General features: G+C 61.6%; 111 protein-coding genes (1 of these 111 running past the window's edge). 45 read left to right on the top strand and 66 right to left on the bottom strand.

Annotation, left to right across the window (positions count from 1 at the left end):
* A protein-coding gene (locus AC4CWF_RS17450; RefSeq protein WP_491282894.1) for an NAD(P)-dependent oxidoreductase crosses the window boundary here: on the bottom strand, positions 1-316 show its beginning. The gene continues 560 nt to the left of window position 1, outside the view; 316 of the gene's 876 nt are visible here — the first part of the coding sequence; its start codon is at positions 314-316; its stop codon lies off the left edge, out of view.
* A gap of 277 nt (positions 317-593) precedes the next feature.
* Between AC4CWF_RS17450 and AC4CWF_RS17445 the strand changes: the two genes are divergently transcribed.
* A complete protein-coding gene (locus AC4CWF_RS17445; protein WP_491282893.1) occupies positions 594-1,328 on the top strand; it encodes a PRC-barrel domain-containing protein in 735 nt (244 codons plus the stop codon).
* Between the two features lie 90 nt (positions 1,329-1,418).
* On the opposite strand, the gene AC4CWF_RS17440 is transcribed toward AC4CWF_RS17445, so the two are convergent.
* The 4 genes from AC4CWF_RS17440 to AC4CWF_RS17425 form a co-directional block, all read right to left on the bottom strand.
* Complete coding sequence (locus tag AC4CWF_RS17440; RefSeq protein WP_491282892.1) at positions 1,419-1,742, bottom strand: CcdB family protein; 324 nt, start codon at positions 1,740-1,742, stop codon at positions 1,419-1,421.
* On the bottom strand, positions 1,720-1,962 hold the full coding sequence (locus tag AC4CWF_RS17435; RefSeq protein ID WP_491282891.1) for a type II toxin-antitoxin system CcdA family antitoxin: 243 nt from the start codon (positions 1,960-1,962) through the stop codon (positions 1,720-1,722). The genes AC4CWF_RS17440 and AC4CWF_RS17435 overlap by 23 nt, the downstream gene beginning before the upstream one ends.
* A gap of 61 nt (positions 1,963-2,023) precedes the next feature.
* Entirely contained in the window at positions 2,024-3,874 is a 1,851-nt protein-coding gene (gene lepA / locus AC4CWF_RS17430; RefSeq protein ID WP_491282890.1) for a translation elongation factor 4, read from the bottom strand.
* A 106-nt stretch (positions 3,875-3,980) separates the two neighbouring features.
* Positions 3,981-5,240, bottom strand: a complete 1,260-nt coding sequence (locus AC4CWF_RS17425; RefSeq protein ID WP_491282889.1) for an MFS transporter — start codon at positions 5,238-5,240, stop codon at positions 3,981-3,983.
* A 203-nt stretch (positions 5,241-5,443) separates the two neighbouring features.
* Between AC4CWF_RS17425 and AC4CWF_RS17420 the strand changes: the two genes are divergently transcribed.
* The 3 genes from AC4CWF_RS17420 (at position 5,444) to AC4CWF_RS17410 (ending at position 6,834) form a co-directional block, all read left to right on the top strand.
* Complete coding sequence (locus tag AC4CWF_RS17420; RefSeq protein WP_491285475.1) at positions 5,444-6,022, top strand: helix-turn-helix domain-containing protein; 579 nt, start codon at positions 5,444-5,446, stop codon at positions 6,020-6,022.
* Positions 6,023-6,049: 27 nt separating this feature from the next.
* Positions 6,050-6,574: a GNAT family N-acetyltransferase gene (locus AC4CWF_RS17415; RefSeq protein WP_491282888.1), complete on the top strand. Its 525-nt coding sequence runs from the start codon at positions 6,050-6,052 to the stop codon at positions 6,572-6,574.
* Positions 6,575-6,660: 86 nt separating this feature from the next.
* On the top strand, positions 6,661-6,834 hold the full coding sequence (locus AC4CWF_RS17410) for a hypothetical protein (RefSeq protein WP_491282887.1): 174 nt from the start codon (positions 6,661-6,663) through the stop codon (positions 6,832-6,834).
* Positions 6,835-6,871: 37 nt separating this feature from the next.
* On the opposite strand, the gene AC4CWF_RS17405 is transcribed toward AC4CWF_RS17410, so the two are convergent.
* Together AC4CWF_RS17405 and AC4CWF_RS17400 are read right to left on the bottom strand one after the other, a co-directional pair.
* The gene (locus AC4CWF_RS17405; protein ID WP_491282886.1) at positions 6,872-7,180 is read right to left on the bottom strand and encodes a hypothetical protein; all 309 of its coding nucleotides are present in this window, start codon (positions 7,178-7,180) and stop codon (positions 6,872-6,874) included.
* A gap of 158 nt (positions 7,181-7,338) precedes the next feature.
* The gene (locus AC4CWF_RS17400; protein WP_491282885.1) at positions 7,339-8,436 is read right to left on the bottom strand and encodes a TRAP transporter substrate-binding protein; all 1,098 of its coding nucleotides are present in this window, start codon (positions 8,434-8,436) and stop codon (positions 7,339-7,341) included.
* A 233-nt stretch (positions 8,437-8,669) separates the two neighbouring features.
* On the opposite strand from AC4CWF_RS17400, the gene mbfA reads away from it, so the two are divergent.
* Positions 8,670-9,653, top strand: a complete 984-nt coding sequence (gene mbfA / locus AC4CWF_RS17395; RefSeq protein WP_491282884.1) for an iron exporter MbfA — start codon at positions 8,670-8,672, stop codon at positions 9,651-9,653.
* A gap of 226 nt (positions 9,654-9,879) precedes the next feature.
* On the opposite strand, the gene AC4CWF_RS17390 is transcribed toward mbfA, so the two are convergent.
* Positions 9,880-10,446 (bottom strand): transglutaminase-like cysteine peptidase, encoded by a 567-nt coding sequence (locus tag AC4CWF_RS17390; protein ID WP_491285472.1) that lies wholly within the window; start codon positions 10,444-10,446, stop codon positions 9,880-9,882.
* 234 nt (positions 10,447-10,680) lie between these two features.
* Entirely contained in the window at positions 10,681-11,478 is a 798-nt protein-coding gene (locus tag AC4CWF_RS17385) for an alpha/beta hydrolase (protein ID WP_491282883.1), read from the bottom strand.
* A 182-nt stretch (positions 11,479-11,660) separates the two neighbouring features.
* On the opposite strand from AC4CWF_RS17385, the gene infC reads away from it, so the two are divergent.
* From infC to pheT, 5 genes are all read left to right on the top strand, one after another.
* Entirely contained in the window at positions 11,661-12,197 is a 537-nt protein-coding gene (gene infC, locus AC4CWF_RS17380; RefSeq protein ID WP_491285469.1) for a translation initiation factor IF-3, read from the top strand.
* Positions 12,198-12,410: 213 nt separating this feature from the next.
* Positions 12,411-12,614 (top strand): 50S ribosomal protein L35, encoded by a 204-nt coding sequence (gene rpmI, locus AC4CWF_RS17375; protein WP_491282882.1) that lies wholly within the window; start codon positions 12,411-12,413, stop codon positions 12,612-12,614.
* A gap of 39 nt (positions 12,615-12,653) precedes the next feature.
* Complete coding sequence (gene rplT, locus AC4CWF_RS17370) at positions 12,654-13,058, top strand: 50S ribosomal protein L20 (protein WP_491282881.1); 405 nt, start codon at positions 12,654-12,656, stop codon at positions 13,056-13,058.
* 141 nt (positions 13,059-13,199) lie between these two features.
* Positions 13,200-14,285, top strand: coding sequence for a phenylalanine--tRNA ligase subunit alpha (pheS, locus tag AC4CWF_RS17365; protein ID WP_491282880.1), 1,086 nt, complete (start codon positions 13,200-13,202; stop codon positions 14,283-14,285).
* 16 nt (positions 14,286-14,301) lie between these two features.
* Positions 14,302-16,728: a phenylalanine--tRNA ligase subunit beta gene (gene pheT / locus AC4CWF_RS17360; RefSeq protein WP_491282879.1), complete on the top strand. Its 2,427-nt coding sequence runs from the start codon at positions 14,302-14,304 to the stop codon at positions 16,726-16,728.
* Between the two features lie 735 nt (positions 16,729-17,463).
* On the opposite strand, the gene AC4CWF_RS17355 is transcribed toward pheT, so the two are convergent.
* Positions 17,464-17,550: a small membrane protein YohP gene (locus AC4CWF_RS17355; RefSeq protein WP_489667229.1), complete on the bottom strand. Its 87-nt coding sequence runs from the start codon at positions 17,548-17,550 to the stop codon at positions 17,464-17,466.
* A 587-nt stretch (positions 17,551-18,137) separates the two neighbouring features.
* Here AC4CWF_RS17355 and AC4CWF_RS17350 point away from each other — a divergent pair.
* On the top strand, positions 18,138-19,037 hold the full coding sequence (locus tag AC4CWF_RS17350) for a DUF262 domain-containing protein (RefSeq protein WP_491282878.1): 900 nt from the start codon (positions 18,138-18,140) through the stop codon (positions 19,035-19,037).
* A 48-nt stretch (positions 19,038-19,085) separates the two neighbouring features.
* Positions 19,086-19,913 carry an RNA-binding domain-containing protein gene (locus AC4CWF_RS17345; RefSeq protein ID WP_491282877.1) on the top strand — a complete coding sequence of 276 codons (828 nt, stop codon included), beginning with the start codon at positions 19,086-19,088 and terminating at the stop codon, positions 19,911-19,913.
* Positions 19,914-20,247: 334 nt separating this feature from the next.
* On the opposite strand, the gene AC4CWF_RS17340 is transcribed toward AC4CWF_RS17345, so the two are convergent.
* From AC4CWF_RS17340 to AC4CWF_RS17325, 4 genes are all read right to left on the bottom strand, one after another.
* A complete protein-coding gene (locus tag AC4CWF_RS17340; protein WP_491282876.1) occupies positions 20,248-20,544 on the bottom strand; it encodes a helix-turn-helix domain-containing protein in 297 nt (98 codons plus the stop codon).
* Positions 20,545-20,727: 183 nt separating this feature from the next.
* Complete coding sequence (locus tag AC4CWF_RS17335; protein ID WP_491282875.1) at positions 20,728-20,886, bottom strand: hypothetical protein; 159 nt, start codon at positions 20,884-20,886, stop codon at positions 20,728-20,730.
* A 174-nt stretch (positions 20,887-21,060) separates the two neighbouring features.
* Complete coding sequence (gene rsgA / locus AC4CWF_RS17330) at positions 21,061-22,083, bottom strand: ribosome small subunit-dependent GTPase A (RefSeq protein ID WP_491282874.1); 1,023 nt, start codon at positions 22,081-22,083, stop codon at positions 21,061-21,063.
* Between the two features lie 366 nt (positions 22,084-22,449).
* Positions 22,450-23,445, bottom strand: coding sequence for an aldo/keto reductase (locus tag AC4CWF_RS17325; protein ID WP_491282873.1), 996 nt, complete (start codon positions 23,443-23,445; stop codon positions 22,450-22,452).
* Positions 23,446-23,577: 132 nt separating this feature from the next.
* On the opposite strand from AC4CWF_RS17325, the gene AC4CWF_RS17320 reads away from it, so the two are divergent.
* Positions 23,578-24,468 carry a LysR family transcriptional regulator gene (locus tag AC4CWF_RS17320; protein ID WP_491282872.1) on the top strand — a complete coding sequence of 297 codons (891 nt, stop codon included), beginning with the start codon at positions 23,578-23,580 and terminating at the stop codon, positions 24,466-24,468.
* 9 nt (positions 24,469-24,477) lie between these two features.
* Here AC4CWF_RS17320 and AC4CWF_RS17315 read toward each other — a convergent pair whose 3' ends face one another.
* From AC4CWF_RS17315 to AC4CWF_RS17300, 4 genes are all read right to left on the bottom strand, one after another.
* Positions 24,478-24,927: a GNAT family N-acetyltransferase gene (locus AC4CWF_RS17315; protein WP_491282871.1), complete on the bottom strand. Its 450-nt coding sequence runs from the start codon at positions 24,925-24,927 to the stop codon at positions 24,478-24,480.
* Positions 24,924-25,889 (bottom strand): aldo/keto reductase, encoded by a 966-nt coding sequence (locus AC4CWF_RS17310; protein ID WP_491282870.1) that lies wholly within the window; start codon positions 25,887-25,889, stop codon positions 24,924-24,926. Before AC4CWF_RS17310 ends, AC4CWF_RS17315 begins: the two co-directional genes overlap by 4 nt.
* A gap of 97 nt (positions 25,890-25,986) precedes the next feature.
* A complete protein-coding gene (locus tag AC4CWF_RS17305) occupies positions 25,987-26,973 on the bottom strand; it encodes a GlxA family transcriptional regulator (protein ID WP_491282869.1) in 987 nt (328 codons plus the stop codon).
* Entirely contained in the window at positions 26,970-27,524 is a 555-nt protein-coding gene (locus AC4CWF_RS17300) for an isochorismatase family protein (protein ID WP_491282868.1), read from the bottom strand. Before AC4CWF_RS17300 ends, AC4CWF_RS17305 begins: the two co-directional genes overlap by 4 nt.
* A 258-nt stretch (positions 27,525-27,782) precedes the next feature.
* Between AC4CWF_RS17300 and AC4CWF_RS17295 the strand changes: the two genes are divergently transcribed.
* Positions 27,783-28,769, top strand: a complete 987-nt coding sequence (locus AC4CWF_RS17295) for a Gfo/Idh/MocA family protein (protein WP_491282867.1) — start codon at positions 27,783-27,785, stop codon at positions 28,767-28,769.
* A 154-nt stretch (positions 28,770-28,923) separates the two neighbouring features.
* Here the strand turns inward: AC4CWF_RS17295 and AC4CWF_RS17290 are convergent, their stop codons facing one another.
* Together AC4CWF_RS17290 and AC4CWF_RS17285 are read right to left on the bottom strand one after the other, a co-directional pair.
* Positions 28,924-29,322 (bottom strand): GtrA family protein, encoded by a 399-nt coding sequence (locus tag AC4CWF_RS17290; RefSeq protein WP_491282866.1) that lies wholly within the window; start codon positions 29,320-29,322, stop codon positions 28,924-28,926.
* A complete protein-coding gene (locus AC4CWF_RS17285; protein WP_491282865.1) occupies positions 29,319-30,362 on the bottom strand; it encodes a glycosyltransferase in 1,044 nt (347 codons plus the stop codon). The genes AC4CWF_RS17290 and AC4CWF_RS17285 overlap by 4 nt, the downstream gene beginning before the upstream one ends.
* Positions 30,363-30,538: 176 nt before the next feature.
* Between AC4CWF_RS17285 and AC4CWF_RS17280 the strand changes: the two genes are divergently transcribed.
* The gene (locus tag AC4CWF_RS17280) at positions 30,539-32,401 is read left to right on the top strand and encodes a hypothetical protein (protein ID WP_491282864.1); all 1,863 of its coding nucleotides are present in this window, start codon (positions 30,539-30,541) and stop codon (positions 32,399-32,401) included.
* A gap of 11 nt (positions 32,402-32,412) precedes the next feature.
* Here the strand turns inward: AC4CWF_RS17280 and AC4CWF_RS17275 are convergent, their stop codons facing one another.
* Positions 32,413-32,646 (bottom strand): hypothetical protein, encoded by a 234-nt coding sequence (locus AC4CWF_RS17275; RefSeq protein ID WP_491282863.1) that lies wholly within the window; start codon positions 32,644-32,646, stop codon positions 32,413-32,415.
* A gap of 231 nt (positions 32,647-32,877) precedes the next feature.
* Between AC4CWF_RS17275 and xseA the strand changes: the two genes are divergently transcribed.
* The gene (gene xseA / locus AC4CWF_RS17270) at positions 32,878-34,497 is read left to right on the top strand and encodes an exodeoxyribonuclease VII large subunit (protein WP_491282862.1); all 1,620 of its coding nucleotides are present in this window, start codon (positions 32,878-32,880) and stop codon (positions 34,495-34,497) included.
* Positions 34,498-34,589: 92 nt separating this feature from the next.
* Entirely contained in the window at positions 34,590-35,699 is a 1,110-nt protein-coding gene (locus AC4CWF_RS17265; protein ID WP_491282861.1) for an endonuclease/exonuclease/phosphatase family protein, read from the top strand.
* 51 nt (positions 35,700-35,750) lie between these two features.
* Here the strand turns inward: AC4CWF_RS17265 and AC4CWF_RS17260 are convergent, their stop codons facing one another.
* Positions 35,751-36,236: a MarR family winged helix-turn-helix transcriptional regulator gene (locus AC4CWF_RS17260; RefSeq protein WP_491282860.1), complete on the bottom strand. Its 486-nt coding sequence runs from the start codon at positions 36,234-36,236 to the stop codon at positions 35,751-35,753.
* A 78-nt stretch (positions 36,237-36,314) separates the two neighbouring features.
* On the opposite strand from AC4CWF_RS17260, the gene AC4CWF_RS17255 reads away from it, so the two are divergent.
* Positions 36,315-37,187, top strand: coding sequence for an EamA family transporter (locus AC4CWF_RS17255; RefSeq protein ID WP_491282859.1), 873 nt, complete (start codon positions 36,315-36,317; stop codon positions 37,185-37,187).
* Positions 37,188-37,207: 20 nt separating this feature from the next.
* On the opposite strand, the gene AC4CWF_RS17250 is transcribed toward AC4CWF_RS17255, so the two are convergent.
* Genes AC4CWF_RS17250 through AC4CWF_RS17240 form a run of 3 tightly spaced genes read right to left on the bottom strand, consistent with a single transcriptional unit; the run spans position 37,208 to position 39,380 of the window.
* Positions 37,208-38,461, bottom strand: a complete 1,254-nt coding sequence (locus AC4CWF_RS17250; RefSeq protein ID WP_491282858.1) for an aminopeptidase — start codon at positions 38,459-38,461, stop codon at positions 37,208-37,210.
* A 58-nt stretch (positions 38,462-38,519) separates the two neighbouring features.
* Positions 38,520-38,999 carry a Cys-tRNA(Pro) deacylase gene (gene ybaK, locus AC4CWF_RS17245; protein ID WP_491282857.1) on the bottom strand — a complete coding sequence of 160 codons (480 nt, stop codon included), beginning with the start codon at positions 38,997-38,999 and terminating at the stop codon, positions 38,520-38,522.
* 30 nt (positions 39,000-39,029) lie between these two features.
* Positions 39,030-39,380 carry an ArsC family reductase gene (locus AC4CWF_RS17240; protein WP_491282856.1) on the bottom strand — a complete coding sequence of 117 codons (351 nt, stop codon included), beginning with the start codon at positions 39,378-39,380 and terminating at the stop codon, positions 39,030-39,032.
* A gap of 171 nt (positions 39,381-39,551) precedes the next feature.
* Between AC4CWF_RS17240 and AC4CWF_RS17235 the strand changes: the two genes are divergently transcribed.
* Together AC4CWF_RS17235 and AC4CWF_RS17230 are read left to right on the top strand one after the other, a co-directional pair.
* Positions 39,552-39,719: a hypothetical protein gene (locus AC4CWF_RS17235; protein WP_491282855.1), complete on the top strand. Its 168-nt coding sequence runs from the start codon at positions 39,552-39,554 to the stop codon at positions 39,717-39,719.
* Between the two features lie 149 nt (positions 39,720-39,868).
* A complete protein-coding gene (locus AC4CWF_RS17230) occupies positions 39,869-41,299 on the top strand; it encodes a methyl-accepting chemotaxis protein (RefSeq protein ID WP_491282854.1) in 1,431 nt (476 codons plus the stop codon).
* Positions 41,300-41,328: 29 nt separating this feature from the next.
* Here the strand turns inward: AC4CWF_RS17230 and AC4CWF_RS17225 are convergent, their stop codons facing one another.
* The gene (locus AC4CWF_RS17225; RefSeq protein ID WP_491282853.1) at positions 41,329-42,381 is read right to left on the bottom strand and encodes a LacI family transcriptional regulator; all 1,053 of its coding nucleotides are present in this window, start codon (positions 42,379-42,381) and stop codon (positions 41,329-41,331) included.
* A 413-nt stretch (positions 42,382-42,794) separates the two neighbouring features.
* Between AC4CWF_RS17225 and AC4CWF_RS17220 the strand changes: the two genes are divergently transcribed.
* From AC4CWF_RS17220 to AC4CWF_RS17175, 10 genes are all read left to right on the top strand, one after another.
* On the top strand, positions 42,795-44,030 hold the full coding sequence (locus tag AC4CWF_RS17220; RefSeq protein ID WP_491282852.1) for an ABC transporter substrate-binding protein: 1,236 nt from the start codon (positions 42,795-42,797) through the stop codon (positions 44,028-44,030).
* A gap of 235 nt (positions 44,031-44,265) precedes the next feature.
* A complete protein-coding gene (locus tag AC4CWF_RS17215; protein WP_491282851.1) occupies positions 44,266-45,228 on the top strand; it encodes a carbohydrate ABC transporter permease in 963 nt (320 codons plus the stop codon).
* On the top strand, positions 45,221-46,165 hold the full coding sequence (locus AC4CWF_RS17210; protein WP_491282850.1) for a carbohydrate ABC transporter permease: 945 nt from the start codon (positions 45,221-45,223) through the stop codon (positions 46,163-46,165). The genes AC4CWF_RS17215 and AC4CWF_RS17210 overlap by 8 nt, the downstream gene beginning before the upstream one ends.
* 5 nt (positions 46,166-46,170) lie before the next feature.
* Positions 46,171-47,259 carry an ABC transporter ATP-binding protein gene (locus AC4CWF_RS17205; protein WP_491282849.1) on the top strand — a complete coding sequence of 363 codons (1,089 nt, stop codon included), beginning with the start codon at positions 46,171-46,173 and terminating at the stop codon, positions 47,257-47,259.
* Between the two features lie 241 nt (positions 47,260-47,500).
* The gene (locus tag AC4CWF_RS17200) at positions 47,501-49,945 is read left to right on the top strand and encodes a beta-mannosidase (protein ID WP_491282848.1); all 2,445 of its coding nucleotides are present in this window, start codon (positions 47,501-47,503) and stop codon (positions 49,943-49,945) included.
* A 42-nt stretch (positions 49,946-49,987) separates the two neighbouring features.
* Positions 49,988-50,749 carry a sugar phosphate isomerase/epimerase family protein gene (locus tag AC4CWF_RS17195; RefSeq protein WP_491282847.1) on the top strand — a complete coding sequence of 254 codons (762 nt, stop codon included), beginning with the start codon at positions 49,988-49,990 and terminating at the stop codon, positions 50,747-50,749.
* A 123-nt stretch (positions 50,750-50,872) separates the two neighbouring features.
* Positions 50,873-52,006, top strand: a complete 1,134-nt coding sequence (locus AC4CWF_RS17190; RefSeq protein ID WP_491282846.1) for a Gfo/Idh/MocA family protein — start codon at positions 50,873-50,875, stop codon at positions 52,004-52,006.
* Positions 52,007-52,086: 80 nt separating this feature from the next.
* Entirely contained in the window at positions 52,087-53,694 is a 1,608-nt protein-coding gene (locus AC4CWF_RS17185) for a glycoside hydrolase family 43 protein (protein WP_491282844.1), read from the top strand.
* 436 nt (positions 53,695-54,130) lie between these two features.
* A complete protein-coding gene (locus AC4CWF_RS17180) occupies positions 54,131-54,991 on the top strand; it encodes a LysR family transcriptional regulator (RefSeq protein WP_491282843.1) in 861 nt (286 codons plus the stop codon).
* Positions 54,992-55,428: 437 nt separating this feature from the next.
* The gene (locus tag AC4CWF_RS17175; protein ID WP_491282842.1) at positions 55,429-55,812 is read left to right on the top strand and encodes a hypothetical protein; all 384 of its coding nucleotides are present in this window, start codon (positions 55,429-55,431) and stop codon (positions 55,810-55,812) included.
* Positions 55,813-55,890: 78 nt separating this feature from the next.
* Here the strand turns inward: AC4CWF_RS17175 and AC4CWF_RS17170 are convergent, their stop codons facing one another.
* The 4 genes from AC4CWF_RS17170 to AC4CWF_RS17155 all read right to left on the bottom strand — a co-directional run bounded on the left by AC4CWF_RS17170 (position 55,891) and on the right by AC4CWF_RS17155 (position 59,542).
* Entirely contained in the window at positions 55,891-56,829 is a 939-nt protein-coding gene (locus AC4CWF_RS17170; protein ID WP_491282841.1) for an FkbM family methyltransferase, read from the bottom strand.
* A 166-nt stretch (positions 56,830-56,995) separates the two neighbouring features.
* On the bottom strand, positions 56,996-57,631 hold the full coding sequence (locus AC4CWF_RS17165) for a pyridoxamine 5'-phosphate oxidase family protein (RefSeq protein WP_491282840.1): 636 nt from the start codon (positions 57,629-57,631) through the stop codon (positions 56,996-56,998).
* 158 nt (positions 57,632-57,789) lie between these two features.
* Positions 57,790-58,518: an alpha/beta hydrolase gene (locus AC4CWF_RS17160; protein ID WP_491282839.1), complete on the bottom strand. Its 729-nt coding sequence runs from the start codon at positions 58,516-58,518 to the stop codon at positions 57,790-57,792.
* A gap of 49 nt (positions 58,519-58,567) precedes the next feature.
* Positions 58,568-59,542 carry an alpha/beta fold hydrolase gene (locus tag AC4CWF_RS17155; protein ID WP_491282837.1) on the bottom strand — a complete coding sequence of 325 codons (975 nt, stop codon included), beginning with the start codon at positions 59,540-59,542 and terminating at the stop codon, positions 58,568-58,570.
* Between the two features lie 303 nt (positions 59,543-59,845).
* Between AC4CWF_RS17155 and AC4CWF_RS17150 the strand changes: the two genes are divergently transcribed.
* A complete protein-coding gene (locus AC4CWF_RS17150; RefSeq protein ID WP_491282835.1) occupies positions 59,846-62,590 on the top strand; it encodes an ATP-binding protein in 2,745 nt (914 codons plus the stop codon).
* A gap of 190 nt (positions 62,591-62,780) precedes the next feature.
* Here the strand turns inward: AC4CWF_RS17150 and guaA are convergent, their stop codons facing one another.
* The 4 genes from guaA to AC4CWF_RS17130 all read right to left on the bottom strand — a co-directional run bounded on the left by guaA (position 62,781) and on the right by AC4CWF_RS17130 (position 66,555).
* Positions 62,781-64,358, bottom strand: a complete 1,578-nt coding sequence (gene guaA, locus AC4CWF_RS17145; protein WP_491282834.1) for a glutamine-hydrolyzing GMP synthase — start codon at positions 64,356-64,358, stop codon at positions 62,781-62,783.
* 40 nt (positions 64,359-64,398) lie between these two features.
* Positions 64,399-65,037, bottom strand: a complete 639-nt coding sequence (locus AC4CWF_RS17140; RefSeq protein ID WP_491282833.1) for a 5'-methylthioadenosine/S-adenosylhomocysteine nucleosidase — start codon at positions 65,035-65,037, stop codon at positions 64,399-64,401.
* Positions 65,034-65,483 (bottom strand): PaaI family thioesterase, encoded by a 450-nt coding sequence (locus tag AC4CWF_RS17135; protein WP_491282832.1) that lies wholly within the window; start codon positions 65,481-65,483, stop codon positions 65,034-65,036. The genes AC4CWF_RS17140 and AC4CWF_RS17135 overlap by 4 nt, the downstream gene beginning before the upstream one ends.
* Before the next feature lie 316 nt (positions 65,484-65,799).
* Positions 65,800-66,555, bottom strand: coding sequence for a glyoxalase superfamily protein (locus tag AC4CWF_RS17130; RefSeq protein WP_491282831.1), 756 nt, complete (start codon positions 66,553-66,555; stop codon positions 65,800-65,802).
* Positions 66,556-66,795: 240 nt separating this feature from the next.
* Between AC4CWF_RS17130 and AC4CWF_RS17125 the strand changes: the two genes are divergently transcribed.
* The gene (locus AC4CWF_RS17125) at positions 66,796-67,107 is read left to right on the top strand and encodes a hypothetical protein (protein WP_491282830.1); all 312 of its coding nucleotides are present in this window, start codon (positions 66,796-66,798) and stop codon (positions 67,105-67,107) included.
* Positions 67,108-67,146: 39 nt separating this feature from the next.
* Here the strand turns inward: AC4CWF_RS17125 and AC4CWF_RS17120 are convergent, their stop codons facing one another.
* The 10 genes from AC4CWF_RS17120 to AC4CWF_RS17075 form a co-directional block, all read right to left on the bottom strand.
* Positions 67,147-67,599, bottom strand: coding sequence for a TspO/MBR family protein (locus tag AC4CWF_RS17120; protein ID WP_491282829.1), 453 nt, complete (start codon positions 67,597-67,599; stop codon positions 67,147-67,149).
* Between the two features lie 55 nt (positions 67,600-67,654).
* A complete protein-coding gene (locus AC4CWF_RS17115) occupies positions 67,655-68,737 on the bottom strand; it encodes a DUF1513 domain-containing protein (protein WP_491282828.1) in 1,083 nt (360 codons plus the stop codon).
* A 1-nt stretch (position 68,738) separates the two neighbouring features.
* Complete coding sequence (locus AC4CWF_RS17110; RefSeq protein ID WP_491282827.1) at positions 68,739-69,845, bottom strand: imelysin family protein; 1,107 nt, start codon at positions 69,843-69,845, stop codon at positions 68,739-68,741.
* Positions 69,845-71,386, bottom strand: coding sequence for a di-heme oxidoreductase family protein (locus AC4CWF_RS17105; RefSeq protein ID WP_491282826.1), 1,542 nt, complete (start codon positions 71,384-71,386; stop codon positions 69,845-69,847). Before AC4CWF_RS17105 ends, AC4CWF_RS17110 begins: the two co-directional genes overlap by 1 nt.
* A gap of 51 nt (positions 71,387-71,437) precedes the next feature.
* Positions 71,438-72,712: an imelysin family protein gene (locus AC4CWF_RS17100; protein WP_491282825.1), complete on the bottom strand. Its 1,275-nt coding sequence runs from the start codon at positions 72,710-72,712 to the stop codon at positions 71,438-71,440.
* A 145-nt stretch (positions 72,713-72,857) separates the two neighbouring features.
* Complete coding sequence (locus AC4CWF_RS17095) at positions 72,858-74,138, bottom strand: RsmB/NOP family class I SAM-dependent RNA methyltransferase (RefSeq protein WP_491282824.1); 1,281 nt, start codon at positions 74,136-74,138, stop codon at positions 72,858-72,860.
* Between the two features lie 97 nt (positions 74,139-74,235).
* Entirely contained in the window at positions 74,236-74,559 is a 324-nt protein-coding gene (locus AC4CWF_RS17090) for a septal ring lytic transglycosylase RlpA family protein (RefSeq protein WP_491285466.1), read from the bottom strand.
* Between the two features lie 435 nt (positions 74,560-74,994).
* Positions 74,995-75,867, bottom strand: a complete 873-nt coding sequence (locus AC4CWF_RS17085; RefSeq protein WP_491282823.1) for an NAD-dependent epimerase/dehydratase family protein — start codon at positions 75,865-75,867, stop codon at positions 74,995-74,997.
* 2 nt (positions 75,868-75,869) lie between these two features.
* On the bottom strand, positions 75,870-77,045 hold the full coding sequence (queG, locus tag AC4CWF_RS17080; protein ID WP_491282822.1) for a tRNA epoxyqueuosine(34) reductase QueG: 1,176 nt from the start codon (positions 77,043-77,045) through the stop codon (positions 75,870-75,872).
* Positions 77,026-77,718 (bottom strand): glutathione S-transferase family protein, encoded by a 693-nt coding sequence (locus tag AC4CWF_RS17075; RefSeq protein ID WP_491285464.1) that lies wholly within the window; start codon positions 77,716-77,718, stop codon positions 77,026-77,028. Before AC4CWF_RS17075 ends, queG begins: the two co-directional genes overlap by 20 nt.
* A gap of 155 nt (positions 77,719-77,873) precedes the next feature.
* On the opposite strand from AC4CWF_RS17075, the gene AC4CWF_RS17070 reads away from it, so the two are divergent.
* Positions 77,874-78,680, top strand: coding sequence for an undecaprenyl-diphosphate phosphatase (locus AC4CWF_RS17070; protein ID WP_491282821.1), 807 nt, complete (start codon positions 77,874-77,876; stop codon positions 78,678-78,680).
* Between the two features lie 135 nt (positions 78,681-78,815).
* Here the strand turns inward: AC4CWF_RS17070 and AC4CWF_RS17065 are convergent, their stop codons facing one another.
* The 7 genes from AC4CWF_RS17065 to dnaN all read right to left on the bottom strand — a co-directional run bounded on the left by AC4CWF_RS17065 (position 78,816) and on the right by dnaN (position 83,822).
* On the bottom strand, positions 78,816-78,971 hold the full coding sequence (locus AC4CWF_RS17065; protein WP_491282820.1) for a hypothetical protein: 156 nt from the start codon (positions 78,969-78,971) through the stop codon (positions 78,816-78,818).
* A 239-nt stretch (positions 78,972-79,210) separates the two neighbouring features.
* Positions 79,211-80,191: a complex I NDUFA9 subunit family protein gene (locus tag AC4CWF_RS17060; protein ID WP_491282818.1), complete on the bottom strand. Its 981-nt coding sequence runs from the start codon at positions 80,189-80,191 to the stop codon at positions 79,211-79,213.
* A gap of 156 nt (positions 80,192-80,347) precedes the next feature.
* A complete protein-coding gene (locus AC4CWF_RS17055) occupies positions 80,348-80,635 on the bottom strand; it encodes a DUF1330 domain-containing protein (protein WP_491282817.1) in 288 nt (95 codons plus the stop codon).
* Positions 80,636-80,677: 42 nt separating this feature from the next.
* Entirely contained in the window at positions 80,678-81,370 is a 693-nt protein-coding gene (gene pyrF, locus AC4CWF_RS17050; protein WP_491282816.1) for an orotidine-5'-phosphate decarboxylase, read from the bottom strand.
* On the bottom strand, positions 81,370-81,969 hold the full coding sequence (locus AC4CWF_RS17045; protein ID WP_491282815.1) for a histidine phosphatase family protein: 600 nt from the start codon (positions 81,967-81,969) through the stop codon (positions 81,370-81,372). The genes pyrF and AC4CWF_RS17045 overlap by 1 nt, the downstream gene beginning before the upstream one ends.
* A gap of 20 nt (positions 81,970-81,989) precedes the next feature.
* Positions 81,990-82,583 (bottom strand): phospholipid N-methyltransferase PmtA, encoded by a 594-nt coding sequence (gene pmtA, locus AC4CWF_RS17040; protein WP_491282814.1) that lies wholly within the window; start codon positions 82,581-82,583, stop codon positions 81,990-81,992.
* 120 nt (positions 82,584-82,703) lie between these two features.
* On the bottom strand, positions 82,704-83,822 hold the full coding sequence (gene dnaN / locus AC4CWF_RS17035) for a DNA polymerase III subunit beta (protein WP_491282813.1): 1,119 nt from the start codon (positions 83,820-83,822) through the stop codon (positions 82,704-82,706).
* A 233-nt stretch (positions 83,823-84,055) separates the two neighbouring features.
* Between dnaN and rsmI the strand changes: the two genes are divergently transcribed.
* The 4 genes from rsmI (at position 84,056) to AC4CWF_RS17015 (ending at position 88,078) form a co-directional block, all read left to right on the top strand.
* Positions 84,056-84,991 (top strand): 16S rRNA (cytidine(1402)-2'-O)-methyltransferase, encoded by a 936-nt coding sequence (rsmI, locus tag AC4CWF_RS17030; protein WP_491282812.1) that lies wholly within the window; start codon positions 84,056-84,058, stop codon positions 84,989-84,991.
* Positions 84,981-85,349: a YraN family protein gene (locus AC4CWF_RS17025; protein ID WP_491282811.1), complete on the top strand. Its 369-nt coding sequence runs from the start codon at positions 84,981-84,983 to the stop codon at positions 85,347-85,349. Before rsmI ends, AC4CWF_RS17025 begins: the two co-directional genes overlap by 11 nt.
* Positions 85,350-85,420: 71 nt before the next feature.
* Positions 85,421-86,371, top strand: coding sequence for a glutathione synthase (gene gshB, locus AC4CWF_RS17020; protein WP_491282810.1), 951 nt, complete (start codon positions 85,421-85,423; stop codon positions 86,369-86,371).
* A gap of 174 nt (positions 86,372-86,545) precedes the next feature.
* The gene (locus tag AC4CWF_RS17015) at positions 86,546-88,078 is read left to right on the top strand and encodes a YifB family Mg chelatase-like AAA ATPase (RefSeq protein ID WP_491282809.1); all 1,533 of its coding nucleotides are present in this window, start codon (positions 86,546-86,548) and stop codon (positions 88,076-88,078) included.
* Between the two features lie 61 nt (positions 88,079-88,139).
* Here AC4CWF_RS17015 and AC4CWF_RS17010 read toward each other — a convergent pair whose 3' ends face one another.
* Positions 88,140-88,751 (bottom strand): LysE family translocator, encoded by a 612-nt coding sequence (locus tag AC4CWF_RS17010; RefSeq protein WP_491282808.1) that lies wholly within the window; start codon positions 88,749-88,751, stop codon positions 88,140-88,142.
* 265 nt (positions 88,752-89,016) lie between these two features.
* On the opposite strand from AC4CWF_RS17010, the gene AC4CWF_RS17005 reads away from it, so the two are divergent.
* Positions 89,017-89,892: a DUF3313 domain-containing protein gene (locus AC4CWF_RS17005; RefSeq protein ID WP_491282807.1), complete on the top strand. Its 876-nt coding sequence runs from the start codon at positions 89,017-89,019 to the stop codon at positions 89,890-89,892.
* Positions 89,893-90,166: 274 nt separating this feature from the next.
* Here the strand turns inward: AC4CWF_RS17005 and AC4CWF_RS17000 are convergent, their stop codons facing one another.
* Both AC4CWF_RS17000 and dut read right to left on the bottom strand, forming a co-directional pair.
* A complete protein-coding gene (locus AC4CWF_RS17000) occupies positions 90,167-91,003 on the bottom strand; it encodes a GNAT family N-acetyltransferase (RefSeq protein WP_491282806.1) in 837 nt (278 codons plus the stop codon).
* A 2-nt stretch (positions 91,004-91,005) separates the two neighbouring features.
* A complete protein-coding gene (gene dut, locus AC4CWF_RS16995) occupies positions 91,006-91,518 on the bottom strand; it encodes a dUTP diphosphatase (protein ID WP_491282805.1) in 513 nt (170 codons plus the stop codon).
* Between the two features lie 107 nt (positions 91,519-91,625).
* Here dut and AC4CWF_RS16990 point away from each other — a divergent pair, with 107 nt between their 5' ends.
* Positions 91,626-93,209, top strand: coding sequence for a peptide chain release factor 3 (locus AC4CWF_RS16990; RefSeq protein WP_491282804.1), 1,584 nt, complete (start codon positions 91,626-91,628; stop codon positions 93,207-93,209).
* Between the two features lie 25 nt (positions 93,210-93,234).
* On the opposite strand, the gene betC is transcribed toward AC4CWF_RS16990, so the two are convergent.
* Together betC and AC4CWF_RS16980 are read right to left on the bottom strand one after the other, a co-directional pair.
* Positions 93,235-94,749, bottom strand: coding sequence for a choline-sulfatase (gene betC, locus AC4CWF_RS16985; RefSeq protein ID WP_491282803.1), 1,515 nt, complete (start codon positions 94,747-94,749; stop codon positions 93,235-93,237).
* Positions 94,750-94,779: 30 nt separating this feature from the next.
* Entirely contained in the window at positions 94,780-95,730 is a 951-nt protein-coding gene (locus AC4CWF_RS16980; RefSeq protein WP_491282802.1) for a choline ABC transporter substrate-binding protein, read from the bottom strand.
* Positions 95,731-95,824: 94 nt separating this feature from the next.
* Here AC4CWF_RS16980 and AC4CWF_RS16975 point away from each other — a divergent pair, with 94 nt between their 5' ends.
* On the top strand, positions 95,825-96,736 hold the full coding sequence (locus tag AC4CWF_RS16975) for a choline sulfate utilization transcriptional regulator (protein ID WP_491282801.1): 912 nt from the start codon (positions 95,825-95,827) through the stop codon (positions 96,734-96,736).
* Here AC4CWF_RS16975 and otsA read toward each other — a convergent pair.
* Entirely contained in the window at positions 96,685-98,109 is a 1,425-nt protein-coding gene (gene otsA / locus AC4CWF_RS16970) for an alpha,alpha-trehalose-phosphate synthase (UDP-forming) (RefSeq protein WP_491282800.1), read from the bottom strand. The two genes, AC4CWF_RS16975 and otsA, sit on opposite strands and share 52 nt — an antisense overlap.
* A 38-nt stretch (positions 98,110-98,147) precedes the next feature.
* Positions 98,148-98,942 (bottom strand): trehalose-phosphatase, encoded by a 795-nt coding sequence (gene otsB, locus AC4CWF_RS16965; RefSeq protein WP_491282799.1) that lies wholly within the window; start codon positions 98,940-98,942, stop codon positions 98,148-98,150.
* A 219-nt stretch (positions 98,943-99,161) separates the two neighbouring features.
* Between otsB and AC4CWF_RS16960 the strand changes: the two genes are divergently transcribed.
* Positions 99,162-99,956 carry a class II glutamine amidotransferase gene (locus AC4CWF_RS16960; RefSeq protein WP_491282798.1) on the top strand — a complete coding sequence of 265 codons (795 nt, stop codon included), beginning with the start codon at positions 99,162-99,164 and terminating at the stop codon, positions 99,954-99,956.
* 4 nt (positions 99,957-99,960) lie between these two features.
* Here AC4CWF_RS16960 and AC4CWF_RS16955 read toward each other — a convergent pair whose 3' ends face one another.
* Positions 99,961-100,908: a LysR family transcriptional regulator gene (locus AC4CWF_RS16955; protein ID WP_491282797.1), complete on the bottom strand. Its 948-nt coding sequence runs from the start codon at positions 100,906-100,908 to the stop codon at positions 99,961-99,963.
* A 93-nt stretch (positions 100,909-101,001) separates the two neighbouring features.
* Here AC4CWF_RS16955 and AC4CWF_RS16950 point away from each other — a divergent pair, with 93 nt between their 5' ends.
* A complete protein-coding gene (locus AC4CWF_RS16950) occupies positions 101,002-101,565 on the top strand; it encodes a chromate transporter (RefSeq protein WP_491282796.1) in 564 nt (187 codons plus the stop codon).
* Positions 101,562-102,089, top strand: coding sequence for a chromate transporter (locus tag AC4CWF_RS16945; protein WP_491282795.1), 528 nt, complete (start codon positions 101,562-101,564; stop codon positions 102,087-102,089). Before AC4CWF_RS16950 ends, AC4CWF_RS16945 begins: the two co-directional genes overlap by 4 nt.
* 6 nt (positions 102,090-102,095) lie before the next feature.
* Here AC4CWF_RS16945 and coaBC read toward each other — a convergent pair whose 3' ends face one another.
* The 4 genes from coaBC to AC4CWF_RS16925 form a co-directional block, all read right to left on the bottom strand.
* On the bottom strand, positions 102,096-103,307 hold the full coding sequence (gene coaBC / locus AC4CWF_RS16940) for a bifunctional phosphopantothenoylcysteine decarboxylase/phosphopantothenate--cysteine ligase CoaBC (protein ID WP_491282794.1): 1,212 nt from the start codon (positions 103,305-103,307) through the stop codon (positions 102,096-102,098).
* Positions 103,308-103,570: 263 nt separating this feature from the next.
* Entirely contained in the window at positions 103,571-104,854 is a 1,284-nt protein-coding gene (locus tag AC4CWF_RS16935; RefSeq protein WP_491282793.1) for a TRAP transporter large permease, read from the bottom strand.
* A 15-nt stretch (positions 104,855-104,869) separates the two neighbouring features.
* Complete coding sequence (locus tag AC4CWF_RS16930) at positions 104,870-105,361, bottom strand: TRAP transporter small permease (RefSeq protein WP_491282792.1); 492 nt, start codon at positions 105,359-105,361, stop codon at positions 104,870-104,872.
* On the bottom strand, positions 105,358-106,386 hold the full coding sequence (locus tag AC4CWF_RS16925; RefSeq protein ID WP_491285462.1) for a TRAP transporter substrate-binding protein: 1,029 nt from the start codon (positions 106,384-106,386) through the stop codon (positions 105,358-105,360). The genes AC4CWF_RS16930 and AC4CWF_RS16925 overlap by 4 nt, the downstream gene beginning before the upstream one ends.
* A 351-nt stretch (positions 106,387-106,737) precedes the next feature.
* Here AC4CWF_RS16925 and AC4CWF_RS16920 point away from each other — a divergent pair, with 351 nt between their 5' ends.
* Positions 106,738-107,286 carry a glyoxalase superfamily protein gene (locus tag AC4CWF_RS16920; protein ID WP_491282791.1) on the top strand — a complete coding sequence of 183 codons (549 nt, stop codon included), beginning with the start codon at positions 106,738-106,740 and terminating at the stop codon, positions 107,284-107,286.
* A 3-nt stretch (positions 107,287-107,289) separates the two neighbouring features.
* On the opposite strand, the gene AC4CWF_RS16915 is transcribed toward AC4CWF_RS16920, so the two are convergent.
* Together AC4CWF_RS16915 and AC4CWF_RS16910 are read right to left on the bottom strand one after the other, a co-directional pair.
* Positions 107,290-108,099, bottom strand: coding sequence for a COG3904 family protein (locus tag AC4CWF_RS16915; RefSeq protein WP_491282790.1), 810 nt, complete (start codon positions 108,097-108,099; stop codon positions 107,290-107,292).
* Positions 108,096-109,481, bottom strand: a complete 1,386-nt coding sequence (locus AC4CWF_RS16910; protein ID WP_491282789.1) for a hypothetical protein — start codon at positions 109,479-109,481, stop codon at positions 108,096-108,098. The genes AC4CWF_RS16915 and AC4CWF_RS16910 overlap by 4 nt, the downstream gene beginning before the upstream one ends.
* A 128-nt stretch (positions 109,482-109,609) precedes the next feature.
* On the opposite strand from AC4CWF_RS16910, the gene AC4CWF_RS16905 reads away from it, so the two are divergent.
* The gene (locus AC4CWF_RS16905; RefSeq protein WP_491282788.1) at positions 109,610-110,134 is read left to right on the top strand and encodes a P-loop NTPase family protein; all 525 of its coding nucleotides are present in this window, start codon (positions 109,610-109,612) and stop codon (positions 110,132-110,134) included.
* Here AC4CWF_RS16905 and ubiB read toward each other — a convergent pair.
* Positions 110,122-111,696 (bottom strand): 2-polyprenylphenol 6-hydroxylase, encoded by a 1,575-nt coding sequence (gene ubiB / locus AC4CWF_RS16900; RefSeq protein WP_491282787.1) that lies wholly within the window; start codon positions 111,694-111,696, stop codon positions 110,122-110,124. The genes AC4CWF_RS16905 and ubiB overlap by 13 nt on opposite strands.
* Positions 111,697-111,722: the final 26 nt, after the last annotated feature.

The raw sequence follows: 111,722 nt of genomic DNA, 5'->3' as shown, positions 1-111,722 counted from the left end.
CATGGCGGCTCAGTGTCTGGGGGCTGACGGTGCTCGTCTCGACGATCAGCCGCCCGGCAAGTTCTCCGGTGTCGACAAGTGCGCAGAGGATGGAGGACACGGCAGCATCATCCATCAGGGAGAGGATCATGATGGTTGAGGAGGCCGCAAGTTGCCGCAGATCCTCTGCGCGGGCAATGCCGAGCGCCTTTGCCCGGGCCGGATCGATGCCACTCCGGCTCCAGCCGGTCACGGAAAAGCCCTCGGCCGCCAGCCGCCCGGCCAGGGCGCTGCCCATGCGGCCGAGCCCGATAATGCCGATCGTTTCATGCGTCATACCTGCCCCTTTGCTCTCTTACCTCAGCTGCCCCGCGCCAGACGACGGGCTCATCTGCTGTGCGCCGCACGGCTGGATGCATCAAGACATAACGCCAACGCGCAAAGTTCGCGATAGCGGATTTTTTCTGGAATTCGAGGCTCCAGACACGGCGGATATTGATGCCGCCGTTCGCTGCCTGACCAAAGCTGATCCAGCGCTTTAGTCAAAAAATGTCGGAACAACGCTGGGGTGCAGGGGTTAGCCAACCAGTGCAAATGAAACATGGAGGAAACTCATGACACGCAAGCTTATCGCCGCATTGGCTCTTTCGACCGTCCTGCCGTTTGCCGCAATGGCGCAGACCACGACGGCACCTGTGACACCCGCGCAGTCAGCCAACCAGAATAACGCCCGTGGTGGCGTGGCCACCACGGACCGCATGACCGAATCCACCACCGCTGGCCCGTTCGTCACGGTTCCAGGGCAGGGCGCCTGGCGCTTCAGTGATCTGGAAGGCAAGGCCGTCTATGGCGCCGAAGGCGAAAGCATCGGCGATATCAACGATGTGCTCGTCAGCCAGAACGGCAGCGTCAATGCCGTCATCATCGGCGTCGGCGGCTTCCTCGGCATCGGTGAAAAGGATGTCGCCGTGGATATGAGCGCATTGCAGCTCGGCCCCGGCATGTCACAGGACGAGGCAAATGCGGCCGCTGCCGAGTCGAACGCCGTCTCCAATGAAACCACGGCGGCTACCCAGCCCGGCGCCGCGACAACGCCCGGCGCCACGCCGCCAGCTGCGGGCACCGCACGCACCACGACGGATCCGGCCGGAACCGGCATGGGTGCTGCCAGCAACCAGACGGCAGCACCTGGCACTGCAACGTCGAATAACACCGACACCACGCAAACGGCCAACAACGACGCCGCCCAGATCGGCGACGATGGTTTGCCGCAGCGCATCGTGCTCAACGTGACACGCGAACAGCTGCAGGACGCACCCGCCTTCGAAGGCATGACGCCTGCCCGTTAACACGTGCCATCCGGGTCAGAGGGGACGCTGCCGTCCCTCGCACCTTTCAAGCCCCGCAGGTCAGCCTGCGGGGTTTTTGCCGTATGGGCGTCAAAACCCCTGGAACAGGAAATCGGTTGCTGCCGTGATGTCATCGGCCCGCGCAGAGAGATCGGCGACGAACGGGCCGAAAAGGGCAATGTTGATGGCGGCAATGCGTTGCGTTGCCATCGCGTAGCGGATCCCCTCGATCTCAAATCGGGGATTCATCCGACCGATCGACCAAGACATTAATTCCGTGGGGTATAGCGGCGCAACGACACGCGTGCGGAGCGTGTCAAGAACATCGGCCTGGAGGTCGAGAAGCAGTATTGCCTCTTCTGTTGAGCGGTAGACTGAAAACCGCGCCACACTACCAAAGCCGATATTTGGCAAGCGGCAAACCGTGTTTCTCGATGTAGTCGTTTTCCGCCTTGATCGCGTCGGCGTTCTCGATCTTCCACAGGCGCTCTTTTTCCGCCTTCACGGCGCGCGCGATGCCGTCGGCTGCGGCCTGCGACACGTCAAGCTTCAGGTCGCGCGCTTCCAGAAGAAGCCGCTCGTCCACCTCGATACCATTGGGGATGCCATTCGGCTTTCGCGATGTCTGTGCCACGGCTGCTCCAGCCTCCCTGTGAGAGGCTGGATTATGCGGCAGATATTTTGGCTTGAGAAGCCTATTCGTCGCTCATCTTCAGCGCGGCAATAAACGCTTCCTGCGGAATTTCCACCTTGCCGAACTGGCGCATGCGCTTCTTGCCGGCCTTCTGCTTGTCGAGCAGCTTGCGCTTGCGGCTGGCATCGCCGCCGTAGCACTTGGCCGTCACGTCCTTGCGCATGGCCGAGATGGTTTCGCGCGCGATCACATTGCCGCCGATGGCAGCCTGGATCGGGATCTTGAACATGTGGCGCGGGATGAGGTCCTTCAGCTTTTCGCACATGTCGCGGCCGCGCTTTTCGGCAGCCGTGCGGTGGACCAGCATGGAGAGCGCGTCGACGGGCTCGCCATTCACCATGATCGACATCTTGACGAGGTTGCCCTCGCGATAAGCGTCGAGATGGTAGTCGAAGGAGGCATAGCCCTTGGAGATCGACTTCAGGCGGTCGTAGAAATCGAACACCACTTCGTTGAGCGGCAGCTGATAGGTCAGCATGGCGCGCTTGCCCACATACGTGAGTTCGGTCTGGATACCGCGGCGATCCTGGCAAAGCTTCAAAATGCCGCCGAGATAATCGTCCGGCGTCAGGATAGTGGCCTTGATCCAAGGTTCATGGATTTCCGAGATACGCACCACGTCCGGCATATCGGCGGGGTTGTGCAGCTCGCGCTCGCTGCCGTCAGTCATGAACAGCTTGTAGACGACCGAAGGGGCGGTTGCGATAAGATCGAGATCGAATTCGCGCTCGAGACGCTCCTGGATGATTTCCAGATGCAGGAGGCCAAGGAAGCCGCAGCGGAAACCGAAGCCGAGTGCGGCAGACGATTCCATTTCAAACGAGAAAGAGGCGTCGTTCAGGCGCAGCTTGCCCATGGCCGAGCGCAGGTCTTCGAAATCGGCAGCATCAACCGGGAAGAGGCCGCAGAACACCACCGGCTGCGCCGGCTTGAAGCCCGGCAGCATGTTGGCGGTCGGGCGTTTGTCTTCGGTGATGGTGTCGCCGACGCGGGTATCGGCCACTTCCTTGATCGAACCGGTGAAGAAACCGATTTCGCCCGGCCCGAGGCTGTCAACGGCCAGCATTTTCGGCGTCAGAACGCCGACGCGTTCCACGTTATATTTGGCGTCGGTGCCCATCATGCGGATCACCTGGCCCTTGGTCAGCACGCCATCGAGCACGCGCACCAGAACCATGACGCCAAGATAGGTATCGTACCAGCTGTCGACCAGCAGCGCCTTCAGGGGGCCCTTTTCGCCGACTTCGCTCTTCGGCGCCGGCAGCTTGTGGACGATGGCTTCGAGAACATCGGGAATGCCAAGGCCGGTCTTTGCCGAGATGAGAACGGCCTCAGACGCATCGATGCCGATGACTTCCTCGATCTGTTCCTTGATGCGCTCGGGTTCTGCGGCCGGCAGGTCCACCTTGTTCAGGACCGTGACGATCTCGTGATTGTTGTCGATCGCCTGATAGACGTTGGCCAGCGTCTGGGCTTCCACGCCCTGGGAGGCATCGACCACCAGAAGCGAACCTTCGCAGGCCGACAGCGACCGCGAGACTTCATAGGCAAAGTCGACATGGCCGGGCGTGTCGATGAGGTTCAGCACATAGGTCTCGCCATTGTTGGCCTTGTAGTGCAGACGCACCGTCTGGGCCTTGATGGTGATGCCGCGCTCGCGCTCGATATCCATCGAATCGAGAACCTGTTCCGACATGTCGCGCTCGGCAAGACCGCCGGTCGATTGGATCAGGCGGTCGGCCAGCGTGGATTTGCCATGGTCGATATGCGCGACGATGGAGAAATTGCGGATATGGCTTAAGGGCGTGCGATCGGTGCTCATGGTCGCGCATATAGCAGCGGCCCGTTTCATCGCCTAGCGGGAAAATAGGCCATGGCCCGCGAAAACACCGGCTGAGCGGCAGATTTTCGGGGTATCGAGGGGAAAATGCACCGGGCGCGTCAGCTGCCGCCGGTGCTCAGGGCCCGCTGACACCGGCATCCGGATCGGTCATCGTGGCGGCATTCGGCACCTGCGCGCTGCGCAGTTCGAAATTCTCGCGCTCAGTCGAGGGCACCGGATCGCGCTCGTTGAGGCGCCAGAGCACAAACACACCATAGGCTGCCGCCACCAGCATGGCCGCCAGAATGAAGGTCTTTTGGCCAAGCGCCGGCGTCAGCGCCGTGACGGCGAGCGGTACGACGGTTGCCGCTGCCGACCAGGCAACCAGCAGCGTGCTCGACAGCGGCACGTAATCCTCCGGGTCGGCGCGGTCGTTAGAATGGGCGTTGGCAATGGAATAGATCGTCTCGATGGCGCCGCCGAACACCAGAAACACGATCATCAGCACCAGCATCTGGGTAAAGGACGCAAAGAGGGCGGCAATCGCAGCGCAGACGATGAGGACGCAGGTGATCAGAAGCACACGGCGCCGGTCGATGAGGTCTGAGAGAATGCCAAGCGGATATTGCACGAAGAGAAGCCCGGTCTGCATCACGAACATCAAAAGCGCCACCTGCGTCTGCGACACATTGTTGACCGCCGCATAGATTGGAACAAAACCCTGCACCACCATGGAGAGGCCCCCGGAAGCGAGCACGCCGATGAGGCCTACCGGCGAAATGCGCCAGGCCATGCGAAGATCGACATTAACCCGTGCCGGCGCCGGCGGGTTGGGCAGGCGGGTCAGCCCGATCGGCAGGATGGCAAGGGCCGTAAACAGCACCGTCAGCAGCGGCGTCAGGTTGCCGATGGTGGAAATCTGGCCAAACAGCCAGGCCCCGCAGCCAAGCCCCAGCACATACGCCATATAGAAAAAGGACATCGCCCGCCCGCGCCAGGCATTGGAAGCGGCATGGTTCAGCCAGCTCTGGGCGATGATGAAATTGCAGTTGGCAGCGGCGCCGTAAAGCCCGCGCGCAAGAATCCACCAGCCTACCGACAGGCCCGACGCGATGATGACGGCAGCGATGATGACAAAGGCCATCGAGCAGGCAAAGAGCCGCGCGTGACCGACGCGGCGGATCAGCGGGCCGGTGACGACGCAGCCGACAAGTCCGCCGAAGGCAACGGCGGTGACGGCAGCCCCCGGCGCCCAGCTGGCTGCTTCCGAACGGGCCAGCATGAAGGGGCTATAGGCGAACATCAGCCCGCTTCCGACGGCCGCCGTCGTCATCGATAGGACAATGCTGGCAATCGACAGCGGGGATGTTGTGCCGGAGGCGGGCTTGTCGTGCATAAAAACTCCATGAGCAGGCGCGCGACGAGACCGCACGGCAGCGCGCGCAAATCCGGGAGCTTGGCCCTAGTCTAGCGAGAGGAGCGGGGTGCTGGCTATCGCGAAAACGTCGGCCATCCGCCCTTCACCGGCAAGAGTAAATATCCACTATAAGGGCTATTGACTCCACTATAAGAGAAATGCAGGATTGCCCCATGGAAAAAATGGATCAGGAATTCGAGGGTGCCATCGGCGAGCGGCTGAAATCGTTGCGGCTTGGACAAAACTTCACGCTGGACCAGCTTGCCAGTGCTGCCGGCGTCAGCCGCGCGATGATTTCACGGATCGAGCGGGGGGAGGCGAGCCCGACAGCTGCGCTGCTGGCGCGGCTTTGCGAGGCGCTGGGCCTGTCGCTGTCGGCCTTTTTTGCGCCCGATGCGCCGGATCGCTCGCCGCTTTCCCGCCGAACGTCGCAACGGCTCTGGCGCGATCCGACAACCGGTTATCTGCGCCGTTCGGTCTCGCCGCCCGGAACGCCGTCACGGGTCGATATTGTCGAGGTGGAGTTTCCGCCCGGTGCCCGCGTCAGTTTTCCGCCGCGCCCGGAAAGCCGGTTCATGACGCAGCATGTCTGGCTGTTTGCCGGCGTGCTCGACATGGAGCTGGAAAACGAAACGCATCGGCTTCAGTCGGGCGATTGCCTGTTCATGGATATCGGCGACGCCTTTGCCTTCTTCAACCCGTCGGATGAACCCGCCCGCTACGCTGTCATTCTCGATCGCGGCCCAAATTCCAACCGCTAAAACCTTCACAAAAAAGAGATTTCTTCTATGACCACGATCCGTATTGTTGATGCCGAAACCGCAGAGCACGCGCTTGATGACCTTTGCGAGGTTCTGTCCGATTGCATCAATGGCGGCGCCTCTCTCGGCTTCATGCTGCCGTTCCAGCCGCAGGATGGGCGCGAGTACTGGCGCGGCGTCATGGACGCCGTGCGCTTGGGACAGACGATCCTTGCCATCGGCGAGGTGGAGGGCCGTGTGGTGGCCACGGTGCAAGTGGGGCTCGCCTCAAAACCCAACCAGCCCCATCGCGGCGATCTGATGAAGCTGCTCGTGCATCGCGATGCGCGGGGTCTCGGGTTGTCGCGCCTGTTGATGGAGGCGGTGGAAGAGGAAGCCGCCCGGCGTGGGCGTTCCCTGCTTGTGCTGGACACCGCAACCGGCAGCGACGCGGAGGCGATCTATCCGCGCTTCGGCTGGCAGCGCGTCGGTGTCATCCCGGATTATGCGCTCTGGCCGCAAGGCGGTTTCTGCGGCACCACGCTGTTTTACAAGCGGATCGGGCACGCCTAACCAGCAGCCGTCTGCGGAAAATTGCGGAACCTCGTCGGCCTGTCATGGTTAGGCTTGTTCAACTCCCGAAAACAATGGAGGCGAACATGACCAAGACCGATATCAAGGCCCAGCAGGAACGTGCCAAGGCGCAGGTGGAAAATACCAGTTCCGGCGGACATCTCGGCGGCACCTATTATGGCCAGGAGCCGGACGGCAAGACCACCAGCGACAATGACAGGGTGGGCTCCAAGGCGCGGCCAAACAACGGCAATAACTGATTGCCTCCGGCCGCTTTCGACAATTGAAGACGATCTTTTACGGCCGAGGCCCTGCGCAGAGTGGGGCCTCACTGCTGCCTGGTGTCCTGCTGCTTGAAAAGCGGTCGGCGGCACTTCCGGCAACCTTGGCTTTTTCCGCGAGCCGTGCGGCAAGCACCGAAAGTTTGTCCGGATCGGTCAACCCCATGCGGTAAAGGCGCAGCACGATGCGCGCGACCTTTTCTGTCTCCGTCCGGCTCGTTTTGCTGGCGCAGGAAAACAGCACGGAGCGAATGACCGTGTCGATCACCGCAAAATCGCTGGGAACCAGAATGTTCGGGTAAAACCGCACGTCCGGATGAGGCATGGTTCTCTCCGTTTCAAGCCTCCAGCATAGGCAAGGAGGCACATGGCGCAATATCAAATGTTAAAAAGACTGCCCCGGCCGTGCCTGCTGCAGGCATAAACGGAAACGGCGGCCCCCTTTCGAAAGCCGCCGCCTGCTGTTGAAGTGCTTCAATTTTTTCAGAGATTGCCGTTGCGCTGCTGGATCATCATGAACGTGTCGAAGCTGTAATCGGCCACCTGCAGCCAGAGGTAACCGTCCTTCTTGAACGCCTGCTGGCTGTCATAGATCTTCTTGAAGGCCGGGTTTTTGGCAGAGATTTCGGCATAGGTTTCCTGCGCTGCCTTGTAGCAGACGTCGAGAATGTCCTGGCTGAACGGCTTCAGCACGGCACCTTCCGCCACCAGCTGGCGCAGCGCCTTGGCGTTCAGCGCATCATAGCTTTCCAGCATCAGGGCATTTGCGCGCGCGCAGGCATCCGTCAGCACGCGCTGGTAACGCTTCGGCAGGGCGTTGAATTTTTCGAGGTTGAAGAAGGCGTGAACCGTCGGGCCACCTTCCCACCAGGCGGGGTAATAATAATACTTCGCAACCTTGTAGAAGCCGAGCTTGTGGTCGTCATAGGGGCCGACGAATTCGGTCGCGTCGATCGTGCCCTTTTCAAGCGCTGCGTAGACATCGCCGCCGGCGATCTGCTGCGGGGTCACGCCAACCTTGCTCATCACCTGGCCGGCAAGGCCTGCAATGCGCATCTTCAGGCCCTTCAGGTCGTCAACGGTCTTGATTTCCTTGCGGAACCAGCCGCCCATCTGCGCGCCGGTATTGCCGGCGGGAAGCGCATAGAGGTTATGGCCGGCCAAAAACTCGTTGAGCAGTGCCGTGCCGCCGCCGACCGAGAACCAGGAATTGGAAAGGCGCGCATTGAGGCCGAAGGGAATGGCTGTGCCGAGCGCAAAGGTCGGATCCTTGCCGACGTAATAATAGGCGCAGGTATGAGCCATTTCCACAGTGCCGGCGGCCACCGCATCGGCAGCCTGCAGCGGCGGCACGATTTCGCCGGCCGCAAAGGTCTGGATCTGGAATTTTCCGTCCGTCGCTTCCGAGACGCTTTTTGCAATCTCCGTCGAAGAATTGAACAGCACGTCGAGGCTCTTCGGGAAGGAAGAGGTCAGGCGCCAGGTGATCTCGGGGCTTTCCTGCGCGATGGCGGGGGCGGCAAGGGCTGCGGCGCCGACACCGGCAACGCCGGCCTGGCGAAAGAAGGATCTGCGGTTCATGGCATTCGGCCTTTGATTTCATGACAATGCGGGCATGCTTTCGACGCCCCTAAACCATTTTGTTGCAGTTCCTGCAAGGAAAAATGGCAAAAGATTGCGCAGTGACAACCCTGTTCGGACGGTTCGTTTCGCGCGGTGGGGCTGTCTGCGAACCGTGATTTTAAGGCTCCTGCGGGGTTGAATTTTACCCGCCATCGAATTAGATTAGAATAATTCTAAAAAGGATCACCACTATGTTCGAGATGTTTCGCGCCAGCGGACGCCGTGCCTTCGAGACGTTGAGCGAGGCCGAAATCCTGGCGCTTGCCATTTCCTCCGAAGAAGAGGATGCGCGGATCTACCAGTCCTATGCGGCGTCGCTTGCCGAGCGTGCGCCGGATTCGGCCAAGGTGTTTCGCGATATGGCGGAAGTGGAACAGTCGCACCGTAATATGCTGATTGGCCAGTTCCGCCGGCGTTTCGGCGAGGACATTCCGCTGATCCGACGCGAGCATGTGCGTGGCTTCTATCAGCGCCGGCCCGACTGGTTGATGACAAACCTGTCGCTGGACACCATTCGCGCCCAGGCCGAACTGATGGAAGCGCAGGCGTTTCGCTTCTATACGGAAGCGATGAAGCGGGTCAGCGACGCCTCCACCCGCCAGCTTTTGGGGGATCTGGCGCTCGCCGAGCAGGGGCACGGCGAAATCGCCCATATGCTCGGCGACAAGCACACGCCGGAAGCGGTGCGCGAGGCGGAAACGGCGGGCGAACGCCGACAGTTCATCCTCACCTATGTGCAGCCGGGGCTTGCCGGCCTGATGGACGGATCCGTGTCGACACTTGCACCGATCTTTGCGGCAGCCTTTGCCACCGGCGATACCTGGTCGACCTTCCTCATCGGCCTGTCGGCCTCCGTTGGCGCCGGCATTTCCATGGGCTTTACGGAAGCGGCCCATGACGATGGCAAGCTGTCGGGTCGCGGATCGCCGCTGAAGCGCGGACTTGCCTCTGGCATCATGACCGCCGTCGGCGGCCTCGGCCACGCGTTGCCCTACCTCATTCCGCATTTCTGGACCGCCACGATCGTTGCGGCCGTCGTGGTCTTCGTTGAACTGTGGGCGATCGCTTTCATCCAGAACCGCTTCATGGAAACACCCTTTATGCGCGCCGTCTTCCAGGTCGTCTTCGGCGGCTCCCTCGTGCTTGCCGCCGGCATCCTGATTGGACAGGGGTGAAAAGCGGTTGGCCGAAGGCCAAGCAATCGGTCCAGTGGATCGATTGCAGCGACGAACGCCCTGAGCCAAAGCGAAGGGCCGGGGGTGCAACCCAGTGCGACGGGTCTCAGCGAAAGCGAAGGATCGGGCGCAGCCCAGCCCCAAGACTGCTGCCCGTCCAAAACACAAACCCCGCAAACGAAAATGGCCGGCATCATGCCGGCCATGTCGTATCAGGCTCGAACAATCAGCGGACGGCGCCGACCACGATTTCGCGGCCATCCTCGATGGTCACCCAGCGGCCCGTGTTGAACGAGGCCTGACGCTTCAGGTAGGTGTAGGGCGTCTGGGTCCAGAGTTTTACGTCGTCGTTGAGGTTATCCAGAATGAAATCGCCTTCCGAGGTCCGCACCGTCAGCACTGCATGGCCTTCGCCATCGGGCTTGCGCACCACGGTGATCAGCAGGTCGGCCAGCGAAAAGCCGCGCTCGGACAGTTCCTTGCGCTTTTGCAGCACGTAATCTTCGCAGTCGCCGGCATCGACGGGATAGGCCCAGACTTCCTCGCGGCCATAGACTTCCATGTCCGTGCGGGCGGTGATGCGGGAATTGACCGAGCTGTTGATCTCGTGAATGGCCTGCCAGCCGTATTCGGTCACCTTTGGGGCGGGCGAGGAGGCAAAGCGAATGTTGCACTCATCCTTGTGCAACTGGCAGAATTCGTAATGGCCGATGGGTTGGGAGGTGATGTTGCCCGTCACCATATGCGAGGTCGGTTGCGGGGCCGGAACCGCAGCAGTCGCCGGCGCAAACATCGCAATGAGCAGCAACGCAAAGTGCCGCGCCTTCAGGGCATTTATCATGGATCCGTCCCTCTAAATCCTAACAAAAGGTTAAGGCCCGAGAGGCGGGAGTGTCAATTATGAACAGAGTCTTAACAGCGGCGCTCTGCATTTATGGTTAAGATTGCGGCTTTTCAGTCGCAGCTTATGGACGAGTGGCCGCGCGGTAGTTTCAACTGCCGCCGGTCTCATTCCCTGAACGCCTTCTCAGACAAGGGCAGCGATGGCCGCGCGCATCCGCTCGATATCCTGTGGCCGTGACAGGCGATGGTCGCCGTCGCGCACCAGCGTCAGCACTACGTCGTCTGCCGGCAGGTGCTCGATCAGCGTCAGCGCATGTTTGTATGGCACATCGGCATCCTGCATGCCCTGCAGGATGTGAACCGGGCAACCGGTTTCGATAATGCCGGTCAGCACCCGGTTTTGCCGCCCGTCCTCGATCAGCGCACGGGTAAAAATGTTCGGCTCGGGGCTGTATTCGGAGTGTTCCTCGAAATAGCCGCGTTCCTCCAGGGAACGACGTTCCGCATCGCCAAGCGCCGGTTCGATCAGCGCGCTGGTAAAATCCGGTGCCGGGGCGATGAGAACCATGCCGCTGACCTTCGGCCCGTCAATGCGGCGCTTCAGTTCCTGAACGGCCCGCAGGGCAATCCATCCCCCCATGGAGGAGCCGACGAGGATGACCTGGCGGGCCGGAAAGGCAGCAATCGCGGCAAGGCTTTCCTCCAGCCAGCGGCTGATCGTGCCCTCGCGAAATTCGCCGCCGGACTGGCCATGGCCGGAATAATCGAGCCGCAGTGCCGCAAGGCCAAGTTCCGCGGCCTGCCGGTCCATCTCCAGCGCCTTGGTGCCGGTCATGTCGGAGCGATAGCCGCCGAGCCAGACGAGCATGGGGCCATCGGTTCCCTGATCTGCCTTGCGGTGAAGCATGGCAATCGAGCGCACGTCATGCGGCTGACCTACCTTGATGTGCGAAAGTTCGGCCGGCTGCAGGTCGTTTGTCATGGCGTTCTCCTCGATACTATTGATGCGCCTATAAAACAGATTCGCGAAACGCCGACAGCAGGTGATTTCCTGTGCAGACTATGCTATTGACTTCGCCGCAGCGTTGACGACATTGACCCGCAATCGTGCCTGGCGCCGATGCACGCCGCTGCATTTCGAAATAATTCGAGGAGAATACGACCATTCGCAGACCTTTCAAAGCCGACGCTCCAGTCAAGGACGGGCCGCGCTCCAACCGGGAAATCCGCGTACCTCGCGTTCAGCTGATCAACGCAGAGGGCGAAAACCTCGGCCCCGTGCCGACAGATCAGGCGCTCAAGATGGCGGAAGAGGCCGGTCTCGACCTGGTCGAGATTTCGCCTAACAATGATCCGCCGGTGTGCAAGATCCTCGATCTTGGCAAGCTGAAATACGCCAACCAGAAGAAGGCGGCCGAAGCGCGCAAGAAGCAGAAGATCGTCGAAATCAAAGAAATTAAGATGCGCCCGAACATCGACACCCATGATTATGAGGTGAAGATGAAGGCGATCCTGCGTTTCTTCGAAGATGGCGACAAGGTTCGCGTCACGCTGCGCTTCCGCGGTCGTGAAATGGCCCACCAGGAACTGGGCATGAAGCTTCTGCTTCAGGTCAAGGAAGACACGGCAACGATTGCCAAGGTGGAAGCCGAGCCCAAGCTCGAAGGCCGCCAGATGATGATGGTGCTGGCCCCTCGCTGAGGCCGGCACTTTTTTGAGAGCCGCTCGTGGGGGCGCACAAGCCCCCCGTTTGCCGTGCCCCTTAAAACCCCGTGTTCCCCCATTGCGCTTTCAACCGCCTGTCGGTATAAGCGCGCGTCCGAACGGTCCGGCAGGGCATGCCGTGGCCGTTCTCGAATAGCTTGAAGTCCGCCTTTCGTCAGCGGGTTTCGATACAAGATATGGAGTAGCAAAATGCCCAAGATGAAGACGAAATCGGCTGCCAAGAAGCGGTTCAAGATCACGGCGACCGGCAAGGTCGTTGCGGCTGCCGCCGGCAAGCGCCACGGCATGATCAAGCGGTCCAACAAGTTCATTCGTAACGCTCGCGGTACGATGGTTCTGGCCGAACCGGATGGCAAGAAGGTCATCAAGAACTACCTGCCGAACGGTCTCTGAGACCCTTTCGCTTTTTGGATCAGTTAAGGAGATCATGACATGGCACGCGTAAAACGTGGCGTAACTTCCCGCGCCAAGCACACCAAGACCCTCAAGGCAGCCAAGGGCTTCTACGGCCGCCGCAAGAACACCATCCGCGCCGCAAAAGCGGCTGTGGACCGTTCGCGCCAGTTTGCCACCCGCGACCGCAAGGTCAAGAAGCGCAATTTCCGCGCTCTCTGGATCCAGCGTATCAACGCTGCCGTTCGCGAATTCGGCCTGACCTACGGCCGCTTCATCGACGGCCTGAACAAGGCTGGCATCGAAGTGGACCGCAAGGTTCTCTCCGACATGGCCATCCATGAGCCGGCCGCTTTCGGCGCGCTGGTCGAAGCCTCCAAGAAGGCTCTCGAGTACCTCAAGGATGCCGGCACCACCAACGAGTTTGAAAGCGCGGTCAAGTAACCAGCGCTTCCCAAGCTTATTGCTTCACTGATTTGGGAAACCCGCGCTGGTCTGGGCTGGCGCGGGTTTTTCATGTTTTATTCGCCGTCGCGCTTCCGGCAGGCTTGGCCAAACCCACCCGATCTTCACACGGAAACCATCATGTCCGATCTGGAAAACCTGAAGACCTCGCTTCTTGCCGAAATCGCCGCTGCCGCCGACGAGCCGGCCATCGAGGCGGTGCGTGTGGCAGCCCTTGGCAAGAAGGGCTCCGTTTCCGAGTTGCTGAAGACACTCGGTTCGATGACGCCGGAGGAACGCCAGAGCCGCGGTGCCGCGATCAATGCGCTGAAGACCGAGGTGACGGAAGCTCTTGCCGCCCGCAAGACCGTTCTGCGTGAGGCCGCGATCAATGCAAGGCTTGCCGCCGAAACGCTTGACGTGACGCTGCCCGTGCGCTCCTCGCCGGCCGAGCGCGGCCGTATCCATCCGATCAGCCAGATCGTCGATGAGATCACCGCCATCTTCGCCGACATGGGATTTTCCATCGCGGAAGGCCCAGATATCGAGACCGACTATTACAATTTCACGGCGCTGAATTTCCCGGAAGGCCATCCGGCCCGCGAAATGCACGACACCTTCTTTTTCCAACCGGACGAGAACGGCGAGCGCAAGGTTCTGCGCACCCATACTTCGCCGGTGCAGGTGCGCACCATGGAAACCCAGAAGCCGCCGATCCGCATCGTCATTCCCGGCAAGACCTACCGCCAGGACAGCGACGCCACCCATTCGCCAATGTTCCACCAGGTCGAAGGCCTCGTCATCGACAAGAAGAGCCATGTCGGCAACATCCGCTGGGTGCTCGAAGAATTCTGCAAGGCCTTCTTCGAGGTGGACAATGTCACCATGCGCTTCCGCCCGTCCTTCTTCCCCTTCACCGAGCCGAGCTTTGAGGTGGACATCCAGTGCGACCGCTCGTCCGGCCCGATCGTCAAGTTCGGCGAAGGCACCGACTGGATGGAAATTCTGGGCTGCGGCATGGTGCATCCGAACGTGCTGCGCGCCGGAGGCCTCGATCCCGACGAATACCAGGGTTTTGCCTGGGGCATGGGGCTCGACCGCATCGCTATGCTGAAATACGGCATGCCCGACCTGCGCGACTTCTTCAACGCCGACGTGCGCTGGATGAGCCATTACGGTTTCCGCCCGCTCGACATGCCGACGCTGTTCGGCGGTTTGAGCGCTTAAACGAGGAGATAGATCGATGAAATTCACACTCTCCTGGCTGAAGGATCATCTGGAAACGGATGCGACCCTCGATGAGATCTGCGAACGGCTGACGGCCATTGGCCTTGAGGTTGAGGATGTCGATGACAAGGCGGCGTATAAGCCGTTTGTGATCGCCAAGGTTCTCTCGGCTGAAAAACATCCATCCGCCGACCGGCTGAAGGTGTTGATGGTGGATGCCGGCGGTGAAAAGCCGGTGCAGGTTGTCTGTGGTGCGCCGAATGCGCGGGCCGGTCTCGTCGGGGCGCTGGCGCGTCCCGGCACCTATGTACCGGGTCTCGATGTGACGCTTGCCATCGGCAATATTCGCGGTGTCGAAAGCCACGGCATGATGTGCTCCGAAAAGGAGCTGAACATGTCCGAGGCCCATGACGGCATCATCGACCTGCCAGAGGATGCGCCCGTCGGAACGCCGTTTGCCACGTATGCCGGGCTTGACGATCCGATGATCGAGATCAACCTCACGCCCAACCGCCCCGATTGCACGAGCATTTTTGGCATTGCGCGGGATCTGGCGGCGTCTGGCCTTGGCACGCTGAAACAGCCGAAGGCGCCGGATTTTGCCGTCTCCGGCGAAACGCCCGTCGAGGTCAAGATCGATCTCGACGACGAAAAGCTGTGCCCCGGTTTTGCGCTGCGCCTCGTGCGCGGCGTCAAGAACGGCCCGAGCCCGGCCTGGATGCAGACACGGCTGAAGGCCATCGGCCTTCGCCCGATCAATGCGCTGGTTGATATCACCAATTACATGACCTTCGACCAGGGACGGCCGATGCATGTGTTCGATGCGGCAAAGGTTGCCGGCAACCTCACAGTGCGCCGGGCAGCCGAGGGCGAGGAAATTCTGGCGCTCGATACACGCACCTACACGCTTTCTCCCGCCAATGTGGTGATTGCCGATGATAACGGCGTCGAATCCATCGGCGGCATCATGGGCGGCGAGCATTCCGGCTGCGATGAGAACACGACCGACGTGCTGATCGAATCGGCGCTGTGGGACCCGATCAACATCGCCAAATCCGGCCGCGCGCTTGGCATCATCACCGATGCCCGTTACCGGTTCGAGCGCGGTGTTGACCCCAATTACATGATGCCGGGGCTGGAGCGCACGACGCAGCTGGTGCTGGATCTCTGCGGCGGTACTGCGGCCAAGGCCAAGGTTGCCGGCTACAAGGGTTATGACGCCCGCCTGGTCGACTTCCCCTTTTCCGAGGTGAAGCGCCTGACGGGGCTGAATGTTTCCGTCGAGGAGAGCCAAAAAATCCTCACTGCCCTTGGCTTCGAGATCGTGTCGGGCGATGCGGCGCGGGCAACCGTTGCCGTGCCCTCCTGGCGCCCGGATGTGGATGGCAAGGCAGACCTCGTGGAAGAGGTCATGCGCATCCACGGCGTGGACCAGATCCGCCCCGAGCCGCTGGAAAACCAGGGCGCCGTCAATGGCCGCATCCTGACGACGCTGCAGATCCGCACCCGCACGGCAAAGCGCGCACTTGCCTCGCGCGGCATGCTGGAAGCCGTCACCTGGTCGTTCATTCCGGAAGATCAGGCAAAGCTGTTTGGCGGCGGCAAGCCGCAGCTGAAACTGGCAAACCCGATTGCCGCCGACATGTCGGACATGCGCCCCTCGCTTCTGCCGGGCCTTCTGACGGCTGCCCAGCGCAATGCCGACAAGGGTTTTGGCGATGTGGCGATCTTCGAAGTGTCCGGCACCTATGAGGGCGACACGCCCGAGGCCCAGCGGCGCGTGGCGGGCGGCATCCGTCGCGGCACGGCCTCGCTTGCCGGCGCTGGCAAATCCTGGTCGAACGCGGCAAAGGGCGGCGGAAAACCTGTGGATGTCTATGACGCCAAGGCCGATGCGCTCGCCGTGATCGAGGCCTGCGGGCTGCCGATGGGCAATGTGCAGGTGGAGCAGGGCGGCCCCGCCTGGTATCACCCCGGCCGTTCCGGCACGATCAAGATGGGCCCGAAAGTGGTGCTTGGCCATTTTGGCGAGTTCCACCCGAACACGCTGTCGGCGCTTGATGTCTCCGGCGCGCTCTGCGGTTTCGAGGTCTATCTCGATGCCATGCCCGAGCCGAAGAAGAAGCCGACCCGCACAAAACCGGCACTCGAACTGTCGCCGTTCCAGATGGTCAAGCGCGATTTCGCCTTTGTGGTGGACCGCACGGTGGACGCCGGCGCCCTCATCAAGGCAGCCACCACCGCAGACCGCAAGCTGGTAACAGGCGTTTCCGTGTTCGACGTGTTCGAAGGCCCATCGCTTGGCGAAAACAAGAAATCGATTGCCATCGAGGTGCTGATCCAGCCCGTCGACAAGACGCTGACGGACGAGGATTTTGACGCGCTGACGAAAAAGATCGTCGCCAACGTTGAAAAATCGACCGGCGGCGTTTTGCGCGCCTGAGGTTTTGTCTCAGGTGACATTGCCATCCCCGGATGGCGTTTAAGCCTATCGCACCCCTCTGTTCGAAAGAAGAGAGGGGCGTTTTCATGCTCGCTGCGGCGCGGCCTTTCGTTCGAAGCTCTGTCAAAGAACGGGCACGCGGATCGATGATGCGCAAAAAAATGCCATGCTTCTGCTGCCACGCGGCGGAAAACCCGTGTTTTCTAAAAAGTGCAGACCGGGCGCTGAAAGCTGCCTCGTATGATTTTATTATAAGTGACACCTTTCAGCGCCCCGTTCAGCGGTTTTTGCTCGCGCTTGGGGTCTCTCTGCCTGACGGGAGATTCTTGGGGTTTTTGCCATCGCCGCACTCCCATAAGCCGGGAGCAGACAGCGGACGATGAAACCCAAAAACCTCCCGCCCCCTGTGTGCCGCACAGACACGCCCGGCGCGCTTGCTGGGAATGAAACGGCAAAGCCTGTCCGGGGCCCGCCATTTCCCCCGTGTCGCCGGAGGGAGACCAATTTCCGCGAACCCGGTGCATGAGGTTTTGCGTCACCCCCTCACGCCCCGCGCTGGCCCCGCATCGCCAGAACGCCTTCTGGTGTATCCGCTGCGAGACGAGGGCATTGTAGGTGAGGGTGTGGGGGGTGAGGATGACGGGGGAGGGATTTATTTTTGGGCTCGCGGTGCCGACAGGCTTTCGTCAGCCGATCATGGCTTCGTGACGTGTGAAACGAACGATATGCTGCCTGTCAAAAAATCAGCTTCAGCAGCAGGACGACCACGATCAGGCCAATAAGAAAAATCACTCCGACGGTGCCACCGATGAACTTCAGCATGTTGTCTCCTGCGATATGATGCGATCTGGCAGACGGGTAAACCGTGCCGAGCGCGCTTTGAGGTGTCTCTCAGGCAACTGGTCCGAGGGGGATTGGTTCCATTTAGGGGGCAGAGGCTGGGGGGCAGTGATGCAGATGAGTCTTGCGTTCTGAAACAAAGGGGTTGCGAATTGCTTCGTGCTTTCCATGTCGGTTATGGAAGTCTTGTTGTGCTTGCTTGGAAGTACGCACAGGCCCCCCCCGGGGGCTGCGGCGTCTTCGCGCCTGCATCTCGGTCTTTAAGATCAATCCACGCGGCGGCCGAAAGCTGCTGTTCGGCGACATCATCTGCAGCAATGGAGACAAAGCGGGTAGCGGACGTTCACTGCAATCGGCGCCAAAGTCCGGTGTGCGGACAAATCAGCAATCTAGCCCGCCCATACAAGGGCAACTCAGGGGTTGATGGAGTGGCACTACAGCTTAAGATGATAACATCAGTTCCCGGCATATCAGAAGGGCGAAACTACCGACGTCTGCCCTTGCTAGCTTGCTATTGACACCAAACTCTTCAAAATGACGGACGCGTAATTCGGAAATGGAGGCTACCTATGGCTGAACTTCATGCTCAGGCGGTGCCTGTTCAAACGCTCTACACATGGTTCCGTGAGAATAAGCTGATTGTTAATCGGCGGTATCAACGGAAGCTTGTGTGGACGCTGGAAGAAAAGCAAAAACTTCTTGATTCCATACAATCGAAATATCCAATCCCCGCCATATTACTATCTGAGATTGAGGGGCCAATAGAAAATTTTGAAATAATTGACGGCCTTCAAAGAATGCATGCAATTCTTTCATTCATAGAGACCGCATACCCTCTTCAGGATGGACGATACTTCGATTTAAATTACTTCCCCACCGCAAAAGACTTTTCAGACAAGTCTGTATTTTCTGATCAATCTGCAGGAGTAGTGATTGAAAATTCTGCCTGTTCAGTAATACTGAATTACCAAATTTCGCTGTCTATACTAAGAAAAGCAACAAATAAGGAGGTTGATGAAGTATTTGATAGAATTAATACATACGGTCATCGCCTGAGCGACCAAGAGCGCCGCCAAGCTGGTGTTCAGAGCAAGTTTGCTGAGATTGTGCGGAGTTTGGCTTGCAGCGTGCGAGGCGATACTTCGTCTGACCGACTATTTCTCTACGAAATGCCGTCCATAAGTATTGACCTTCCTAAGACAAAGCATGGGTATGAAGTTCGGGCTGACGAGGTGTTTTGGGTCACCCAGGGCGTTCTCAGGTCAACTGATCTTCGAGACAGTGAGGATGAGCAATGTATTGCAGACACTGTTGCCTGTATGATCGGACAGGATTTGATTGATCGTTCTAAGGCAGCGCTCGATGCAATATACGATTTTTCAAGCACGGAATACACTCGGCTTGAAACTGCTGTAGACCTGTACGGAATCGAGAAGGTCTCGGAAGAATTCAAGTTCGTTCTCGGATAAGTCGAGAAGATCTGCGCGGAGGGCGGCGCAACCAAGCTGCGGGATCTATTGTTTGAGCCAAAGACAACCAACGCTTTCCCATCTGTCTTCACAGTCATTTTTTTGGCGATCTTCGAGTGCGGTGTTGGCCAAGGAAAGAGGATTTCCGATTATGCGGGCCTGAAGGCCTCGCTGAAGGGCATCAACAAAAGAATACCAGTAGGCCAAAAGGGCTCAAGCAAGTCTGAGCGGCGGACCAACATTGATGTAGTTAAAGGTATTATTTCGAAATTTTTCGTCAATGATCCCGATTTGGGCAAAGTGATTTTCAGTAACCACAAGATAATTGACATCGATGGGGACATTCGACGATCAGAGATAGAGCTTGCAAATTTCGAATTAAAGCAGGGACTACTCCCGCTGGATGCTGGAGCAAAAGACCCTGCTGCGATGCTGGACAAGATTTTGAGGACTGTCTGCGCAATCGCTAACAATGGCCCGAAGTCCGTTGGGAAGATTTTGATAGGTGTGGCGGACAAAGATGCGGATATCAAGCGAGTTGTAGAGATTGACGGAGTTGTTGGGAAAACGATCGGGAAGAGAACAGTTGTAGGAATATGCAGAGAGGCTAAGAGACTCGGCAAGTCAATGGAAGAATACGTTCAAATTGTGGTCAACCACATTAAGAACTCTAAGATTTCTGAGCATACAAAAGGAGCGGTGCTCGCCCACATAGACTACAATAGCTACTTCGATCTTGGGGTATTGGTGATCTCTGTTCCTCCGCAGAGGGAGCTTACTTACTTAGGGGACGATCTTTATCGTCGGGACGGCTCCAACAACATTCTAGTTTCCAGCCCAAAAGAGGTGGTGGCGCTGAACACACGGTTTCAATAAGAGAACGTCTCCCACCAAGTTATGGAATGTCTGCTTCACTGGATCGGCGGCTGGAACCTGACAGTTCCGTTCCGGCCCCAAGTCAACTTTTGACGACAGGAACTTCGATTTGCGGTTTATACTGGATATCCTGCAGCATAATTTCCTCGTGCGGTGAAGCGCCGGAATCATGGGCACTGTATCGATATCGATATTCAGGGAAAGATGGATTTGGGTCGTCTTGTGTGAGATGGGCCAGCGGCGGTGTCTGCCGCCCCCTCATCCGCCTACCGGCACCTTCTCCCCGGGGGGAGAAGGGAGTTGCGCGGTTTGCGTCTCACAACGTCCGTTACCCCTAAGCTGCGTCCCTGACGCGGATCTCGATGTCCAGATGGGCTGCAGCGGCGATGTTGACGAGGGCGTCGAGGGAGAATTTGACGAGTTTGCCGCGCAGGAGATCATTGGTGCGCGGGCGTGTCAGGCCAAGGCGTTTTGCGGCCTCTTCCTGAGAAATGTCCCAGCGCTTCACCGCTTTGCGTATTTCATAAAGCAGCGCGGAGCGTGCCTTGAGGTTCGCGGCTTCCTGCTCCGTGTCGGCCAGGGCATCCCAGACGTTTTGATCTATTTCCGCGGTCATCGTTCTGCCTTCCATGTTTCAGCCGTTCCGGAGTGCAGGAAATCACGAGCATTGTATCGATATCGATACTCAGGGAAAGATGGATTTGGGTCCTCTTGTCTGAGATGGGGCAAGCCTTGGAGGGTGCGGCCCCCTCATCCGCCTGCCGGCACCTTCTCCCCGTGGGGGAGAAGGGGGCATTGCGGTTGGTGCCTGCGGTCAGAGGCTGACGCGGCGGCCTTCCTTGTCGGCGTTCTTGCGGTCGCTGCCGTGCTTTTCGAGGATCGCCTTGGCATCTTCCACGGAAATGCGGTGCTTCTTGGCAAAGGCAACGGGTTCATAGGCTTTTTGCGCGTCTGCGGCTTTCGGGTCTGACATGATCTGTCTCCAATGGTGAGGGCGCCGGCGGGGTGCCGGTTTGCCTCGGGGTGCGTGCCTCGGGATGTGTGTCGAGGGAGTTTTTTGGGCGCGTCCAGCCAAGCTGCAAGTCGCGCGCGAAAAATGGCCTTTTGAGCCGTTAAGGCCTCTATATGGGGATTGCGGCGCAAAAGCTCAATATTTGTTCTTGCGCAGCGTCTTGTTGCCCTTCGGTCCGCTGTAGACGGGGGTGCGGTCGCGGTTTTCGGTGGTGAGCGTGCGCCAGCGCTCCAGCCGCTCGGATGACAGCGTGCCGGCCTTGACGGCGGCCTGCACGGCGCAGCCGGGTTCATGCGCGTGGGTGCAATCGCGAAACCGGCAATCGGGCGCTAGTTCGATGATTTCGGCAAACAGCGTATCGATGCCGCCGGTGACGTCGCTGACATAAAGCGTGCGAATGCCGGGCGTATCGATGACCCAGCCGCCGCCGGCGATTTCATGCAGGGAACGGGCCGTGGTGGTGTGGCGGCCTTTTGCGTCGTGCTCGCGGATCTCGCCGGTTTTTTGCGGGCTCTCGGCAGAGGGGCCGGCCAGCGTGTTGACGAGCGTCGATTTGCCGACGCCGGACGAGCCGACAAGCGCCACCGTCTGGCCCGGTCCGCACCAGGGTTTTAGAGGATCGATGGCATCGGCCGCGCGGGCATTAACGACAACGACGGGAAGATCGCGCTGGAGGGATGCTGCCTGTGTCGCGTAGGTTTCGGCATCCTCCACCATGTCGGCTTTGGTCAGAACGATGACCGGGCGCGTGCCGGCCTCGTTTGCCATGATGAGATACCGTTCCAGCCGCGAGGGGTTAAAATCGGCATTACAGGAGGTGACGATAAACAGCGTATCGACATTGGCGGCCGCCAGCTGCTGGCCGATGGCACCTTCGGTGCGCCGCTGCAAAGTTGTGTGGCGCTGAAGGCGGCGCGTGAGAAGGCCGGTCAGCGGATCTGCGAGAACCCAGTCTCCCACGGCATAATCGGCAGTATTGGCGTTGGGCGCAAGTTCGAGGGCGACAGGGCCGCTGGCATCGATGGCATCAAGCCGCGCCCGGTGGACCGACGATATGCGCCGCACCAGAAGGGTGGTCTCATCAGGCGTGACCTGATCGGCAAAGAAATCCGTCCAGCCCAGCCGCTGAAGCGCTGCGGTTTCGAAAAAACCCGTCAAAGGCGGGCCATCCGGAGGTTTTGGGGCGAGAAAGAAGCGGGCATGGTTTTTTAAGCTTTCCGTGGCGCGAGCGCAGGTCTTTGCGGGTGTCATAGCGCAGAAACGGGGCGGTGACGCGGGAAATGTTTTTGGGGCGGGGATTTGTAAGAGAGAGGCCCTCTCTGCCCTGCCGGGCATCTCCCCCACAAGGGGGGAGAAACCACGCGGCAGGCGTCCCGTTCCTGCGCAAAAGCGCGCGGCCGGGTTAAGCCCTCCCCCTTGTGGGGAGGGTTTGGGAGGGGATCTCTCCCATATGCGATTGTCCTGCCGCGCGCGGGGAGAAGGGGTGTGTCGCAGCGTTTCTACTGCCTATTGCCTTGCCGAACCCTACCGGTTGGCCATCTTTGCCATGGAATCCGGATAACGGGCACCTTTCACCTTGTCCGGCGAGAGGAGTGCGCCGAGTTGCGTAACTTCTTCGGCCGAGAGCTTGATATCGGCCGCGGCGACGTTTTTTTCGAGATTGGCGATCTTCGTGGTGCCGGGGATGGGCACGATGAAATCGCCCTGCGCCAGCACCCAGGCGAGCGCCAGCTGGCCCGCCGTGGTGTTCTTGTCCGCCGCCATCTGTTCCAGTGCCGAGACGAGCGCCAGATTGGCATCAAAATTTTCCGCCTGAAAACGCGGCAGGCCGCGGCGGAAATCCGTGTCGGAGAGGCCGTCGAGGTTTTTGAGCGCGCCGGTCAGTGCGCCGCGGCCGAGCGGCGAGAAGGGCACGAAACCGATGCCAAGCTCGCGGCAGGTGGCCAGCACGCCGTTTTCCTCGGGATCGCGCGTCCACAGCGAATATTCGCTCTGGATGGCGGCAATCGGGTGCGTGGCATGGGCGCGGCGCAGCGTCTCGGCGCTGGCTTCCGAAAGGCCAAGCGTGCGCACCTTGCCGGCCTTGACGAGATCGGCCATGGCGCCGACGGTTTCCTCGATCGCCACATCCGGATCGACGCGGTGCTGGTAAAACAGATCGATCACCTCGACGCCGAGGCGTTTCAGGGAGGCTTCGGCGACTGCGCGGACATTTTCCGGCCGGCTATCGGTGCCGGAGGGGCGGGCGGCCTTGGCGTCGTCACCGATGGTGAAGCCGAACTTGGTGGCGATCTGCACCTGGTCGCGGTAGGGTTTCAGCCCCTTGCCGACGAGGATTTCATTCGTATAGGGGCCGTAGACTTCGGCCGTATCAAACAGCGTGACGCCCAGTTCGACGGCGCGGGCAAGTGTGGCGAGCGCGCCGGTTTCATCGGTCGCTGGGCTATAGGCATGGGTCATGCCCATGCAGCCAAGGCCAAGGGCGGAAACATTGAGCGTTCCAAGTGTGCGGGTGTGCATGGGGTTCTCCTCAAGGGGTCATCGAGATAGGCGCGGCGCGGCGAAGGCGCCGTCGTCCAAAACAATCTAGGGCGTTCGGGCATCGGTGAAAACCGCTGCAATTGGGCGCGGGCTGTTCTATAGAATAGAACAATGAACCGTATCCAGTTGTCTCAAATGGCCGTTTTCGCAGCCGTTGCCGAAGCCCAGAGTTTTCGCAGGGCGGCGGCCGATCTTGGCATTGCGCCCTCGGCCGTCAGTCATGCGGTCTCGGCGCTGGAAGAAAGCCTTGGCGTGCGGCTGTTGCAGCGCACGACACGGTCTGTTGCGCCAACCCAGGAAGGGCGGTTGTTGATCGCAGCCCTGTCGCCGGCGCTGTCGGATATCGATGCGGCGATGCGGGCGCTGTCCGAGCGCAGCGAACGGCCGGCCGGGCCGCTGAAGATCACCATGCCGATGCTGGCGGCTGACGAGATCGTGGCGCCGCGGATCGGCGCGTTTCTGGCGCTTTATCCCGATATCGACCTGGAGATCCGCACCGACGACCGTTTCGAGGACATCGTCCAGCAGGAATGCGATGCAGGCCTGCGGCTCGGGGAGCATCTGCAGGCAGACATGATTGCCGTGCGCGCCAGCGGCCCCTGGCAGGGCGTCATTGTCGGATCGCCGGGTTATTTCGAACACCATCCGGTGCCGCAGCATCCGCGCGATCTCGTTGACCACCGCTGCATCCGGCGCCGGTTTGCGAGCGGCCGCGTCTATCGCTGGGAGCTGGAAAAGCACGGCAAGCCGGTGGTGGTCAATGTGGACGGTCCGCTGATCCTGCCGGACCAGCGGTTGATGCGCCGCGCCGCCTGCGACGGCGTAGGGCTTGCCTTCCTGTTTGATCCGGCCGTCGAGACCGATATTGCCGAGGGACGGCTGGTGCGGGTGCTTGAAGCGTGGTGCCCGCCCTTCGACGGGTTCTACATCTATTATCCCTCGCGCCGGCAGATGCGCCCTTCGCTGCGCGCCTTCATCGATTTCTTCCGCTTTCGGGCGTGATGGTCAGGCTCAGAGCTTGATCCGGTAACGCACGTGTCCATCGGAGGCGACGAAGCTGTCATAGAGTTTGCGCGCCGTGACATTGCCCTCGTCGGTGTGCCAGTAGAGGCGCGCCCAGCCGTTTTTTGCACAGATCGCCACCAGATCCTCCATCAGCGCGCGGCCGATGCCCTTGCCGCGAAAGGTTTCATCGAGAAACAGGTCTTCCAGATAACAATCCGGCGTCTTCACCCAGGTGGAATCGTGAAAGTGGTGGATGGCGAAACCGGCAAGCTGCCCCTCCACCTCCGCCACGCGCATGGCAACACGCGAGGCGGGATCAAGAATGCGGGCCCAGGTGTAATCGGTCACGTCAGGGCCAAGCGTTACCTTGTAGAAGGCAAGATAATCCGCCCAGAGTTTTTTCCACGCGGCTTCGTCATCCGGGGTGACGTCGCGGACCAGAACCTCGGTGTTCATGCACCGGCCTCGTTGAGACCAGCCTCGTTGAGAAGGGTCATCTGTGCATCGGAAAGTTCGAGTTTGCCGGCAGCGGTCATCGCCTGCAACTGGTCGAGGCTGGTGGCCGAGGCGATCGGGGCAGTGATGCCGGGGCGGGCGGCAACCCAGGCGATGGCAACGGTTGCCATGCTGGTGCCGGTTTCGCGCGCCACCTGGTCGAGCGCCGAAAGAACGCGCTCCCCGCGCGGATTAAGATAATCGCCAACGCGGCCGCCGCGCGCCTTGCCGGCGGCATCTTCCACCTTGCGATATTTGCCGGTGAGGAAGCCGGCGGCCAGCGCATAATAGCTGATGACGCCGATCTCTTCGGCAATGCAGAGATCGGCAATCGGGCCTTCGAATTTCTGGCGGGTGTAGACATTGTATTCCGGCTGCAGCACATCGAACCGCGGCAGGCCGGATTTTTCGGCAGCATCGAGAGAGGCCTTCAGCTCGCCCGCATCATAGTTGGAGCAGCCGATGGCGCGGATCTTTCCGGCGTCCTTCAGCTTGGAAAAGGCTTCCAGCGTTTCCTCGACAGGCGTTTCCGTGTCCGGCTTGTGGGCGAGGTAAAGGTCGATATAGTCGGTGTCGAGACGCTTCAGTGAGGCCTCGACCGCCTCTGCGATCCAGCCTTTGGACAGGCCGGTCTTGTTGCCCTTGTTGTCGAAACCGACCTTGGTGACGATGACCGCCTTGTCACGCGAGACGCTGCCGCGCTTCAGCCATTTGCCGATGATCGTCTCGCTTTCGCCGCCGACATGGCTATCGACCCAGGCGGAATAGACGTCTGCCGTGTCGATCGTGTTGTAGCCGGCCTCGAAGAAGGCATCGAGCAGGTCGAACGAGGTCTTTTCGTCCGCCGTCCAGCCAAAGACATTGCCGCCGAAAACGACAGGAGCGATGGAAAGGCCGGTTCGGCCGAGCGGGCGCAAATGCATGGGAGACCTCGTGGGGTAAAGGAATGGGTGACCTCGATATGGGGTTAACCTAGGGTGCGGGAAAGCCTTGCGCCATTCAATTTCCGTGATGGATCGATCAGCCGGTTGTGCGGTGGAGGCTCGGCGGTTGCGCATAGTGCTGGCGCCAGACACGGCGCAGGTGCCTTGCCGAGGAAAATCCGCAGCGGAGCGCAACATTTTCGAGATCCAGCCGCGTCTGGGAAATGAGATCGCGCGCCAGCGCCACCCGCATCCGGTTGACGTAATCGATCAGCGACAGCCCGGCATGCTCGCGAAACAGGCGCGACAGGTGCCGCTCGCTCACATGCGCGAGAGCCGTCAGGCGGGCCACCGGCCAGTCGGCGGCGGGATCGGCCATGATCGCGTCCTGCACCTGATGGATGGCCGGGTGGATATGGTTGCGGCCCGACAGAAAGGGCGAGATCTGCGGATCGCTTCCGTTTCGCCGGAGATAGATCACCATCTTGCGGGCGGCCGCCAGTGCCACCGGCGCTGATGTCATCTTCGCCACGATATGCAGCATCAGATCGATGCCGGTTGCAATGCCGGCGCTGGAAAAGCAGCGGCCATCCTCGACATAGAGACGGTTTTCCAGCACCTGCGCGGTCGGTGCCTTCAGGCGAAGTTCTGCAATGCAATCGGCATGGGTGGTGCAGTGGCGGCCTTCCAGCAGGCCCGCCTCCGCCACCAGAAGAGCGCCGGAACAGATGCTGGCAATGCGGGTATCGGGGCGCACGGCATCCCGCATCCAGCGCGCAAGTCTTGCGCGTTCCGCCGCCATCGCCTGCTTTTCCTCCCCTTCGGTTGCGCCCGAGATCACCAGAAGCGTGCCTTGTGCCAGCGTCTGCGGCAGCGGTTCCAGACCATCGAGCATGAGGCCGATCGAGGTTGTCTGGCGCGGGTTGGCCGAGACGTAGCGGCAGTCGAACCGCAGCGCATCCTGATGCTGGTTGGCATAACGCAGGACCTCCATGGGCCCTGCGATATCGAGAAGCAGCGCCTGCGGCGGCACCACGATCACCACCGGAACAATCTGCGGCGTGGCGGTGCCGGCAAGGCTCATGAGCGGGCCCCGGCAGCGGAGAGGGCTTCCTCGACGCTTGCGATGCGGGCAAAGCGATCCTTCAGCACCATGGCCGTGTGGCGCCTGATGTCTTCGGGCGAATGGGTTACGCCATCGGCATCGGTCATCGGGAAGGTCAGCGTCGCCTCCGCCACATAGGTGACGGTAAAACCGAGATCGGAGGCATGGCGCGTGGTGGTTTCACAGCATTGTTCGGTGCGGATGCCGGACACGATGAGGTTGCGGATGCCGTTTTCCGTCAGCCAGACATCCAGCCCGGTGCCGACCATGGCGGAATGGCGGTTTTTCCTGAACGTGCGGGTCCGCTGGAGGGTGATGCCGTCGAGTGTGCGTATGTTGCCGCTTTCCATGGAGAAGGCGCCGGTATCTTCGACATGGAAGATCTGGATGACCGGAAGGCCGGCCGCTGTCGCACCGTCGATCAGCGCCTGCTGGCATTTGAGGTAACGGGGCACGTCCGTCGCATCCCAATAGGGGCGATGCGGGAATGACTGCTGTACATCGATGACGAGAAGGGCCGTATCGGACATTTTCTGTTCTCCAGATTGCAAGGATAACATGACAATAGCCGCTTGCTCAAAAGGCAAAAGCAAGCCTTCGGACGAAGTGCGGACATTTTCGGCCATTTTCTGCGAAGTCTGGATAGGGTGCTGCGGCGACGGCGGCCGCCGGAAAGGCGCGTGCACGCAGGCTGAAAACGCTGCGTGTGCAAAAAGTCCGACAAATTGGCTGCCCAGACGCGGGTGACATGCGCTAGGGTGCCGCCGCACAATGATCAGGAGGAACTCATGTTGCGTTTTGGTATTCTTTCCACCGCCAAGATCGGTCGCGATGCCGTGGTGCCGGCCATTCAGGATGCGGAAAACTGCGTGGTGAGCGCCATTGCCAGCCGCGATCTTTCCCGCGCCCAGGCGATGGCCGACCGGTTTTCGGTGCCGCATGCCTTTGGCTCCTATGAGGAGATGCTGGCGTCCGACGTGATCGATGCGGTCTATATTCCGTTGCCGACCAGCCAGCATGTGGAATGGTCGCTGAAGGCGGCCGCTGCCGGCAAACATGTGCTCTGCGAAAAGCCGATTTCGCTGAAGGCAGACGAGATCGACCAGCTGATCGCGGCGCGTGACCGCCATGGCGTGCTGATCGCCGAAGCCTTTATGGTGACCTATGCACCGGTGTGGCTGAAGGTGCGCGAACTCTTGGCCTCCGGCGTCATCGGCACGCTGCGCCACGTGCAGGGATCGTTCACCTATTTCAACCGCGACCCCGGCAACATGCGCAACATTCCAGAACTTGGCGGCGGCGGCCTGCCTGACATCGGCGTCTATCCGACGATTGCGACGCGCTTCTCGACGGGCCGCGAGCCGATCCGGGTGCAGGCGACGACGGAGCGCGACAAGGAATTCGGCACGGATATCTATTCGACCGTGAAGGCCGATTTCGGCGATTTCGACCTGACCTTCTACATCTCCACCCAGCTTGCGGCGCGCCAGTTGATGGTGTTTCACGGCACCGACGGCTTCATCGAGGTGAAATCGCCGTTCAATGCCGACCGCTGGGGGGCCGAGGAGGTGGAACTCAGCGACCAGAAGCATGGCCGCTCGGAAATCTTCCGCTTTCCCGACAGCCGCCAGTACCGCAGACAGGCGGAAGCCTTTGCGAAAAAGGCGATGGGCGGGGATGCCGAGGTCGTTTCGCTGGAAAGTTCTGCCGCCAACCAGCGCTTCATCGATGCCATTTACCGGGCAAGCGACAAGGACGGCTGGGAAACCGTCTGATCACCAAAAGTCTGTCCCATAATTCTCCCTGGCGGGCTGCAAATGGCAATTTCTGCGCTTCCGGTGCTCACGTACCAAACGTACGCTCCGCTCCGGTTCTCGAAATCACCATTTTCGCCGCGCCAAGGAGAATTCTTGAACAGACTTTAAAAGATCATTCGTCTTTCGCCGGGCCGTTGCGGTGGCGAAAGACGAAGCGGGAATAACCGAAGAAAGAATAGAGCGTGGCGGCGGCGGAGGACAGCACAACCGCCGCCACGGGCTGGATCATCGGCAGGCGGTGGATGAGCGCCGAATAGATCCCGTAGTTGAGAACCGCAGACGTGGCGCCAACGGCCCAGTAGCGAAAACCTTCGCGGGCGAGAGAATGCGGCGAGCGGCCAAAGGTGAAGGTACGGTTGAACACCCAGGTGAAGGACAACGCCGCCGCAATGGCCGGCATGCGCGCCGCAAAGGGGCTGAAGCCGGCATCCGTGATCAGCACATGCGTCAACCCTGCATCGATGGCAAAACCAAAACCGCCGGCGACCAGAAACCCGACGATCGTCTTCACGCGACACGGTTCTTTCTGAGGTGGGCAGACGGCGGAGCAGCGGGCTGCGGATCGGTGAGATCCGCCATCTCCCTTTCAAGGTGGCTGTGGTCCGGCTGGTTGAGGTAATGCAGGCGCAGCAGTTCGTTGCGTCCGCGCGCCACGCTATCGAGCACCACGCCGGCCGTCAGCGCCATGGAGGAGAGGCCGATCAGCGCCAGCGCCAGCACCCAGGTGGGCAGGCGCGGCACAAGGCCGGTGGCGAGATATTCGGCCAGAACCGGCGCGGCGACCAGAAGGCCGCCGGCCATCAGGAGCGCTGCAATGCCGCAGAAGAACGCGAAGGGCCGGGTTTCCTTCATCAGCATGGCAAACATTAAAAGGATGCGGGCGCCATCGCCCAGCGTCGAAAGCTTCGAATGCGAGCCTTCCATGCGTTGCCCGTAATCCAGCGCCAGTTCAGTCACCGGCATCTTCAGGCGAAAGGCATGCACCGACATTTCCGTTTCCACCTCGAACCCGTCGGAGACGGCGGGAAAACTTTTGACGAAGCGGCGGGAAAAGGCACGGTATCCGGAAAAGATGTCGGTAAAATCCGGCCCGAACAGATGCCGGTAGAGATGGTTGAACAGGCGGTTGCCGAGCGCGTGGCCGTGGCGACCGGCTGTGTCGGCAAGGCCACGGCGGGTGCCGACGACCATGTCGGCGCGCTCCGTAATGAGGGTGCGGATGAGATCCTCCGCATCGTCGGGCCCATAAGTGCCGTCGCCATCGGCCATGAGGTAGATATCGGCATCGATATCGGCAAACATGCGGCGCACCACATGGCCCTTGCCCTGGCGGCGTTCGCGGCGCACGTCTGCGCCGGCGAGCATCGCGGCAAGGGCAGTGCCATCGGTGGAATTGTTGTCATAGACATAGATGCGCGCCTCAGGCAGGCAGGCGCGAAACCCGCGCACCACGGCTGAGATGGACGGCGCTTCGTTATAACAGGGAAGAAGCACGGCGATTCTTCGATAGCCGGAGGCGGGCCTGCGTTGGCCGGTGGCAAAGCTGTCCATGGATTTCTACTCAGGTACACATCAATCCGGGAGACGGCACTCGCTCCCTGGCTTTACTATTTCTTGAGAAGGTTAAGGCTAGGTTTCGGCGCGATGATTCCCCGGCTCTATGCCGGACATGAGGGGCACAAAGTCCGGGATTGGCCCGCCCGGGCGGCTCAGGCGGGATAAGAAACATGAGTTTGAGCACGAAGAGGGCCGCTCGGAAGCCCGCCTCAGGCATAGCGGCGGTCAGTGCCTGGTCGCGCTTCTTTCCCTCGCTGTGCGCCTATGCGATCGTCACTGTCGCGGCCATTCTTGCGCTGCATATCAAGGGCGGCGGCGATTACGTCGGGCCTGACAATGACGACGTGATGCGCCTCGTCGAGGTGCGCGATTTTCTCGCCGGGCAAGGCTGGTTCGATCTGACGCAATACCGGCTGGGGCTTGCCGGCGGCACGCTGATGCACTGGTCACGGCTGGTGGACCTGCCGATTGCCGGCCTGATCCGGCTGTTTCTGCTTCTGGGCGAAGGGCAGGAGAGGGCCGAGGCGCTGGCGCTTGCGATCTGGCCGCTGTCGCTTGCCGTGCTGTTCATGGCCGCGGCGGGACTTGGCGGACGGCGGCTTGGCGGCGTTGCCACCATGCATATCGCCTTCGGGCTTGCAGCGCTTTCAGTGTTCACATCCATCAAATTCCATCCCGGCGCCATCGACCACCACAATGTGCAGTTGGTCGTCATGATGTTTCTGGCAGCCTTGCTGGTTGGCCGGAAAGGCTCCGGCTGGGGGCACGCGGGGGCGGGGGTGATGGCAGCGCTTGCCATTGCCATCGGTGCCGAGACCGTGCCGCTGGTGGCGGTGGCATCAGCCTCGATCGCCGTACAATGGGCCGTGGAGGGCCATCGCTTCCGGCGACCGGCGCAGCTGTTCGGGCTGTCGCTGGCGCTGTCGGTCAGCGCCTTCTTCCTGGCCACCGTGCCGCCCTCTGCCTATGGCGTCGTGACCTGCGACAACCTTTCGCTCGGCTTTTACGCGCTGTCGGTGATCGGCGGGGCAGGGCTGTTTCTGGTGGTGACGGCTGGAGGCCAGGCGGGGATGCGGAACCGTTTTGTCCTCCTCGGTTTGCTGGCCGCAGTCGTTCTTTTGGCCGCCGTGGTCATTGCGCCCGATTGCCTCGGAAGCCCCCTTGCAAGCCTTGATCCGATGTTATCGCAACTCTGGCTGAAGAAGGTGAGCGAGGCGCAGCCGGTGTTGTCACAGATCCGCATCGCGCCGGAAACGGCGGGTGGATTTTATGCGGTCGGCCTGTTTGCCGTGGCGGTCTGCCTGTTCCGGTTTTTTGATTTCAGGCATGAAGATGGCGCGCGGGCAGGCCATCACCTGCTGCTTGGCGTACTGGTGGCAGCAGCCCTTGCCATTGCGCTCATTCAGGTGCGCGGCGCCCTGTTTTCCAATGCGCTGGCGATCCTGCCGCTATCGCTGCTGATCAACGATCTGCGTCGTCTCTCGCATGGTGAGCCGGAAAACATGAATGCCGGCTTTGCCTATATCATCACCGTTCTGGTCTCGGTGCCGGTCGTGTGGTTCTTCGTCGGCATTGTCGGCGCGCGCGGACTGGAGGCAGCGTTCAGCATGGGCACGCTGACGCGCAGCGTTACCCTAATGCAGGAGGTGAACGGGTGCCAGGGCAAGGACGACATGGCGCTTCTGGCCCGCCTGCCAACGCGCACGGTCGCAGCACCCTCGGACAGCGGCGCGGAAATCCTGCGCTACACGCATCACCGGGTGCTCTCGGCACCTTACCATCGCAACCAGGCGGGCATGCTGACGGAACTGCATATCGGGCTTGCGGCACCTGAGGAGGCGAAGGCTTTTCTTTATGGCGCCGATGTTGCCATCATCGCATTTTGCCCGTCGGACCCGCAGACGCAAGAGCTGATCCGGATGAAGCCGGATGGTCTCTATGCCCATCTTCTGCGGGGTGATCTGCCGGATTATCTGCGACCGGTGGCGCCGAACATGCGGGGGTTGCAGCTGTTCGTCGTTCGCCCCCGCTGACCGTTTCGATATTAGGCGGTCTGGCTGCGGGTTTCGGTGACGAAGACGGCGCCCATCAGGCCGACGATGCCGAGATTGTAACCGCCGATGGCAATCAGCAGGTTGAGGAAGGACACGGGCGCGGGCGAAACCAGCCAGGCAATGGCAAACGCCACCACGATCAGTGTCGCAACGATGGCGAGCGAAAAGGCAGAGCGCAAAGCGCCGGTGGCAAAGCCGATGCAGGTAGCCGTCAGTAAGAGCACGCTCGGTCTCCTTTTCTGTCCCTGTGCGTTGCGTCCACGATTAGACGGGAAAACGCTAAAAGAGTCCGGTTCGATGTCCGGTAGGCCCTAAAAGATCGTTCGCAGCTTTAACGGGCCTTAAAGCGGATAGTTCGAATTGTCGTCATTGGTTTCTTGTAGCATCGGGGGAGAATGGCTGATTTTGCCCGCCAGACAGGTGAATTTGCGCCAGAACTGCGCTAAAACCCCGATATGAACAGGCTGTCCTCCTCCGACCCCCAGACCAATCTCGCAGAGCAAACTGTCTCGGAGCTTTCGGGCTCGATCAAGCGGACGGTGGAAACCGCGTTTGATCATGTGCGGGTGCGGGGCGAAATTTCCGGTTATCGCGGGCCGCATTCCTCCGGCCATGCCTATTTCTCGCTGAAGGATGACAAGGCGCGCATCGATGCCGTCATCTGGAAGGGATCGTTTTCAAAGCTGCGCTTCCGGCCGGAAGAGGGCATGGAGGTGATTGCCACCGGCAAGATCACGACCTTTCCGGGGTCTTCCAAATACCAGATCGTCATCGAAAACCTGGAACCGGCCGGTGCCGGTGCGCTGATGGCGCTGATCGAGGAGCGCAAGCGCAAGCTTTCAGCCGAAGGCCTGTTCGATCCGGCGGCCAAGCAGCTTTTGCCTTTCCTGCCGCAGGTGATCGGCGTGGTGACCTCGCCGACAGGCGCGGTCATTCGCGATATCCTCCACCGCATCGCCGACCGGTTTCCGGTGCATGTCATCGTCTGGCCGGTGAAGGTGCAAGGGGAGGGCTCGGGCGACGAGGTGGCAAACGCCATTCGCGGCTTTAATACGCTCTCTCCGCAAGGCCCGATCCGGCGGCCGGATGTGCTGATCGTCGCGCGCGGCGGCGGCAGTCTTGAGGATTTGTGGAGCTTTAACGACGAGGCGGTGGTGCGGGCTGCCGCTGCCAGCGAGATTCCGCTGATTTCCGCCGTCGGCCACGAGACCGACTGGACGCTCATCGATTATGCCGCCGACGTGCGGGCGCCAACACCGACGGGGGCGGCCGAAATGGCGGTGCCCGTCAAGGCCGAGCTGCAGGCGCAGCTTGCCAATCTCGGTGCGCGGCTGCAGGGCTCGACGTCGCGCCAGATGGACAACCGCCGCCAGGGGCTTCGCGCGCTGGTGCGGGCGCTGCCCTCGCTCGACCAACTGCTGGCATTGCCGCGCCGGCGGTTCGACGAGGCGGCAACCGGGCTCGGGCGTGGTCTTGAAAAGACCGCCATTGCCAAGCGCCGCAGCCTGGAAAGGGCCAGCGCCGGCCTGAGGCTCGATCTCCTGACGACGCGGCTTGCCGAGCGTCGGCGTCATCTGGTGGAGCAGGTGTTGCGCACCGACCGCTGCGTGGAGCGGCAGGTGTTGCGCGAGCGCGGCCGCATCGAGCGGGCGCAGGTGTCGCTGTCAGGGCTTCCGGGTCGCTTCCTCACCCATATCGGCCGCGAGCGCTTGCAGCTTGCCTCGCTGATGCGCCATGCCGACAGCGCACTTCAAAATGCCATGGGACGGCGCAAGGCCGCCGTCATGGCGCAGGACCGCGTGCTGCAATCGCTCTCCTACAAGAATGTACTGAAGCGCGGTTATGCCGTCATCCAGGATGCTGACGGCAGGCTTTTGACGCGCGCTGCCGAGGTGGCAAGCGGTCAGGCGCTCGCCATCCAGTTTGCTGATGGCGCGGTGTCGGCAACCGCAGGCGATAGGGGGGAGCTGGCCGCTGCCGTTCCGCCTGCCCCGCCACAAGCCGCTTCGCCTGCGCCAAAAAAGAAGGCACAGAAGCCCGCACCTGATGGAACGGAGCAGGGCAGCCTGTTCTGATGGCGTGTTTTTGAGGGCGATGCAGCCTTTGGTTTCGAATGCCTGTCACAAACCGGGCGCATGCTCTGCCATCATCGATGGAGGATCCTGCCATGCGCCTTGCTTCCTACAACGTGGAAAACCTGTTCGACCGCGCCAAGGTCATGACACTCGACAACTGGTCCGAAGGCCGCGATGTGCTGGAGGACTTTGCCGAGGCGAACGAAATTCTGGGCCGCCAGGATTATGATGCCGCGGCCAAGGACAAGCTGGCTGAACTGCTGATCGAATTGGGTCTCGAAAAATCCGACGAAGGCCCTTACACGATCCTGCGGCGCAACCGGGGAGAGCTTTTGAAGCGTCCGCGCACCGGCGGCCTCGAAATCATCGCTTCCGGCAGGGCGGACTGGGTCGGATCGCTCGAACTGAAGGAAGCCCCCGTCGACCACGAAGCGATGCTCAATACTGCCCGGGTAATCGATGCGCTGAAAGCGGATGTGCTGGGTGTGGTGGAGGCGGAAAGCCGCCCGGTGCTCCTGCAGTTCAACCGGCAGATCATCACCCATGTCGGCGGCGTGCCCTTCGACCATGTCATGCTGATCGACGGCAACGACACGCGCGGCATCGATGTCGGCATCATGACGCGCGCCGCCTTTCCCATCACCTCGATGCGCAGCCACGTGGACGACGAGGCGAACGGCCAACTGATCTTTTCCCGCGACTGCCCGGACTTCCGCATCGAAACGGCATCCGGCGCCGTGCTGCATGTCCTCGTCAACCATTTCAAGAGCAAGGGTTATGGCGATCCGCGCCAGTCAGAGGCGCGCCGGGTGCTGCAGGCGCAGACCGTATGGAAGATCGTCAAGGACCTCATCGATGCGGGCGACACGCATATCGCAGTGATTGGCGATCTCAACGACACGCCCGACAGCCGCACCCTCGAGGCCCTCACGAAAGACGGGTTGCTCACCGATGCCTTCGAGCATCCGGCCTTCGACAATGGCGGGTTTCCCGGCACCTTCGGCAGCAGCAGTGCATCGAACAAGATCGATTATCTGCTGCTTTCGCCCGCCCTGTTCGACAAGGTGTTGAAGGGTGGCGTCGAGCGGATTGGCATGTGGCCGGGCACGCGCCCGAAGAAGTGGGATGTGCTGCCGATGCTGACCAACAAGGCATTTGCCGCGTCCGACCATGCGGCGGTCTGGGTCGATCTGGATCTTTGAAGGCAAGGTGGACGCTTCGGCTTCGCATGTGTTTGCGGGGGCCTTGTCCCCTTACCCTTCGAACGCCGCCAGATATTTCGCCAGAAGCGCATCCAACGCGCGAAATTCCGCCTCATCCAGCGCCGCCGTCAGCCGGTGCTGGTTTTCAACATGGGCCGTGACGACATTCTCGATCAGCGAAAGGCCCTTGTCGGTGAGGCCGATCAGCACGCTGCGGCCATCCTGCGGGTTGGCGATGCGTTCTACCAGATGCTGCTTTTCCAGCTGGTCGATGCGGTTGGTCATGGTGCCTGACGTGACCATGGTGGCGGCGAGGAGATCGCCGGGGGAGAGGCGGTAGGGTTTTCCGGAGCGGCGCAGCGTTGCCATGACGTCAAAACTTGCGCGTGACAGGCCGTGGGCGGCGAGCATCGCTTCGGTTTCGCGGATGAGATGGCCGTGAAGCCGCCCGAGACGGCCGAGCAGGCCCATCGGGGCGGTGTCGAGGTCCGGCCGCTCGCGCTGCCATTGGGCTAAAATTCTGTCGACGTGATCCATTCGGCAACTATGGCGGAATTTATCTTGACGTCAAGATTTACGGATCTATCTTGACGTCAAGATAAATGGAGATTTGCCATGTCCCGCTTGCGCGATGTCGGCCTCACCGCCCTTGCCCCAGCGATCTGGGGATCGACCTATATCGTGACGACGCAGCTTCTGCCGCCGGGGGTGCCGCTGACGGTTGCCATGCTGCGGGCACTGCCGGCCGGGCTTTTGCTGTTGCTGCTGGTTCGCCAACTTCCAACAGGCGCGTGGTGGTGGAAAAGTCTTGTGCTCGGCGCGCTGAATTTCTCGCTGTTCTGGGCTTTTCTGTTCGTATCGGCTTACCGATTGCCGGGTGGCGTTGCGGCAACCGTGGGCGCGGTGCAGCCGCTGATCGTCATCGGTCTGTCGCGGCAGGTGATGGGAACGCCGGTGCGGCCACTGGCGATCGTTGCCGGCATCGCGGGTCTTTGCGGCGTGGCGCTTCTGGTGCTGCGGCCGGGGGCAGCGCTTGATCCGCTGGGCGTTGCCGCAGGGCTTGGCGGGGCGCTCTCCATGGCTTTTGGAACGGTGCTCAGCCGCCACTGGAAGCCGGATGTTTCGCCGCTCACCTTTACCGCCTGGCAGTTGACGGCGGGCGGCCTGATGCTGGCGCCGGCAGCGTTTCTGCTGGAACCGGGGCTTCCGGTGCTGACCGCGCAAAATTACGCCGGCTTTCTCTATCTCGGCCTGATCGGGGCGGCCTTCACCTATATTCTCTGGTTCCGCGGCCTTGGCCGTATTGGCCCGCAGGCGGCCTCGGCGCTGGGTTTTCTGAGCCCGCTGGTTGCCGTGCTTCTCGGCTGGAGCCTTTTGGGGCAGGCGCTCGATGTGGTGCAGATGGTGGGTGTTATCGTGGTGCTCTTGAGCGTCTGGGCAAGCCAGAGAATCGCTGCGGCCGCCGGGCGCAAGAGCCCGGCGACCTGACGTTATACGTTAGAAACGGCTTACGCCCATTCGCCCTTGCGCATGACCGGCACCTTTGTGCCGTCGGCGCGAAGGCCGTCGATATCCACCTGGTCGGAGCCGATCATCCAGTCGATGTGGATGAGCGAGGAATTGCCGCCCTGCGCCTTGATCTGGTCGGGTGTCAGCGAGGCGCCGTCGAGGAAACATTTCGAATAACACTGGCCAAGGGCGATGTGGCAGGAGGCATTTTCGTCAAACAGCGTGTTGTAGAAGAGCACGCCGGAGGCCGAGATCGGCGAGGAATGCGGCACCAGCGCCACTTCACCCAGGCGACGCGCACCTTCGTCGGTATCGAGAACCTTGTTCAGCACGTCCTCACCCTTCGACGCCTTAGCCTCGACGATGCGGCCGGCTTCGAACCGCACCTGGATATTGTCGATCAGCGTGCCCTGGTGGGAGAGCGGTTTTGTCGAGGAGACATGACCTTCCACCTTCAGCGCATGGGGCGTGGTGAACACTTCTTCCGTGGGTATATTGGGGTTGCAGGTCACGCCGTTTTTCGCCTTGGAGGCGCCGCCGTGCCATTCATGGCCGTCGGCAAGGCCAACCGTCAGGTCTGTGCCGGGGCCGGTGAAGTGGAGGGCGGAAAAGCGCTCGCCATTGAGGAAGCTCGAGCGCTTCTTCAGGTTTGCATTGTGTTCGCCCCAGGCGGCAATCGGGTCCGGCGTGTTGATGCGCGAGGCGGAAAAGATCGCTTCGGCCAGCGCCCGCACGGCCTCCTGTTCGGGAAGATCCGGAAAGACCTGGCGTGCCCAGGCCGGGTTCGGATAGGAGCAGATGTGCCAGTTGATGTCGAAATTCGAGATCTTTTCGAGCGCCGGCTTGTAGGCGATGGAATTGGCCTTGTTGGCGCGCGACACCTTGTCCGGATCCTGCGATGCCAGCATCATCGGGTTGTCGCCGGAAATCGCAAGGCGCGCCGCACCCCCGTCATAGGCTTTCGCCATGCCCTCGTAGAGCCAGCCCGAGGCCTTGTCGAAACTGGCATCCGGCGCATACGCATAACGCGCAAGGGTGGTTTCCTCGTCGGAATAAAAGGTGGTGACGAGGCCGGCGCCGGCCATATACGCCTGTTTGGTGATGAAACGCACCAGCGGCAGGGCGGCAATCGGGGCCGTGATGATGAGATCCTGGTTCTTCTGCAATTGCAGCCCGACCTTGACGGCGACCTCCGCCAGCTTCTCCAGCTTGACCGGGTCTATGGCGCTGTTGATATCGAAATTCTGGGTCATGATCTGCCTGTTCTCAGGGTTTTACGGAATAGAATAGAGGCCGGAGATGGTGCGTCGCTCATCCCTCGGCAACGACGGAGGCGACAAGAGCGTTCAGAACCGCTTTCGCATCCGAAGGCGAAAGGCGCACCTGAAGCCCGCGCTGACCGCCGTTCATGTAGACGAGCGGTTCTTCCATGGCGGCGGCTTCGATGGCGGTTGGCACCGTCTTTTTCTGGCCAAACGGGCTGATGCCGCCGACGACATAGCCGGTCGCCTTTTCGGCATTGGCTGGTTTCATCATCGCCGCCGATTTGCCGCCAAAGGCTGCGGCGAGCTTCTTCATGGACACTTCGCGATCCGAGGGCACCACGACGCACACCGCTCTGCCATCCACTTCCGCCATCAGCGTCTTCAGGACACGATGCGGCGCCTCGCCGATCGCCTCTGCCGCCTGAAGGCCGATGCGCTCGGCGTTCGGATCATACTCATAGGTGTGGACGGTGAAAGAGACGCCGGCTTTGGCAAGGGCCTGCGTGGCGCGGGTGGTTTTGGACATGGCAGGATCGCTGGTTTTCTGAAGGCGGGATCAGGGTTTTGAAAAGAGCGCTGCATAGGTTTCAGGCTTGAAGCCGACCGTCAAGACGCCTTCGCCCTCCAGCACCGGCCGCTTGATCATCGAGGGCTGGGCCAGCATGAGGTCGATGGCCTTTTCACGGGTGAGATCGGCCTTGTCAGCCTCATCGAGCTTGCGAAACGTCGTGCCGGCGCGGTTGAGCACGGTGTCGAAACCGAGCTTTTCCGTCCATTCCTCCAGATGCCCGCGATCGATCCCTTGCGTCTTGTAGTCGTGGAACTGATAGGCGACGCCTTTTGTGTCCAGCCAGGCGCGGGCCTTTTTCATCGTGTCACAGGCCTTGATGCCGTAAAGGGTGATCATCTTTTTCTCCGGGTTGGACAGCTGCGTTCGGTGTGCAAATGTCTACAAAAATGCCAAATGGTAAAGCCTTGTTCATCCGGCATGCGGTTGCTGCATGGCTCCCATCCTCTCTTGTGCGTTGCAGCGAGCGGCAGGTGCTCCCATATTGGGGTCATCACAAAGGAGATGAACATGTCTACGAATTTGAGCAGCATGCGCGGTGGCTTCATTGGTCGTGCCATCGCTGTTTTCGGTGCAGCCGCAGCCGCTTCCGCCGCCGTTGAAGGGGGTCGCAAGCCTCAGTCCCGCGATCTGGTAACGCTCGGCATTGACCCGAAGGCGTTCGACCGCATGTCCTGATGCCCTCATGCTGGCGCCTTGCCGGCATGATCCCGCGAATGGGTGCGCGAGCAGGGTTTTTCCTGTTCGCGCCTTATATCTGAAGTCGCGTATTTAAGTCAGCGTTAACCGCATCCGTTCATTCTGTCGTCTTCGATGGGGGTGATGATTTGAGCGCGGTTCACGATCTGGAATTCAGGCAGCCTGCGCAAAGTGGCGAAGAGACGTTACGCCTTGCCGTGACGCGTCTTTCCGAGCAGGCATCGGCCCTTGGTCTGCATCTCGTCGATATCGCAGGCACCATCCAGGATACGGCAGCGCGCTCGGCGCAGCAGGCCACGCTTCTCACGCGCATTACCGGCGCTGCCCAATCGATTGCCGATGGCAACCGCACGATTGCGGCAGCCGTTGGCGAAACCGACAAGCTTGCCACCGGTGCCCGCGTGGTGCTTGGCGAACAGGCGGTGCAGCTGGAAGGCTCGATTGCCGCCATCGACCATATGGTCACGGTCTCCCAGGACATCGGCAACGAGATCCGCTCCTTTTCCGCAGCATTAAACGCCGTTGGCAAGCTGGCCGATGAAATCGGCACGATTGCCCGCCAGACCAACCTTCTGGCGCTCAATGCCGCCATCGAGGCGGCGCGGGCGGGCGAAGCAGGCAAGGGTTTTGCCGTGGTGGCCGCCGAAGTGCGCACCCTTTCTCTGCAGACCTCGCAAACCACCGCCTCCATCCAGCAGACCCTCACCCATCTCGGCAGCCGCATCGAAAAGCTGATTGCGGCCGGCGAAGGCGCGCGCGTATCGGCAGAAGGCGTCAAATCCACCGCCGAGGGGGTGCAGGGCTCCTTCCATCAGGTGGAAGATGTGATGGCCCGCATTCTCGATGGCGCCTCGGCACTGTCCGGCACCACGGAAGCGGTTGACCGCCAGTGCGGCGAGTTTGCCGCAACGATTGCCACGACCGCAAGCGCAGTCCTTGCCTCCAACGAGGATCTGCAGAAGACATCGGCACGTGTGGGCGATGTCGTCACCATCAGCGAACGGATGATCCAGGCAAGCGCCAGCACCGGGATTGAAACGCCGGATACGCCTTATATCCAGCGCGTGATGGCGGTGGCCACCGATGTCAGCGCGCTCTTCGAGGAGGCCGTGCGCCTGCGCCGTATCGACATGGCCGCGCTGTTTGACCGAGATTACCGACCAATTGCCGGGACAGATCCGGTGCAATACCGCACCCGCTTTAGCGATTTTACCGATCAGGTGCTTTTCACCTTGCAGGAAAGGGTGGCCGGCAGCGATGAGCGCATCGCGTTTTGCGCCGCCGTGGACGAGAACGGCTATCTTCCGACGCACAATGCAAAATTCTCGCAGCCACAGCGCGCCGGCGATGCCACATGGAACACGGCAAACAGCCGCAACCGCCGTATCTTCAACGACCGGGTGGGGCTTGCGGCCGGGCGCAGCACGGCGCCTTTCCTGCTGCAGACCTACCGGCGCGATATGGGCGGCGGGCAGTTCGTGCTGATGAAGGATATTTCCGCACCGATCACCGTCAACGGCCGCCACTGGGGTGGGATGCGGCTTGCGATCCGCGCATAAAATCTGACGGGTATGCCCCGGATGCGGGGTCAGCCCTTCGGCGCCATGGCCGACCAGACCGGCCGGCTGACGCTTTGCAGAAGCTCCGGCGCCACGCCGTCGATGCGGGCGATGACGGCCTTGGCCAGTTCCCGGCCAGCCTGGCGTACATCCTCGTTGATCGTGTAAATTTCCGGGCGGATCCAGTTCAAAAATTCCGCCGACTGTTTTGACACCATGTCGACAGTGTCTCCAAGCCGCGCGCCGGCAGCTTCCAGGCCTGCCACGAGCGCAATTGCCGAACTGCCGCTGATTGTCACAATGCCGTCCGGCGGCTCTGCCGAACTCATCAGCGCCTGCATATGGGTGCGGATGCCGTCCAGAGGTGCCTCGCTGGTGAGGCGACCCATGGCCACTTCCGTCGCGCCGAACTGCGCAAGGCCGCGCTCGAAACCGATGCGGGTGTGCAGGTAATAAGAGAGCTTGGCCGGCGGTGCCAGAAGCGCGATGCGGCGCCGGCCCTTGGAGGCGAGCTTTTCCACTGCCTGAAAGGCAAAGCTTTCATTGTCGAAATCATGAAACGGATGGCAGATGCCCATATCGGTGCGGCCATGGGTGGCGAAGGGAAAATTGCGCTCCGTCATCAGGGCAACGCGCGAGTCATCCGGGGCAGTGCGCGAAATGATCACGCCATCGGCCGAACCGGTGTCGAGAATGTAGCGCACCGGCGCCATCGGATCCTTCTGGTGGGCATGCGGGGTCAGCACTAGATGGTATTGCGTGCCGGCCAGAACCTCGGAGATGCCGAACATCATCTGGCTGGTGAAGCCCATCAGCTCCTCCTCGATACTCAATACCAGCGCGATGACATTGGTCTTGCCGGTCCTCAAGCGCACGCCGGCGCGGTTCGGCTGGTAACCGAGCTGGGCGGCCACAAGGCGCACGCGCTCCTTCGTGTCGGCGCCGATATCGGGTGCATCCTTCAGCGCCCGCGAAACCGTGGTGATGCCGAGCCCGGTCATATAGGCGATCGTCTTCAGCGTCGGGCGCCCGCCACCGGCAGTACTCCGCTCGGCATTCTTGGAAACAATACTATCGTTCATGCACATCCATCCGGTTCAGGCGCGCGACTATAGCGGTCTTCGTAGTCCCTGGAAACGAATGCCTCCTTCTGGCCGGAGATTTTCCGGAGACTGAAACTGTAACGTTACAGGAAAAATGTCGAGGCCTTTTTTACCACCGGACGCTGTCGGATTGCGCGACGGTTGTACAACGCAGGCGCGGCATTTATTTTGCAGATGCGAAAAGAAGGAAACGCATTTTTCCGATAAGATCGGAAAATATTTCCAATAACCGGCCTTTATTAGTCTTTTTCGCACCTGCTCAATACCATCTAAGGTGCACTCATTGGTTGTTTCATCGGAATAGATGAAAAAATCCCGCTCATGCCGGTTGCAAGCGTTCTGATATTGTCATAGGTTTTTTTACGGCAACGTTTCAGTGAGGGAGGAGACTCATGAATATGCGTGCATTAAAGGCCATTCTCGTGGCAAGCGCGATGTTACCCGCGACCTATGCAGGGGCTGCGGATCTGGAAGTCACCCATTGGTGGACCTCGGGAGGGGAGGCCGCGGCGGTGAAGGAACTGGCCAAGGCGTTTGACGCCACCGGCAACAAATGGGTCGACGGCGCGATTGCCGGATCCGGCGGCACCGCCCGCCCGATCATGATCTCGCGCATCACCGGCGGTGACCCGATGGGTGCCACCCAGTTCAACCATGGCCGACAGGCCGAGGAACTGGCGCAATCCGGCCTGATGCGTGACCTGACGGCGGTTGCCGAAAAGGAAAAGTGGAAGGACATCATCAAGCCGTCGAGCCTGCTCGACAGCTGCACGATTGATGGCAAGATCTATTGCGCGCCGGTCAATATCCACTCTTGGCAGTGGCTGTGGCTTTCCAACGCCGCCTTCAAGAAGGCCGGCGTCGCGGTGCCGAAAAACTGGGACGAATTCGTCGCAGCCTCTCCGGCTCTCGAAAAGGCGGGCATCATTCCGCTCGCCATCGGCGGCCAGCCCTGGCAGTCGACCGGCGCCTTCAACGTTCTGATGATCGCCATCAGTGGCAAGGACGTGTTCCAGAAGGTGTTTGCCGACAAGGACGCCAAGGTGGCGGCTGGCCCCGAGATCGCCAAGGTGTTCAAGGCCGCCGACGATGCGCGCCGCATGTCCAAGGGCAGCAATGTTCAGGACTGGAACCAGGCCACCAACATGGTCATCACCGCCAAGGCCGGCGGCCAGATCATGGGTGACTGGGCGCAGGGCGAATTCGCGCTCGCCAACCAGACGGCTGGCGTCGATTACACCTGCCTGCCGGGTCTCGGTGTCAACGAAGTCATCTCCACCGATGGCGATGCCTTCTACTTCCCGCTTCTGAAGGACGAAGCCAAGTCCAAGGCGCAGGAAGTGCTGGCCTCCACCATCGTCAGCCCTGCCGTGCAGGTGGCATTCAACCTGAAAAAGGGTTCGCTGCCGATCCGTGGCGATATCGACCTTGCAGCCGCCAATGACTGCATGAAAAAGGGTCTGGAAATCCTTGCCAAGGGCAATGTGGTGCGCTCCACCAACCAGATGATGTCGGCCGACAGCCAGAAGCAGCTCGAGGATCTGTTCTCGGAATTCTTCGCCAAGTCCTCGATGACCCCGGATGCCGCGCAGAAGCGGTTTGCCGAGATCATTGCCGCCGCCGATTGATCCCGTTCGTGCCGGCCCTCCTTAAGGGGGTGCCGGCACGGCCCGCTTGCGCAAATGGCCTCGCACTGTGTGCGGCTTCACCCGCAGGTGCCAATCACAATCATCGACGTATGTGACATCGACGTGTTTGACCAACGGCTGTGCCCGTCATGGACGGGCCATCGCAACGGCGAAGCCTTGACCGGATGACGACCGCCTTGCCGCTGACGGCAGCCATTGAGAAGGAGGATGCCCCATGAGCACCCGCGCTGAGGCGCCCGGCCCGACCCATGCAAGCCAGAACCATGCAAGCCTGGCCCCTGCAAGGCCTGTGGCCCGCCGGCCCAACCAGCTTTTTCGAAACCTGAATTCCAAGATCGCCTCGATCCCGATGATCCTTGTCGCGGTCTGCGTGTTTCTCGGCGGTACGCTGTGGACGGTGCTGTATTCCTTCACCAATTCCAAGCTTCTGCCGCGCTTCAGTTTTGTCGGGCTCGACCAGTATTACCGCCTGTGGGATGCGCCGCGCTGGGTGATTTCCATCCAGAATCTGGCCATCTACGGCATTCTATCGCTGATTTTCAGCCTCGCCATCGGCTTTCTTCTGGCAGCCCTGATGGACCAGAAGATCCGTTTCGAAAACACCTTTCGCACGATCTTTCTTTATCCCTTTGCGCTGTCCTTCATCGTCACCGGGCTTGTGTGGCAGTGGATCCTCAATCCGGAATATGGCGTGCAATCCATCGTGCGCAGCCTTGGCTGGGCGGATTTCACCTTCGATCCGCTCTATGATGCGAGCATCGTCATCTATGGCGTGCTGATCGCCGGTCTCTGGCAGGGGACCGGGCTCGTCATGTGCTTGATGCTGGCGGGGCTTCGCGGCATCGACGAGGATATCTGGAAGGCCTCGCGCGTCGACGGCATTCCGATGTGGCGCACCTATCTCTTCATCGTCATCCCCATGATGCGGCCTGTGTTCATCACCACGCTCGTCATCATCGCAAGCGGCATCGTCAAGGTCTACGATCTCGTGGTGGCGCAGACGAGCGGCGGTCCCGGCATCGCGTCGGAAGTGCCGGCAAAATACGTCTACGACTACATGTTTCAGGCGCAGAATCTCGGCCAGGGCTTTGCCGCCTCCACCATGATGCTGCTCACCGTCGCCATCATTGTCGTCCCCTGGGCCTATCTGGAATTCGGAGGAAAGAAGCGTGGCTAATATTTCCACCCTCAACACCACCGCCGCCGGCATCGATGCCGTGTCTGACCGGGTCGGTTCCGGCCCGAGCGGCCGCAAGCCGCGCAAGGTCATCTCGCAGCGTAACATCATCCTTTACGGCCTCTTGGGCGTCGCAGCACTCTATTACCTCGTGCCGCTCTATGTGATGGTCGTGACGTCGCTGAAGGGCATGCCTGAAATCCGCATGGGCAACATCTTCTCGCCGCCGCTGGAAATCACCTTCGAGCCCTGGGCAAAAGCCTGGGCGAGCGCCTGCACCGGATTGAACTGCGATGGTCTTTCGCGCGGTTTCTGGAATTCTGTGCGCATCCTCGTGCCCTCCGTCGTGGTCTCCATCGCGGTTGCCTCCGTCAGCGGTTATGCGCTCGCCAACTGGCGCTTTAAGGGATCGGACGTGTTCTTCTCGATCCTCATCGTCGGCGCCTTCATTCCCTATCAGGTGATGATCTACCCGATCGTCATTCTTCTGCGGGAACTCGGCATCTACGGCACGCTGACCGGCCTCGTCATCGTCCACACCATCTTCGGCATGCCGATCCTGACGCTGCTGTTTCGCAACTATTTCACCTCGCTGCCGGAAGAACTGTTCAAGGCAGCGCGCATTGATGGCGCCGGTTTCTGGCAGATCTTCCTGCGCATCATGCTGCCCATGTCGCTGCCGATCTTCGTTGTTGCGATGATCCTGCAGGTGACCGGCATCTGGAACGACTTTCTGTTCGGCGTCGTGTTCACCCGGCCAGACAGCTATCCGATGACCGTGCAGCTCAACAATATCGTCAACTCCGTGCAGGGGGTGAAGGAATACAACGTCAACATGGCCGCCACGCTTCTGACCGGCGCGGTGCCGCTGATCGTCTATTTCGTCTCCGGCAGATTGTTCGTCCGCGGTATCGCCGCCGGCGCAGTAAAGGGCTGAACTCCATGGCCACCAGCGTTTCCATTCGCGATCTCTCGCTCTCCTTCGGTGCTGTGACCGTGCTGAAGGATCTGAACCTCGATATCCACGACGGGGAGTTTCTCGTGCTGCTCGGCTCGTCCGGCTGCGGCAAGTCCACGCTTTTGAACTGCATTGCCGGCCTGCTTGAGCCGACGGAAGGGCAGATCTACATCAAGGACCGCAACGTGACCTGGGAAGAACCCAAGGATCGCGGCATCGGCATGGTGTTCCAGTCCTATGCGCTTTATCCGCAGATGACGGTGGAGAAAAACCTCTCCTTCGGCCTGCAGGTGGCCAAGATGCCAAAAGCCGATATCGACAAACGTGTCGCGCGTGCCTCCGAAATTTTGCAGATCGGGCCGCTTTTGAAGCGCAAGCCCGCTGAACTCTCGGGCGGCCAGCGCCAGCGCGTGGCGATCGGCCGGGCTCTGGTGCGCGATGTCGATGTTTTTCTGTTCGACGAGCCGCTCTCCAACCTCGATGCCAAGCTTCGCTCGGAACTGCGCGTGGAAATCAAGCGGCTGCACCAGCAGCTGAAGAACACCATGATCTACGTGACGCATGACCAGATCGAGGCGCTGACGCTGGCCGACCGCATCGCCATCATGAAAAGCGGCGTCATCCAGCAGCTGGACGATCCGATCGTCATCTATAACCGCCCGAGAAACCTGTTTGTCGCCGGCTTTATCGGCTCGCCCTCGATGAATTTTTTGCACGGGGAGATCAACGAGGTGAACGGCCAGCCGGTGTTTTCCACGCATGGCGTCAATTTTTCGCTCGCCGGCTACCAGACATCGGAGCCGTTGAAGGCGGGGCGCAAGGTGGTGCTCGGCGCGCGCCCGGAACATATCGCCATTGACAGCGATGTCATGGGCGGCGAGGCGCATGAGGCGGTCGTCGATATCGAAGAGCCGATGGGCGCCGACAATCTTCTCTGGCTGAAACATGCCGGGCACCTGATGTCCGTGCGCATCGGCGGCGCCCGCCGTTACGCGCCGGGCTCCAAGGTGCGCATGGCCTTCGACATGAGCATGGCCTCGCTGTTCGACGCCGAGACGGAAGACCGCATCTGATGGTCGTGCCGTGCAGACAGAAGGCCCTCTCTGGCCTGCCGGTCCTCTCCCCCACAAGGGGGGAGAACCGATGGGGCCGCCGCGCAATCCTTTCCATGACCTTTTGCCGGCATGAGCCGGAGGAAACGGGGCGCTTTCGGGGATCTGTCTCCCCCCTTGTGGGGGAGATGGCCGGCAGGCCAGAGGGGGCTTTTCTCCTCGCGTCCGCCGCGCCCCAAAGCGCAGCAGAAGGAAAATCGCCATGACCATGATCGATCTCTCAGGCACCTGGCGCCTGTCCTCGCTGGATCAGGAAACCACCGCTCTGATGCCGGTTCCCGGCGACGTGCATACGGCGCTCAAAAATGCCGGACTGATTGCCGATCCCTATGTCGGGCGCAACGAGCAGGATCTCGGTTGGGTGGCGCAAACCGACTGGCAGATCGAGCAGGATTTCCAGCTTACGGATACAAGCGGCGACTGGTATCTCGATGTGACCGATCTCGATACGGTGGCATCAGTCGAGATCAACGGGCAGGTGGTGCTTCAGGCCGATAACGCCTTTCGCCGTTACCGACCGGATGTAACGCAGGCGCTGAAAACAGGCGACAACCGTATTCGTATCGTGTTTTCCTCCAGCATCCGCGAAGGGGCCGAGCGGCAGGCACACCAGCCCTTTTACATCCCCTATTCCACCGCCAATTCACCGATCCCCAACGGTAACATGCTGCGCAAGCCGCAATGCCATTTCGGCTGGGACTGGAATATCGCGCTGGCGCCCCTCGGGCTCTATGGCACGATTGCGCTGAAGAAGCTGGAAACGGCGCGCATTGAGCATGTGGTGACCCATCAGGTGCATGGTGAAACCGGTGTCGACGTGACCGTGACGGTGACACTTCACGCCGAAGCTCAAGGTTATGTTGCCCTTGTGCTGGAATTGGGCGAGGAGCGTGTCAAACTTGATTGCGGGGTAAAGCCCGGCGAGACGACGGTCTCCTATATCTTCCACATTGATGAACCGCGGCTGTGGTGGCCCTCCGGCAGCGGCGAACAGGCGCTGTATACACTGACGGTCGAGTTGCCAGACGAGACCGCCACCCGCCAGATCGGCCTTCGCACGGTAGAACTTCTGACCGACAAGGACAAGGACGAGGCGGGCAGCCGGTTTGCCTTTGCCATTAACGGCCGTGAAATCTTCTGCCGCGGGGCAAACTGGATCCCCGCCGATGCGCTGTTTTCGCTGACATCTGAGAAGAAGACGCGCGATCTCCTGCAATCGGCTGTCGATGCCAACATGAACATGATCCGCGTCTGGGGCGGCGGGTTTTATGAGGCCGACTGGTTTTACGATCTCTGCGACACGCTCGGGCTGATGGTCTGGCAGGACTTTCAGTTTTCCTGCAATCTCTATCCCTCGACGCCGGATTTTCTGCAGAATGTTGCAGCCGAGGTGGATTATCAGGTCCGCCGTCTCTCCTCGCATCCCTCCATCGTGCTCTGGTGCGGCGATAATGAACTGGTCGGCGCGCTCACCTGGTTCAAACAGTCCATCGAGAACCGCGACCGTTACCTCGTTTCCTACGACCGGCTGAACCGGGTGATCGAACAGGGGCTGGAAAAGGCAGCACCCGAGGCGATCTGGTGGCCGTCGAGCCCCGCGTCCGGTTATCTCGATTATGGCGACGCCTGGCATGCCGATGGTTCCGGCGACATGCATTACTGGTCCGTCTGGCACGAGAACAAGCCGTTTGCGGACTACCGCAAGGTTCGCCCGCGCTTCTGCTCGGAATTCGGTTTCCAGTCCTATACGTCGCTGCCTGTCATCAAGACCTATGCTGCCGACACCGACATGAACATCGCCTCGCCTGTCATGGAGTGGCACCAGAAAAATGTCGGCGGCAATGAGCGGATCGCGGCGACAATGTTCCGCTATTTTCGTTTTCCGGAAGGTTTTGCCAATTTCGTCTATGTCTCCCAGGTGCAGCAGGCACTCGCCATCCAGACGGCTGTCGATTACTGGCGCTCGCTGAAACCCCATTGCATGGGCACGCTTTATTGGCAGCTGAACGACACCTGGCCGGTGGCCTCCTGGGCAAGCCTCGATTACGGCGGCAGCTGGAAGGTGCTTCATTATCTGGCGCGGCGGTTCTTTCAGCCGGTGGCGGTGGCGGCGATCCCGTCCGAGGATGGGTCGGAGATCCGGATGTCGCTGGTCAACGACACCTTGTCGGATGTGACGGTGAGCCTTGCCCTGTCGTTGTTGACGCTGTCTGGCGAACGGCGCGACCTTCTGTCGGTGGATGCGGTGGTGGGGCCGGATGCGGCGGTGACGGCGATTACCGTGTCAGCGGCAGACATCCCACCCGACTGCCTGCTCGCCTGGCATTTTTCCGCATCGAACGGCATGGGCGGCGAGGGGCATTTCGTGCCCGGCACCTACAAGGGGCTCGATCTTCAGCCATCACAGCTGACGATGAGCGTTTCGCCGGCGCCGGAGGGCGGTTTTGATCTTCTGGTGCAGTCGGATGGTCTGGCGCTTTTCGTGATGATCGAGACCGAAACGCCCGGCCGTTTTTCCGACAACGCGTTTGATCTGGCGGCGGGCGAAAGCCGGCGGATCACCTTTTCGCCCACCGCTTCCGAGGCGCTTTCGGAGGCTCCACAATTTCGCATCTATGACCTGCACTCGTCTTCGGTTGCAGGCTGAACCACACGTCAAGAAAAGGGCCGGTCGGCCCGGGAGGATGACATGACCAAGCTCGGTTTCCAACTCTACAGCGCCCGCAACTTTCCCCCGCTCGTGGAAACGCTGTCCAAGCTTTCTGCCGCCGGTTACGCGCATGTGGAAGGTTATGGCGGCATCTATGCCACGATGGACGATGCGGCGCTGAAGGCGCTGCGCGCCGATCTTGATACGGCGGGCCTCACCATGCCCACCGGCCATTTTGGCCTCGACATGCTGGAAAAGGAACCGCAGCGGGCGCTGAAAGTCGCCGATACGCTCGGCATCAAGGCGATCTATTGCCCCTATCTGCTGCCGGATCTGCGACCCACCGACGCCAGCGGCTGGTTCGCCTTCGGCCAGCGCCTGCAGGAGGCAGGAAAGCGGTTTCGCGATGCGGGTTACGTGTTCGGCTGGCACAACCATGATTTCGAGTTCAAGGCGCTCTCCGACGGCTCGACGCCGCAGGAGCAGATCTTTGCCGGCGGGCCGGAGCTTTCCTGGGAGGCCGATATTGCCTGGGTGGTGCGCGGTGGCGCCGATCCCTTCGCCTGGATCGAAAGTTACGGAAAGCGCATCAGCGCCGTCCATGTGAAGGACATCGCACCCGCCGGCGAAAACGCCGATGAGGACGGCTGGGCCGATGTCGGCCACGGCACGGTGGCCTGGAAGGATCTGATGGCGGCGCTGAAGACCACGCCCGTCGAGTATTATGTTGTCGAGCATGACAATCCGAACGATCTCGACCGGCTGATCACGCGCTCGATTGCCGCCTTCGACAGCTACTGACGCTATTTTTCAAAGGTTCGGGCCATCAGGTCCGAACCCATCCCGTCGAAATCTGCCGGCAGGACATTTTTAAGATCCCGTCCGCAGACGTTTCCTAAACACATCCTTCATCCGGAGCGCCCCATGGCCAAGGAACTCGGTGTCGGCATCATTGGATGCGGCAATATTTCCACCACCTATTTTTCGCTGGCCCCGCTGTTCAAGGGCCTGAAAATCCTCGCCTGCGCCGACATCAACCGCAGCGCGGCAGAACTGCGCGCCGAGGAGTATGGCGTCGTGGCGCAGTCGATCGACGAACTTCTGGCAAACGATGAGCTGGATGTGATCGTCAACCTCACCATTCCCGCCACGCATTTTGCCGTGTCGAAGGCGATCCTTGAGGCGGGCAAGCACGTCTATTCGGAAAAGCCGCTGGTCCTGTCGCTCGAAGAGGGCGAGGAGTTGCGGGCGCTCGCAAAGGCGAAAAACCTCTCCATCGGCTGCGCGCCGGATACGTTTCTCGGCGGTTCGCACCAGCAGGCGCGTCAATATATCGACGCGGGTGGCGTTGGCCGCATCACGTCCGGCACCTGCCATGTGATGAGCCCCGGCATGGAAATGTGGCACCCGAACCCCGGCTTCTTTTTTCTCGCCGGCGGCGGGCCGATCCTCGATCTCGGGCCGTATTATATCGCCAACCTCATCAACCTCATCGGGCCGGTGAAACGCGTTGGCGCGCTCACCTCCATGGCAAACCCGACGCGCACGATTTCCAGCCAGCCGCTTGCCGGTCAGCAGATCCCGGTGGAGACGCCGACCAATATTCATGCGCTGCTGGAGTTTGAGAGCGGCGCGACGATCACGCTCTCGGCCAGCTGGGATGTCTGGTCGCACCGCCATGCCAATATGGAGCTTTATGGCACCGAAGGTTCGCTTTACGTGCCCGACCCGAACTTTTTCGGCGGCACGGTGGAAGCCTCCGGCCGCAACAAGGATATCCAGCCGCTGGAGGCCTGGGATCATCCGTTCGGCAAGGCGAACCAGGAAAGCCCCAATGGCCCGCGCGCCAATTACCGCACCGCCGGCCTTGCCGATATGGCGATGGCGCTGATTGACGGGCGCGATCCGCGTTGCTCGCTGGAACGCACGCTGCACGGTATCGACGTGATGACGGGTATTTTGAAATCCGGCGAGGAAGGGCGGTTCATCGACATGACCACGACCTGCACGCAGCCGGCAGCACTGGGCATCGATGAAGCCCTGGCGCTGCTGCGCTGACAGCGGACGCCGGCCGCGCCTTCGGGACGGGGCGCGGCCGGCCGTAACACAAGTGATGATGTGCAGGAGACAAAGCGACCATGATCCGCAATCCCATTCTGCCGGGCTTCAACCCCGATCCGTCGATCTGCCGCGTCGGCGGGGATTATTATATCGCCACCTCCACCTTCGAATGGTTTCCGGGCGTGCAGATCCACCACTCGCGCGATCTCGCCAACTGGACGCTGGTGCGCCGACCGCTGGAGCGCAAGAGCCAGCTCGACATGCGCGGCAACCCCGACAGCTGCGGCATCTGGGCGCCGTGCCTCTCCTACGCCGACGGCTTGTTTTACCTCGTTTATACGGACGTGAAGCGGCTGGACGGCAATTTCAAGGACGCGCACAACTACATCGTGACGGCCGAAAACATCGAAGGCGAATGGTCCGATCCGGTTTACGTCAACTCCTCCGGCTTTGATCCGTCGCTGTTTCATGACGATGACGGGAAAAAATGGTTCCTCAACATGCAGTGGAACCACCGCACGGAAAGTTATGGCGGCGCGCCGAAGACGCCGGCTTTCGACGGTATTTTGCTGCAGGAATGGGAAGCAGCGACGGGCAAGCTCATCGGGCCGGTCAAGAACATCTTTGCCGGCAGTGCGCTGGGGCTGGTGGAGGGACCGCATCTCTTCAAGCGCAATGGCTGGTATTACCTGACGACAGCCGAAGGCGGCACCGGTTACGATCATGCCGTCACCATGGCGCGTTCGAGAACCATCGACGGCCCGTATGAGATGCATCCGGATACGCATCTGATCACCTCCAAGGATCATCCGGAGGCGGCGCTTCAGCGCGCTGGCCACGGGCAATATGTGGAAACGCCTGATGGCGAGGCCTATCACACGCATCTCTGCGGACGCCCGCTTGCGCCAAAACGCCGCTGCACGCTGGGGCGCGAAACGGCGCTGCAAAAATGCGTCTGGCGCGACGACTGGCTGTATCTTGCGCATGGCGGCGTGGCGCCGGCCGTCGAGGTGGAGGCGCCAGCGGGAGCCGAGACGGTTGCAAAGGTGTCGCGTGTCGAAAATGCCTTTGACGGACCTGATCTGCCCGCAGATTTCCAGTGGTTGCGCACGCCCGAGCCGGAGCGGATCTTCAGCCTTGCCGAACGCCCCGGCTTCCTGCGGCTTTTGGGTCGTGAAAGTATCGGTTCGTGGTTCGAGCAGGCGCTTGTGGCACGCCGTCAGGAACACCATGCGTTTCGCGCCGAGACGGTGGTGGAGTTTTCACCCGACACCTACCAACAGGCCGCGGGACTGACGCATTATTACAACCGGCACAAGTTCCATGCGGTTGCCGTTACCCTGCATGAGCAACTCGGCCGGGTGATCACCCTGTTCTCCTGCCCCGGCGATTACCCGCATTCGCGGATGATTTTTCCCGTCGGCAGCGGCGAGGCGGTGGCGGAGGGGCCGGTTCATCTCGCTTTGGAGGTGAAAGACAACGACCTGCAGTTCTTCCAGCGCTCGTCGCCCAGTGGCAACTGGCAGCCCTTCGGCCCGGTGCTCGATGCGGGCGTGATTTCCGACGAGGGCGGACGCGGCGAACATGGTTCGTTTACCGGTGCCTTTACCGGCATGTTCGCTTTCGACATCACCGGACGCGCAATGCCGGCCGATTTTGCGATGTTTGCCTACGAGCCGCTCTGAATCTTCGCAAGGCTTAAAATTCTATATTTGAAATACCACAGCCGGCAGTCATGCCGGCTTTTTTCGTTTCGGCGGGGATATCGACAAAAAATACGGTGAACAATAATTTTATAGTATGATTTTTCCCATATTTGTTGCCAATTATATCATAAAAAACAGAGGTACTGCTTTTTAAATCGCCGTTTTTTGCAAAATACAACTCGACTTTATTTCCTATGTTGACGTATTACTGAGGAGCGGTGTGGTGAAAATTAATTTGTGCCTTGATATTCAAGAGCTTGGTGGTTGCCGGCGATGCTTGGGGGAGCGCAATGGCGGTTATCGGTCATCCAGCGGAGGTTGATCGGGTGCCGGAACTGGAGGGGCTGGGTTGCGCGTATTGGATAATCCGCTAACTGCATTCAATTTGCGGGTCTTCTGTACTTTGATGGAAGAGATGAATGTGACGAATGCGGCGGCCAAGCTGCAGCTGTCACAGCCGGCGACAAGCCTCGTCTTGAAGCAGTTGCGAGAGATTTTCGGTGATCCGCTGCTGATCCGTAGTGATGGACGAATGGTGCCCACGGAGCGGGCGCTGATGCTGCAGCATGGCGCCGCACGGGCGCTGGCCGACCTGAATGCGCTGATCGCCCATCCCGGCGCCGTGGACCTTGAAAGCCTGCGCCAGACCTTCACGCTGGCGCTCTGTGCGACTTTGTCGCCGGCCCTGCTGACGGCTTTTGTCGGTGAGGTGACAAGGCTTGCGCCGGCGGTGCGGCTGGTCATGCGCCCGGCTCGCAGCGGCAATGATGCCGCAGGCCTGCTTGCCTCCGGCGTGGCCGATGTGGCGATCGGTCGCTGGAGCGATCCCCCGGCCTATCTGCACCGGTCCATGCTGTTCGAAGAGGAGTTCGTCTGCCTTGTTGATCGTGGCCATGCCTTTACACGCACGGCACCGACCTTTGCCGACTATGCCGATGCCCGCCATGTGGTGGTGCATGAATGCGCCGAGGATGGTGCAGAGGCGCTGGAGGTGCGCGGTGCATCGCTGCAGATCGCGCGGGAACGCAAGGTGGTGGCATCCGACCATCTGGTTGTGCCGCACCTGCTGATCGGCACCGATCTTGTGGCAACCGTAACGCGCGATTTTGCAAGGCACTTTGTCCGCACACTGCCGCTTGCCATGCTCCCCTGTCCCGTGCCCTACCCGCGGGCGCATTTTTATCAGTTGTGGGATGGACGCTGCGAATATTCCCCGGCGCACAAGTGGCTGCGGGAGATGCTGGCCTCGGCCTCCCGACTGTCCCAGGAAGCCTGAGTGGCTGCACCACACCGCTTCGTTTCGCAGCCCGGCAGAGGCAATGATCGCCAACACCGCAACCGGTGTGGCTTTCGTGCAAGTGCCTGAGAGAGGGATAATGGTGGCCGAAGCGCTTTTCGCGGTGACCATATTTCAACTGATACCGCCGATGTCTCGACGGCGCCATCTTCTGACAGTTGAACGTCGCAGCATATCGCCGGTGGCGTGGCGCGCATCGAGCTTGTCGAGGGCACGATCGGCAACGTTATCATCTCCGGAAACCAGCGCGTCAAATCGTCCATCGTGATTGATCGTTTCGAGGTGCTGCCGGGGTCCATCCCGAACATCCAGCTTCTGGAGCGTCGCCTGTCGTCGGTCAATTCCAACCGTAACTTCCGTGTCACGGCAGGGTTGAAACCCGGTGAAAACCGGGAACGACCGACCTGCAGCTGGATGTGTCCGGCGAGCTTTGGTATCTCGGCGGCTCAACTTCGCTGCCGGCCTATGAACTGTCGTCGCTATCGGGCGATACCGGTTTTTATCTCGCAAACCAGGTGCGTTACGGCTCCGTGCCGATCAACGAGGCGGTGGGCCAGGCGCTTGGCATGCCGTTCAATTCCGGTGTGCGGGCCTTTTTCGATGTCGGCGCGGTGTTTGACGATTACCTGCGCGGCGAACCGAGCAGTTTCTACGCGGATTTCGGCGTGGGTTATGATTTCGATATCGGTGGCCACCTCAACGGCGACCTCTCCGTTGCCTGGCCGGTGGATCCTGATATGAACGACAATATCGACGTGTCCAATCCGCGTTTCCTGTTTACGGTCTCGGCCAATTTCTGACCGTCCGGGAGAGGGCAGGGTTCAGGCCCGAACACGGCAAGGCCGCCGGATGGATCAGCATCCGGCGGTCCTTTTGTGTCAGCCGATCACGTCGATGCTCTGGTAGTTCTGGTCTCTGGGGCGATTGAAGAGAAGCTTGACGTGCCGTCCTTCGATGCGCTGCAGCGGATAGGGGTAATCCTTGCCCAGCGCGGCGGAAAATGCAGCGGCGTTTTCTCGTGGCACGCAGATGTGATCGCAGGGATAATCCGTCATGATGCGGAAAAGGATGTAATCGAGACCGAGCAGATGCTCGATGAGGTCCTTCGAACTGGTCCCGAGCGATTGCAGGTGTTGCTCCTCGATCTCGATGAACATCAGGGGCCGGTCGCGGGCAATCGTCTTGGCAGCGCCCTTCAGCGCTTTCAGTTCCGATCCCTGGATATCCATCTTGATGAAGCCGACCGGCGGCAGGTGGAGATCGTCCAGGCACTTGCTGATCGTAAGGTCGCCCGTGGAACGCCCGGCACTCACCCTCAGCGCGCCATTGTTGATTTTCTCGCCCGTGTAACTGAAGGGTTCCATCGCAAGGACGTCCAGATCGCGGTCTGAGATCGCGAAGCGGAACGAGCGGACATTGTGGCATTCGTTCAGAAGCAGGTTGTTCTGCAGCAGTGAAAACGTCAGCGATTGCGGCTCGAACGAAAACACCCGTCCCTGCGGAACGAGCCTCGACATCAGGACGGAGTGGCTTCCAAGATTGGCACCGAGATCGATGACGTTCCAGTCGCGCTGCAGCAGGCGGCGGGCCAGATCCTCGAAGTGAGTTTCGTTGATCCCCTTCGCCATGATCGACTGGAACAGATAGTCGTTGCGAAGGCCGGTAAACGAGCCAAACGCATTGGTGAAGGCGGAAACCTGCGGCAATGGCGCCGTCGCCTTTGCGATCCACTGAAACAGCGATCGAGGCCGCATGGCCGCCACGCTTTTCAGAAACGGCCTCATTTCATGCAGTTTTGCAAGCATGTGTGCTGCCATGTCCATCCGCTTCACAAGGTCGGTTTCATCCGATGTGCAACTTTTCAGTGTTGGCGAGCGTATCACACCGGATGGTTCCGTCCATGCCCTTGTGCTGGTTCATGCGCGTGGGATGAATTGCCCACAGAATAGTCCGGAGTTTTCCGGCCGTGTGGTCTCTTGCTGCTCAAACTGCGCCGTTCGTCAGAGCGTCGAGCTTGCGGCGCAATGCGGCGTTTTCCTCTTCCAGCGTGGCGATGCGCTCATGCAAGGGGTGTGTGGCCGTGGAAATCTCCCGGGCGCTAAAGCGCGGCGCGATGTGCTGGGGACAGTTCCAGTCGAAGGCTTCAAGCCGCAGCCGGAATATCCGCTCGGGCACTGCGCGATAATGGGCGTCGGTCAGCTCAGCCTTCAGTTCGCCATTGGCTTCGAGAGACAGCGTTTCGACATGCACGAAGATCTTCAGGCGCGCGCGCCGCCCATAGTCGACGAGGATGAGGCAGGCGCGGTCGTCCGCCTTGAAATTGCCTGTGCTGATATATTGCCGGTTGCCGCGATAGTCGAGGAAGGCAAGCGTCTGGTCATCGAGCACCTTCAGGAAACCGGGTGGCCCGCCGCGATGCTGGACATAGGGCCAGCCCTTTTCCGAGACCGAGGCCATATAGAAGCTGTCACGCTCCGCGATGAAGGCTTTTTCATTTGCGGTGAACCGGTCAAAGGCGCGGTCGCCCCTGAAATCGACCCAGAGATCTTCGGCTCCCATCTCCGCCTGGGCGGCGCGCACGCTGGGCGTGAGAGCAATGCTCATGAAACCATATGTCATCGCGTGCTCCTCCTATGTTGCACCGTCGGAAGCCGGCCATGCGGAAAAACGATAGTTGAAATCCCTAGCGCGCGGAAGCCGGGCTCCAACCGCGCGATCACCGGGTGGCCGCCATCGGATCACGTTGCCAGCCAGACACGCAAGGGCAGGGGCTCCCCTCAGGCTGGAATATCTGCTGCCGTCGCGATGAAATTGGCGGTTTCGAGCGGGTGGGACAGCATCACCGCGTGGCTGCTGTCGATCTCGAATATGGTCGCCCCGGCTCTCTGCGCCATGCGCCGCTGGGCGCTGGGGGGCACCATCCGGTCGGCGGTGGCCAAGAGATAGAAGCTCGGTTTCTCCCTCCAGGCCGCCCGGCTGATCGGAGTCGTGGCGGCTTGCAGACCCCAGGGCACTTGCGCGGCCGCCATGAAGCGGGCCTTTTCCGGATCGACATCGGCTGCGAATGCGCGCGGAAAACCCGCCGGCTCGACCAGCAGAAAACCGTCCTGCGGCGGCATGACCGGCGCCTTTGCCTCCAGGGCCTCCGTTGGCGCGTCGTTGAGGGCTGCAACCGATTCCCCGCTATCCGGCACGAAGGCTGCGATATAGGCGAGAGCCTTGATCTTCTGCGAATGTCCAGCCTCGGTGATGACCGCCCCGCCATAGCTGTGGCCAACCAGAACGACAGGATGCCGTGCAGCCGTGATGGCCCGCTGCGTTGCCTCGACGTCACCTTCAAGCGTCAGGGTCTGGTTCTGGACCACCAGCACCTCATGTCCGCGCCGGGTCAGCAACTCAAAGACAGGCTGCCAACCCGAGGCATCGACAAAGGCCCCATGGACCAGCACGATGGATGTGCCCGTTTCGTTGGGAATGACTGCGGACGCAATATCATTGCCGACCATGTTTCCTGTCCTTCCAAAGGTGCCGTTCTCGCTGAACCTCAGCTTTTCATCACTTGCAGAGCTTGCGACCGAGGAAATCCCGGATCAGCGGCGCCATCACATCGAGCTTTTCCTCAAGGGCGAAATGGCCGGTGTCGAGGATGTGCATTTCCGCGTCGGGCAGGTCGCGCATATAGGGATGCGCGCCGGCCTCCGGAAAGATCTTGTCGTTCTTGCCCCAGACGATCAGCGTCGGCGGCTTTTTATCGCGGAAGAAGGCCTGGAATTGCGGATAAAGCGGCACATTGGCGCCATAGTCACGGAAGAGGTCGAGCTGGATGTCGCGATTGCCGGGACGGTCGAGCAGGGTCTGGTCGATCGTCCAGTTGTCCGGGCTGATGCGCGAGAGGTCACCGACGCCATCGGTGTACTGGAAATATGTAATCTCAGGGGTCACCAGACCGTTCAGCGTCTCCCGACGCGCCTGTGACGGGTCCGCCCAATAGACCTTGACCGGCGCCCAGAAGGCGTTGTCGAGGCCTTCCACATAGGCGTTGCCGTTCTGCACGACCAGCGTCTGCACCCGCTCCGGATGTTTGATCGCCAGCCGGTATCCAACCGGGGCACCGTAATCCATGACATACATGCTGTAACGATCGACGCCCAGCGATACCGTCAGCTTCTCCACCACATCAGCCAGGTGTGCGAAAGTGTAGTCGAAGCGGGTATGATCCGGCGCATCGCTGTGCCCGAAACCGGGAAAATCCGGCGCGATCACGTGGTAGCGATCGGCAAGCAAGGGGATGAGGTTGCGGAACATGTGCGACGATGTCGGAAAGCCATGCAGGAGCAGAAGCACAGGGGCATCGGCAGGCCCGGCCTCGCGATAGAAGATCTTCACACCGTCGATCATACGCGTGTTGTAGTGCGTGACGGGGACCATGGCCGCATTCGTTTTTGCGGTCGCTGTCTCGCAGCGGGTCTCGGCTGCTGCAGGTGTCGCGATCAGCAGGGCCGTCGCTGCCATCATCATGATGTGTTTCATATCTGTCCCCTCGCCAGGCATTGCGAGCGGTCCCTGATGGACGCCCTTCCTTACCTGAGGTAGCATCGGGTTCTTCGCACCACGAGTTAATTGAGGTAAAAAGAAGAGGGGGAGGGAGTGGCGCTTACGTTGAGGAAGACCGGGTTTTTCCGGCCTGCGGCAAGACATCGGTCGTTGCTGGCCGGGCATGACGATGAGCGCACTTCCTGCTACCGATAGTTGGTGACACCGATCAGTTTTTGTCTGTCAGCTGCCGGTGCAGGCGATACACTGGACGAACGCTGGCGCATGCGGGGATATGTGATGCAAGAGACGCGCGACGGCGGGGGAAAGGATGCTGGCTCCGGGCCGGCACCACTGCGTTCCAGCTACCGGTTCGGCCCCTTTCACCTGTTGCCGGAACGTCAGCTTCTCCTCCACCATGACGAGCCTGTCCATCTTGGCGGCCGGGCCTTTGATCTGCTGACCTTGCTGGTGAGCCGGGCCGGCGACGTTGTCAGCAAGGCTGAACTGGTGGCGCATGCCTGGCCCGACTGCTTCGTCCATCACGACAATCTGAAGGTGAATGTTGCGGCACTGCGCCGACAACTGGCCGACCGGGGCCGCGATACAGCCTATATCGCAACCATTGCCGGGCGGGGATACAAGTTCATTGCAAGGGTGGAAGGCGACGACGGGCGGGACGCGCCTGGAAACAATCGGCCGCAGCCCGCCGGACCGCCTGATGTGCCTCAGCTTTATGGCCGCGAAGAAGTCGCCGGCATCATTGCGCAAAAGCTGGTCTACCCCGGCTACGTGACCATTGCAGGGCCTGGCGGCGTGGGCAAGACATCGCTTGCCATCGCGATTGCGGAGCGGATGCGCGGCGAGTTTCCCGGCGGCATCGCCTTTGTGGATCTGTCGACAATCGACGATCCCCGCTTCGTCGTGCCGGCGCTTGCCACGGCGGTCGGCGTGTCGCTCGGCCTGGAAGACCCTTTGGGCGGCGTGATCGCGGTGCTGCGACAAACCCGGACGCTGCTCATCGTGGACAATTGCGAGCATGTCAGCGCCATGGCCGCCGCCGCCATTGACCGGATCGCGGCTGCCATCCCGTCGGCCGCCATCATCGCAACCAGCCGTGCGCCGCTGCGGACCCGGCACGAGCATGTCCATTTTCTGGCCGGGCTTGCCTATCCGCAAGATCAACGGCGCCTGCGCGCCACCGAAGCCCACACCTTTCCAGCCGTGCAGCTTTTTGTCGCGAGAGCAAAGAGCGCCGGTGCATTCCAGCTGACCGACGACAATGTCGAGAGCATCGTGTCGATCTGTACGCGGGTGGAGGGCCTGGCGCTTGCCATCGAGCTTGCGGCCGGCAATGCGGCGATCTTCACGCCGTCTGCTCTCGACACGGCGCTTCAGCAGGGGCTCCACACGCTGGGGCGCGGGCCCCGACAGGCGCCGCTTCGCCACCAGACCCTGGAGGCCGCGCTGGACTGGAGTTACCGCCTGCTTCCGGAAAGCGAAGCTGTTCTCCTGCGTCTTTTGTCGGTCTTTGCCGGCCGGTTTGCCGCCGACGATGCCGATGCGCTGTTTTCCGCCGGTTATCTCGATCCGCTGGCCGGGCGCGACGCGCTGGCGCAACTGGTGGCAAAGTCGATGGTCTCCGTCGAGCCCGAGGAGGGCATCCTCCACTATCGCCTGGTGGAAAGCACCCGTTCCTATGCAAGACAGCGGTTGGCCGCAGCCCCCGAAAGGCAAAGGGCGAAGCGGCGTTTTGCTGGCCGGATGCGGGAGTGGCTTTGCCATGCGGAGCAGGCCTGGTCCACCGACAGCTCTCAACCATGGTTGCGCAAATATCGGGGCCGGATCGACGATGTGAGGGCCGCGATCGGTTGGGCATTCGGCCCCGACGGTGATGCGCAGATCGGTGTCGATCTCGTGGTGAGCGCATTGCCCTTGTGGCAGGAACTGTCGGCCTTCAAGGAAATGCTGACGGCCGTGGATCTGGCGCTGAATGCGCGCCGCGATCCCTCCCCGCAAACAGCACTTGCAACGGTGAAGCTGACGATTGCCCGGGCATGGGCGCTGACCCTGGCACTGCGGCTGAGGCCCGAAACCGGTGCGGCATGGTCTGAAAGCATCCGGCATGCCGCCGAGGCGGGGAGCGTGGACTATCAGATGCGGGCCGTCTGGGGTCAGGCGGTTCACCGTGCCTATACGGGCCGGCCGCGAGAGGCGCTGCAGGGGCTCGAACGTTTTGGGACCGTGTCCGGTCTGGACTGGTCAGCAGCGCCCGATGCGGAGCGGCTGCTTGCTCATATCGAGGTCTATGCAGGCCGCCTGTCGTCAGCGTCGCGCCGGCTCGAGGCGCTGGCCGTGGCCTGGGAGGGGCTTGAGGATCGTCCGGGCCTGTCGCGGTTCCAGATGGACCTTGGCGTTGCCATCGGAATGTCACGGTCATTTCTGCTCTGGCTGACCGGCGAGCCGGACCGTGCCTCCGGCATGGCAATGGCGGCGGTTTCCCGGGCAAACAGGCTCGGCCATCTGATTTCGCAGGGCAACGCGATCTCGCTGGCCGCCCTGCCGATCGCCTATCTCACTGGCAACCTCGAGACGGCATCCCGGTTGCAGCGCCAGCTTTCTGAGATCAGCACCCAGGAAAACATCAGCGTGTGGCCGGGAACAAGCCAGTTTTTCGCCGGCGCCATCGCAGCCGCCCGCGGCGATGGCGCAGGCCTTGCCATGATGCAGGACGGCATAAACGAGCTTGCCGGCGGCGGCTGGCTGACGCGCGTTGCCTTCTATCGCTGCATCCTGGCGCAAGCGCTGCTTCAGGCAGGCGAGACGGACAAAGCCGAGCATGGCCTTGAGCAGGCCCTCGCCAGCCGGTGCCTGCGCCAGGAACGCTGGTGCCATCCGGAGATATTACGGCTTGCCGGGCTGCTGCGGGCGTCTCGCGGCCGGCCGGCAGATGCCGAAAGGTTTTTCGCAAAGGCGCTGCGATGCGCCCGTTCGATGCAGGCGCGTTCGCTTGAACTGCGCGTGCTGGGAATGGAGACACAGTAGGCGCGGTGGGGCCGCATCAACTGTCGGCGCGCGGCTGCATACGATAACAATGTCTTGCCGTTGCAGCCGGATCATCGCACGCCGTGCGCCTTCAAGAGCAAGACAGCGGCTAACGTCTGTTAGCCGCTGTTTCCGCCCATCAGCAGGGCGTGAATTTATCGAGACGAATGCGCCTGTGGACGAGGTGGGATCATTCCCACTCGATTGTGCCCGGCGGCTTCGACGTCACGTCATAAACGACCCGGTTGATGCCGCGGACTTCGTTGATGATGCGGGTGGCGGTGCGGCCGAGGAAATTCATGTCGTAGGGATAGAAGTCCGCGGTCATGCCATCGACGGAGGTGACGGCGCGAAGGGCGCAGACGAAGTCGTAAGTGCGGTAATCGCCCATGACGCCGACGGTCTGGACCGGAAGCAACACGGCAAAGGCCTGCCAGATGGTGTCATAGAGGCCGGCCTTGCGGATCTCGTCGAGATAGATGGCATCGGCCTTGCGCAGGATATCGAGCTTTTCGCGGGTGACGGCGCCGGGGCAGCGGATGGCAAGGCCGGGGCCCGGGAATGGGTGACGGCCGATGAAGCTTTCCGGCAGGCCAAGCTCGCGGCCAAGTGCGCGCACTTCATCCTTGAAGAGTTCGCGAAGCGGCTCGACAAGAGCCATGTTCATGCGCTCGGGCAGGCCGCCGACATTGTGGTGGCTCTTGATGGTAACGGACGGGCCACCGGAGAAGGAGACGCTTTCGATAACGTCGGGATAAAGCGTGCCCTGGGCGAGGAACTTTGGCGCGCCCTTGCCGTCATCGGCGATCTTGGCGGCTTCGGATTCAAACACCTCGATGAAGAGGCGGCCGATCGTCTTGCGCTTCACTTCCGGGTCGGTGACGCCGGCAAGCTCGTTTAGGAAGAGGTCGGAAGCGTCCACATGGACGAGCGGGATGTTGTAGTGGTCGCGGAACATGCCGACCACCTGCTCGCTCTCGCCCATGCGCATCATGCCGTGATCGACATAGACGCAGGTGAGCTGGTCGCCGATCGCCTCATGAATGAGGATGGCGGCCACGGAGGAATCAACACCGCCGGAGAGCCCGCAGAGCACGCGGCCGGTGCCGACCTGGTCGCGGATCTTGCGGATCATCTCGGCGCGGTAGGCGGCCATGGTCCAGTCGGATTTCAGGCCGACGATTTTGTGGACGAAATTGGAGAGAAGCTTTGCGCCGTCAGGCGTATGCACCACTTCCGGGTGGAACATGGTGGTGTAATAACGGCGCTTCTCATCGGCAGCGATGGCGAAGGGGGCGTTTTCGGACGTTGCGATAACCTCGAAACCATCAGGCAGTTCGGTCACGCGGTCGCCATGGCTCATCCAGACCGGATAACGGCCGCCGGCGGTCCAGAAACCGTCAAACAGCGGGCTGTCCTTCTTGATCTCCACATCGGCACGGCCGAATTCTGCGGCATGACCGCCCTCGACGGTGCCGCCGAGCTGGGTGCACAGCGTCTGCTGGCCATAACAGATGCCAAGGATCGGCACGCCCGTCTCAAACACTTCCTGCGGTGCGCGCGGGCTGCCTTCGGCCGTCACAGAGGCCGGGCCGCCGGAGAAGATGACGCCCTTCGGCGAAAGCTTCAGGAAGGCGTCGCGCGCGTTCTGGAAGGGGTGGATTTCGCAATAGACGCCGGCCTCGCGGATGCGACGGGCGATCAGCTGCGTCACCTGGCTGCCGAAATCGATGATGAGGATGCTGTCGGGATGCGCTATCTGGGTCATGGCGAGCCTTTAATGAAAACTTCCGCTTTTCGCAACCGGGTCAGAGCGCCAAATCGCCGGAAATCAGGGCCTGTGCGAGACGATCGATGGCGTCTGCCAGTTTTTCGTCGATCACATGCAGATACTCGGTCCAATCTCCCACATGGCGAAGTTCTTCCTTGCCATCGGAAATGCCGCGAAGGCCGATCAGCGGCACACCAAAACCTTGCGCGGCGCGCAGCACGGCAAAGGTTTCCATGTCCACCATCTCGGCCTCGATCGCATCATAGGCAGAGCCTGAGACGATATGGCCGCCGGTGGAAAGGCGGGCTGCGGGAATGCCGGGGATGGCATGGGGGAGGGGCACTGCGGCCGGCAGATCGAGGAAGGGCGTGCGGCCCTTTTCAAATCCGAGCGGCGAGGCATCCATATCCCGGTAGCCGACCGAGGCGGCCTGGTAGACGGCGGTCTGTTCCAGTTCTCGCGATCCGGCCGAGCCGAGGCAGACGATAAGATGCGGCAGGCGGCCTTCCGCTTCCAGCCGGGTGAGCGTGCGGGTGACGGCAATGGCCGCCTCTACCGGTCCGACGCCCGTCATCAGCGGGCGGATGCGCACCTTCAGATGCGGGCCATATTCGGCATCCACAGCCATCACGAAGAGGATGGATCGGTCGGCGACGGTTAAAAGCTCAAAACTCATCCGGAAATATCCTGCCTGCCGCGGATCACCATCATGCTGCCGCTCATGGAGGCGATCAGTTTGGCCGGGCCGTCGCTGAGTGCATAGGCGCGGCCGTCGGCCACGATGATGGTGGAGCCGGGTTTTGTAATTTCGCCGCGAAAGAGGAACCGTTCACCGCGCCCCGGCGACATCAGGTTGACCTTGAATTCGATGGTGAGAATGGAGGCTTCCGGCTCGATCACCGTATAGGCGGCATAACCGCAGGCAGCATCCAGCCCGGCGGCAATGACGCCGGCATGCAGAAAGCCGTGCTGCTGGGTCAGCTTTGCATCAAACGGCATTTCGATCTCGACCATGGCCTGCTCGACGCGCGTTAGTTGCGCGCCGATGGTGACCATCGCCTGCTGCCGTCCAAAGCTGCGCCGAACGCGCTCGCGGAAATCGCCGGGATCTATGTCGTCCATGCCTGCCATCCTTTCGCGGCTGCGAAAGTGGCATGGCAGAGGAGATGCCGCAAGCCGGAGGTGGTGCTTCTCTCTTCGGCGGGGCGAGGTCACGCTGGCTTCGGGCTATTTCCTTGGGCGGGACGATGCAAGATCATTGTGCGCAGTCGGCGTGAAGCGGACATTGGCCGTCGCATAAGTCGGTCGCGAAACTCTGATTTTTGCACCCGAGTTTCGCGACAGAAATTCTCCCTTAATATTCAGGGACGGTCGATCTGTCGCGAATGTCAGCATATTTGCGACAAGGGAAGCGGGAAAGCTTCCCGCTCCCTGCTCTTCAAGAGATCAAATCGACGACTTTCGAAAAGTCGAGGTTTTGAGGCGTAATCCAACCCATTTCGCGTGGTCCCCGGTCTTTCGGCACGCAGGTTAGCGGAACGGTGTTGTCCACAACTGTAAGCGCAAAATTTGCCGCCCAGACAGTGCCGGTTCCCTTCAAGAAGAAACCAAAGAAAAGCGATATGCCTTCCGGCGGCACATCCACGACGATCCTGCGGGTGGTCCAACCATTGTCACCAAAGAGCCATCCGTCAGAGTGATGCTTCAGATTGTCGAATGCGAGGGTGTGTCCAGGCGATTTATCGACCCGCGCCCATAGGGTTGCGCCGTGCGAAACCCGCTCGGTCGCCAAGTCTGCGCGAATTTCAAGCCGTTTTCCATGGTAAGGTGTTGCCGCGATGGTTTGCGCGAGCGTTCCGAACACCCGTGCCGTATCGCGATATCGTGTGAATGGGAACCGTGTGTAGCGGATCAGCGCCGCCCTCCGGCCGGAACCGAGTGCGTTTTCATCAACTCCATAATCGAATTCGGTTGGATGCTCGCCCACGAAATCCCAGGACTGAAGCGCTTGCGTGCGGCGTGCATCGGAGGCTTCGGTCCGCTTGATCCTGGCTGAGAGGGTATTCCAATCATCCAGGCCAAATTGCTTTGCGATGATATTCAGGCTTTCGCCGTGAGAGATATCGACATTCTTCTCGCGTAGAGAAGATTCGAGAACTTTCGCCATACGTTTGGCGTCTCGGTAGGTGTGCATTGAGTTTCCCTGTAATGGGTCAATCCCAAAGGCCAGTGCTCACGTTGCTGACGGATCGACCTCTCGCAAGGAAATTGATCGTCATTCAGATGCTTTCACCATCCCGGATGGGCGTGAGCGGCCGGCAGCATCAACCTTACTTGCAAAAATGTTCGTTTGGCCGATTCTTGTCAAGGCTCGCCGGGCGTAAAGACAGGATCAGCTCGTTCAGCACCCTGTTGAGATATCCGGGCCGTTCCAGTGGAACGTAATGACCACAATCTGGGACGATCCGAAGCCGCCCATATCGTGCCTGCTTCGCCTGCACACACGACTATCTATGCGACGACCTTCCAAATTAATGAATATCGAACGGTCCCGTGGAGCCGACGGCTTATTGCGAATGTCTCCTTTTGGCGCAAAGCGGAAGCCGCCTTTCGGCCGTGGTCTCACGTGCGCCCTTTCGATAGCGAGATTGGGCGGCCCACGAATGATCCGGACCTGATGATCCGCATGCTGATCATGGGTTACGGCTTCGGCATCCGTTCGCTGCTTCTGCAGGCGCGGCCTTGAAATTGAGATGGGGCTTAAAGCCGATTGGGCCATCCATGGCTAATTCAACAGGAAAAGCGACAGGTTGAGCAGCGTCGCAAAACCGACCCAGGCGGCATAGGGCAGGAAGAGGATCGCGCTCAGGCGGTCCGGCCGCCAGCTGATGCGGATGAAGACGAGGATGGAGACGAGAAGCGGAATGATGACGACGAGGCCGAGGCTGGTGCTTTCCATGCCGAAGAAGGCGGGTGTCCAGAGGAAGTTGAGCGCCATCTGGCCAAACCACAGCTGCGTGCGGCTGGAGGCGGGGGCTTCCAGCCAGCCGCGGGCGCCGGCAATGCCGATCAGCACGTAAAGGGCGGTCCAGACCGGGCCGAAAATCCAGTTCGGCGGGTTGAACGGCGGCTTTTCCAGCGACTGGTACCATTGGCCGGGGATGTTGGAGACCCCGATCAGGGCGCCAAGGCCGACAACGACGAGAATGAACAGGAGATGGACGAGAAGTTTCTTCATGGCGTCCTAACTAGGGCGGTTGTTGCCGATAACCACAGGGGGCAGAGGGAGCGCTTCAGGCGAGATGCACCAGATGCTGGTCCCAGGCAAGGGCCGAGCGGGTGCCGGCCAGCGTGCCCCTGTAGGAGGAGACGGCAAGTCCGTCCGGAGCGCTTGCCACGCCTGCCGCATCGGGCACTGCCTGCTCGGCCAGAACCTTGCCGGTGCGCGCATCCAGAATGACGGCGGCGCCGAGTTTGGGCGAGGTGAGGCCGACCAGCCGCTCCTTGCGGTTGACGGCGATGGCGCCGACGTAATTTCCCAGCCGCTGCGTGGTTTCGTCCGGCAGCGAGACGAAACGCAGGTCTTGCCCGAGCGCAAACGAGCCGGCAAGCGGCGGCAGGTCGCTGCGGGCGCCCTCATACTGGCAGGCAAACCAGATGCGGCCACCCTCATCCACGTCGAGATGCCGGGTGGAGAGCTGGCTGAGGGCAGGCGGTAGCGCATGGCGCTCCACCACATGCCCGGTGGCGGCCTCCAGAATGGCGAGCGACGGCTGCATGCGGTCGAGATTGAGCTTTGTGCGGCCGAAATCCGGGTGGGTCTCAATGCCGCCATTGGCGACGATCAGGTGGCGCCCGTCATCGGAGACGGTCATGTCATGGGTGCCGATGCCGGCGGCCTCAAATTCGCCGATGCGGGCAAAGCCGTTGGTGGCATCGTAAAGGCCGATCATGCCGCGATTGCCGTCAAAGTCATTTTCGCTGGCGTAGAGAAGGCGTCCGTCCGGCGAAAAGTATCCGTGGCCGTAATAATGGCGTCCCTCCGGCGCGTGGATCAGCACCGGCTGTTCATGTCCTGCAGGATCAAAGATCATGGCAAACGTGCCGGGGCGGCGGGCGAAGGCGACGCCGCGGCCGGTGACGCGGCAATAGGCAAGGCCGTGGGCGCGCGCCGGAAGCGCGATGCGGTCGATGATCTTTCCATCGGCAGTGGTGGTGGCGATGCCATAGGCCCCGTCAGGGCTGCGGAAACCGGCGGCAAACACGGCCTCCGCCCGCTCCAGCGCACAAAGTCTCTCAGGCGAAAGGGCTGCCAGAAAGCCGATGCCGGCGGCGCGCATGAACTGGCGCCGATCGATGTCGCCGGTGCGCACCATGTCAGTCGCCATCCGAGAAGGAGAAGCCGGCGCCAAGGCCCAGACCGCCGCCGAGCCCGTCATTCAGGCGCAAGATGAGGTCGCGGCTGTTCATCAGCAGGAAATCCAGCTTCTGGCGTTCCTTTTCGTCTGCCACGGCCACTTCCACATCGGGGTTCACGTCGTTTGTCACCCTCGTCAGCGATTTCAGCACAAAATCGATGGAGGTGACGACCGACTGCTGGTCGGGGGCGAGGAGGTCGCGGAATCCGGAGACATCGAGGAGCCGGTGGATGCCTTCAAGATTGCCCGACAGCATGGGGAAGGTGAGTTTGGAGCGCCAGAACAGCGCCTGGCGCGGAAAGGTGTTGTTGGCTTCGCCCTTGTAGAAGGTTTCGATGCGCTGGTCGCGCGCAGCCTCTGCCGAGTGAACGAGGATGCCAAGCGCTTCGGTAACGCCCTCATGGCCGTCGCGGAAGACGGCGCTGTCCTTGCCGGGGTTTTTCCAGTCCTGCTGGATGCCGTCAGGCTCGTCCCAGGCTTGCGTCAGTTCGGTGGCGATGCGCTGGACATTGCCGGCGATGGAGAGGCCGTAACGGCAGCGGAAGCTGTTCTTCTCGCTGAGGAGCACATCCTTGCCGGTGCCGTAAAGCACAAATTCCAGCGCGCCGAGCCCCTGCACGGCAACGCTTTTCTGCGCAAGGCCGGCCGGCGTGGTTGCCCCTTCATCGGCTCCGGCCAGCACCGCCTGCACCTGGCGAAGGCCAGTGCCCTTGCGATCCGGGTAAAACAGGATGCGCTCGAAGCGGTAGGCATCGAGCACCGGGCCGACGCGCACGATCTCGATCTGCGCCCAGCTTGTGGCGGCATCGGCAAAGGCCGTTTGCGCCGCCGCATAGGTTTTGTCGGAGGGGGTCGCGCAAAGATCTGCCATGGCATTGGTCAGCACGGCACTCTGGCCGGAAAACTGGCGATAGCCGGGGCGGATGAAATCATCCACCACCTTCACCATCACGTGTTTCGTCGCTTCCTCGCTCAAGGTCTTGGGCGGGGCCGTGTCGGCCTCCTGCGCAAGGGCCGTGGTGGCCGAAATGAGGGTGAGAGCGAGAGCGGACAACCATCTCGACATCAGAGTGTCTCCAGAAATTTCAAAAGCAGGTCCCGGTCGTGCCGGGCAAGGGCAGAAAATGCGGTACGCGCCCGTTCCGCTTCTCCACCATGCCACAGAATGGCTTCGGTGAGGTTGCGGGCGCGTCCGTCATGCAGGAAAAAACTATGGCCGTTCACGGTTTTTGTGAGGCCGATGCCCCAGAGCGGCGGGGTGCGCCATTCCCGACCGCTCGCAACGCCGACGGCTTGGCCATCGGCGAGGCCATCGCCCATGTCATGCAGCAGGAAATCGGAATAGGGCCAGATCAGCTGGAAGGCGAGCGCCTTGTCCTCGGTATCGCGCCGCGTCACATATTTTGGCGTGTGGCAGGCGGCGCAGCCCGAGGCGTAAAACAGCGCCTTGCCGGCCAGAACATCCGGCGCATCGACATCCCGGCGCATGGGGACGGCGAGGTTTTTCGAATAGAAGGTGACGAGATCCATCACCGGATCGGGCGCCTCGCTGTCGCCTAGGCGCGGCTGGACGCCGTTTGCAAGGGCATGGCAGGCGGTTTCAGCTTTTGTGCAGTCGCCATAGGCATCGAGCCTATCGGGCGTGGAAATCCCCATGTCACCGGAAAAGGCGGCGGCCACCTGATCGCGCACCGTGGCATTCTGCGCCTTCCAGCCGAAGCGGCCAAGCGTGAGGCGGCCGGTCCGGTGATCCTTCACCAGCGCCGCCTTGCCGGAAATGCCGTCATGGTCGCGGTCATCGGGATCGGCGCGGCCAAGAATATCAGCCTCGGCGATGGCCTCGATCAGGCCCATGCCGGGCATCGGCGGGGCGATGCGGGGGGAAAGCGTGGTGTTCGTATCCAGCGGGCCGTAGGCGAGGTCTGCCACGGTGTAATGCGGCTTGCGCAGCATCACAACGGTGCCGTCACCGAGTGTGACGGCCAGGTCTTCGTAGCGGATGTTGATTTCGCCTTCGGCGGCAAGGCCGGGCACGGCCAGATCCTGCAGCTGTTCGCCATAGACCGGATCGGGGAAATTGAGCACATCGTGGCGGTCGATCATCGCCTGTTCGGCGGGCGTGCGGGCGGGGCGTGCCAGCCGCAGCAGCATGGACGTCGTGTCCGTGGCACCTTCCGGCGGATGGCCACGGCCATCACGCACATGACAGCTCAGACAGGCGCGGGCATTGTAGAGCGGCCCCAGCCCATCGGAGGCCTGCGTGGAGGAGGGGGCGGCGACCCAGAGTTTGGAAAACAGCGCATTGCCGAGCGAAAATTCTTCGCGCGCGGCAAAATCCAGATTGGCTGAAAAGTCCGAAAAGGCGTTTGCATCGACAGGCGCCGTCGACGTGGCGGCACCGCCGGCCATGGCCTCGAAGGGGTCGGGTTTTGAAAAGTCGGTAGCGGCGGCCGTGACGGCCTCGACGCGAAGACGGTCTTTTGCCGAGAGATCTGTGCGGTGCCCATCGCCAGCCATGGCCGCGGGGCCAAGCCAGGCTGTGCCGGAAAAGGCTGCTGCGCCAAAAAGGGCTGCTGCAAGGGTGAGGGCTGCGGGGCGCAGGGTCATCTGGGGTTCGGGCCGGACATTGCGCACAATATCCGGCCCGCTCCGATCTGGTTATTTGAAGACGGCGTTGGGATTGTCGAGGCTGTCGGAGCCTTCGAGCTTGACGGTGCCGAGATCAAGCGCGGTGACGATACGCTCGACGGTCTTGGTCTGGTCGATCAGCCCGTCGATGGCGGCCTGCACCACGGCATTGCCTTCTTTATTGCCTTCGCCGATCATCTGGTCATAGGCTTCCACTGTCTCGCCGCGCTTGGCCATGGCGTGCATGGCATCCAGCGTCTTGTCGAGCTTGGCGGTCATTTCCTTGTCGAGCGCCGGATCCTTGGCCTTGACGATGTCAGACAGCGACGGCCCCGTCATCTTCGTTCCATCGATGCGCGTATAGGTGCCGTTATAGGCGGACGCGATGCCGATGGCGTCGTTGAGATGCGAGTTGAACGTGTTGTCGGAGAAGCAATCATGCTCCTCTTCCGGATCGTGCAGGAGAAGGCCGAGCTTCATGCGCTCGCCAGCAAGTTCGCCGTAAGACAGCGAGCCCATGCCGGTGAGGATGGCGGTGATGCCAGCCTTCGGATCGGCCTCAACGGCCTTTGCAGCTTCGCCATCCGGCGCCCAGGCGGTGACCATTTCCTGAAGGTCTTCGACCAGCGCGGTGGAGGCGGATTTCAGGTAATCGGCGCGGCGGTCGCAATTGTCGTGTGTGCAATTGGCCTTGTCGTAATCGGTATAGGGCCGCTCGCCGGCACCCGGGCCGGTGCCGTGCAGATCCTGACCCCAGAGCAGGAATTCGATGGCGTGATAGCCGGTAGTCACATTGGCTTCCACCTCGCCCGCCTCATGCAGGCTGCGGATCAGCTCCGGCGTGATCTTGGAGGCATCGATCTCTTCGCCGTTCACCTTCAGCTTGGGATTGGCGATGATGTTGGCGGTGTAGAAGGCGTTCGCATCGCTTTCGGTGCCGTAGGAGGTATCGACGTAATCGATCAGGCCTTCGTCCAGCGGCCAGGCGTTGACCTTGCCTTCCCAGTCATCGACGATGGGGTTGCCGAAGCGATAGACTTCCGACTGCTGGTAGGGAACGCGGGCAGCAATCCAGGCCTTGCGCGCCGCCGTCAGCGTTGCCTCGGAAGGTTTTGCGATGAGCGCGTCGATGGCGCTGTCGAGGGCCTTCGCCGTCGTCAGCGAATCCTCATATTTGGCATGCGCGAGATCGGCGTAATGGGTGAGAACCGCTGCCGGTTCGGCAGCGCTTGCCGGTGTCACGATGAAAGCGGCGGAGGCGGCCAGCGCTCCAAGGCTCACGTTCAATAGCGTTCTACGGATCATGGTTTCTCCTGCGTCAGCGGATCGCGATCCCCGTGTCATGGCGCAAACAAAAACCAGTGTCAAACAATCTAGATTAGAACGGTTTGAAGTGGTGGCCGGGCTCTGCGCGTGTTTTGATCAAGCGCAAGCCCGGCCTCAACTGAGGCTATACGTTGCGCTGCAACCGGCAGAAGAAGAAGCCGTCGGTGCCCGTGCTGGCCGGCGTCAGCGTCAGGCCCGCGCCATCGGTGGAATAGGGTTTTGCAACATCTGCCCCGAACAGCTTTTCGTAAGCCGGCAGGCTTGCCACCGGCTGGAATTCAGGGTTTTCCGTGCAGAACCGTTCGACCTGACGGGCGTTTTCTTCCGGCAGAACAGAACAGGTGACATAGATCAGCGCGCCGCCCGGTTTGACATAGGCGGAGGCGGAGGTCAGCGCATCACGCTGCTGGTCCAGCCGCTCGTCGATATTTTTCTGCGTCAGCTTCCATTTCGTATCGGGCCTGCGGCGCCAGGTGCCGGTGCCGGTGCAGGGGGCATCGACCAGCACCACGTCGAGACGACCTTCGAAGGCCTTCAACTGGGCGATGTCATCATGCACCTGCACATTGCGGGTGCCGGCGCGGCGCAGGCGCTCGATGATCGGCGCGAGACGTTTGCGGTCGGCGTCATAGGCGTGAACCTGGCCCTTGTTGTGAAGGGTTGCCGAAAGCGCCAGTGTCTTTCCGCCGCCGCCGGCGCAATAATCCAGCACCTGCTGGCCATCGGCGGGCTGGACGAGATCGGCAACGATCTGCGATCCCTCGTCCTGCACCTCGAACCAGCCCTTCTGGAAGGACAGTTCCGCCGTGACATTGGGAAGGCGCGAGGCGCCGGTGCCGCTGTCGATACGGATGCCGTTGCGGGCAATACGGGTGGGTTTTGCGCCGGACCGGTCGAGCGCCTTCACCACCTTGTCACGGTTGGATTTCAGCGTGTTGGCGCGAAGATCCAGCGAGGGGCGTTCGGCCATGGCCTTGGCTTCGACAAGCCAGCCCGCACCGAAGGCGGTTTCGAAGGAGGGAACCAGCCATTCGGGAATGTCGCCCTGTACATGAAGCGGTGCTTCGGAAAGATCGCGGGCCATAAAGGCTGTCAGATCCGGTGCTTCGGGCGCAAACTTATCATCGGTGAGTTCGGCGGCAAGTGTGTCCGGGGTGAAACCCCATTGGCGCAGTAGAACCGCGTAGACGAGGGCGGCTTCGCCATCATCCTGCATGAGATAGGCATGCGACAGGCGCATGCGCAGCGCGTCATAGACAATGTTGCCGATGGCAGCGCGATCGCCGGAGCCGGCGAAACGATGGGCAAGGCCCCAGTCCTTGAGGGCATCGGCGACAGGACGCTTGCGCGTCTCGATATCGGCCAAAACCTCGATGGCTGCCGCCATTCGTCCGCCCAAACGCATCTTTTGCTCTCCTACGGTGTATCAGCGCGTTTAATCGCGATCCATGGCAAGAGCAAGGGCAGGGCGTGACGGGGGCAAGGCCGGCAGAGGCTGCCAATCAGCCGAGCACTTCGTAACAGACCTGGGCGGTGCCGGCGGCAACCATGCCGATGTTCTGGGCGGCGGCCTTGGAGAGATCGATGACGCGGCCCTTGATGAACGGTCCACGGTCGTTGATGCGCACCACAACGGTCTTGCCGTTTCGCTTGTTGGTGACCTTCACCTTGGTGCCGAAACCGAGCGACTTGTGGGCGGCCGTCAGGGTGGACGGGTTCATGCGTTCACCGGAGGCTGTCTTGGAATTCAGTGCATACCAGGAGGCGTGACCACAACCGGGTGCTGCATGGGCGTTGATGGGACCGAGAAGGCTTAAGGTGGCGATGGCAACTGTTGCGAAAGTCGTGCGTTTTACGAGCGTCAAATTTGGTTATCCCCTGAGACCTGCGCCAGCAATTGGCGTGTGGGAGGCTTAGGGACGGCCAAAAAAGGCGAAAACGTGGGGTTTGTCATCACGCAATGTTAATAACTGTAACATTTGTGATGGAAAGCCGGCTAACGAGTTTGACCCGTTAAGTTGGAAAAAATTTAAGCGAATCAGTAACAAACTGGAAAACTGTACCGGGTGGATTCGGGCCATTCCCGGCCTCACGAAAACGGCCGAAATTTTTTTATCGTCCGCCTGCCCGAAACGCCATATTTGGACAGATTTTATGGCGACTTGCCCATTAGATTAAGAAAGAATGACCAGAAAGAGCTATAAGGATGGAATTTTCATCCGAAAGCGCGTGTTCCAAAACGAGACTCGAGGCCCCGGAAATCAGGGCTTCCAGCGGTCGGACACCCAGAGGTCCATAAGAGAAATACGATATTCCGGATATCTGAACTGAAACCCCAGATTGCAGATCTTCGCATTGGAGACGCGTTTGTTCTCGCCGTAGAAGGACCGTGCCATGGGGCTGAGTTCTGCCGTCTCGAAGGCCTGTTCGGGCGGCGGGGCAATGCCCATCAGGCGGGCGGCTTCGCTGACGACATCCTGCGGCGGGGCGGGTTCGTCATCGGTGATGTTGAAGATGCCGCCGAGATTTTTGTCGGCGAGAAACAGCGTGGCTGACGCGATATCCTCGACGCGGATGCGGTTGAACACCTGTCCGGGTTTTACCAGCCGGCGCGCCGTGCCCTGCGAAAGATTGACGAAACCGTTGCGGCCGGGACCGTAAATGCCGGAGAGGCGCAGCACGGCCATCGGCGTGCCGGCTTTGCCTGCCGCTTCCATCCAGGCCTCTTCCGCCGCCACCCGCTCCACCGAGCGCACCGAAACGGGCCGGCAGGGCGTCTCTTCCGTCACCCATTGGCCGCCGTAGTCGCCGTAGACGCCGACGGTGGAGAGATAGGCGGCCCAGACGAGGTTCGGAAAAAACTGTTTGAGATCGCCGCCGGTCAGCATCAGCAGCGGATCGCCGGCTTTTCCCGGCGCGATCGATTGTACCAGATGTGTTGTTTTTTGCATTTCCGCGAGAAGGGCTTCCGACAGGTGTTCCCCGTCAAACAGGAAGGGCGACATGCCTTGGGCGGCCAAAACCTCCAGCCGGTCCGCGCTACGGGTGGTGCCGGAGACGGTGGCGCCTGCCGCGCGGGCTTCTGCGGCAATCGCCTGGCCGGAATAACCGGCGCCAAAGATCATCATCTGCATCGTCATGCTCCTGCCATCTGCCATTCCGCTTCCACTTCAGGGTCTTCGTCCTGTCCGCGCATTGTGGCAAGGTCTCGAAAGGCCTTTGCCGGCATCAGGCGCGACAGCGTCCAGACTGCCATGGCGCGCACCACCGGCGCTGCATCCGACAGAAGGGCCAGACACGGTTCGATCAGGGCCGGATCTCCCGAATTGCCGGCCGCGATCAGCACATTTCGCACAAAACGGTCACGCCCGATGCGCTTGACCGGGGACCCCGAGAAGAAGGCGCGGAAGACGCCATCGTCAAGGCCTAGCAGAAAATCGATCCGCGGCTCCTTCAGGTCCTCGCGTGCGGAAAACTTCATTTCAGACGCGCTGGCGGCAAACTTGTTCCATGGACAGGCGGCCAGACAATCGTCGCAGCCATAGATGCGGTTGCCGATGAGTGGGCGAAATTCTGCATCAATCGGACCCTTGTGCTCAATGGTGAGATAGGAAATGCAGCGGCGCGCATCGATCTGGTAGGGGGCTGGAAAGGCGTTGGTCGGGCAGGCGTCGAGACAGGCGCGGCAGGAACCGCAATGGTCGCGCTCGCCCAAGTCGATCTCTAGCTCGGCCGTCGTAAACAGGCTGCCGAGAAACAGCCAGGAGCCGTGGCTGCGCGAGACGAGATTGGTGTGCTTGCCCTGCCAACCGAGACCGGCGGCCTCTGCCAGTGGTTTTTCCATCACCGGGGCGGTATCGACGAAGACTTTCACATCTTCGCCGGCGCGGGCGGCAAAGCGGGTGGCGATTTCCTTCAGCCGGCCCTTGATGACGTCATGGTAATCGCGGTTGCGGGCATAGACGGAAATGGCGGCGCGGTCCGGCTTGTCCTGAAGGCCACGCGGGTCTTCGTCCGGGCCATAGTTGAGGCCGAACATGACGATGGAGCGCACCTCGCTCCACAACGTGCGCGGATCGGCACGGCGGGCATAGGTGTCCTCCATCCACGCCATCGTGCCGTGTCGGCCGGCCTCGATGAAGGTGGCGAGACGGGCCGGGGCCTGCGGAATGGCATCGGGAAGTGTGATGCGACAGAGATCGAACCCTTGCGCCTCAGCTTCCTTGCGCAGGAAGTCCGTCAGCTTGCGGCGTCGCAGGGCCTGCTTGTCGGTGTCGGCGGGCTTATTCGCCTCAGAAGTCGAGATCCGCATAATGAGATACCGGCGTGATGCCGCGGATGCGTTCCGCCAGCATGGGGCGGAACGAAGGCCGCGATTTCAGCCTCTGATACCATTCCTTGGCAACCGGTGTCTCCTGCCAATCGATTTCGCCGAGATAATCGAGCACGGAGATCGAGGCGGCCGCGGCAAGATCGGCATAACTCAGCCGCCCGCCGGCAAGCCAGGTGCGCGAGCCCGCAAGCCAGGCGAGATATTTCATGTGCTGGCGAATATTGGCGCGCGCGGTGCGCAGCACTTTCGAATCCGGCGCGCCGCCGCCCTGGGCCTGCGTCATCTGCAGCTTGTAGACGCGCTCACGCGTCAAAGGCCGCGTCACGTCCTGCTCCATCTTCAAGAGGAACCATTCGGTGAGGCGGCGGATTTCGGCGCGCTGGAAGGGATCTTCCGCCAGAAGCCTGCGGTCGCGCTTCAAGACACCATGGGTCTCGTCGAGGAATTCCAGGAGAACATTGGGGCCGCAAAGAACCCGCATGCTGTCATCGACATAGACGGGAAGCGTCGCTGCCGGATTGAGCGCCAAAAACTCGCGCCGCTTCTCCCAGGGCTGCTCTTCGACCAGATCCGTCTGAAAGCCGTATTCCGCCAAAATCAGACGGACGAAACGCGACGCTGAAGACATCGGGTGATGATAGAGGGTGGGCATGGACACATGAACTTTATGCTGATTCGACAGGGAGGATGGCTCGCATCTTTCGCTGGCCTGACGTATGCCAGCTATATGGGTTTGATAAGCCCAGCACAAGCAATGCCGACCCAACTCCATCAAACTGTCGTCATCTACTCAATAAAGGATTAAGAATGGCGGACCAGAGCATACTTAGCGCGTTCATTCTTGGGGTGGTCGAGGGGATCACCGAATTTTTACCGATTTCCAGCACCGGCCACCTCATTATTGCCGAGCAGTGGCTGGGCAGCCGGTCCGACACGTTCAACATCGTGATCCAGGCCGGCGCGATCCTTGCCGTCACCATCATCTACTGGCGCCGGCTTATGAGCCTCCTTCTCGGCTGGCGTGAGCCGGAAAATCGCGATTATGCGCTAAAGCTCATCGTCGCCTTCCTGATCACCGCCGTGCTGGGCCTTCTCGTCAAGAAGCTTGGCTTCGAACTGCCGGAGGATGCAAGCCCGATTGCCTGGGCGCTGATCATCGGCGGTTTCTGGATGATCTTTGCCGAATGGGCGGCTGCAAAGCGTCCGCAGAGCACGCGCATCACCTGGCTTGCGGCCATTCTGGTCGGCATTGCGCAGGTGGTGGCGGGGATCTTTCCGGGCACGTCGCGGTCGGGGGCGACGATCTTCGTCGCCATGCTGGCCGGCACCGGCAATCGCGCCGCCGCCACCGAGTTTGCCTTCCTCGTCGGCATTCCCACCATGTATGCGGCCAGCGCCTATCAGCTTTTGAAAACGCTGAAGGACCAGGGCCTGGCGGGTGAAGACTGGACCTCGCTCGGTGTTGCCTTCGTCACCTCGACGGTGGTTGCCTTCGTGGCGGTCAAATGGCTGCTCTCCTATATCCAGACCAACCGCTTCACCGTGTTTGCCGTCTATCGCATCATTCTGGGCGTTTTCCTGCTCGGTCTTGCCTCCTTCGGCATGATCGCCTGAAAGACACACGCCGCGGTGCCAAAACAAAAGCCGGGTCGCAGAAGCGGCCCGGCTTTTTCAATAGGATCGGCTGTGTTCGCAAACTGTGCGCCTCATGCCCCTTGGGAGACGGGCGGGCGCCTTACAGCCGGATGATCAGCGATGGATCGAACCCGTAGTGCTGCACGGATCGACGCCGTAGGCAGGGGCGCAAGAGCCCTTGTTTGCTGCAACCGTGCCCGGCGCCAGGAAGGAGCCGGCAACAATGACGAGTGCCGCACACGCGAAAAACAGTGCGATGGACTTGCCCATGGAAGAATGCCTTTCGGAGGATGAAATCTGTGTCACGGCCATACGGTTCGTCGTTGCGAGAGGCTGCGGTTTACGGGCCGAGCCTCAAGACATCAATAGGCCATTTTGATGAACCGCCGGTTAATGGAAGCCTGTCGGCGGCTGCGACTTTTGTGTCACATTAGACGATGTGAAAACAGGCAGACCGTCGGCCTGCCTGTTTCTGTAGCATCCCGGATCACTTTAGGCCGGTAAGCGCCTCAGGCGGCCTTGCCGCTGCCGGTAAACTGTCCCTGAACGCGATACTGCACGAGATAGCTCGGCAGGATGCTGGACAGAAGTGTCGGCGCAATGCCGAGGCCCTTCAGTGTGCGGCCTTCCTGCTCGGCAGCGCTCGAAACGACATTGTCGTTCTTCAGGAGCGTGACCTGGTCGCTGGTGAGCGGCGGCGTGATGAGGGGGATTTTGGAGGCGATGCTGCCGATGAAGGAGGCGATGCCGAAGGGCAGGGACACGAACGGGCGCTTGCGATAGGTGACGCGCAGCACTTCCTCGAGACACTGCTTGAAGGTCAGCACTTCTGCGCCGCCAATCTCATAGATCGTGCCAGGCTTGGCCTTGCCATCGACGGAGAGCGCCACGGCTTCCGCCACGTCTTCCACAAAAACCGGCTGGAACTTCGTGTGGCCGCCACCGATCAGCGGCAGGAACGGCATGGAGCGCGCCATGTCGGCGAACTTGTTGAAGAAACCGTCCTCGCGGCCAAACACGATCGAGGGGCGCAGGATGACGGCGCTCGGCAGGATCGACAGGATGGCATCCTCGGCGCGGCCCTTCGAGCGGCCATAGGAGGAGGCAGATTTCGCATCAGCGCCGATGGCTGAGACATGGGTGAGCGTTGCGCCGGCGGCCCGGGCCGCTTCCGCCACGGCCTTGGCGCCGAATTCCTGCACGGCATCGAAGGAGTTCTTGCCACTTTCAAACAGGATGCCGACGCAGTTGATCACATGGGTGGAACCGGCAACGGCCTGATCGACGGAGGCGCGGTAACGCAGGTTGGCCTGTACCAGCTGGATCTGGCCGGCATAACCGGCCGGGCGCAGGAAACCGGCAAGATCGGGACGGCGCACGGCAACCCGGATGCGATAACCACGCTTGGCCAAGGCACGCACCACATGCCGGCCAACAAAACCGGAGCCTCCGAACACGGTGACAAGCGGCGGAAGATTGGACATGGTCATGGCAGTGCTCCGGAAGCCTTGGGAGAGAGATTCTTCCTCTGTCTCTAGCCGATCCGTCCGGCAAGGTGAAGTGTCCTGTAAGGCACTCGGACGCGGGGAGACTAAAAAGCCGCAGGCAATGCGGGACGCCGGCCGCAAGGCCGGCGCCGGGAGGCATCAGACGCCTTCAACGACCACCAGTTCGCCATCTGCCACTTCCTGGCGGATCTTTGCGGCGATCTGGTATTCGGGCGAATGAAAGCAATCGATGGCGGCCTGCGCGGAGGGAAACTCGATGACGACGTTGCGGGCGCGCGCCGTGCCTTCCAGCTCGGTGGCTTCGCCGCCGCGGGCGAGAAACACCGCGCCGTATTTTTCAAACGCCGGCTTTGCGGCCGCGACATAATCCTTGTAGCGCTCCGGCTCGTTGATATCGATGCGGGCGATCCAGTATCCCTTGGCCATTTTGCCGTCTCCCTTTTCGTGGTTTCTTCTGCGACTAGAGGCTTAAAGTGCCGTTGCCATCTCGGCAAGGATGGCGCGGGCAGCCGTCAGCGGATCGTCTGCCTTCACGATCGGGCGGCCGACGACGAGATGGCTGGAGCCTGCCTTCAGTGCATCAAACGGGGTAACGACGCGCTTCTGGTCGCCGGCGTCGGCACCTTTTGGGCGGATGCCGGGGGTAACGAGCGCCATATCCGGCCCGATGATTTTTCGCACGGCGGCTGATTCCTCGGCCGAGCAGACGATACCGCCCATGCCGGCCGCGCGCGCCTGTTCGGCCCGCGTCAGCACCAGCGTATGCGGATCGTATTCGTAGCCGGCCTCGCGCAAATCGGCATCGTCCATGGAGGTGAGCGCGGTGACGCCGAGCAAGCAGAGGTTCGAGCCCTTGGCGGCCTCGACTGCCGCGCGCATGGCCTTGGGATAGGCATGCAGCGTCAGCATGGTGACGCCCATCTTCATGATGTTTTCGACGCCCTTGGCCACCGTATTGTCGATGTCGAGCAGCTTCATGTCGAGAAACACCTGTTTGCCATCGGCCACCAGATCTCGCGCCAGGTCCAGCCCTCCGACAAAGGCCAGCTGATAGCCGATCTTGTAAAAGGAGACGTCCGAGCCGAGCGTTGTGACAAGGCTTTCCGCCTCGGTAACGGTTGGAACGTCGAGCCCGACGATCAGGCGGTCGCGTGGGGTCATCACTTGTCTCCTTGCCAGAATTCCATCGGCGTCCAGTCGCATGTGAGGCGGCAATCGACAAGGGAGCGGGCCGGACGGAAGGCAAAAAGATTGCCGCCGCCACCCGGCTGGTCGCCGTCTCGGGCAATCGGCTTGCCCGCCAGATGGCATTTCAGAAGCGTGCCGACGCCGCCATGGCCGATAAAGGCGATGGGCCGCGCCAGATCGTGGTCGGCAAGCACGCGGGAGACGGCGGAGACGATGCGCGCCTGCGCATCCACCGCCCGCTCCCAGCCTTTGAAACTTTCCGTCGGATGGGCAAAAAACCAGTCTGCGGCCGCTTCGAAGGCCGGCGGCGGCAGAAAACCGGTCGCCGAGCGGTCGTTTTCGTGCATGGTCTCATCGATCTCGGGTGTGATCGATGCCGCCTCGCCAAGAATATCAGCCGTCTCGATCGCTTTCGTCTCGCCGCTGCAGATGATGCGGGCGAGTTGTTTGACCCAGGGCTGCTGTGCAGCCTTTCGGGTCCGTTCAACCCCGAGATCGGAAAGGCCCCATTGCGGCACCGGCACGTCGGCGGAGATTTTTACCTGCGGGTGGGTGATGTAGACGGCAAACATATGGGCCCCCCGTGCAACTGTCAGGGCCGTGTATAGGTCCAAAGCTGCGCCGGCGGAATATTGCGCACGACAAAATCATAATGCTTGATCTGGTAACGATCAGGACGTGCGACGATGGGCGAGACCGGGCCGTAGGTGATCTGCATGACCGGGCGGCCGCGCGGCATGCGGTTAAGCAGGTCTTCCAGAAGCGCGATGCGCCGCTCCATCGGAAAGCTCAGCATCGGGATGGCGGAAATGACGGAATCGAACTGCCGGTCGCGGAAGTTCCCAAGCGTCTTTTCCAGATCGAAGGCATCGCCGTTGATGAAATTGACACGCGGGAAAGTCTTGGCCAGGTGCTGGTAGAAATCCGTCGAAAATTCGATCGAGACGAGATTTTCCGGCGTGATGCCCTTTTGCAGGATGGCCTTGGTGATGATGCCGGTGCCGGGACCCAGTTCGAGGACCGGAAGGCCCGATTGCGGCGTGATGACGCTTGCCATGCGCCGGGCGGTGACGCCGGAAGTGGGCAAAATGGCGCCGACGCTTTTCGGCCCATCCATCCATCCCTTGAAGAAGCGGATTTCCTCATCGAATTTGCGGCCAAGCCGCTCTTTCAAACGCAACTCCATGCATGATCTCCCGGCACTCAAAGCCTGACGTAAACGCGTCGTGATGACGCAAAATCTCTAAAAAATGTCGCATCTAAAATGCGGCAAAAAAAGGGACCGGCGAACCGATCCCTTTGAAAATCATACCCGCATGGGCATCAAAACATAAAGTGCGTCATCACCGGCGGTATCCCGGACCAATGTCGGGGACCCCGCATCGGCCAGCATGAAGATGGCATCCTCGCCTGAAAGTTGGGCGGTGATATCGAGCAGGTACTTGGCGTTGAAGCCGATTTCCATGGCGTCGTTGTCGTAACCGACGGCGACTTCTTCCGTCGCACTGCCCGAATCCGGGTTGTTGACGGTGAGCAGCAGCTGGCCTTCGCTGAGCGCCAGTTTCACGGCGCGGCCACGTTCCGACGAAATGGTCGAAACGCGATCAACCGCGCGGGTAAAGCTCTGGCAATCGACGCGCATTTCCTTGTCATTGCCGGTGGGGATGACGCGCTGGTAATCCGGGAAGGTGCCGTCGATCAGCTTGGAGGTCATCACCACCTGGCCGATGGTGAGGCGGATTTTTGCGTCCGACACCTCGACGGTGACGATCGTCTCCGGATTGTCCACGAGCTTCTGCAGTTCGCCGACAGTCTTGCGCGGAATGATGATGCCCGGCATGCCTTCCGAGCCCGAGGGCGCGATGATATCGGCACGGGCAAGGCGGTGGCCATCGGTTGCGACCGCGCGCAGCTTCAGTTCGCCGCCGGCTTCAATCGTGTGGAAGAAGATGCCGTTGAGGTAATAGCGGGTTTCTTCGGTGGAGATGGCAAACTGCGTGCGGTCGATCAGCATCTTCAGATCGGTCGCCTTGATCTTGAAGCCGTGGCTGAATGTGCCGGCGGTCAGATCCGGAAAATCCGATTCCGGCAGGCATTGCAGCGAAAATTTCGACCGGCCGGATTGTACCGTCATGCCGGCGCCATCCGGATTGGTGGCAAGCCGGACTTCGGCACCGTCAGGCAGTTTGCGCACGATTTCATAGAGAAGATGCGCCGGCACCGTGGTGGCGCCCGCCTGTTCGACCATGGCAGGCACTTCCTCGGTGATCTCCAGATCAAGGTCCGTCGCCTTCAGCGCCAGATCGTTGCCGGAAGCCTTCAGCAGCACGTTCGACAGGATCGGGATCGTGTTGCGCCGCTCCACGACCCTGTGGACGTGGTTCAGCGACTTCAGGAGGTTGGACCGCTCAAGAGTTATACGCATGGACGCTACCGCTTTCGACCGTGCCGGTCCGCGAGGGACCTTGCATGTTATTTCTGTCCGCAGTCTGGTCGGACGATGTGGACGGGCAAAATGGCAGAGTTTCTCACGAAAAGGCAAGGGGTGGGCGGGTCTGGCCGGCTTTATTTCCTGCTGGCAGCGGCTCGGCTCACAGCTTTCCGCACCTCGCCACCCGCGCTTGCTGAATGGAGGCTGCTCCCGCATAAAGGCTTCCTATGAATGAAAGGCCTGATGAGACCGTGACTGAAGACGAAAACACCTCGGGCCGCACCTATCGGGTGGCCAATGTGGCGGTGCCGGCGCGCCCGCTGGAGCCGGCGCTCTATCTGGTGGCGACCCCCATCGGCAATCTCGGCGACATCACGCTGCGGGCGCTGGAGACGCTCGCAGGTGCCGATGTTCTCGCCTGCGAGGATACGCGGGTCACCCGCGTGCTGCTCGACCGGTTCGGCATCGTCAACCGCCCTTATGCCTATCACGAGCACAATGCCAATGAGGCCGGCCCGCGCCTTATCGCGGCGCTTGCGGCGGGCAAATCCGTGGCGCTTGTCTCGGATGCCGGCACGCCGCTGGTGTCGGACCCCGGCTACCGGCTCGGCCAGCTTGCCATCGAGGCCGGCCACCGGGTCGTGCCGATCCCCGGGCCTTCAGCGCCGCTGGCCGCCCTCGTTGGCTCCGGCCTTCCCTCTGATGCCTTCCTGTTTGCCGGTTTCCTGCCGGTGAAGGACAAGGGCCGGCGCGACCGGCTGGCGGAATTGTCCAAAATTCCGGCAACGCTGATCTTCTTTGAATCCCCCCACCGCATCGGCGATACGCTGGCCATTGCCGCCGACGTGCTGGGGCCGACGCGGGCGGCCTGCGTGTGCCGGGAACTGACCAAGACATTCGAGGAGTTTCGCCGCGGAACGCTGGGCGACCTCTCCGCCTATTATGACGAAGAGCGCACGGTCAAAGGCGAGATCGTGCTCGTCATCGGCCCGCCCGCCTTTGACGATATTCCAGCGGCTGTCGATGTGGACGTGATGCTGCGCGAACTGGCGCTCTCCATGCCCGCGACCAAGGCGGCAGCCGAAGCCGCCCGCCTCACCGGCCTGTCGCGCAAGGATCTCTACCAGCGCCTCATCGAGCTGAAGGACGGCGATGGCGGCTAAGGCTGGCAACCGACGGCGCCGAAAAGCCGAGCGCCGCGGGCGCCTGTCGGAATACGTTGCCGCCGCCTTCCTGCTGGCCAAGGGCTACCGCATCTTGGGCCTTCGGGTGCGCACGCCTGTTGGCGAAATCGACATCGTGGCGCGCAAGGGCGACCTTGTCGCCTTTGTCGAAGTGAAGGCGAGACGGCTTGAGACGGCGGCCGTTGATGCCGTCGGCGGGTTCTCGCAGCAGCGCATCAGGGCGGCAAGCGACCTGTGGCTCTCTCGCCGCAGCGATGGGCACACTCTGTCGCAACGGTATGACATCATTGCCGTCAGGCCGTGGCGGATCCCCCGTCATTTCCCGGATGCGTTTTGAAAACCGCAAGCCCGTTGCCATTGAAGGTTCGCCGTCCTACATCAGGCAGGCAATTTGACAAGGGGCAGGGTATGGCCAAGATCCGCAAAGTCGCGTTCCAGATGGACCATGTGTCCAGCATCAACATCGCGGGTGATTCCACCTTCGCCATCGCGCTGGAAGCGCAGGCGCGCGGTTATGAGCTTTACCACTATACGCCCGACCGGCTGACCATGCGCGACGGCCGCATTTTCGCGGCGATCGAGCCGATGAGCCTGCGCGATGAAAAGGGCAACCATTTTACGCTCGGCGAACGCGAACGCGTCGATCTCTCGACGATGGACGTCATCCATCTGCGCCAGGATCCGCCTTTCGACATGGGTTATATTACCTCCACCCATCTGCTGGAGCGGCTGCATCCGAAGACGCTGGTGGTGAACGATCCGGCCTGGGTGCGCAATTCGCCGGAAAAGATTTTTGTCACCGAATTTGCCGACCTGATGCCGCCGACGCTGATCTCGCGCGATGTCGGCGAAATCACGCGCTTCCGCGACGAGATCGGCGATATCATCCTGAAACCGCTTTATGGCAATGGCGGCGCCGGCGTGTTTCATTCCACCCGCGACGACCGCAATTTCACCTCGCTGCTCGAAATGTTTTCGCAGATGTATCGCGGCGAACCCTTTATTGCGCAAGGTTATTTGCCGGCCGTGCGCAAGGGCGACAAGCGCATTCTGCTTGTTGACGGCAAGCCCGTCGGCGCCATCAACCGGGTGCCGGCCGAGCATGACGCGCGCTCCAATATGCATGTCGGCGGGCGCGCGGAAGCGACCGAACTCACCGCGCGCGAAGAGGAAATCTGCGCCCGCATCGGGCCGGCCCTTCGCGAACGCGGCTTCCTCTTTGTCGGCATCGACGTCATCGGCGACTTCATGACGGAGATCAACGTGACCTCGCCGACGGGCATCCGCGAGGTGAAGAAATTCGGCGGTGCCGATGTTGCAGCTCTGTTGTGGGACGCTATCGAAGAAAAGCGCGCCTGACCACGCGCCTGTTCTCCTTTGTTCCCATTCCTGAAATACAGAAAAATCTAATACAGTAGCCGGATAAAATTGTTCCGCGAATGTTCTTGTTTTAGTCCCGTGATTGTGTTTGATTGTATTTAGGCGCCACAACAACTTCAGTGAGTGGAACACGGGCGCACAAGGGGCAGGGGCATGGTGGCGCGCGTCAGCACGGTGGCGTTCCAGGGCATAGAGGGCGTGCCTGTGGATGTGCAGGTCATGGTCGGCCCCGGCAAGCTGGGAATGCATATCGTCGGCCTGCCGGACAAGGCGGTGGCCGAAAGCCGGGAGCGGGTGCAGGCAGCGCTTCACGCGTCCGGCCTTGCACTTCCGCCAAAGAAGATCACCATCAATCTGGCGCCGGCGGATCTTCCGAAGGAAGGTTCGCATTTCGATCTGCCGATCGCTCTGGGGTTGATGGCGGTGCTCGGCGCCATTCCGGCCGAGGCTCTCTCCGGTTACGTCGTGCTGGGTGAGCTGAACCTGGATGGAACTCTTGCCGCCGTTGCCGGCGCGCTGCCGGCAGCCATTGGCGCCAATGCGCAGGACAAGGGCCTGATCTGCCCCTTCGACAGCGGCGCGGAAGCGGCCTGGGCTGGCAGCGGCATTGATATTCTGGCGCCGCGCAGCCTGATTGCGCTCGCCAACCATTTTCGTGGCACGCAGGTTTTGTCGCGACCGCAGCCGGCGGTGCGGGCCGCACCCGCCAACCTGCCGGATCTCGCCGACATCAAGGGCCAGGAAAGTGCCAAGCGGGCGCTGGAAGTGGCAGCCGCCGGCGGCCACAACCTCTTGATGGTTGGCCCGCCCGGTTCGGGAAAATCGATGCTGGCAGCGCGGCTTCCCTCCATCCTGCCGCCGCTTTCGGCTGTGGAACTGCTCGAAGTGTCGATGATCCATTCGATCGCCGGCCAGCTTTCCGGCGGCAAGCTCTCCGACCGCCGACCGTTTCGCACACCGCATCATTCGGCCACCATGGCAGCGCTTGTCGGCGGCGGGCTCCGGGCAAAGCCGGGCGAGGCCTCGCTGTCGCATCACGGCGTACTTTTTCTCGACGAATTTCCGGAATTTTCGCCGCAGGTGCTGGACGCGCTGCGCCAGCCGCTGGAAACCGGCGAATGCGTGATCGCACGCGCCAACCACCGCGTCACCTATCCCGCCGCCATCCAGTTGGTGGCGGCCATGAACCCGTGCCGCTGCGGCATGGCGGGCGAGCCGGGTCACACCTGCGCCCGCGGGCCGCGCTGCGTCAGCGATTACCAGAACCGTATCTCCGGGCCGCTGATGGACCGCATCGATATCCGCATCGACGTGCCCTCGGTCTCGGCTGCCGATCTCATCCGTCCGCGCCCTGCCGAAAGCAGCGCGACAGTTGCGGCGCGTGTTGCTGCGGCCCGCAACCGCCAGCGCGACCGCTTCGCAGAAGCCGGCCTTCCGTTGATCGGCACCAATGCCCGCTGCTCGACGGCGCTGATCGAACAGTTTGCCGAACCGGATGCCGGGGGCTTGCAGCTTTTGCGGGATGCGGCCGAAAAACTCAAATTTTCAGCCCGCGGTTATCACCGGGTGCTGAAGGTTGCCCGCACGCTTGCCGATCTCGACGGTCAGGAGCGGGTGGGACGCATTCATCTCGCCGAAGCCATTTCCTACCGGATTGCCGGCGAACGGCTGACGGCAGCGGCCTGAGGCGACAACGGCACGCCACATCGGAGAGGATGCCGGCGAGGGGATGGGCGGATTTTTATGATCAGCGGGCGGCGATATAGGCGGCAGTGCCAGCCAGGATGCTTGCGGCGGAACGGTTGAGAAGCATCAGCGCTGTTGGTTTCTTCAGGAGGATGCGGGCCTTGGAGGCAAGCAGGATATAGGGAATGAGAACCGCCATCAGCACGACGAAGGTGAGGGCGACAAGGGCTGCGTAGTCGGTCGCGCCAATCTGCGTGAGGGGGATGAGTGTGGGCACCAGCGCCACATAGAACAGCATGGTTTTCGGGTTTCCGAGCGTCACCAGCAGACCGGACAGGAAGGAAAGGCCAAGGCCGGGCGCCGCCTTGGCGACAATATCCTGCGCCAGAAGGCCGGCAGTCCAGAGTTTCCAGGCGATATAGATCAGGTAGACCGCGCCGGCATATTTGAGGATCAGAAACGGGGTCGTAAAATTCTGCGCAACGATGGCAAGGCCAAGGATGACCGCCGTCAGATAGACCAGATCGCCGAGAATGAGGCCGAGTCCCATGAAGAAGGTCGGGCGAAAGCCAGATCCCAGCGCGCGGGCAACGATTGCCGTCATGCCCGGGCCGGGAATGGCAGCGGCGACGAAGAGCGCAGCGGCATAAGTCAGCAGGGTCGTCAGTGTCATGAAAGGCCTCCCACCCGTTTATGCCTGATCACCGACCGGCGGGTATCTGTCAAGGATGACGCCGCATCTGCCACGGCACTTCCCACGTATGCCGCCCCGAAAAAAGCCAAATGTTGATGCGTAGAAGCGAGTAAATTGCGGTACTAATTAGTACTTGCATCGGTCACCTCCGGAAGGGCGAGGCCTTGCAGGCGGCTGCCGGGACCTCATGCTGGTTTCCGATGCGCAAACTTGTCTTCAAACGCCGTCAACAAGGTAAATTTTAATGGCCTCCGTTTCCGCTGCAATCGCGTGCCGCTCCAAGCTTCCACTTGCGCTTCCCCCTTACTCGCCGGCTGCTTTATCCCTTGCCGTTCTCAGCTTCGCCATTGCCGGATGTAGTTCTGTGCCGTTGACAGAGGCGGGCTCGTTATCGTCCTACAGCCGCCTTGGCCCGGTGGAGGGGCGCATAGCCAAATCTCGCAGCTTTGCCGATGGGCCGGCGCTTCTTTCGGCAACATCGGTTGCCATCCTGCCCGCCACGGTTTCTCCGGCCGCCGCTGCCAGGGTGAACGATCCCGCTCAGGAAAAACTGGTTTCGAATGCGCTTGATCGGGCATTGTGCATCGGGCTCAGCGACAAGTACCGGGTTGTCGCGCCCGGTCAGGGGGCGGATCTTACCGTGCGCGCAACGATTACCGACATCGTCCCGACCGGCAAGGTTGCCGCGGGCATATCCAAGGTTGCCACACTTGGCACTTCTGCGGTTCTGCCGGTCGGCGTTCCGCGCCTGCCGATCGGCCTTGGCGGGCTGGCTGTCGAAGGCGAGGCTCTCGATGCGTCAGGCGTGCAGCGTGCCGCCATCGTCTGGTCGCGCGGTGCCAATTCCATCACCAATAGTCCGCGGGTCTCGGAAATCGGTGACGCCTACGGCCTGGCCGCTACATTTGCGAACACGTTTTCCAGCATGATGGTCAAGGGAAAAGAGCCGTCCGGCGTGAGTTTTAACCTGCCGTCGGGCCAGCGGTTGACGTCGCAGATGGGCGGCGCCCCCAAATATGCCGCCTGCGATGCCTTCGGGCGCGCCCCGGGCGTGGGTGGGTTCGTAGCAAGCGCTGTCGGCGCACCACCGTCCTGGGCAGACAAGAGCACCGCGAAATAGGCTTGGCTCCATCGAGGGGTTATCAGCCGTTCCGGTGCCGCACTGCCTGGAGCCGAAAAGACGATCAAACCGGCCTCGCCGGGATTGATCCGGCGGCATCTTCCCTTTCCGCACTGGTTGCCGTCGAGGGTGCCGGGCAGGTCAAGCCATGTCGCGCCATGCCGGAAGACATGGCCGGAGCACCGCAAAAGCGTCGGGGCAAAGATGAAGCCGGTCAGAAATCTGCCATGGGCGAGAGCTGCACCGGCGCACCCGGACGCCTCCCGTCACGGCTTCACATCATCAGCGCCATGCCGCTGTCGTCAGGCACTGCCTGTCCCTGCCAATCCAGCCGGTCCGGCGGGAAATGCACCGCGACCTGCCTGGCTGCAGGCGCAATGGCGGCCAGAATCGATGCAAGCGGCGGGATGGTGTTGCCGACCACGTCGATCAGCGCCAGGCCTCCGCTGGCCGATGGCCTGCTTGCCGTGATGCAGTGGCACGGCTCCAGCCAGTGCAGCGAAGCGTTTGAGAGCCAGGCGTTCAGCAGGAACATGTGGGACTGGTCGACAACCGAGAAGTGGCTGGAAACCGGTGCGCGCTGCACAAGCCGGCTGCGGATCAGCTCAAGGTCTGCCGGGTTGCGGATGTCGAGGCGGCGCGCGAGTGGCACCTTTTCCGCGATAGCCGGAGCGGGACCGGAAAAATCCGCCTGCGGCAGGGTTTTGAAGCCATAGGGCTCATAGAGGCCGGGGTGTTGGGTGGTCAGCACCATGGCGTCGTAGCCGGCGGTGCGGCAACGTTCGAAGGTGATGTCCATGAGCTGCCGAAAGAGGCCGCGATCACGCCATGCGGGGCGCACGGCGCCGGATTGCCAGCCGGCGGCGCGGACGATTTCGCCGTCGATCATCAGTGGCATCGAAAAGGCGCTGAGATTGGCGATGCAGCAGCCGTCATCATCGAAATAACCTGTGGGCATGCAGGTCGGATCGGGACCGCCGAGCAGTTCCAGAGGCGTCACGTCGATGCCGAAGATATCCAGGAGGAGGTCGCTTAGGGCGTGCCAGGCGCGGGGGTCGCCAAAATAATCGGAGCGTAGCGAAAGCCCTGATGTGTCGATTGCGCCAGACAACCTTAGACGCCCGTCGAGCCGAAACCGCCTGCGCCGCGGGCGGTCCGGCTTGTCGTGTCAGCCTCGGCGATGCGTGCCTGAACGACCGGGGCAACGACCAACTGGGCCACGCGCATGCCGCGTTCGATGACAAAATCGGCCTCTCCGAGGTTGATCAGCAGCACCTTCACTTCGCCGCGGTAATCGCTGTCAATGGTGCCGGGCGTGTTGAGGCAGGTGATGCCGTGCTTGAAGGCAAGGCCGGAGCGCGGGCGCACCTGCACCTCGAAGCCGTGCGGGATTTCGAAGATGAAGCCGGTTGGCACGAGTGCGCGGGCGCCCGGCGCAAGGGTCATGGGTTCTGTGACGGCGGCGCGGATATCCATGCCGGCAGCGCCTGCCGTTTCATAGGAGGGGAGATCCAGGCCCTCGCCATGGGCAAGGCGCACCAGGTTGAGGGTCGGGCCGGCAATGTCGGACCCGAGATCCGCGTGCGGGGCAAGGCTCGTGTCGGACGTGGCGGACGTGTCGGACATGGGGGGCTCTCCATCTGCGGCGCCTCGCGCCATTCCTGTTGTCGAGGTCAATTGCATACTCGGCCTTAAATCGCTAGATACGCGGCAACTCAAAGGATTTTTGACCAATGGCCGAAAGCATTGCAGAGGCGGTTTCCCGCCGCCGCACCTTCGCGATCATCGCACACCCGGACGCCGGCAAAACGACGCTCACCGAAAAGCTGCTGCTGTTCGGCGGTGCAATTCAGCTCGCCGGTGAAGTCAAGGCGAAGAAGGACCGTATCCAGACGCGCTCCGACTGGATGAAGATCGAGCGCGAGCGCGGCATCTCGGTCGTGACGTCAGTCATGACCTTCGAGTTCGGCGGAAACGTCTTCAACATTCTCGATACGCCCGGCCACGAAGATTTTGCCGACGATACCTATCGCACGCTGACGGCGGTGGATGCCGCCGTGATGGTGATCGACGGCGCCAAAGGCATAGAACCGCGCACGCTAAAACTGTTTGAAGTGTGCCGGATGCGCGACATTCCGATCATCACCTTCGTCAACAAGATGGACCGCGAAGCGCGCGACACGTTCGAGATCCTCGATGAGGTCGAGGAAAAACTGGCGCTTGATACCGCGCCGATAACCTGGCCTGTCGGCCGCTCGAAGAATTTCTGCGGCTCCTACAATCTGGCGCAAAACACCTATCGCGGTTCCGATACGCAGGTCGAGGGCCTGCCGGTCAACGGCGCGCAGAGTGTGGCCGAGCATCTGCCGGAAAACGAGCGCGATGCCTTCATCGACGAGCTGGAGCTTGCCCGCGAGGCCTGCCGCCCGTTCGACCGGCAGGCGTTTCTGGAAGGGCATCTGACGCCGGTCTTCTTCGGTTCGGCGCTCAGGAATTTTGGCGTACGCGATCTTATCAACGCACTGGGCGAGTTTGCGCCGCCGCCGCGTGACCAGGTGGCGGATATCCGCAAGGTGCATGCGTCCGAAGACAAGATGACGGCCTTCGTCTTCAAGATCCAGGCCAACATGGACCCCAACCACCGCGACCGCATCGCCTTTGCGCGCATCTGCTCGGGCAAGCTCGAGCGCGGCATGAAGGCAAAGCTTGCCCGCACGGGCAAATTGATGGGGCTGACGGCGCCGCAGTTCTTCTTTGCCTCGCAGCGCCAGTTGGCCGATACCGCTTACGCCGGCGATGTGGTGGGCATTCCGAACCACGGCACGCTGCGCATCGGCGATACGCTGACGGAAGGCGAATCGCTGGTTTTCCAGGGCGTGCCGAACTTTTCGCCGGAAATCCTGCGCCGCGTGCGGCTGGAGGATGCGATGAAGGCAAAGAAGCTGAAGGAAGCGCTGCAGCAGATGGCCGAAGAGGGCGTCGTGCAGCTGTTTTCGCCGGAAGACGGCTCGCCGGCCATTGTCGGCGTCGTCGGCGCGCTGCAGCTCGACGTGCTGAAGGAACGGCTTCAAGGCGAATATACGCTGCCGGTCTCGTTTGAAATGTCGCGCTTTTCCGTCTGCCGCTGGATTTCGTCGGACCAGCCGGCGGAAATGGAAAAGTTCCTGACCGTCAAGCGCGGCGATATCGCCCGCGATCTCGATGGCGATCCGGTGTTTCTGGCGCAGGACCAGTTTTCTCTGCGCTATGAATCGGAGCGTTATCCGGCAATCAAGATGGTTGCCATCAAGGAATATCACGTCGCCAAGGCGGCGTGATTTCTCTCCACCGTGCCGCGCGGGATCACTCCCCGCGCGGAAAGCGCTTGTTCTCTTCCAGCACGTTCAGATCCATGTGGTTGCGCATGTAGCGCTCGGATGCCTTTTGCAGCGGCTGGCAATCCCAGGGAAAATAGGCGCCGTTGCGCAGAGCCGGATAGACCACCCAGCGGCGCGCCTGGCTTTCGCGCACGGCCTCATCAAAGCGGGTAAGATCCCAGCGGGCAAGCATGGCGCCGGTCATGCGGATCATCGTTGCGGCATGGTCCTGATTGCCGGCAAGGTTTTCGCGCTCGTGCGGATCGGCTTCCAGATCAAACAGCAGCGGCGGATCGGCCTCGCAAAGCATCAGCTTGAATCGGCCGTCGCGTAGCGCCACCAGCGGCGCAATCGAGCCTTCAGCGGCATATTCCATCGGCACGGGATTGCGTGAACCTTGGCCGCCTGCCAGCGCCGACAGGTCCTCGCCATCGGTCCAGCGGGCAAGGGAGGCCATGTCGATGCCGGCAAGGCCCGCGAGCGTCGGCGTGACGTCGAGTGTCGAGACCGGTTGTTTAACCAGTGCCGGTTGCCAGCCGGGTGCTGCGATCATCAGGGGCACGCGTGCCGAACCCTCGAAGAAACACATCTTGAACCACAGACCCTTTTCGCCCAGCATGTCGCCATGGTCGGAGACGAAGAGGATCACGGTGTCTTCGGCCATCCGTGTGCGGTCCAGCACGTCCAGAAGCTCGCCGATCTTGTCATCGACATAAGAAATATTGGCGAAATAACCCTGGCGGGCCCGGCGCACCTGATCTTTGGTGATGTCGAAAGCGCGGAAATCACAGGCTTCCAGCAGGCGTTTTGAGTGTGGATCGAGGCTCTCGAAAGCGGGGATATCGCCCGGCGGATCAAGCGCTTCGCAGTTTTGGTAGAGATCCCAGTATTTTTTCCGCGCCACGTAAGGATCGTGCGGATGGGTGAAGCTGACGGTCAGGCACCACGGGCGCTCGTCGGCGCGGCGGGACAGATCGTAGAGCTTGGCGGTGGCGTTAAACGCCACCTCGTCATCGTATTCCATCTGGTTGGTGATTTCGGCGACGCCTGCGCCGGTGACGGAGCCGAGATTGTGATACCACCAGTCGATGCGCTCGCCGGGCTTGGTATAGTCAGGCGTCCAGCCGAAATCGGCGGGGTAGATGTCGGTCGTCAGACGTTCTTCAAAACCGTGCAACTGGTCGGGGCCGACGAAATGCATTTTTCCGGATAGTGCCGTGTAATAGCCGCTGGCGCGTAGGTGGTGGGCATAGGTCGGGATGTCGGAGGCAAATTCGGCAGCGTTGTCATAAACGCGGGTGCGGCTGGGCAACTGGCCGGACATGAAGCTTGCCCGCGCCGGCGCACAAAGCGGGCTTGCCGTATAGGTGTTGGCGAAGCGGACGGAACGCTTCGCCAAGGCTTTCAGGTGCGGCGCATGCAGGAAATCCGCTGGCCCGTCCGGAAACAGCGTGCCATTCAGCTGGTCCACCATCAAAATGAGAATGTTCGGCCGGGTCATGCGGATATCCTGCTGCTTAAGGTTTTGGGATCAGAGGCCGAGGCTTTTGTTGACGGCTGCAAGGCCGGGCTTGCCATCCAGCGTCGAGACGCCGGCAAGCCAGGGTTCGATGGTTTTCGGGTTCGCCTTCAGCCAGGTTTTTGCTGCAGCCTTCGGCTCCTCGCCGCCAAGGATCGCGCCCATCAGCTCGTTCTCCATGTCGATCTCGAAGCGCATGTTTTTAAACAGCATTGCGGCATTCGGGCACTTTGCCGGCCAGCCGGTGCGTGCCAGCGTGTGAACCTCCGCGCCGCCATAGTTTGCGCCGAAATAAGCGTCGCCGCCGGAGAGATAGGTCAGGTTGAACTTCGTGTTCATCGGGTGCGGCGCCCAGGCAAGGAAAACGATATTGCCCTTGTCGCGGCCGGCGCGTTCCACCTGCGCCAACATGGCCTGCTCACCCGATTCCACCAGTTCCCAGCCCTTGAGGCCAAAATCATTGGCGTCGATCATCTTCTGGATGTTGGCATTGGCCGGTGCGCCGGGTTCGATGCCATAAATCTTCTTGCCAAACCCATCGGCCTGTTTCTGCAGGTCGGCGAAATCCTTGACGCCTTTTTCCGCGACATAACTTGGTACAGCGAGCGTGAATTTCGCGCCCTCAAGATTGGTGCCCATCTGCTCGATGGCCTTGGCCTTCGCCAGATCTTCGATGAAGGCTTTTTGAGCCGGCATCCAGTTACCGAGGAAGACGTCGATCTCACCGTTCTTCATCGACTGGTAGCCGATCGGCACCGAGAGCGTCTTCACGTCGGGCGTGTAACCGAGGCCATCGAGAACGACGGAGGCGACGGCATTGGTGGCGGTGATGTCCGTCCAGCCGGGATCGGACAGGCGGATGGTCTTGCAGGCGGCGTCGTCGGCGGCGATGGCGCCACCGGCTACACATGCGGAAATCGTCAGGCCGGCGATCAGCCGGTGGATGCGCGAAACGGTTTTCATTGCGGTTCCCCTTCTATTCGAGCAGTTTATTGATCACGAAGCCCCGTTCGCTTGTGAAGAGGGCGTTTTTCGATGGTTGCCAAAAGGATTGTTTATGCCAGTGCGCCCGCTCGACCTTGGCTGGATGCGGATTTTCTTCGAGGTTGGCCGCGCTGGTAATTTCACGGCCGCCGCCGCACGGCTGGGGCTCAGCCAGCCGGCGGTGAGTTACCAGATCCGCCGCATCGAGGAGCAGTTGCAGGTCGCCCTGCTGGAGCGGCGCCATCGCGGCGTGGTGCTGACGCCGGAGGGGCGGCGGCTGTTCGAGGTGGTGCGGCGCGCCGTGGAGGATGTGGATGGCGTGGTGCAGGGGTTCCGGCGCCGGCCGCTGCGGCCAGCGCTCAGGCTTTCCACGGATTATGCCTTTTCCGCGCTCTGGCTGATGCCGCGCATGCATGCCTACCGCGCGCTTTATCCTGACGTCGATATCCAGCTTGTCGCAACGCACCGGGAGGAGCGGGCAAGGCCGGCCGAAAGCGAGGTGGCGGTGGTGTTCGGCACGCGCGAGGAACTGGGGCGCACCGGCACGTTGCTGTTGCCGGAGCGCGTGGTGCCTGTCTGCGCGCCGGGCTTCCTGAAAGAGAACGGGCCGCTTCGGAGCCCGGATGAGATCGGGCGCGCCACGCTCCTGCATCTCGATACGCAAGGGCCTTCCCCCTGGTATGATTGGCCGGCCTATCTGCACGATCTCGGCACCAGCCACGCCCTTGCTCCCGGTCGGGGAGAACTGTGCTTCAACACCTATGCGCTGGTGGTGCAGGCGGCCCTTGCGGGGGAAGGGCTGGCGCTCGGCTGGCTTGGCCTCGTCGATGGCCTGCTGGAAGCGGGCCACCTCATTCAGACGGGGCCGGTGCTTAAGGTGCCGGAGCGGGGATACTGGATTTTGCCGCCGGAGGAGGCGACACCGGAAACCGATCAACTCTGCGCCTGGCTCGTTTCTGGATTTTCCGCAGCTTCTGCAGGCTGATCGCTGACGAGGTCCTCGAGAAACGTGTCGCACCAGCGTTTCACGTCGTTTTCGAGCAGATGATCCATCATGCCGCGCCAGCGCTGCTGACGCTCCTCCAGCCCCATGTTAAGGGCACGCGCGATGGCATTGCCGGTGCCTTCGATGTCGTAAGGGTTGACCAGAAGGCCGCCCTTCAGCTCGCGGGCGGCGCCGGCAAAGCGCGAGAGAACGAGAACGCCCGGATCTTCGGGGTCTTGGGCTGCGACAAATTCCTTGGCGACGAGGTTCATGCCGTCGCGCAGCGGCGTGACGAGGCCAACCTTGGCCAGCCGGTAAAGACCGGCCAGAACCGGCCGGCCGATCGAGCGGTTGATATAGCGGATCGGCACCCAGTCGACGGCACCGAGCGCACCGTTCACCCGGCCGGCCTGTTCCGCCACCGTGCGCTGCATCTGCTCGTATTCCGGCACTTCCGAGCGGGATTTCGGCGTGATCTGCAGATAGGTGACCTTGCCCTGATGGGCGGGATTGCGCAGCACGAAGGATTCGAACGCATCGATGCGCTGCGTGATGCCCTTCGAATAATCCAGCCGGTCCACACCGATGATCAGATCTCGGTTTTCCATGCTCTGGCGGGCCTTGCGCACCATCACGCTGTTGGCGGCCTTGCGGGCATATTCGGCAAAGGCTGCCGTTTCGATGCCGATCGAATAAAAATCGCCCTTGAACGTGCGCCCGTTGGAGGTGAACAGCCCATCGCCAATGGCATTGCCGAACCCTTCTCGCACGAGACAGCCGCGGAAGTTTTCCAGATCGTGGTCGGTCTGGAAGCCGACGAGATCGTAATGGGAGAGGCCGCGCATGATTTCCTCATGCACCGGCATGGCAAACAGCACATCGGCCGGCGGCCAGGGGATGTGCAGGAAAAAGCCGATCTTGTTTTTAAAGCCCATCTGGCGCAGTTCGGCAGCCAGCGGGATCAGGTGGTAATCATGCACCCACAGCACATCGTCGGGCTGGATCAGCGGCGCAACACGGTGGGCAAAAAAGCGGTTGACGCGGAAATAACCGGCCATTTCCTTGCGGGCATATTCGGCGAGATCCAGCCGGTAATGGCAGATCGGCCACAGAACGCGGTTGGCAAAGCCGTGGTAATATTCATCCACATCGGTCTGGGTGAGGTCGGTCAGCGCATAGGTGATGTTGCCGCGCTCGGTCAGCTTCAGCGGCGCCGGTTCGCGCCCGCCACTGGATTTGCCGGACCAGCCCATCCATACGCCGCCCCGCTCTTCCAGTGCGGCCTGCAGCGCCACGGCAAGGCCGCCGGCGGGCGCATTGCCGTTTTTTTCCGGCATCGGAACGCGGTTGGAAATGACGACGAGACGGCTCAAGGTAAATACTCCTGTTCAGGCTTTGGACGCTGGTTTTGTCAGGCGGATGCCAGTTGCTTCAGGATCTGTCGCAAGGCTTCGGCTGAGGGAAGGCTGTGAAGGGCTGCGGTTTCACCGGCCTCACCGATGCGGATGGAAAGGCCACCCAGTTCGTTTGCCACTTTGAACATTGCCTCGTCGGTGAGGTCGTCCCCGATGGTGATGGGCTTTCGTCCGGCAAAGGCGGGTTCGGAAAGGAAGGCGCGCACGGCCGCCCCCTTGCTGGCGCGGGCGGGCCGGATCTCGATCACCATCTTGCCGCGCTGCAGGGCATAGTCCGGCCCGGCTTCTTCCAGCGCCGATGTCATGACGGAGAGGAGGGCCTCCTGCCTGTCCGGCGCCTGCCGGTAATGGCCGGCAACCGCTGCCCCCTTGTCCTCGATGATGACGCCCGGCCAATCGGCGGTGACGCGTTCCAGCGAGCGTTTGAGGGTGTTGAAGGCGGGATTGTCCTCGACAGCGTCAATGGTGCCATCGACGCGGCGCCGTTCGGCGCCGTGCAGGCCGGCAATAGGCAGTGTCAGGGGGGTGAAAAGACGGTCGGCATAGGTGAGTGCGCGGCCGGTGACCAGCGCCAGCGCGCCGCCCAGCCGTTTCGACAGAGCCTCAAGATGGGCGCCAAGATCCGGCGGTACGACGATCCCCTCCGGCGTATCCGCCAGATCGATCAGTGTGCCGTCGATATCGAGGAAAACCGCCCAGGCATGAGGCTCGGTTCGAAGCACGCCGAGTGCCTGTCCATCCGGTTGCGAAGCGGCAGCCTCGTCTTCACGTGATGTTTCGGTCGGTAACATGGGAACGTATCTAGGCGGCACGTTCCGAAAGGCAAGGGTCGCAGCACCGCCTCCGGCGCCCGCCCTTTGCAAGGGGGCTGTCATGAATTCGACATCATGCTGGCTGAACGCCCTTGAAAGAGGGCGTATCCATGGTAACCCTCGCTTAAGTTTTTAGGTCGATCTTTTTAACAGTGAGAGCCGCCGTTCCGGTGGCACGTTTGGCAACAGGACGAGATCATGTGCCGTTGGGCTGCCTATCGCGGCAATCCCTTATATCTGGAGGAGCTTGTCTCCTCGCCCGCCCACTCGCTCATCGAGCAGAGCCATTGCGCCAGCCGCGCCAAGACAGCGACGAATGGCGATGGGTTCGGCATTGCCTGGTATGGCGATCACCCGGAACCAGGCCGTTACCGCGATATCCTGCCGGCCTGGTCGGATTGCAATTTGCGCAGCCTGTCGCGTCAGATCCGCTCGCCGCTGTTTCTGGCGCATGTGCGCGCCGCAACCCATGGCGGAACGCGGCGCGACAATTGCCACCCCTTCGTCCACCGCAACTGGTCGTTCATGCACAATGGCCAGATCGCCGGTTTCGACCGCATCCGCCGGCGCATGGAGGCGCTTTTGTCGGACGAGCTGTTCGAGGCGCGCTCCGGCACGACGGATTCGGAACTGCTGTTCCTGCTGGCGCTCGAAATGGGCATGGCAGAGGACCCGCTCGGCGCCATGGCGCGCGCCATTGCAACGGTCGAAGATCTGTCGCGCGCCCATGAGGTCAGTCCGCTGGTGCGCTTCACGGCGGCCTTCTCCGATGGCGCAAGCCTTTATGCGGTGCGTTATGCCACCGATCACCGTCCGCCGACGCTCTATGCCGCACCTATGGGCGGCACTGCCGGCCACTGTCTTGTCTCCGAACCGCTGAACGACGATGTGGACGCCTGGGAGGAAATTCCCGACGGCAGCGCGGTCATCGTGTCGCAGATGGGTTTTTCGCGCGTTGCCTTTGAGCCGCACACCGTGCTGGAAGCGGCCTGACGGCCTATCCTGATGCGGGACCCTGGCGGGTGCTGCCGGGGTTTTTGACGTTCCGGCTGACTTCCTCGACAAAACGGGCAAGGGCGCCCGCCTGTCCATCCCGCCGCAAGGCCAGATACAGCGGCGCGACAAGGCCCGAGCTTTGCGTGAACCGCCGATAGACAACGCCTGATGTTTCCAGCCGTGCCATGGATTCCGGAATGATCGAGGCGCCAAGGCCTGCGGCCACAAGGCTTAAGGTGGACACCATTTTCGGCGCTTCCTGGGCAACGCGCGGGCTGAACCCTGCCCTCTGGCAGGCGGCGATGATGCGATCGTAGAGCCCCTGGCCACTTGGGCGCCGGTAGAGGATGAACACATCTTCGCAGAGATCGGCAAGCTCGATCCGCCGCTTCTTCTGCGAAGGATGCGCCAGCGGATGGACGTCGGGAATGGCGAGCAGCATTTCCTCCGTATCGACATGGTTTATCACCAGCGATGACTGGGTGTCGCTTGCCGAGCGGATGAAGGCCGCATCCAGCCGGCCGGCCAGAAGATCGCCGGTCAGCTCATCTGTCGCACCTTCCTCCAGCCGCAGCGCAAGGTCCGGCAGGGCCTGCCGCAGCCCGCGAAAGACGGAGGAGACGAGCGGATGGAAGGCTGCCGAACTGGTAAAGCCAACTGCGAGCGCTCCGGTTTCGCCGCGTGCGGCGCGCCGGGCCGCATCGACGGTGGCATCGAGATCGGCCAGCACCTGGCGGGCCCGATCCACGAAAGCGCGGCCGGCATCGGTCATCTCCATGCCGCGCGGCAGGCGGCGAAAAAGAGGAGACCCCACCAGAGCCTCCAGCGCCTTGATCTGCTGGCTGAGTGGCGGCTGCTGGAGCCCAAGCCGTTCGGCCGCCCGCGTCATATGGCCTTCCTCGGCCACCGCAATGGCATAACGCAGATGGCGGATCTCCAGCATCATCATATCTCCAGCATATGGCAAACATCATATCCATATATTGGACATCGTGCCAGACGCGCGATACCTCTTGGGCTCTCATCAGGCAGAGGCATGCGCATGACGATGATCGACACAGACGAAGACAGGACGCAGAGGCCGGGCGTCGGCGCGCTGTTCACGGGGTTTCTCGGGCTCGGACTGATGGGGTTTGGCGGGGTGCTGCCGATGGCGCGGCGGATGATGGTGGATGACCGGCGCTGGCTGACGGCTGCGGAATTTACCGATCTGCTCGGCCTTTGCCAGTTCCTGCCGGGTGGCAATATCATCAACATGTCGGTGGCGGTGGGCATGAAATTTCAGGGCTGGCGCGGTGCGCTTGCCTCCATCTTCGGCATCATTGCGGCACCCACGGCCATCGTTATCTGTCTTGGCGCGATCTACGACCGCTATCGGCAGGATCCGCATGTGGAACATCTGTTTGCCGGGCTTGCGGCGGCCGCTGCCGGGCTGCTGGTGGCGCTTGCCTGGAAGGTGATGAAGCCGCTTCTCAAGAAGCCGGCGGCCCTTGCCATCGTGGCGGCGCTCTTTTTTGCCATCGCCGTGCTGCGCCTGCCGCTGCTTGCCACCATGCTGGTGATGGCGCCCATTTCCATTCTCCTGTCGTGGAGGCTTTCGCGATGAGTGCGACCCTGATTGCGCTTGCCGTCATCTTTACCGAACTGTCGCTGATTGCCTTTGGCGGCGGCAATTCCGTGCTGCCGGAAATGCAAAGGCGCGTGGTGGAGGTGCAGCATTGGGTCACGGCCGATGAATTCAGCGCGCTCTTTGCGCTGGCGCAGGCGGCACCCGGCCCGAACATGATGATCGTGCCGCTGATCGGCTGGCATGTGGCGGGCTTTTCCGGCCTGCTCGTCAGTTCGGTGGCAAAATTCCTGCCGTCTTCGCTGATTGCCTGCTTTGCCGTGACGCTGTGGGACCGCTTTCGCGACCGGCCGTGGCGGGCCGTCGTGCAGGCAGGGCTGGTGCCGGTCACGGCAGGGCTGGTGGCGGCCAGTGCCGCCGTCATTACCGTGGCCTCGGTGCATTCGTGGCTGCTGGCGGCCATTACCGGCGTCACCGCCGGCCTTTCGGCCTTCACCCGCGCGCACCCGCTGGCGGTGCTGGGGTTTGGCGCGCTGGCGGGGCTGGCATTCGGCGGGTTCTAAGCGGGCTCAGAGAGCGTTCAGCCGCTCTGCAATCGTTGCCGCCAGCCTTTGCGCCACCTCGGTCTTGTCGAGGTCCGGCCAGGTCTCGATGCCTGCATCGGCAATCAGCATGACGCGGTTGCGCTCGCCACCCATGACGCCGGTCTGCGGCGAGACATCATTGGCAACGATGAGGTCGGCGCCCTTGGCGGCAAGCTTGCGGCGGCCGTTTTCCTCGACATTCTGCGTTTCAGCGGCAAAACCGACAACGAAGCGCGGGCGGTTTTCATGGTGGCCGACGGTTTTGAGGATGTCCGGGTTTTCCGCAAGCTGCAGCGGCGGCGGCGCTTCGCCTGGCTGTTTCTTGATCTTCTGGCCGGAGGAGGACGCCACACGCCAATCGGCAACGGCTGCCACCATCACGGCAATGTCGGCGGGAAGCGCCGAGAGGACCGAGGTCAGCATCTCCCCAGCCGTTTCCACATGCACGGTCCTGACGCCTGCCGGATCGGGGATCGTCACCGGGCCGGAGACGAGCGTGACCTCGGCGCCAAGTTTTGCAAGGGCAGCGGCAATCGCATGGCCCTGCTTGCCGGAGGAGCGGTTGGCGATGTAGCGCACGGGGTCAATGGGTTCATGCGTCGGCCCGGAGGTGACGATGGCCGTCTTGCCGGCGAGCGGCTTTTCGCCGGGCGTCAGAAGTGCCACGACAGCGGCGACAATCTCCAGCGGCTCGGCCATACGCCCGGTGCCGGCCTCGCCGCGTTCGGCCATTTCGCCGCTCTTTGGGCCAACGAGGTGGATGCCGTCGCTCTGCAGGGTCTGAAGGTTGCGGCGGGTGGCGGGTGCGTCCCACATTTTCGGGTTCATGGCGGGCGCCATCAGCACCGGACGGTCTGTGGCCAGAAGCACGGCGCCGGCCAGATCATCGGCAAGGCCATGGGCCATCTTCGCCATGCGGCTGGCGGTTGCCGGCGCCACGAGAACGAGGTCACAGTCGCGTGCCAGCCGGATATGGCCAACGTCCTGCTCATCCTCGCGGGAAAAAAGATCGGTATAGACATGGGAGGCAGAGAGCGCGCCAACGGCAAGCGGCGTGATGAATTCCTGCGCCGCGCGGGTCATGACAGGGCGCACGGCTGCCCCGCGTTCGCGCAGCCGGCGGATCAGGTCGAGGCTCTTATAGGCGGCAATCCCGCCGGAAATGATCAGCAGGATGCGTTTGTCTTGAAGCTCCATGGGCCTCTCCCGGGTGTGTGAGGGCTGGTCATACCGTGGCGCCCCCGTTGGCCCCCTCATCCGCCTGCCGGCACCTTCTCCCCGAGGGGAGAAGGGATGCTGCCGCAAGGCCTGCGGTTCGCCTCTCCCCTCGGGGAGAGGTCCGCCGAGCAAAGCGGAGGCGGGGTGAGGGGGCGGCCGGTTCTGACGCCAGAGGTGGCACCCATCTCTTTGCCCCGGACCCTAAGCGGTTGACGGCAAACATGCAATCGCGTCCGCCGCGTTCACATCTGCGACGGGATGAAGAGGGCCATGGCGGGGATGAAGATCAGGAGCAGGATGCGCACGAAATCCATGGCGACGAAGGGCACGAGGCCCCGGAAGATCGTCGAGAGCTGCACGTCCTTCACCACCGAGCGCAGCACGAAGGCATTCATGCCGACCGGCGGCGTGATGTAGCTGATTTCCGTCACCACCACCACGAAGACACCGAACCAGATGAGATCGAAACCGGCAGCCGCCACCACCGGATAGAAGATCGGCACGGTCAGCGTGATCATCGACAGGCTTTCCAGGAGGCAGCCGAGCACGAGATAGATGGCAAGGATGATGAAGATGATCGCCCAGGGGTTCTGAAAGCCGGAAAGGGCTGCCTGCAGGTCTCCCGTCATGCCCGACAGGTTGACGTAATTGGTGAAGGTCAGCGCACCGAACAGGATGAAGAACATCATGGCGGTGTTCTTGGCCGTGTCATAAAGCGTGCGAAAGGTTTCCTTGAGGCGGAAGCGGCCCTTGAGGACGGTGAGCGCCATGGCGCCGGCTGCGCCCATGCCGGCGGATTCGGTTGCGGTAAAGACGCCGAGATAGATGCCGCCCATGACGAAGGCAAAGAGCAGGAGAGCGCCGGAGACGCCGCGCGTGGCCAGAAGACGGTCGCGCAGCGGCAGCTTTTCCTCGGTCGGCAGATCAAGGCCACGGGCGCGCACCGAAATCATCACGGCTATCGTATAACCGACCATGCCGATGATGCCGGGAATGATGCCGGCGAGAAACAGCTTGCCGATATCCTGCTGGGCAATGATGCCGTAGAAAACGAAGATCACCGAGGGTGGGATGAGAATGCCGAGCGTGCCGCCGGCCGCAATCGAGGCGGTGGACAGGGCGTCGGGGTAATTGTAGCGGCGCATGGAGGGCAGCGCGATCTTGGCCATGGTGGCGGCCGTGGCAAGCGAGGAGCCGCAGACCGAGGAAAAACCACCGCAGGCGAGAATGGTGGCGATGGCAAGGCCGCCCTTGCGGTGCCGCAGCCAGGCATGGGCAGCCTTGTAGAGATCATCCGCCACGCCCGACTGCACGACGAAATTGCCCATCATCAGAAAGAGCGGCAGGACCGAGAGCGAATATTCGCGGCCATTGTCGAAAAAGGTCTGGCCGAGCAGGGACAGTGCCGGTGCCATGCCGATAATCGACAGGGTTCCGACAAAGCCGACGAGCGCCATGGCAAAGGCAATGGGCACGCCGGCAAACATCAGCACCAGGAAGAGAAGGCATCCGATCGGCCAGCTCATGGCGTTTCTTTCAGGTCAGGAACGGGAAACGGCGTGCCGCAGCGTGATGAGCGCCGCAACAGCTGTCGCGGCCGCACAGAGATAGGCAAAGGGCGCCACCGGCAGATGCAGGCTGACGGTGGTTTCGCCATAGGAGGAGAGCGCCTGCCCGTAGGCAAAAATGCGCCAGGCGGCCAGCATCAGCACCACCGCCGACAGCAGCCGCACGACGAACCGGCGCGCCGGGTGGATGAAGGCGGGCAGGTGGTCGGTGACGAGGTCGACGGTGACGTTTTCCTCGTCCAGGCAAACGGCCGGCAGGCCGATGAAGATGGTCGAGACCAGCAGCAGCGCCGTCAGTTCGGTTGCCCCCTGCAAGGGGCTGTTGAACAGGTAACGCCCGACGACATCGATCAGCGTCACGAACATCATCGCCAGCAGCATCAGCCCGCAGATCACCGAAAGCGCTAGATGCGTTCGCGTCAGCCCCTTGCCGGCTATGACCGCAGGCTGTGCCTTGTCGCTCATTGGCCCTTGGCCGCCTTGGCGATCTCTTCCCTCATGGCGGACACGGCGGCTGCCGCATCGATGCCGGTGGAGGCGGTCTCTGCAAGCTTGGCATCAACGATGGGCTTCAGGCTCGTCTCGATCGCCTTCACCTGCTCGGGCGTTGCGGGAACGAACTTGATCTTACCATCCATGGCAGTCTTGCCGGCGGTATCGGCGGCATCCCAGGCCTTGCCGGCCAGACGCGCCAGCGCTTCACCCGACACGCTGTCGATCGCCTTCTTGTCGGCATCCGAGAGCGCGTCCCACTTGGCCTTGTTCATCGCCACGTAGAAGGAGGTGTTGTAAAGGCCGCCGGGCACCACAAGCGCGGTATCCAGCATCGGGATCAGCTTGAAGAAGGCAACCGATTCAAACGGAAAGGTAATGCCGTCGGCCACGCCGCTCGACATGATCTCATAGGTCTTGGAGGAGGGGCCCTCGACCGGCACGCCGCCGAGCGCCTTGACGAGATCGGCCACGATGCCGCCGCCGACGCGCATCTTGGCGCCCTTCAGCGGCTCAGGCCCGGAGACGTCACGGCCTTTCAGAAAAATCTGGCCGGGGCCGTGGGTGAAGACGCCAAGCACATGGACCTTGTCATATTCGCCGGCCTTGCGCAGCGTCTTGTCGAAGACGCGCCAGTAGCCAACGGAAATGGATTCTGCGGTATCGCCGAGGAAGGGGATTTCGGCGATGTTCGTGGTCTTGAAGCGGCCCGGATTATAGCCCTGAACGCCATAGGTGATGTCGGCGACACCATTGACGGCGAAATCGAAATGGGCGGCCGGCGGCCCGAGCGGGGCCTGCATGATGTTGACCGTCACGCGTCCTTCGGTCGCCTTCTTCACGGCATCCGCATAGGGCTTCATGACATCGGTTACGAGCGGATGCGTGGGCGGCAGCCAGTTGGCCATGTTGAGCGTCTCTGCCATGGATGCAGTGGCAGACAGGAGGGCGGCAGAGGCGGCAAGGGCCAAGGGCAGGACGTAGCGGGCAAGGCGCATGATCTTCACGGGCTCCGGTTGGTTTCAGCTGTTCCCGGGCTTCTTTGTTGAAGCCTCAAATTCTTTGGCGATGCCGCGCAGTTGAACCGAAAAGACAGGAAACTGCAAGCGCTGTTTCGCCCCTGCCGCTTCAGAAGGTTGCAGCGCAAGCGCGTTGCAACAGCCCCGATGTCGCGCTAGAAGAACGGAAGGCCCGGACGCGGCCTGCCGCCCGCAGCGCTTTAAAAAAGCGCCCGGTGAACGCGTCTTGAAACTGTGTCGCCCCGCGCATCGAACATGCGTTCATTTTCAGCGACGAACGGATCAGCAATGCGGGCCCTGATAGTGCCGTTCGTCAAAGGAGATGACGACATGCGCGATTTTCGCGATGCAAAGGCCATGGCCAAAGCCCTTCGGGCAGGGCTTGAAGAACAAAAAATTTCCATCAGCCATTCAAGGGCGCTGGAACTGGTGGCCAGCCAGTTCGGCTATGATGACTGGAACATTCTGGCCGCCAGGATCGCCGAGGCGGGCGAGGCAAAACCGGAGCCGGTGCTGCTTCAGCCGGGCATTCCGGTGATCCGGATCTTTGCCGTCGACATGGCGCTGGAATTCTACCGCGACTTTCTCGGCTTCCGGCTGGATTGGGAGTATCGCCACGGTCCCGGTTTCCCGGTCTATATGCAGGTGTCGCGTGGCGCGCTCATCCTGCACCTCAGCGAACATGCCGGCGATGCCTCGCCCGGTGCCAAGGTTTATGTGCCCGTCTCGGGCGTGGGCGCCTTCCACCGCGAGCTGACGGAAAAGGGGTGCCGTTTCACGCGTCCAAGCCTGGAGCAGATGCAATGGGGGCTCGACATGATGGTGACAGACCCGTTCAGCAACCGGATCATCTTCTCCGATCGCGCGGTCAAAAGCTGACGATCATTTCTTGCGCGCCACGGCCGGCGGGGGCTCCGTTACCAGCTTGAACTCCTTCAACTCCGCCGGCGAGAGGTAATAGAGCCGGTCCGGCGGGGTTTCCAGTGCGTGGAACCAGAGGCCCGCGCCGATGCCCATCGCATCCAGATGGCGGGCAACGCGGGCCGTGGTTGCCTGCGCGCCGGCCATGGCCTCTTCGGCGGTTGGTCGCGTGGTGCCGCCATTAAACACCTGATGGACGCCGATCACGGCGTCCTTTTCCGCCTCGCGCACCGTGCCACCGGCCATGACCAGCGGACAGGAGGAGGCGCAGAGCGCGCCTGTTGCGACGCGCGTCGTCAGCTTCTTCTCGCGGATGAGCACGGATATGGCGAGTGCATCGTCCACAGCGCCGCCCGGCGAATCCAGCAACACGACCTTCACATATTCGCCGCGCGCCTCGATCTCTGCCTTGAAACGCCCGGCAGCTCCCGGATCGATGGCGCCTTCCGCCTTCAGGACGCCGCCTCCGGTCAGTTCGAAGCGGATCGGCTGGCGCAGCGTCGCCGCATCGGTCTGCGGCTCCACAGGGGCATCCTGAGGCTTGCCGTCGGTCAGCGCCGGCGGCAGCACCGGTTGATCGGTCGTCGGATCGTAGCCGGGGCCGTATTCCTCCCCCGCTGCGGCTGTTTCCTTGGCAAACTCGCGGATATCGACGAAAAGGAAGATGGCGGCAGTTGCCAGCAGGCCGTAGAAGGCACCACGCATCAGCACACCGTCATCGGCGCGGGCAAGGGCGCGCCATGCGCCGGAAAAGGCCTGTCCCGGCCTCATGCGGGCGGGCCTTTGCGCGGCAGCTTGCTGCGCTCGAGGCTGGTGACGTTGTCATCCGCCGTCAGGGTGCTGTCTGCGGACGCCACGTCAGGCGCAGGACTGTCGCTCGTCTCGGCCGGCGGCACATCGTCCCTTGCCTTGAAGCGTGCCGCGTCGCGCCGGTCGGCGCTCGCAACAGCTTCCTCCACGTCGATACCATGGGCTGCAAGCGCCCTTTGCACCTGAAGTGCCTCCAGAAGCTCGGCCGCCGTGATGCGGTGCGAGAAGGGCAGCTTTTCCTCCTGCCGACGGATCGCGCCATGCACGGTTGCCAGAATGAAGACGAGGACGGCCGGCAGAAGATCGATGGAGATGGCGCCCGCCCAGGCGGGAATGAAATCGGACGCGTAACGCAGCACGGCCTCGGCCGAGGACAGCGGCACGAAACGCCGCTCGGCCACCGGCGGGCGGGCCAGAATTTCGTCGGCGGCCTGAGACAGGACTTTTGACTGCGCCGTGACGGAGGCGCGGATGGTTTCCATCACCTGGTCCTGGCGGCTGGCGAGATCGGCTGCCTGGCCATCGGCAACAGGCGCGATGAAGCCGAGCGACAGGTCGTCGGCGGCGCGGCGGATGGAGGGGGCAATCGAGGTCTGGTTGAGCGAAGTGATGACGCCCGTCAGCGCCACCACTTCGGACGAAAACTGGTCGGCGCGCGGGGCGACAGCACCGGGGGCGGAGACCAGCGTGCGCATGGTTTCCAGCCGCTTCTGGCCTTGTTCGAAGAGGTTTGCCACCTGCTCGCGCGAGGCGACGATGCCGGTTCCAAGCTCCTTCAATTGCGCCGACATCTGCGACAGCAGCTGCACGACGCTGCCGGCCCCTGTCGTGCCGGTGAGCGCGCCGGACTGGCGCTCGGCGTCCGCCAACTGGGCAAAACGCTCCGTGGCGCGCTGGATATCGGGCAGCAGGCTCTGGGCGGCGAGCGCATTCTGGTGCGCGCGGTCGAGATCGCCCGTATAACCTTCGACGGTTTCGGCCAGATGCTGTTCAAGGGCTGCGGAACCGGCAAGCGCTGCCGCGTTGAGCCAGCTCGACATGGCAATGATCATGGCACAGCCGAGCGCCATGACGCCAAGCATGGCGCCGCGCGCGGCCGGACCCGTCACATGCGGGAAAAACCGCGCCATATAGGACCAGAAGGCATAGATGGCGACAGAGACGGAGCCGGAATAGATGATGGCGGCGAAGAACACCGCCGTCGGCGAACCGTCGAGAATGCTGCGCACGCCGAGATAGGTATAGACGCCGGAGGCGAGCGCCAGAACGGCCAGCGCAAATCGCGTCATGGTTTCGACGGCGGCAACCCCGTCATGCAGCCGGTGCGAAGCGCCAAGCGCCATGGATGATTTTCTCCGAGGAATGTTTTCTTAACAAACCATGAAGAAGCGGGCAAAATGAAGGCCCTCGTGGTTTAGAGGTTCAGCATTCTGCACGTTACGGTAAATGACGATATGCCGGAGACAGAGACATGACCACATTGACGGAGGATGCGGAGCGTATCCTGATCATCGGCAATGGCGGTGCAGGCAAGACATGGCTGTCGCGGGCGATGGGCAGGCAGCTTTGCCTTCCGGTCACGCATCTGGATGATATTCGCTGGCAGCCGGGGCATTACGGGATCGCCCGCGATCATGGGGAGGTGATTGCAGACGCAACGACCTTGTCCGCAGGCGATCGCTGGCTGATGGAAGGGGTCTATGGATGGCTTGCCCGCGTAATCCTGCCGCGTACAACGCTGCTCATCTGGGCGGATCTGCCGGAGACCGAATGCCTTGCCAATATTCAAGACAGGGGCCTTCAGGGCGGCGGTTCGCCGGAGACATTCCAGGAGCTTCTGGACTGGGTAGCCACCTATCGCACCAGGGGAGGGTCCAGCTGCTACCAGGTGCATCTGGAACTGTATGAGGCATTCGAAGGCCGCAAACAGCGGCTGGAAAGCCGTTCCCAGATGGCGGATGTTCTGACAGACTTGGTGCCAACTCAGCTCAGCTGAATAGCGATATAAACGAGCGTTGCGGCAATCACCCAGAGCGCCGCGCGGCCGCCGCGGTTGTGTTTGGCTTCCGATTTGCCGATGGCTTCCGCCGTGGCGTCGTCGAAACGCACACCGTGTTCGGTCATGTGCAGCAGCTGCTGGTGGAATTTTTCCGTTTTTGCGGCGATTTCAGGCGCCGCTTCGGCCAGTTTCATCGCGGCCTTCAGCCCGTCGCGCAGATCGGTCGCGATGCGTTTGGGCCCGAGATTATCGCGGATCCAGCTGCCGACGACGGGTTCTGCCGCCTTCCACATGTTGAAACGCGGATCGAGCATGCGCGACACGCCTTCGACCACCACCATGGTTTTCTGCAGCATGATGAGTTCCGGCCGGGTCTGCATCTCGAAGAGATCGGTCACTTCAAACAGCAAGGCGAGCAGGCGGGCCATGGAAATGGTTTCGGCCGGCTGGCCATGGATCGGTTCGCCGATGGCGCGGATGGCCTGGGCAAAACTTGCGACGTCGTGATGGGAGGGCACGTAACCCGCCTCGAAATGCACTTCTGCGACACGCAGGTAATCACGCGTGATGAAGCCATAGAGGATTTCGGCAAGGAACCGGCGTTCCTTTTTGCCAAGCCGTCCGACAATGCCCATGTCGACGGCAACGATCATGCCGTCCGGATCGACGAAGAGATTACCCGGATGCATGTCGGCATGGAAAAAGCCGTCGCGCAGCGTGTGGCGCAGGAACGACTGGATGAGGGTTTCGGCAAGTTTTTCGAGATCGTGGCCGGCAGCGCACAGGCCCTCGATGTCAGACATTTTGACGCCGTCGATCCACTCCATGGTGATGACGTCGCGTCCGGTGCGTTCCCAGTCGACCTTTGGCACGCGAAAGCCGGGGTCGTCCTTGGTGTTTTCGCCAATTTCCGAGAGAGCCGCCGCCTCAAGGCGCAGATCCATTTCAAGCTTGGTGGTCTGCTCCAGCGTGCGCGTTACCTCAACCGGGCGCAGGCGCCGCGACGACGCCATCAGGCGCTCCTGCATGCGCGCGATGAGGTACATGCTTTCGATATCATGGGCAAAACGCTGGCGAACGCCGGGGCGCACCACTTTGACCGCCACATTGCGCTCGCCGTCGGGATAACGCACGCGGGCCTGGTGAACCTGCGCGATGGAGGCGGCGGCCAGAGGCTCATCGAAGCGGACGTAAAGATCGTCCATGGTACGACCAAGCGAGGTCTCGATGGCAGCCTTGGCCTTTTCCGTCGGGAAAAACGCCATGCGGTCCTGCAGCATGGAGAGGTCGAGCGCCCAATCGACGCCGACCACATCGGGCCGTGTCGCCAGAAACTGGCCGATCTTGACGTAGGACGGGCCCAGGCGGTCGACGGCGCGCGTCAGCCGCACGCTGCGGCTTTCCTGGATCGAGGTCGGGCGGGTGAAAAGCTGCGCGACGGATTTGGCAAGCCCGACGATGGGCGGCAGGCCTTCCGTCGGAAGCGCTGCCACCACGCCTTCGCGCACCAGAACCCAGCCGACGCGGGTCAGGCGAAAATAGGCGCCAAGCGTGCTCATTCCGTGCCCTCAGCTCTCTGACCGGT

It is taken from the genome of Neorhizobium sp. PAMB6630, from assembly GCF_058242775.1.
Note: the sequence above shows the minus strand (reverse complement) of the source record. Positions and strands in the feature narration are given on the sequence as shown.

Coding starts and splice junctions, on each gene's coding strand:
- AC4CWF_RS17405 (WP_491282886.1), bottom strand. CDS start 7,180: ATGCCTCATCCGGACGTGCGGTTTTACCCGAACATTCTGGTTCCCAGC.
- AC4CWF_RS17180 (WP_491282843.1), top strand. CDS start 54,131: ATGAATGTGACGAATGCGGCGGCCAAGCTGCAGCTGTCACAGCCGGCG.
- AC4CWF_RS17250 (WP_491282858.1), bottom strand. CDS start 38,461: ATGACCCAGAATTTCGATATCAACAGCGCCATAGACCCGGTCAAGCTG.
- AC4CWF_RS17120 (WP_491282829.1), bottom strand. CDS start 67,599: ATGAAGAAACTTCTCGTCCATCTCCTGTTCATTCTCGTCGTTGTCGGC.
- AC4CWF_RS17215 (WP_491282851.1), top strand. CDS start 44,266: ATGAGCACCCGCGCTGAGGCGCCCGGCCCGACCCATGCAAGCCAGAAC.
- queG (WP_491282822.1), bottom strand. CDS start 77,045: ATGCGGATCTCGACTTCTGAGGCGAATAAGCCCGCCGACACCGACAAG.
- AC4CWF_RS16945 (WP_491282795.1), top strand. CDS start 101,562: ATGAGTGCGACCCTGATTGCGCTTGCCGTCATCTTTACCGAACTGTCG.
- AC4CWF_RS16910 (WP_491282789.1), bottom strand. CDS start 109,481: ATGGCGCTTGGCGCTTCGCACCGGCTGCATGACGGGGTTGCCGCCGTC.
- AC4CWF_RS17410 (WP_491282887.1), top strand. CDS start 6,661: ATGACCAAGACCGATATCAAGGCCCAGCAGGAACGTGCCAAGGCGCAG.
- mbfA (WP_491282884.1), top strand. CDS start 8,670: ATGTTCGAGATGTTTCGCGCCAGCGGACGCCGTGCCTTCGAGACGTTG.
- AC4CWF_RS17220 (WP_491282852.1), top strand. CDS start 42,795: ATGAATATGCGTGCATTAAAGGCCATTCTCGTGGCAAGCGCGATGTTA.
- AC4CWF_RS17155 (WP_491282837.1), bottom strand. CDS start 59,542: ATGAAACACATCATGATGATGGCAGCGACGGCCCTGCTGATCGCGACA.
- AC4CWF_RS17045 (WP_491282815.1), bottom strand. CDS start 81,969: ATGTTTGCCGTCTACATCACCCACCCGCAGGTAAAAATCTCCGCCGAC.
- AC4CWF_RS16935 (WP_491282793.1), bottom strand. CDS start 104,854: ATGAGCTGGCCGATCGGATGCCTTCTCTTCCTGGTGCTGATGTTTGCC.
- AC4CWF_RS17310 (WP_491282870.1), bottom strand. CDS start 25,889: ATGCATTTGCGCCCGCTCGGCCGAACCGGCCTTTCCATCGCTCCTGTC.
- AC4CWF_RS17060 (WP_491282818.1), bottom strand. CDS start 80,191: ATGACCATGTCCAATCTTCCGCCGCTTGTCACCGTGTTCGGAGGCTCC.
- pmtA (WP_491282814.1), bottom strand. CDS start 82,583: ATGGAGTTGCGTTTGAAAGAGCGGCTTGGCCGCAAATTCGATGAGGAA.
- dut (WP_491282805.1), bottom strand. CDS start 91,518: ATGTCCGACACGTCCGCCACGTCCGACACGAGCCTTGCCCCGCACGCG.
- pheS (WP_491282880.1), top strand. CDS start 13,200: ATGTCCGATCTGGAAAACCTGAAGACCTCGCTTCTTGCCGAAATCGCC.
- xseA (WP_491282862.1), top strand. CDS start 32,878: ATGAACAGGCTGTCCTCCTCCGACCCCCAGACCAATCTCGCAGAGCAA.
- AC4CWF_RS17005 (WP_491282807.1), top strand. CDS start 89,017: ATGGCCTCCGTTTCCGCTGCAATCGCGTGCCGCTCCAAGCTTCCACTT.
- AC4CWF_RS16960 (WP_491282798.1), top strand. CDS start 99,162: ATGTGCCGTTGGGCTGCCTATCGCGGCAATCCCTTATATCTGGAGGAG.
- AC4CWF_RS16975 (WP_491282801.1), top strand. CDS start 95,825: ATGCCAGTGCGCCCGCTCGACCTTGGCTGGATGCGGATTTTCTTCGAG.
- AC4CWF_RS17200 (WP_491282848.1), top strand. CDS start 47,501: ATGACCATGATCGATCTCTCAGGCACCTGGCGCCTGTCCTCGCTGGAT.
- guaA (WP_491282834.1), bottom strand. CDS start 64,358: ATGACCCAGATAGCGCATCCCGACAGCATCCTCATCATCGATTTCGGC.
- AC4CWF_RS17110 (WP_491282827.1), bottom strand. CDS start 69,845: ATGTCGAGATGGTTGTCCGCTCTCGCTCTCACCCTCATTTCGGCCACC.
- AC4CWF_RS17100 (WP_491282825.1), bottom strand. CDS start 72,712: ATGATCCGTAGAACGCTATTGAACGTGAGCCTTGGAGCGCTGGCCGCC.
- AC4CWF_RS17150 (WP_491282835.1), top strand. CDS start 59,846: ATGCAAGAGACGCGCGACGGCGGGGGAAAGGATGCTGGCTCCGGGCCG.
- AC4CWF_RS17075 (WP_491285464.1), bottom strand. CDS start 77,718: ATGCCCACCCTCTATCATCACCCGATGTCTTCAGCGTCGCGTTTCGTC.
- AC4CWF_RS17055 (WP_491282817.1), bottom strand. CDS start 80,635: ATGGCCAAGGGATACTGGATCGCCCGCATCGATATCAACGAGCCGGAG.
- AC4CWF_RS17420 (WP_491285475.1), top strand. CDS start 5,444: ATGGATCAGGAATTCGAGGGTGCCATCGGCGAGCGGCTGAAATCGTTG.
- dnaN (WP_491282813.1), bottom strand. CDS start 83,822: ATGCGTATAACTCTTGAGCGGTCCAACCTCCTGAAGTCGCTGAACCAC.
- AC4CWF_RS17285 (WP_491282865.1), bottom strand. CDS start 30,362: ATGGACAGCTTTGCCACCGGCCAACGCAGGCCCGCCTCCGGCTATCGA.
- rsmI (WP_491282812.1), top strand. CDS start 84,056: ATGAATGAAAGGCCTGATGAGACCGTGACTGAAGACGAAAACACCTCG.
- betC (WP_491282803.1), bottom strand. CDS start 94,749: ATGACCCGGCCGAACATTCTCATTTTGATGGTGGACCAGCTGAATGGC.
- AC4CWF_RS17195 (WP_491282847.1), top strand. CDS start 49,988: ATGACCAAGCTCGGTTTCCAACTCTACAGCGCCCGCAACTTTCCCCCG.
- AC4CWF_RS17185 (WP_491282844.1), top strand. CDS start 52,087: ATGATCCGCAATCCCATTCTGCCGGGCTTCAACCCCGATCCGTCGATC.
- AC4CWF_RS17010 (WP_491282808.1), bottom strand. CDS start 88,751: ATGACACTGACGACCCTGCTGACTTATGCCGCTGCGCTCTTCGTCGCC.
- AC4CWF_RS17325 (WP_491282873.1), bottom strand. CDS start 23,445: ATGCACACCCGCACACTTGGAACGCTCAATGTTTCCGCCCTTGGCCTT.
- AC4CWF_RS17235 (WP_491282855.1), top strand. CDS start 39,552: ATGTCTACGAATTTGAGCAGCATGCGCGGTGGCTTCATTGGTCGTGCC.
- AC4CWF_RS16955 (WP_491282797.1), bottom strand. CDS start 100,908: ATGATGATGCTGGAGATCCGCCATCTGCGTTATGCCATTGCGGTGGCC.
- ybaK (WP_491282857.1), bottom strand. CDS start 38,999: ATGTCCAAAACCACCCGCGCCACGCAGGCCCTTGCCAAAGCCGGCGTC.
- AC4CWF_RS16930 (WP_491282792.1), bottom strand. CDS start 105,361: ATGAGCGACAAGGCACAGCCTGCGGTCATAGCCGGCAAGGGGCTGACG.
- AC4CWF_RS17315 (WP_491282871.1), bottom strand. CDS start 24,927: ATGAACACCGAGGTTCTGGTCCGCGACGTCACCCCGGATGACGAAGCC.
- AC4CWF_RS17385 (WP_491282883.1), bottom strand. CDS start 11,478: ATGACAAACGACCTGCAGCCGGCCGAACTTTCGCACATCAAGGTAGGT.
- AC4CWF_RS17085 (WP_491282823.1), bottom strand. CDS start 75,867: ATGCAGATGATGATCTTTGGCGCCGGTTATTCCGGCCAGGCGATTGCC.
- otsB (WP_491282799.1), bottom strand. CDS start 98,942: ATGTTACCGACCGAAACATCACGTGAAGACGAGGCTGCCGCTTCGCAA.
- AC4CWF_RS17135 (WP_491282832.1), bottom strand. CDS start 65,483: ATGGACGACATAGATCCCGGCGATTTCCGCGAGCGCGTTCGGCGCAGC.
- coaBC (WP_491282794.1), bottom strand. CDS start 103,307: ATGGAGCTTCAAGACAAACGCATCCTGCTGATCATTTCCGGCGGGATT.
- AC4CWF_RS17205 (WP_491282849.1), top strand. CDS start 46,171: ATGGCCACCAGCGTTTCCATTCGCGATCTCTCGCTCTCCTTCGGTGCT.
- AC4CWF_RS17320 (WP_491282872.1), top strand. CDS start 23,578: ATGAACCGTATCCAGTTGTCTCAAATGGCCGTTTTCGCAGCCGTTGCC.
- AC4CWF_RS17355 (WP_489667229.1), bottom strand. CDS start 17,550: ATGCTGAAGTTCATCGGTGGCACCGTCGGAGTGATTTTTCTTATTGGC.
- AC4CWF_RS17415 (WP_491282888.1), top strand. CDS start 6,050: ATGACCACGATCCGTATTGTTGATGCCGAAACCGCAGAGCACGCGCTT.
- AC4CWF_RS16920 (WP_491282791.1), top strand. CDS start 106,738: ATGCGCGATTTTCGCGATGCAAAGGCCATGGCCAAAGCCCTTCGGGCA.
- AC4CWF_RS17295 (WP_491282867.1), top strand. CDS start 27,783: ATGTTGCGTTTTGGTATTCTTTCCACCGCCAAGATCGGTCGCGATGCC.
- AC4CWF_RS17130 (WP_491282831.1), bottom strand. CDS start 66,555: ATGCACACCTACCGAGACGCCAAACGTATGGCGAAAGTTCTCGAATCT.
- AC4CWF_RS17025 (WP_491282811.1), top strand. CDS start 84,981: ATGGCGGCTAAGGCTGGCAACCGACGGCGCCGAAAAGCCGAGCGCCGC.
- AC4CWF_RS17255 (WP_491282859.1), top strand. CDS start 36,315: ATGTCCCGCTTGCGCGATGTCGGCCTCACCGCCCTTGCCCCAGCGATC.
- AC4CWF_RS17065 (WP_491282820.1), bottom strand. CDS start 78,971: ATGGGCAAGTCCATCGCACTGTTTTTCGCGTGTGCGGCACTCGTCATT.
- AC4CWF_RS17445 (WP_491282893.1), top strand. CDS start 594: ATGACACGCAAGCTTATCGCCGCATTGGCTCTTTCGACCGTCCTGCCG.
- AC4CWF_RS16915 (WP_491282790.1), bottom strand. CDS start 108,099: ATGAGGCCGGGACAGGCCTTTTCCGGCGCATGGCGCGCCCTTGCCCGC.
- AC4CWF_RS17425 (WP_491282889.1), bottom strand. CDS start 5,240: ATGCACGACAAGCCCGCCTCCGGCACAACATCCCCGCTGTCGATTGCC.
- AC4CWF_RS16925 (WP_491285462.1), bottom strand. CDS start 106,386: ATGCGCCTTGCCCGCTACGTCCTGCCCTTGGCCCTTGCCGCCTCTGCC.
- AC4CWF_RS17095 (WP_491282824.1), bottom strand. CDS start 74,138: ATGCGTTTGGGCGGACGAATGGCGGCAGCCATCGAGGTTTTGGCCGAT.
- AC4CWF_RS17160 (WP_491282839.1), bottom strand. CDS start 58,518: ATGGTCGGCAATGATATTGCGTCCGCAGTCATTCCCAACGAAACGGGC.
- AC4CWF_RS17340 (WP_491282876.1), bottom strand. CDS start 20,544: ATGGAAGGCAGAACGATGACCGCGGAAATAGATCAAAACGTCTGGGAT.
- AC4CWF_RS17240 (WP_491282856.1), bottom strand. CDS start 39,380: ATGATCACCCTTTACGGCATCAAGGCCTGTGACACGATGAAAAAGGCC.
- AC4CWF_RS16980 (WP_491282802.1), bottom strand. CDS start 95,730: ATGAAAACCGTTTCGCGCATCCACCGGCTGATCGCCGGCCTGACGATT.
- AC4CWF_RS17350 (WP_491282878.1), top strand. CDS start 18,138: ATGGCTGAACTTCATGCTCAGGCGGTGCCTGTTCAAACGCTCTACACA.
- ubiB (WP_491282787.1), bottom strand. CDS start 111,696: ATGAGCACGCTTGGCGCCTATTTTCGCCTGACCCGCGTCGGCTGGGTT.
- AC4CWF_RS17305 (WP_491282869.1), bottom strand. CDS start 26,973: ATGAGCCTTGCCGGCACCGCCACGCCGCAGATTGTTCCGGTGGTGATC.
- AC4CWF_RS17170 (WP_491282841.1), bottom strand. CDS start 56,829: ATGGCAGCACACATGCTTGCAAAACTGCATGAAATGAGGCCGTTTCTG.
- AC4CWF_RS17015 (WP_491282809.1), top strand. CDS start 86,546: ATGGTGGCGCGCGTCAGCACGGTGGCGTTCCAGGGCATAGAGGGCGTG.
- AC4CWF_RS17260 (WP_491282860.1), bottom strand. CDS start 36,236: ATGGATCACGTCGACAGAATTTTAGCCCAATGGCAGCGCGAGCGGCCG.
- AC4CWF_RS17105 (WP_491282826.1), bottom strand. CDS start 71,386: ATGACCCTGCGCCCCGCAGCCCTCACCCTTGCAGCAGCCCTTTTTGGC.
- gshB (WP_491282810.1), top strand. CDS start 85,421: ATGGCCAAGATCCGCAAAGTCGCGTTCCAGATGGACCATGTGTCCAGC.
- AC4CWF_RS17400 (WP_491282885.1), bottom strand. CDS start 8,436: ATGAACCGCAGATCCTTCTTTCGCCAGGCCGGCGTTGCCGGTGTCGGC.
- AC4CWF_RS17335 (WP_491282875.1), bottom strand. CDS start 20,886: ATGTCAGACCCGAAAGCCGCAGACGCGCAAAAAGCCTATGAACCCGTT.
- AC4CWF_RS16950 (WP_491282796.1), top strand. CDS start 101,002: ATGACGATGATCGACACAGACGAAGACAGGACGCAGAGGCCGGGCGTC.
- AC4CWF_RS17265 (WP_491282861.1), top strand. CDS start 34,590: ATGCGCCTTGCTTCCTACAACGTGGAAAACCTGTTCGACCGCGCCAAG.
- AC4CWF_RS17165 (WP_491282840.1), bottom strand. CDS start 57,631: ATGACATATGGTTTCATGAGCATTGCTCTCACGCCCAGCGTGCGCGCC.
- AC4CWF_RS16990 (WP_491282804.1), top strand. CDS start 91,626: ATGGCCGAAAGCATTGCAGAGGCGGTTTCCCGCCGCCGCACCTTCGCG.
- AC4CWF_RS17225 (WP_491282853.1), bottom strand. CDS start 42,381: ATGAACGATAGTATTGTTTCCAAGAATGCCGAGCGGAGTACTGCCGGT.
- AC4CWF_RS17300 (WP_491282868.1), bottom strand. CDS start 27,524: ATGTCCGATACGGCCCTTCTCGTCATCGATGTACAGCAGTCATTCCCG.
- pheT (WP_491282879.1), top strand. CDS start 14,302: ATGAAATTCACACTCTCCTGGCTGAAGGATCATCTGGAAACGGATGCG.
- AC4CWF_RS17115 (WP_491282828.1), bottom strand. CDS start 68,737: ATGGTGCGCACCGGCGACATCGATCGGCGCCAGTTCATGCGCGCCGCC.
- AC4CWF_RS17140 (WP_491282833.1), bottom strand. CDS start 65,037: ATGAGTTTTGAGCTTTTAACCGTCGCCGACCGATCCATCCTCTTCGTG.
- AC4CWF_RS16905 (WP_491282788.1), top strand. CDS start 109,610: ATGACCACATTGACGGAGGATGCGGAGCGTATCCTGATCATCGGCAAT.
- rplT (WP_491282881.1), top strand. CDS start 12,654: ATGGCACGCGTAAAACGTGGCGTAACTTCCCGCGCCAAGCACACCAAG.
- rpmI (WP_491282882.1), top strand. CDS start 12,411: ATGCCCAAGATGAAGACGAAATCGGCTGCCAAGAAGCGGTTCAAGATC.
- pyrF (WP_491282816.1), bottom strand. CDS start 81,370: ATGACCCCACGCGACCGCCTGATCGTCGGGCTCGACGTTCCAACCGTT.
- AC4CWF_RS17280 (WP_491282864.1), top strand. CDS start 30,539: ATGAGTTTGAGCACGAAGAGGGCCGCTCGGAAGCCCGCCTCAGGCATA.
- AC4CWF_RS17190 (WP_491282846.1), top strand. CDS start 50,873: ATGGCCAAGGAACTCGGTGTCGGCATCATTGGATGCGGCAATATTTCC.
- AC4CWF_RS17390 (WP_491285472.1), bottom strand. CDS start 10,446: ATGTTTGCGCCGGCGACTGCTGCGGTTCCGGCCCCGCAACCGACCTCG.
- lepA (WP_491282890.1), bottom strand. CDS start 3,874: ATGAAACGGGCCGCTGCTATATGCGCGACCATGAGCACCGATCGCACG.
- AC4CWF_RS17070 (WP_491282821.1), top strand. CDS start 77,874: ATGGCGGACCAGAGCATACTTAGCGCGTTCATTCTTGGGGTGGTCGAG.